We start from the raw sequence: 110,459 nt of genomic DNA on the forward strand, positions 1-110,459 counted from the left end.
AAGAAGGTCTGCGCTTCGCCATCCGTGAAGGCGGTCGTACCGTCGGCGCCGGCGTCGTCGCCAAGGTCATCGAGTAATTTCGACGATCGGCCGTTTGTAGTAATATTCAGCGCCCGGGGCCGGGCGCCTGCGCTCAGCAGATGTCCGGCCTCACGTTCTTTTTATGATCTGGCGATGCAATATCGCCTCGCTCTTTTCAAGGAATCGTCATGCAGCAACAGAAAATCCGCATTCGCCTGAAGGCCTTCGACTATCGTCTGATCGATCAATCGGCTGCCGAAATCGTCGACACGGCAAAGCGGACTGGTGCAATCGTCCGTGGCCCGGTGCCGCTGCCGACTCGCATCCAGCGTTTCGACATCCTCCGTTCGCCGCACGTCAACAAGACGTCGCGCGATCAGCTCGAAATCCGCACCCACCAGCGCCTGATGGACATCGTCGATCCGACCGACAAGACGGTCGACGCGCTGATGAAGCTCGATCTGCCGGCAGGCGTCGACGTGGAGATCAAGCTGCAGTAAGGCTTCCAGCGTTTTTGCCTCGGCAGACAACGCTAAGTCTTTGATTGCTTGCGAAAAACGAAAAGCCTCGCTATAATGCAAGGCTTTTCGCGTATTAGCGTAAAAAAGCTGGTTGGTCTGCGTCGCCGCAGGCCCTGGCGTTTTGTAAATTAGCCCCGACCAATCGCAGTCGGGAATGGAGAAAACGATGAGCCTTGGACTCGTAGGTCGCAAGGTTGGCATGACCCGTATTTTCACGGCTGAAGGGGATTCGATTCCCGTCACCGTGCTGGACGTGTCGGACAACCGCGTGACGCAGATCAAGACTGTTGAAACCGACGGCTACACGGCCGTTCAGGTTGCATTCGGCTCCCGCCGCGCCTCGCGCGTGACGAAGCCGCTGGCAGGTCATCTCGCCAAAGCCGGTGTCGAAGCCGGTGAAGTCCTCAAAGAATTCCGCATCGATGCCGCCAAGGCTGCCGAGCTGTCGAACGGCGCAGTGGTGGGTCCGGATCTTTTCGAAGTAGGCCAGAAGGTCGACGTGCAAGGCGTGTCGATCGGTAAGGGCTACGCCGGTACGATCAAGCGTTACAACTTCTCCTCCGGCCGTGCCACGCACGGTAACTCGCGCTCGCACAACGTGCCGGGTTCGATCGGTATGGCGCAGGATCCGGGTCGTGTGTTCCCGGGCAAGCGCATGACCGGTCACATGGGTGATGAGACGGTGACGGTGCAAAACCTCGAAATCGCTCGTATCGACGCTGACCGCAAGCTGCTGCTCGTCAAGGGTGCAGTTCCGGGTGCGAAGGGCGGCAAGGTTTTCGTGACGCCGGCCGTGAAGACGCGTGCCGTGAAGGGGGCGAAATAATGGAACTCAAGCTCCTGAATGCCAATGGTCAGGAAGGTTCGGTGGTTAACGCGTCGGACGTCGTGTTCGGCCGTGACTACAACGAAGCGCTGATCCATCAGGTCGTGGTGGCTTACCAGGCGAACGCTCGCCAGGGTAACCGCGCGCAGAAGGATCGCGAGCAAGTCAAGCACACCACCAAGAAGCCGTGGCGCCAGAAGGGTACGGGCCGTGCTCGTGCCGGTATGTCGTCGAGCCCGCTGTGGCGTGGCGGTGGTCGGATTTTCCCGAACTCGCCGGACGAAAACTTCTCGCACAAGGTCAACAAGAAGATGCATCGCGCAGGTCTCTGCTCGATCTTCTCGCAGTTGGCTCGCGAAGGCCGTCTGTCGGTGGTCGAGGACATCGTCCTCGAGGCGCCGAAGACCAAGCTGCTGGCTGAAAAATTCAAGGCCATGGGTCTCGAGTCCGTGTTGATCATTACCGACACGGTTGACGAGAACCTGTACCTCGCGTCGCGCAATCTGCCGCATGTGGCAGTTGTCGAGCCGCGCTACGCTGACCCGCTGTCGCTGATCTACTTCAAGAAAGTGCTGGTCACGAAGGCTGCGGTCGCCCAGATCGAGGAGTTGCTGTCATGAGCGAGATTCGCAAGAACGATCATCGTTTGATGCAGGTCCTGCTCGCGCCGGTGGTCTCCGAAAAGGCGACGCTGGTTGCCGACAAGAACGAGCAGGTCGTGTTCGAAGTCGCACCGGATGCCACGAAGCAGGAAGTGAAGGCAGCGGTCGAGCTGCTGTTCAAGGTGGAAGTTAATTCCGTCAACGTGCTGGTTCAGAAGGGCAAGCAAAAGCGCTTTGGCCGTTCGATGGGCCGCCGCAAGGACGTGAAGAAAGCCTACGTGTGCCTGAAGCCCGGCCAGGAAATCAACTTTGAAGCGGAGGCCAAGTAATCATGGCAATCGTTAAAGTTAAGCCGACTTCGCCGGGTCGCCGCGCGATGGTCAAGGTGGTCAACAAGGATCTGTACAAGGGCAAGCCGTTCGCGGCGCTGCTCGACACGCAGAGCTCGACCGCCGGCCGTAACAACAACGGCCGCATCACCACGCGCCATAAGGGCGGTGGTCACAAGCAGCACTATCGTGTCGTCGATTTCCGTCGCACGAAGGATGGCATTCCGGCAAAGGTCGAGCGTCTCGAATACGACCCGAACCGCAGCGCGAACATCGCTCTGGTGCTTTACGCCGACGGTGAACGTCGCTACATCATTGCTCCGAAGGGTCTGACCGTCGGCCAGCAACTGATGTCCGGTTCGGAAGCGCCGATCCGCGCAGGCAACACGCTGCCGATTCGCAACATTCCGGTCGGTACGACGATCCACTGCATCGAGATGCTGCCGGGCAAGGGCGCGCAAATGGCGCGTTCGGCCGGTACGTCGGCCATGCTGCTGGCGCGCGAAGGCGTCTACGCGCAGGTTCGTCTGCGTTCGGGCGAAATCCGCCGCGTGCACATCGAGTGCCGTGCAACGATTGGTGAAGTCGGTAACGAAGAGCACAGCCTCCGCCAGATCGGCAAGGCTGGCGCGAACCGCTGGCGCGGCATCCGCCCGACGGTCCGAGGCGTTGCGATGAACCCGGTCGACCACCCGCACGGTGGTGGTGAGGGCAAGACGGCTGCAGGTCGTGACCCGGTGAGCCCGTGGGGTACGCCGGCTAAGGGTTACCGCACCCGCAGCAACAAGCGCACGACGACGATGATCGTCCAGCGCCGTCACAAGCGTTAAGGAGTAGGCAATGGCACGTTCTGTTAAAAAAGGTCCGTTCTGCGACGCCCATTTGCTGAAGAAAGTTGAGGCGGCTGCAGCTTCGCGTGACAAGAAGCCGATCAAGACCTGGTCGCGTCGTTCGACGATCCTCCCGGACTTCATCGGTCTGACGATCGCCGTGCATAACGGCCGTCAACACGTTCCGGTGTACATCTCGGAAAACATGGTCGGCCACAAGCTTGGCGAGTTTGCATTGACCCGTACGTTCAAGGGTCACGCAGCCGACAAGAAGGCCAAGAAATAAGGGGCTATCAAGATGGAAGTGAAAGCAATTCATCGCGGTGCCCGCATCTCGGCGCAGAAGACGCGCCTTGTGGCTGACCAGATCCGCGGTTTGCCGGTCGACAAGGCGCTGAACGTTCTGACGTTCTCGCCGAAGAAGGCGGCTGGCATCGTGAAGAAGGTCGTGCTGTCGGCGATCGCGAATGCGGAGCACAACGAAGGCGCCGATATCGACGAGCTCAAGATCACGAGCATCTACGTCGACAAGGCTGCATCGCTCAAGCGTTTTACCGCGCGCGCCAAAGGCCGCGGTAACCGCATTGAGAAGCAATCCTGTCACATCACTGTGACGGTCGGGAATTAAGGGGTCATACGATGGGACAGAAAATTCATCCGACTGGCTTCCGTTTGGCCGTCAGCCGCAATTGGGCTTCGCGTTGGTACGCGAACAACAACAATTTTGCGGCGATGTTGCAGGAAGACATCGGTGTCCGTGAATACCTGAAGAAGAAGCTGAAGAACGCTTCGGTTGGCCGCGTCGTCATCGAGCGTCCGGCGAAGAACGCGCGCATCACGATTTACAGCTCGCGTCCGGGTGTGGTCATCGGCAAGAAGGGCGAGGATATCGAACAGCTGAAGACGGAGCTGCAACGCCGCATGGGCGTGCCGGTTCACGTCAACATCGAAGAAATCCGCAAGCCGGAAACCGATGCGCAACTGATCGCCGATTCGATCACGCAACAGCTCGAGCGCCGGATCATGTTCCGCCGCGCGATGAAGCGTGCGATGCAAAACGCCATGCGTCTGGGTGCTCAAGGCATCAAGATCATGAGCGCAGGCCGTTTGAACGGCATCGAAATCGCCCGTACGGAGTGGTATCGCGAAGGTCGCGTTCCGCTTCACACGCTGCGTGCTGATATCGACTACGCGACTTCGGAAGCGAAGACGACGTACGGCATCATCGGCGTCAAGGTGTGGGTGTACAAGGGCGACACGCTCGGCCGCAACGATGCGCCGGTCGTGGAAGAAGTTGCCGAAGACAAGCGTCCGCGTCGCAACGCACGCCCGGGCGATCGTCGCCCGCGTCGTGATGGCGAAGGCGGTGCTCCCGGTGCTCGTCGTGGCGCACCGCGTCGCGCAGCGAAGCCGGAAGACGGCAAGACTGGAGAATAACGATGCTGCAACCGAAACGCAGGAAGTATCGCAAGGAGCAGAAGGGCCGTAACACCGGCAAGGCGACGCGCGGCAACGCAGTGTCGTTCGGTGAGTACGGTCTGAAGGCGATCGGTCGCGGTCGTTTGACCGCACGTCAAATTGAAGCGGCGCGTCGTGCCATGACGCGTCACATCAAGCGTGGTGGCCGCATCTGGATTCGCATTTTCCCGGACAAGCCGATTTCGCAGAAGCCGGCCGAAGTGCGGATGGGTAATGGTAAGGGTAACCCTGAGTACTACGTCGCCGAGATTCAACCGGGCAAGATGCTGTACGAAATGGATGGCGTAACCGAAGAACTGGCACGCGAAGCGTTCCGTCTGGCTGCAGCGAAGCTGCCGCTGAAGACGACGTTCATCGTGCGTCAGCTCGGCGCCTAAGGAGAAAACATGAAGGCTTCCGAACTTCTCCAGAAAGATCAGGCCGCGCTCAACAAGGAGCTGTCGGACCTGTTGAAGGCGCAATTCGGCCTGCGCATGCAACTCGCGACCCAGCAGCTCACGAACACGAGCCAGCTGAAGAAGGTTCGTCGCGACATCGCACGTGTGCGGACCGTCCTGACTCAGAAGGCGAACCAGAAATGAACGATAGCGTGAAAACCTCGCTGAAGCGGACGCTGGTCGGTAAGGTCGTCAGCAACAAGATGGACAAGACCGTTACCGTGCTGGTCGAGCACCGCGTCAAGCACCCGATCTACGGCAAGTATGTCGTGCGCTCGAAGAAGTACCACGCGCATGATGAAGCGAACACGTGCAACGAAGGCGATCTCGTCGAAATCCAGGAAACCCGTCCTGTTTCGAAGACGAAGGCCTGGGCCGTGTCGCGTCTCGTCGAAGCTGCCCGCATCATCTGAGCGGAAAAGCGACAAAGCAGTAGAAGTAGTTGAAATCGCAAAGTTTTTGCTTGCGTGACCGGGGTTATTTGTTATAATCCCGGTCTTCCCTCGTTATGGGAGCCCCGTCGCGGGCGAAATTGGTGGGGGAAGCGGATAGGCGTTCAGCCTGCTCCGAGGATTCACCGAATTGCGATGGCGGGTTTCGTTTGCCGTCGCTGCTGTTCAAACCCAAGCAGCCGATTGGCTGACGGGACCAAGACTGACCGGGTGCGCCATGGTGGTGCGACCGGATTAAGTTGGGAAAGACAAACCATGATCCAGACCGAATCTCGGCTTGAAGTGGCCGACAACACGGGTGCGCGTGAAGTCATGTGCATCAAGGTGCTCGGCGGCTCGAAGCGTCGTTATGCCAGCATTGGCGACATCATCAAGGTGACCGTCAAAGAGGCAACGCCGCGCGGGCGTGTGAAGAAAGGCGAAATCTACAACGCCGTGGTGGTTCGCACCGCCAAGGGCGTCCGTCGTCAAGACGGTTCGCTGATCAAGTTCGACGGCAACGCCGCTGTGCTTTTGAATAACAAGCTCGAGCCTATCGGCACCCGTATTTTCGGGCCGGTCACGCGTGAGCTGCGTAGCGAACGATTCATGAAGATCGTTTCGCTGGCGCCGGAAGTGCTGTAAGGAGTCGCGATGAACAAGATTCGCAAGGGTGACGAAATCATCGTCGTTACCGGCAAAGACAAAGGCAAGCGCGGTGTCGTGCTGGCCGTCGGTGCGGAGCATGTGACGGTCGAGGGCATCAACCTCGTCAAGAAGCATGTGAAGCCGAACCCGATGAAGGGTACGACGGGCGGCGTGGAAGCGAAGACGATGCCGTTGCATATTTCGAACGTCGCACTGGTCGACGCGAATGGCAAAGCTTCGCGTGTTGGCATCAAGGTCGAGGAAGGCAAGAAGGTTCGCTTCCTGAAGACGACCGGTGCCGTGCTGAGCGCCTGACGCAGCGGAGTATAGAAATGGCTCGTTTTCAAGAGTTTTACAAAGAGAAGGTTGTTCCCGGCCTGATCGAGAAGTTCGGCTACAAGTCGGTCATGGAAGTGCCGCGCATCACCAAGATCACCCTGAACATGGGTCTTGGCGAAGCCGTCGCTGACAAGAAGATCATCGAAAACGCGGTTGGCGACCTGACCAAGATTGCCGGTCAGAAGCCGGTCGTGACGAAGGCTCGCAAGGCAATCGCTGGCTTCAAGATCCGTCAGGGTTACCCGATCGGTGCGATGGTCACGCTGCGCGGCCGCGCGATGTACGAATTTCTCGATCGTTTCGTGACGGTTGCCCTGCCCCGCGTGCGCGATTTCCGCGGCGTGTCGGGTCGTGCTTTCGACGGTCGCGGCAACTACAACATCGGTGTGAAAGAGCAGATCATTTTCCCCGAAATCGATTACGACAAGATCGACGCGCTGCGTGGGCTGAACATCAGCATCACGACGACCGCGAAGACCGACGACGAAGCGAAGGCTCTGCTCGCCAGCTTCAAGTTCCCGTTCAGAAACTGAGGTTACCGTGGCTAAACTGGCACTGATCGAACGTGAAAAGAAGCGTGCTCGTCTCGCGCAAAAGTACGCTCCCAAGCGTGCTGAGCTGAAGGCGATCATCGATGACGAGAGCAAGTCGGACGAAGAGCGTTATGCCGCTCGTCTCGAACTGCAACAATTGCCGCGTAATTCGAACCCGACCCGCAAGCGTAATCGCTGCGCGATCACGGGCCGTCCGCGTGGCACGTTCCGTAAATTCGGCCTCGCGCGTAACAAGATTCGTGAAATCGCGTTCCGCGGTGAGATTCCTGGCCTGACCAAGGCGAGCTGGTAATAGGAGAAACGTAAATGAGCATGAGTGATCCTATCGCCGATATGCTGACCCGCATCCGCAACGCGCAGATGGTGGAGAAGGTTTCGGTGTCGATGCCCTCGTCGAAAGTCAAGATTGCGATCGCGCAAGTCCTGAAGGACGAAGGTTATATCGACGATTTCGCCGTGAAGGCGGAAGGTGCGAAGGCTGAATTGAATATCGCGCTGAAGTACTACGCCGGCCGTCCGGTTATCGAACGCCTCGAGCGCGTGTCGAAGCCTGGCCTGCGCGTGTACCGCGGCCGTAACGACATTCCGCAGGTCATGAATGGCCTGGGTGTGGCTATCGTGTCGACGCCGAAGGGCGTGATGACCGACCGCAAGGCGCGCGCTACCGGCGTCGGCGGCGAAGTCATCTGCTACGTCGCTTAACCGAAAGGAGAGAGGAACATGTCTCGAGTAGGTAAGAGCCCGATCGCGCTGCAAGGCGCGGAAGTCAAGCTGGCCGACGGTAACATCACCGTCAAGGGTCCGCTGGGCACGATTTCGCAAGCGGTGAATCCGCTTGTGGCCGTGGCGAACGACAACGGCACGCTGAATCTGGCGCCGGTCGACGATAGCCGCGAAGCAAATGCACTGTCGGGCACGATGCGCGCGCTGATCGCGAACATGGTGCACGGCGTGACCAAGGGTTTCGAGCGCAAGCTGACGCTGGTTGGCGTCGGTTACCGTGCGCAAGCGCAAGGCGACAAGCTGAATCTGTCGCTGGGTTTCTCGCACCCGGTGGTGCACCAGATGCCGGAAGGCATCAAGGCTGAAACCCCGACGCAAACCGAAATCGTGATCAAGGGGATCAACAAGCAACAAGTCGGCCAGGTCGCTGCGGAAGTGCGCGGCTACCGTCCGCCCGAGCCCTACAAGGGCAAGGGTGTGCGCTACGCCGACGAGGTTGTGATCCTCAAAGAAACGAAGAAGAAGTAAGGGTGCGCAATCATGGATAAGACTCAATCTCGCCTGCGCCGCGCTCGCCAGACGCGTATCAAGATCGCCGAGTTGCAGGTCGCGCGTCTCGCCGTGCATCGCACGAACACGCACATCTACGCTCAGGTGTTCTCGCCTTGCGGCACGAAAGTGCTCGCCAGCGCGTCGACGCTCGAAGCCGAAGTGCGCGCTCAGCTTGCCGACCAGTCGGGCAAGGGTGGCAACGTTAATGCTGCGACGCTGATCGGCAAGCGTATTGCCGAGAAGGCCAAGGCCGCCGGCATCGAATCCGTCGCCTTCGACCGCTCGGGCTTCCGCTACCATGGCCGCGTGAAAGCGCTGGCTGAGGCAGCTCGTGAAGCTGGGCTCAAGTTCTAAGGAAGGAATTCGTCATGGCAAAGATGCAAGCGAAAGTTCAGGCTGACGAGCGCGACGACGGCCTTCGCGAAAAGATGATTTCGGTCAACCGCGTGACCAAGGTCGTGAAGGGTGGCCGGATTCTCGGCTTCGCCGCACTGACCGTGGTCGGCGACGGCGATGGCCGGATCGGTATGGGCAAGGGCAAGGCCAAGGAAGTACCGGTCGCTGTCCAGAAGGCAATGGAACAAGCTCGCCGCAACATGTTCAAGGTGCCGCTCAAGAACGGCACGCTGCAACACGAAGTGCACGGCAAGCACGGCGCATCGGCAGTCCTCCTCGCCCCGGCGAAGGACGGTACTGGCGTGATCGCCGGCGGCCCGATGCGCGCGGTGTTCGACGTGATGGGCGTTCAGAACGTCGTGGCGAAGAGCCACGGTTCGACGAATCCGTACAACCTCGTTCGTGCAACGCTCGACGGTCTGCGCAAGCAGTCGACGCCGGGTGATATCGCGGCGAAGCGCGGCAAGTCCGTCGAAGATATTTTGGGCTAAGCCCAGGTGGTCACCATGTCTGAAAAAACTGTCAAGGTTCAGCTCGTCAAGAGCCTGATTGGGACCCGCGAAACGCACCGCGCCACCGTGCGCGGTCTGGGTCTGCGTCGACTCAATTCGGTCAGCGAGCTGCAGGATACGCCGGCGGTGCGCGGCATGATCAACAAGGTCTCGTACCTCGTCAAGGTCATCGGTTAAGCCGCCGACTACGGATCAAGGAGTTGATATGGAATTGAATAACCTGAAGCCGGCAGAAGGCGCGAAGCACGCAAAGCGTCGCGTCGGCCGCGGCATCGGTTCTGGTCTGGGCAAGACGGCCGGCCGGGGTCACAAGGGTCAGAAATCGCGTTCGGGCGGCTTCCACAAGGTCGGCTTCGAAGGCGGTCAGATGCCGCTGCAACGGCGTCTGCCGAAGCGCGGCTTCACGTCGCTGACGAAGGAATTCGTCGGTGAAGTGCGTCTGGGCGACCTCGAAAAGCTGCCGGTCGACGAGATCGATCTGCTCGCACTGAAGCAAGCCGGCCTGGTCGGCGAGCTGACGCGCAGCGCGAAGATCATCGCGACGGGCGAACTGAAGCGCAAGATCGTCGTGAAGGGTCTCGGCGCCACCAAGGGTGCGCGCGCGGCGATCGAAGCGGCCGGCGGTTCGTTTGCCGAGTGACACGCAAGGCGTGCCGTCACTAGCATTTGCATCGGAGAAGGTACTTGGCTAACAGCCCGAGTCTCGCAAAACCCGGTCGAAGCACGGCGAAGTTCGGCGATCTGCGCCGGCGTGCAATGTTCTTGCTGCTGGCGCTGATCGTCTACCGTATCGGCGCGCATATCCCGGTGCCGGGCATCGATCCTGATGAACTGGCGAAGCTGTTCCAGAGCCAGGCGGGCGGCATCCTGGGCATGTTCAACATGTTCTCGGGTGGCGCGTTGTCCCGCTTCACGATCTTCGCGCTGGGGATCATGCCGTACATTTCGGCGTCGATCATCATGCAGCTGCTGGCGATCGTTTCGCCGCAGCTGGAAGCGTTGAAGAAGGAAGGGCAGGCCGGACAACGGAAGATCACGCAGTACACACGGATCTTTACCGTCGTGCTCGCGACCTTCCAGGCGTTCGGTATCGCCGCCGCATTGGAAAACCAACCGGGGCTCGTCACCGATCCCGGCATGGTGTTCCGTCTGACCACGGTCGTTACGCTGGTGACGGGCACGATGTTCCTGATGTGGCTGGGCGAGCAGATCACCGAACGGGGTCTGGGTAACGGTATCTCGATCATCATCTTCGGCGGGATCGCAGCTGGGTTCCCGAATGCCGTGGGTGGGTTGTTCGAGCTGGTGCGTACAGGTTCGATGAGCATCATTTCGGCGATCATCATCGTCGTCCTGATTGGTGCCGTGACTTACCTGGTCGTGTTCATCGAACGCGGTCAGCGCAAGATCCTCGTGAACTACGCGAAGCGCCAGGTCGGCAACAAGATTTACGGTGGGCAGTCGTCGCACCTGCCGTTGAAGTTGAACATGTCGGGCGTGATCCCGCCGATCTTCGCATCGTCGATCATTCTGTTCCCGGCAACCATCCTGAGCTGGTTCAGCTCGGGTGAACGTAAGAGCTGGTTCTCCGACACGCTCCATAACGTGTCGGAAGCACTGAAGCCGGGTCAACCGGTGTACGTGCTGCTGTACACGCTGGCGATCGTGTTTTTCTGCTTCTTCTACACCGCACTGGTGTTCAACAGCAGGGAAACTGCGGACAACCTGAAGAAAAGCGGCGCCTTCGTTCCTGGCATTCGCCCGGGCGACCAAACCGCGCGATATATTGACCGTATCCTCACGCGTCTGACGCTGGCCGGTGCGATCTATATCGTCTTCGTATGTCTGCTGCCGGAATTTCTGGTGCTGCGCTGGAATGTGCCGTTCTACTTCGGTGGTACGTCACTGCTGATCATTGTCGTCGTCACAATGGACTTCATGGCGCAGGTGCAGTCGTACGTTATGTCGCAACAGTATGAGTCGCTGCTGAAGAAAGCCAATTTCAAAGGCGGCGGCAACATCCCAATGCGTTGAAAGGACTTATGGCCAAAGACGATGTGATCCAGATGCAGGGTGAGGTGATCGAAAACCTTCCGAATGCGACCTTCCGGGTGAAGCTGGAAAACGGCCATGTCGTATTGGGACATATCTCCGGGAAGATGCGGATGCACTACATCCGGATCCTTCCGGGCGACAAGGTGACGGTTGAGTTGACGCCTTACGATCTGTCGCGTGCGCGGATCGTCTTCCGGGCGAAGTGATTTGAAAAAAGGGTAATATCATGAAAGTGATGGCATCGGTTAAGCGCATTTGCCGCAATTGCAAGATCATCAAGCGCAAGGGCGTGGTTCGCGTGATCTGCAGTTCGGATCCGCGCCATAAGCAGCGTCAAGGCTGACCGCGCGTTTGTTTGCGCTTTTTGTTTGAGGAAAAACAATGGCTCGTATCGCAGGGGTTAACATCCCGAATCACCAGCATACCGAAATCGGCCTGACGGCGATCTTCGGTATCGGCCGTACGCGCGCGCGCAGCATCTGCGCGTCGTCTGGCGTGGCTGTCTCGAAGAAGGTCAAGGATCTGACCGACGCAGACCTCGAAAAGCTGCGTGAAGAAGTAGGCAAGTTTGTCGTCGAAGGCGATCTTCGCCGTGAAGTGACGATGAACATCAAGCGCCTGATGGATCTCGGCTGCTACCGCGGCGTGCGTCATCGTAAGGGTCTGCCGATGCGTGGCCAGCGTACCCGTACGAACGCCCGTACTCGCAAGGGTCCGCGTCGTGCAGCGCAAGCGCTGAAGAAATAAGCGGCACTGACAGTTACAGGAAAACGTAATGGCTAAGGCTTCCAACTCGGCGGCGCAACGCGTTCGCAAGAAGGTAAAGAAGAACGTTGCTGAAGGCGTGGTTCACGTTCACGCGTCGTTCAACAACACGATCATCACGATCACCGATCGCCAAGGCAATGCGCTGGCGTGGGCGACGTCGGGCGGTCAGGGCTTCAAGGGCTCGCGCAAATCGACGCCGTTCGCTGCTCAGGTCGCCGCCGAGTCGGCCGGTCGCGTGGCGATGGAATACGGTGTGAAGAATCTGGAAGTGCGGATCAAGGGCCCGGGCCCGGGTCGCGAATCGGCAGTGCGCGCACTGCACGGTCTCGGCATCAAGATCACCGCGATTTCGGATGTGACGCCGATTCCGCATAACGGCTGCCGTCCGCCGAAGCGTCGCCGCATCTAACCATGCGCTGGCGCAATGCCTGTCGCCGCTCAGCGTCGACGGGCAGTGCTTTTTTGATTGACTAAGCCCACCGTTCGCCCCAAAGGGTGCGAACTAGCGCGGATGCAACTCCGCGTGACGTTAGATAAAGGAATGCAACGTGGCACGTTATACCGGCCCCAAGGCCAAGCTGTCCCGCCGTGAAGGCACCGACCTCTTCCTGAAGAGCGCACGCCGCTCGCTCGCCGACAAGTGCAAGCTCGACAGCAAGCCGGGTCAGCACGGCCGCATCTCCGGTGCGCGCACGTCCGACTACGGTACGCAGCTGCGTGAAAAGCAGAAGGTCAAGCGTATCTACGGTGTGCTCGAGCGTCAGTTCCGCCGTTACTTCGCCGATGCAGACCGCCGCAAGGGCAACACGGGTGAAAACCTGCTGCAACTGCTCGAGTCGCGTCTCGACAACGTCGTGTACCGCATGGGCTTCGGCTCGACCCGCGCTGAAGCGCGTCAGCTCGTGGGCCACAAGGCCATCACGCTGAATGGCGTCGTCGCGAACATCCCGTCGCAGCAAGTGAAGCCGGGCGACGTGATCTCGATTCGCGAGAAGTCGAAGAAGCAGGCGCGTATCGTCGAAGCGCTGTCGCTGGCCGAGCAAGGCGGCATGCCGAGCTGGGTCGCGGTCGATGCGAAGAAGTTCGAAGGCACGTTCAAGCAAGTGCCGGAGCGCGCCGACATCGCGGGCGACATCAACGAAAGCCTGATCGTCGAATTGTATTCGCGTTAAACCGATTGATGGCCGAGGCATCCTGATTGCGTTGCGCAAGGCAGGGCCTCGGCTGTTTATTTTCAGGTTGTTACCGGTCAGCCTTATCGGTGTAACGAGCCGAGGGTATTGAAAAGGAAAACCTATGCAAACCAGTTTGTTGAAACCCAAGATCATCGCCGTGGAATCGCTGGGCGAGAACCATGCGAAAGTGGTCATGGAGCCGTTCGAACGCGGCTATGGCCATACCTTGGGCAATGCGCTCCGCCGCGTGCTGCTGTCGTCGATGCTCGGCTATGCGCCGACCGAAGTGACGATCGCGGGCGTGGTGCACGAGTATTCGACGCTTGATGGTGTGCAAGAGGACGTCGTCAACCTGCTGCTGAACCTGAAGGGCGTGGTGTTCAAGCTGCATAACCGCGACGAAGTCACGGTGACGCTGCGCAAGGAAGGCGAAGGCGTCGTGACCGCGGGCGATATCGAGCTCGCGCACGACTGCGAAGTCATCAACCCGAATCACGTGATCGCGCATCTGTCGAAGGGCGGCAAGCTCGACGTCCAGATCAAGATCGAGAAGGGCCGCGGCTATGTGCCGGGCAACGTGCGCCGCTACGGCGAGGAAACGGCCAAGATCATCGGCCGGATCGTGCTGGATGCGTCGTTCTCGCCGGTTCGCCGCGTGAGCTACGCCGTTGAAAGCGCCCGCGTCGAGCAACGTACCGACCTCGACAAGCTCGTGATGAACATCGAAACGAGCGGCGTGATCACCCCGGAAGAAGCGATCCGCCAGTCGGCCCGCATCTTGGTCGATCAGCTGTCGGTGTTCGCTGCGCTGGAAGGCACGGAAACGGCTGCGGAAGCACCGTCGCGCGCGCCGCAGATCGATCCGATCCTGCTGCGTCCGGTGGATGACCTCGAACTGACGGTGCGTTCGGCGAACTGCCTGAAGGCCGAGAACATCTACTACATCGGCGACCTGATCCAGCGCACGGAAAACGAGCTGCTGAAGACGCCGAATCTCGGCCGCAAGTCGCTGAACGAGATCAAGGAAGTGCTCGCTTCGCGCGGTCTTACGCTGGGCATGAAGCTCGAAAACTGGCCGCCGGCTGGTCTCGACAAGTAATTCCCGGTTGTAGCTGTAGCTGGTCAAGATGCGGATTTTCCTTTAAAATCCGCATCTTGCTTTTTTCGTTACCGGCCCGTGCGCCTGATGTCAGGCGCGATAGAAGAGCTGGATCAAAACTTTGAATCAAGGAAACTGAAATGCGCCATCGTCATGGTCTGCGGAAACTGAACCGCACGAGCAGCCACCGTCTGGCTATGCTCCGTAACATGTCCAACTCGCTGATCGAGCACGAAGTCATCAAGACGACGCTGCCGAAAGCCAAGGAACTCCGCAAGGTCGTCGAGCCCCTCATCACGCTCGGCAAGAAGCCGTCGCTGGCGAATCGCCGTCTGGCGTTCAACCGCCTGCGCGATCGTGACATGGTCACGAAGCTGTTCGACGTGCTCGGCCCGCGCTTTGCAAACCGTCCGGGTGGCTACCTGCGCATCCTGAAGTTCGGTTTCCGCGTCGGCGACAACGCGCCGATGGCACTGGTCGAACTGCTCGACCGTCCGGAAGTCGACGAAACGGAAAACGTCCAAGAAGCCGAATAAGCGCTTCTTCACGACACATCATGAAAGGGCCGAGCATTTGCTTGGCCCTTTTTGTTTTGGGCACGCGTGCCGTGTGCCCGATTGTCGCGGTAGCGTGCTCGGCGAGCATCGCGCGCGTGCGATACGATGTCACGTTTCAACCCGGATTCCATCGGAGGGCGCGCGGATGGTAGTGATTCTGATGCTGACGACGGTACCCGATGGGGCGACCGCGCGTGCGCTGGCCGATGGCGCGCTGGCCGCGCGGTTGGCCGCCTGCGTGTCCGAACTCGGCACGGTCCGCTCGAGCTATCACTGGCAGGGCAAGATCGAGACGGGTGAGGAGATCCAACTGCTATTCAAGACCAGCGCGGTTCGCGCGCTGGAGCTCGAGCGCTACATCCAGGCGCATCATCCCTACGACACGCCGGAAATCCTGTCATGGCAGGCGGCCGCGTCGGTTGCCTACGGCCAATGGGTCGCCACCGAAACTCAACGTCTATTTCATGTTTAATCGCACTTCGATCCGCGCCCTGCACGGCGCGCGATGCCTGCTTGCCTGTTTCGTCCTGCTCGGCATGCTGCTGGGCTTGTCGTCCGCCGCGCGCGCGGCGGACGACAAGCCCAGCAGCATGCCGAGCAGGACGAAACAGGCAAGCAGGCCACCCGCGCCCTGCACGGCGCGCGATGCCTGCTTGCCTGTTTCGTCCTGCTCGGCATGCTGCTGGGCTTGTCGTCCGCCGCGCGCGCGGCGGACGATTTCCTCGATCCGGCGGTCGCGTTCAAGTTCAGCTCAAGCGAGGCGCCGGGGCAGATCGATCTTCACTACAAGATCGCCGACGGCTACTACATGTATCGCGAGCGCTTCATCATCGCGGTGAAGAGCGGCACGGCGACCCTCGGCGAACCGCAGATGCCCGCCGGCCACGTGAAGTTCGATCAGACCTTCCAGAAGGATGTCGAGACCTACCGCGGCGATCTGGTCATCCATGTGCCCGTCAAGCAGGCGTCTGGGCCGTTCGAGTTGTCGGTGACGTCGCAAGGGTGCGCGGACGAAGGCATCTGCTATCCGCCTGCCGAGCACGTCGTGCGGATCGAGGGCGCCGCGCTGGGTGCTCCCGCCGCGTCGCCCGCGGTTGTCGGTGCCGGTACGGTCGCTGGCGCCGGATCTGCCGACGAGGGCAGCTGGTACGAGCGCGTGACGAGCGCCGACTACGCGCAATCGCTGCTCGCGGGCCATGGCTTCCTGACGATCATCGCGCTCTATTTCGTCGCCGGCATGGTGCTGAGCCTGCTGCCCTGTTCGTATCCGATGATTCCGATTCTGTCGGCGATCATCATCGGCGAAGGCACGAAGGCGACGCGCTCGCGCAGCTTCGCGCTGTCGCTGACTTACGTGATCGGCATGGCACTTGTCTACACGGTGCTCGGCATCGCGGCGGCGCTGGTCGGGCAGAGCCTCGGCGCGTGGCTGCAGAATCCCTGGGTGCTGGGCGCATTCGGCGTGCTGCTCACCGCGTTCGCGCTGACGCTGATCGGCGGCGTCGATCTCGTCCTGCCGCAACGCTGGCAGGACAGCGCATCGCAGGCGTCGAGCCGGCGCTCGGGCGGACGCTTCGCCGCGGTGGCGGTGATGGGCGCGCTGTCCGCGCTGGTCGTGGGCGCGTGCATGACCGCGCCGCTGTTTGCCGTGCTGGCGTTCATCGCGCATACCGGCAACGCGTTCCTTGGGGGCGCCGCGCTGTTCGCGATGGGGCTGGGGCTCGGCGTGCCGCTGCTGATCATCGGTCTTGGCGCGGGCACGCTGCTGCCGCGTGCGGGTGCATGGATGGACGGCGTCAAGGTGTTCTTCGGCGTGGTCCTGCTCGCGGCGGCGCTGTGGATCGTCTGGCCGGTGCTGGGCACGGTGCTGCAGATGGGACTGGGCGCGCTGTGGCTGCTGGTTGCGGCGGCCGCACTCGGCCTGTTTTCTCCGGCGGGTTCTCCGTCGATCTGGCGGCGACTCGGTCGCGGCATCGGCGCGGCGCTCGCGATCTGGGCCGCGACGCTGCTCGTCGGCCTGGCGGCCGGTTCGTCGGATCCGCTGCGCCCGCTTGCGGTGCTGGCCGCGCGCGCGACGCCGGGTGGTGCCTCGGCAGCGGCCGGCGCGCACGAAGGTCTGATGTTCGCGCGGGTTCGTTCCAGCGATGAGCTCGACCAGATCCTCAAGACCGCGACGCAGCCGGTGATGCTCGACTTCTACGCGGACTGGTGCGTGAGCTGCAAGGAGATGGAGCATTTCACGTTCACCGATTCGCGCGTTGCCGCCCGGCTCGCGCAGATGCAACTGGTGCGTGCGGACGTCACCGCGAACAATGCGGACGATCAGGCATTGCTGAAACGCTTCAACTTGTTCGGGCCGCCCGGCATCATCATTTTCCGGAACGGGCAGGAGATCGGCCGGGTGGTCGGCTACCAGGCCGCCGACCGATTTCTGCGCAGCCTCGATCGCGCCGAGCCGCCCGCGTCGTCGTAGCCGGTGCGCGGCACCCGCGGCAAGCGGCGGAAAGGAAAAACGGCGAGGTCCGCAATGCGTCTCGCCGTTTTTGTGTGCGCGCCGATTCGGCGCCATGGGGTTGCCGCTTACTTTTGAGCGCGCAGCAGCCGTGCAGCGTCCAACGCGAAGTACGTGAGGATGCCGTCAGCGCCGGCGCGCTTGAACGCGAGCAGCGATTCGAGCACGACCTTGTCGTGGTCGAGCCAGCCGTTCTGCGCCGCGGCCTTCAGCATCGCGTATTCGCCGCTGACCTGATACACGTAGGTCGGGAAGCGGAATTCGTCTTTCACGCGACGCAAGATATCGAGGTACGGCATGCCGGGTTTCACCATCACCATGTCCGCGCCTTCCTCGATGTCGAGCCGCACTTCGCGCAGCGCTTCGTCGCTGTTGGCCGGGTCCATCTGGTAGGTCATCTTGTTGCCCTTGCCGAGATTCGATGCGGAGCCGACCGCGTCGCGGAACGGACCGTAGAAGGCGGAGGCGAATTTCGCCGAATACGCCATGATGCGCGTATGGATGTAGCCTTCGCTCTCGAGCATCTCGCGAATCGCGCCGATGCGGCCGTCCATCATGTCGGACGGCGCGACGATGTCGACCCCCGCTTCCGCTTGCGCGCGCGCCTGCTCGATCAGGATCTCGACCGTTTCGTCGTTGATCACGTAGCCGGCTTCGTCCAGCACGCCGTCCTGGCCGTGGCTCGTGTACGGATCGAGCGCGACATCGGTCAGTACGCCGAGCTCTGGGAAGCGCTGCTTCAGCTCGCGCACCGCCCGCGGAATCAGCCCTTCCGGATTGGCCGCTTCACGTCCGTCGGGGGTCTTCAGCGACGGCTCGATCGCGGGGAACAGCGACAGCACGGGCACGCCCAGCTCGACGCATTGTTCGGCGACACCCATCAGCAAATCGACCGACACGCGCTCGACGCCCGGCATCGACGGCACGGCCTGGCGTTCGCCGGTGCCTTCGACGACGAACACCGGATAGATCAGGTCGTTGGTGGTGAGGATGTTTTCGCGCATCAGGCGGCGCGAGAAGTCGTCGCGTCGCATGCGGCGCGGGCGGTGCAGAGGATGGATGCTCATGGCGAAATGGGAGGAATCCGGTCTAAAAGGGAGCTTACGGTTCCCTTCGGTAATTATTTGAGACAATGGTATATGATAGCGATCGAGCGGCGCGCGTTGCGCGACGTTCCCCGCTTCTCCTCCCTGAGCGGGTGCCTGTCGTTTTTCGATTAGGCTGTTTGACCCGCCGTTCAACGGCGGGTTTTTTTATGTGCCCATCGAATGGCAGTAGCCGTCAGGTGCGCGCCCCGAAGGGCGTGGTGCGCGGTTATTGTGCTACAGCGTCGCCTTCTTCGCTGGCGGCGGACGGTCGCAGCCAGCTCTCGATCAGCGTGTGCGCCTCGTCGAGGCCGGTGCGCTTCAGCGCCGAAAACAGCTGCACGGTGAGCTCCCCGGCGTAGCCGGCGGCGCGATACGCATCGAGTTCCTTCTTGGTCGCGCGCAACGCATTGATGCTTTCCTGGCGCGTCAATTTGTCGCATTTGGTCAGCAGCGTGTGGATCGGTTTGCCGGTGGGCGCGAACCACTCGACCATGCGCCGGTCGAGTTCGGTGAGCGGCCGGCGCGAATCCATCATCAGAATCATGCCGCGCAACTGCGGCCGGGTCTTCAAATAACTCGACAGCAGCGCCTCCCAGTGGGCTTTCGCGGCCCCCGGCACCTCGGCGTAGCCGTAGCCCGGCAAGTCGACCAGGTTCGCGACGGGCTCCGCCTCCGGACCGACCGAGAAATAGTTGATGTGCTGGGTGCGACCGGGCGTCTTCGACGCGAAAGCGAGGCGCTTCTGATTGCAAAGGATATTGATCGCCGTCGATTTGCCCGCATTCGAGCGTCCGGCGAAGGCGATCTCCGGCTGCACCGTGGGCGGCAGGTCGCGCAGGTGGTTGACGGTCGTATAGAAGCGGGCTTGATGGAGCAGGAAGGCCATGGGAGCGGGGGGAGGGGCGGCACGGGCCGCGCGGTGGAGGCGGGACAGCTCCGAGGTAGCCCGGATAGCCGGCGGAGCTTTCATCGCGATATTGTACAATACGGCGGTTTTACCGAGGCCAGTAGAGTCCGCGCAGGCGCTTCTGCGGTAGACTGGTTACCGTCGTTTTTTGCAGAACCTCTAATTCCCACAAGACGAAACAGGGTGTGCGAATGAATCGACTGTGCAAGTCTCTGATGGTGCTTCAGGTTGCAGCAGGGTTCGTTGGTTTGATGGCAGAAGCAAAGGCGGCGGACGCGGCCAAGCCGGATCTGGACCGCGGCAAGGCGATCGCCGGCCAGGTCTGCGCGTCGTGTCATGGCGTCGACGGCAACAGTGCGACGGGCGCGTTCCCCAAGCTTGCCGGCCAGCATCCCGAGTATCTGGTCAAGCAGTTGAACGATTTCAAGACGCAACCGGGCGCGAAGGGGCCGGTGCGCCACAATGCCGTGATGGTCGGTTTTGCCGGCGCGCTGAACGAGCAGGACATGCGCAACGTCGCCGCCTATTACGGGTCGCAGACGGCCAAGCCGGGCACGGCGCGCAACGCGGCCACCGTGCCTGTCGGCCAGAAGATCTACCGCGGCGGCATCGCTGAAAAGGGCGTGCCGGCCTGCGCAAGCTGCCACGGGCCGACGGGGCAGGGGATTCCGATTCAGTATCCCCGTTTGTCGGGGCAGTGGGCGGATTACACCGTCGCCCAGTTGACCGCGTTCCAGCAGGGCGCTGGCGCTCGCAACAACAACGAGCCGATGCATCAGATCGCATCGCGCCTGTCGGACAGCGAGGTGAAGGCCGTGGCCGATTACATCGCCGGCCTGCGCTGAACGCGATTCGCGAGTCGAATGGAGATAGCCGGCTGCCATCTGGCCCGTCGGCGGCAAGAACAAGAAAAGGGTGGGGCGCCGCTGTCCAGCGGCCGCCTTGCCCTTTTTTGTTGTCAGTCGGAGTTTGAATGAGCGTTACCACATCGGGGTTGCAGTCGAAGTCGGGCCAGCGAGCCGCGAAGCGCGCGGTCGAATTGCTGAGTTCGATGCGCTTCGCCATTGCGTTGCTGGTGGTCCTGTCGATCGCGAGCATCATCGGCACCGTCCTCACGCAGGATGACCCGTATCCGAACTACGTGAACCAGTTCGGCCCCTTCTGGGCCGACATCTTCCGCTCGCTGGGCCTGTACAACGTGTACAGCGCGTGGTGGTTCATGCTGATCCTGATCTTCCTCGTCGTATCGATCTCGCTGTGCGTGATCCGCAATGCGCCGAAGATGCTGGCCGACGCGAAAAGCTGGAAGGACAAGGTGCGCGAAGGCAGCCTGCGCGCGTTCCATCACAAGGCCGAATTCGCGGTGCACGGCGCGCGCGCCCGCACCGCGCAGACGCTCGCGGCATTCGTGACGAAGGCGGGCTACAAGCACGTCGTGCGCGAATCGGACGGCGCGACGCTGATCGCGGCGAAGCGCGGCGCGCTGACGAAGTTCGGCTACATCTCCGCGCACGTGGCGATCGTCGTGATCTGCATCGGCGGCTTGCTCGACAGCAACCTGCCGATCAAATTCCAGATGTGGATGTTCGGCAAGAGCCCCGTCAACACGAGCGCGACGATCAGCGAGATCTCGGCCGATCACCGCCTGTCCGCATCGAATCCGACGTTCCGCGGCTATGCGTGGGTGCCGGAAGGCCAGTTCGTGTCGACGGCCATCCTCAACCAGCCGAACGGCTCGCTGATTCAGGATCTGCCGTTCTCGATCCAGCTCAACAAGTTCATCGTCGACTACTACTCGACGGGCATGCCGAAACTGTTCGCCAGCGACATCGTCGTGATCGATCGCGAGACGGGGCAGAAGATTCCGGCGCGCGTCGAGGTGAACAAGCCGTTCACGTACAAGGGCGTGTCGATCTATCAGTCGAGCTTCCAGGACGGCGGCTCGCTGATGGAGATGACCGCCTATCCGATGACGGGCGACAGCCTCAAGACCTTCCCGTTCAAGGGCGCAATCGGCAATGCCGTGCCGCTGCCGGGCCCGGACGGGGATACGGTCGAGTTTTCCGACTTCCGCGCGATCAACGTCGAGAACATCTCGGACGCCAGCGGCAAGACCGACACGCGCGGCGTCGCGACGACCCGCACGCTGCGCGAAGCATTCGACGAGCGGCTCGGTTCCGGCGCGAAGACCTCGAAGCCGCTCGACCTGCACAACGTCGGGCCGTCGGTGCAATACAAGGTGCGCGGCAAGGACGGCCAGGCGCGCGAGTTCAACAACTACATGCTGCCCGTCGACGTGAGCGGCGACCGGATGTTCCTCGCCGGCGTGCGCGCGAGCCCGAACGATCCGTTCCGCTACCTGCGGATCCCGGCCGACAGCCAGGACTCGCTCGGCGAGTGGATGCGCCTGCGCGCCGCGCTCGAGGATCCTGCCGTACGGACCGAGGCGGCTCACCGCTTTGCGCAGCGTTCGCTGTCGGGCGCCGAGGCGGGATTGCGTGAACGCCTGAACGATAGCGCGTTGCGGGTTTTGACCCTGTTCGCTGCGGACGACAGCAGCATCGGCGTCGGCCCGGACGGCAAGACGATGGGCGGCTTCCAGGCGGTCGCGACGTTCATCGACCGCTCGGTGCCGAAGGCCGAGCAGGAGAAGGCGGCCGGACTGCTGCTGCGCATGCTGGAAGGCTCGATGTGGGAGGTCTGGCAAATCTCGCGCGAGCGCGCGAACGAGCCCGCCGTTCAGCAGAGCGCCGATACGGTCCGCTTCGTCCAGAATGCGATCAACGCGCTGTCGGACAGTTTTCTGTACGGCGCGCCGGTCTATTTGCAGCTCGATTCCTTCAAGCAGGTGCAAGCTTCGGTATTCCAGCTGACGCGCGCACCCGGCAAAAATCTGGTGTATCTTGGCAGCCTGCTGCTGGTGCTGGGCATCTTCTCGATGTTCTATGTGCGCGAACGGCGGCTGTGGTTCTGGCTCAAGGATACGAGCGCGGGCGTCAGCGTGGTGATGGCGATGTCCACCGCACGCAAGACCTTCGATTTCGAGAAAGAGTTCGTGCAGACGCGCGATGCGGCGGGCGCCGTATTGGGTGTCGCACCAGGCGACGCCGGCGGCGCGCCTGCTGCCCGAGCGCCCGACGGCGCCGGTTCCGAGGAATCCACCCGGTAATATCATGGATCTGACCCAAGTTTCTTCCTCCCCCTCTTCGCGAGCTCCGAGCGCGAATCCGCTCTTCGACGAGCGGCCGTTCATCCAGCGTCTGTCGCTGACCGACTGGATCTTCGCGCTGGCGTTGGTGGTCGGCGCGGGCTATGCGCTGATGCACTATCACGCGCACATGAACTACTACGACAAGGCGGTGCTGGTCGGCACGGTGCCCGCGCTCGTCGTGCTCGGCTGGCGCTGGAAGCCCGCGCGGCTGCTGATGGCGGCGATCGCCGCCGCGTCGCTGCTGTCGATCCAGATCTACCAGGGCGACCTGGCGCGTGCCGATTCGGCGTTCTTCCTCAAGTACTTCCTGTCGAGCCAGTCGGCGATTCTGTGGATGAGCGCGCTGTTCGTGCTGGCCACGGTGTTCTATTGGATCGGGATGCTGTCGCGCTCGGAGACGGGCAGCGCGATCGGCCAGAAGCTCACGTGGGCGGCCGTGCTGATGGGTTTCACCGGCCTGATGGTGCGCTGGTACGAGTCGTATCTGATCGGCGCGGACGTTGGCCATATCCCGGTGTCGAATCTGTATGAAGTGTTCGTGCTGTTCAGCCTGATCACCGCGCTGCTCTATCTGTATTACGAAGGCCACTACGGGACCCGCGCGCTCGGCGCGTTCGTACTGCTCGTGATCAGCGCGGCCGTGGGTTTCCTGATGTGGTACTCCATCGCGCGCGACGCGCAGCAGATCCAGCCGCTCGTGCCGGCGCTGCAAAGCTGGTGGATGAAGATCCACGTACCCGCGAACTTCATCGGCTACGGCAGCTTCGCGCTGTCGGCGATGGTGAGCGTCGCGTACCTGCTGAAGGAGCGCGGCGTGCTGGCCGACCGGCTGCCGGCGCTCGAGGTGTTGGACGACGTGATGTACAAGTCGATCGCAGTCGGCTTCGCGTTCTTCACGATCGCGACGATTCTCGGCGCGCTGTGGGCCGCCGAAGCGTGGGGCGGCTACTGGAGCTGGGATCCGAAGGAAACCTGGGCGCTGATCGTCTGGCTGAATTACGCGGCGTGGCTGCACATGCGTCTGATGAAGGGGCTGCGCGGCAGCGTTGCCGCATGGTGGGCGCTCACGGGCCTGCTCGTCACGACCTTCGCGTTCCTCGGCGTCAACATGTTCCTGTCGGGCCTGCATAGCTACGGCAAGTTGTAAGATCCGTCGCGCTCGACCGACCAAGAACCGCCGCCGCACTTCGTGCCCGGCGGTTTTTTCTTGCACGGCCGGGTTCGGCGTGACGCTGCAGAACGGCTGGCGCGAGAGTGGGTCGAACGCTCGACGAGGCAGTCCGCCGAACCGGGCAAAATGGAGCATCAGCATGTTGATCAAGCATACGCAGCGCTCGGCGATGGCCGGCGATGACATCCCCCGCAGCGAAATCACGCCGCAGGCCGTGTTCGAACAGCGCCGCCGGATCGTCCAGGCGGCGGGCGCCATGGCGGCCGGCGGCCTGCTCGGCGCGAGCGGGCGAGCGTTCGCCGCGTACGGTTCGCCGGACGCGAGCGCCCAGAAGCTCGCGGCGCGCACCAATCCGAAATTCGTCGTCGCCGATAAGGTCACGCCGTACAAGGACATCACCACCTACAACAACTTCTACGAATTCGGCACCGACAAGAGCGATCCCGCGCAGAACGCGAGCACGCTGCGTCCGAGGCCCTGGCGCGTGAGCGTCGAAGGCGCGGTGAAGAATCCGAAGGTCTACGATCTCGACGAACTGCTGAAGCTCGCGCCGCTGGAGGAGCGGGTGTACCGGTTGCGCTGCGTCGAAGGCTGGTCGATGGTGATTCCGTGGATCGGCGTGCCGCTCGCGGAGCTGATCAAGCGCGTGCAGCCGACCGGCAACGCGAAATACGTGCAGTTCATCACGCTCGCCGACCCGTCGCGGATGCCGGGGCTGGCGACGCCGATTCTCGACTGGCCGTACTCCGAGGGGCTGCGCCTCGATGAAGCGATGAATCCGTTGACGCTACTGACGATGGGCGTCTATGGCCAGGTGCTGCCCAACCAGAACGGCGCGCCGATCCGGATCGTCGTGCCGTGGAAATACGGCTTCAAGAGCGCGAAGTCGATCGTCAAGATCCGCTTCGTCGAGCAACAGCCGCCGACGAGCTGGAATAGCTATGCCCCGAAGGAATACGGCTTCTATTCGAACGTCAATCCGAATGTGGATCATCCGCGCTGGAGCCAGGCGACCGAGCGGCGCATCGGCGACGACGGTTTTTTCACGCCGAAGCGCAAGACGCTGATGTTCAACGGCTATGGGGAATGGGTCGCGTCGATGTATCAGGGCATGGACCTGAAGACATATTTCTGAGGGCGGCGCATGCAGAACGATATGCAACGGTCCGCGCTGGCGGACCCCGCTTCGCCCCGCCGCGCATCGGTACGTTCCGGCACGGCGCCGCGCTGGGTCGTGCCCGCGAAAATCGCGGTATTCGTCGCGTGCCTGTATCCGCTCGCCCGTGTCGTGCTGTTCGGCGCGACCGACCGGCTCGGCGCGAATCCGGTGGAATTCGTGACCCGCTCGACCGGCCTCTGGACGCTCGTGTTTCTGTGCATCACGTTGGCCGTCACGCCGCTGCGGCGTCTGACCGGCTATCCGGCACTGCTGCGATTCAGGCGCATGCTGGGGCTCTATGCGTTTTTCTACGCGACGCTCCACTTCACGACCTATCTCTGGTTCGATAAGTGGTTCGACATCCTGGCGATCGCGAAGGATGTGGTGAAGCGGCCGTTCATCACGGTGGGATTCGCCGCGTTCGTGTTGCTGATTCCGCTTGCCGCGACCTCGCCGCGCGCGATGGTGCGGCGTCTGGGGCGCCACTGGTCGACGCTGCACCAGACGATCTACGCGATCGCGCTGCTCGCCGTGCTGCATTTCTGGTGGATGAAGGCCGGCAAGCACGATCTCGCGCTGCCGAAGCTGTACGGCGCGATCGTGCTCGTGTTGCTTGGATGGCGGATGATCGGATGGGCGCGGCAGCGCACGCGGCGCATCTAGCGGCTACCGACGCGGCAATGAAAAAAGGCGATGACCTTGAGGGGCATCGCCTTTTCCTGTGCCGGCCGTCGTATGCGGCGGCGCGCCTACTCGTTGTCCGGCAGGATCGCTTCGTTTTCGAACAGGCTTTCGATCGTCTCGCGCGGCCGCACCAGGTACGCGTTCGCGTCGTCGACCAGCACTTCGGCCGCGCGCGGGCGGGTGTTGTAGTTCGAACTCATCGTGAAACCGTACGCGCCCGCCGAGCGGATCGCGAGCAGATCGCCCGGCTCCAGCGCGAGCGCGCGGTCGCGGCCCAGCCAGTCGCCGCTTTCGCACACGGGGCCGACCACGTCGTACACCGTCGGCGCGAGGTCGCTGCGCGGCTTCACGGCCTCGATCGCGTGAAACGCCTGGTACATCGCCGGACGGGCGAGATCGTTCATCGCGGCGTCGACGATCGCGAAATTCTTGTCCTCGCCCGGCTTCAGGAATTCGACCCGGGTCAGCAGGATGCCTGCATTGCCCGTCAGCGAACGGCCCGGTTCGAAGAACACTTCACGATGGCCGTGGCCGCGCGCGTCGATCCGTTCGAGCAACGCGCGTACGAACGCGCCGATCTCGGGCGGCGTTTCGTCGTCGTAGGCGATGCCGAGGCCGCCGCCGACATCGACGTGATGGATCTTCACGCCGTCGGCTTCGATCTGTTCGACGAGATCGAGCAGCTTGTCGATCGCGTCGAGATACGGACTGAGTTCGGTGATCTGCGAACCGATATGGCAATCGATGCCGACGACGTGCAGATTGGGCAGCGCGGCGGCGGCACGATAGGTGGCGCGCGCATCGCCGAACGCGACGCCGAACTTGTTCGCCTTGAGACCGGTCGAGATATACGGGTGGGTTTTCGGATCGACATCCGGGTTCACGCGCAGCGATACCGGCGCGCGCTTGCCGAGCGCGCCCGCGACCGCGTTCAGGCGATCGAGCTCGGGAATCGATTCGACGTTGAAGCATTTGACGCCCGCTTCGAGCGCGACGCGCATTTCGTCGGCGCTCTTGCCCACGCCGGAAAACACCGTGTGTTCCGCCTTGCCGCCGGCTGCCAGCACGCGGGCCAGCTCGCCGCCCGACACGATGTCGAAGCCTGCGCCGAGCCGGGCGAACACGTTCAGCACGCCGAGGTTGCTGTTTGCCTTGACGGCGACGTGGATGGCCGCGCGGCGACCCTCGCATGCATCGGCGTAAGCACGGTAAGCGGCCGTCAGCGCCGCGCGCGAATAGACGAACAGCGGGGTGTCGAAATGTTCGGCGAGCTTGTCTGCAGGGATGCCTTCGGCGTGCAGCGTGCCGTCGACGAAATCAAAAGCGGCTTGAGTCATGCGCGATTATTGAGCGGGGGTGGCATCGGAGGCCGGGGCGGGCGCCGTGCGCAGCACGCCTTGCGGCGCCAGTTCGGGCGACAGCGTGAGCGGCGTGCCGGATACATCGGGAGCGGTGCCGCTGCGGGCCGAGGCCGTTTCGGCGTCGGGCGCCACATCGGACGGCGACGGCTGCATCTGTTCGATCGGTTTGGGCGGCAGAGGCGGCACGGTGGGCAGGTAAAGCGCGCCGTTTTGACCGCAGCCGGCAAGCGCCAAAGCCGCTACAATCGCGCTCATCTGGAAAACGACTCGCATGATCGTCCCTAAACAATTGAATCGATAGAGTTTAGCATGTCCGACACTGAATACCTGACCCGAGCCGAGGCCGTGCTGGCCGCCGTCGAGCGCGCGGTCGACGATGCCAACGAAGGCGACGCCGATATCGACCTGGAGCGTAACGGCAGCGTGCTGACGCTCACGTTCGAAAACGGTTCGAAGATCATCGTGAATCTTCAGCCGCCGATGAAAGAGGTATGGATCGCCGCGAAGGCGGGCGGTTTCCATTTCCGCTACACCGAGGGCGCTTGGCACGATACGCGCAGCGGCCGGGAGTTCTACGCGGCGATGACCGACTATGCGACGCAGCAGGCGGGCATGCCGGTGAAGTTCGGCGCCTGAGTTGCGTGAAGCCGGCCTCCGGTAGCGGGGGCGGCGCGCGTGATGGCGGTCATGAAAGAAAAAGCGGCCCGCGGGCCGCTTTTTCCGTTTTCCGGGGCGGCGTCAGTTGCCGCGGAACAGGTTCATGATGTCCTGCTTTTCCTGCTCGCCGACATGCTCGGGAACCGGGCCCGACGCATCGTCCGGCGACGCCGCTTGGCTCACGCCGACGGTCGCGACGAATCCATGGCCCGGCGTGAACTCGCTGAAATACAGTTCGTTGCCGAGTGTTTCGACACCGTCCGGCGTCGGCATCCGGTATTCCGGGACGTTCTTCAGCGCCGGGGCCATGTAGTCGATCCACACCGGCAATGCGAGACCGCCGCCGGTTTCGCGGTCGCCGAGGCTGCGCGGACTGTCGTAGCCGATCCAGGCGATGGCCGCGAGCGTGTGCTGGTAGCCCGCGAACCATGCATCGCGCGAATCGTTGGTCGTGCCGGTCTTGCCGCCCAGATCGGTGCGTTTCAGCACGTTCGTCTTTGCGCCGGTGCCGCGCTGCGCGACGCTCTGCAGCAAGCTGTTCATCACGAAGGCATTGCGCGGGTCGAGCACGCGCGGCGCGTTCTGTTCGGCGACGAGCGGCTGCGCGCGCACGACCACGTTGCCGCTCGGATCGGTGACTTCGGCGATCAGATACGGATTGACCCGGTAGCCGCCGTTCGCGAACACCGAGAACGCGCCGGCCATCTGCAGCGGCGTGACGAGACCCGCGCCGAGCGCCATCGGCAGATAGGCCGGATGACGATCGGCGTCGAAGCCGAAGCGGGTGATGTACTGCTGCGCATACTTCGTGCCGATGTGATTCAGGATCCGGATCGACACGAGGTTGCGCGAGCGCTGCAGCGCGGTCCGCATCGACATCGGGCCTTCGAAGCCGCCGCCGTAGTTCTTCGGCTCCCATGGCTGACCGCCCGTTTCGGCCGCGCTGAAATACAGCGGGCCGTCGTTGATGATGGTGGCCGGCCCGAGCCCCTTGTCGAGCGACGCCGAGTAGATGAACGGCTTGAACGACGAACCCGGCTGCCGCCACGCCTGCGTGACGTGATTGAACTTGTTCTTGTTGAAGTCGAAGCCGCCCACCAGCGAGCGGATCGAACCGTCCTGCGGCACGATCGAGATGAACGCGCCTTCGACCTGCGGCAACTGCGTGATCGCCCACTGGCCGTTGTCGTTCTTCACGACGCGAACGATCGCGCCCGGCCGGATCCGCCGGCTCGGCTGCGCGTTGGCCGACAGCGAGCCGGACGCGAAGCGCAGGTTGTCGCCGTCGATCGTCGCGGTGCTGCCGTCGACGAAGGTGACCTGGATCTGGCGCGGGTTCGCGTCGGTGACGACGGCCGCGATCAGCTCGCCGTTGTCCGGGTGTTCGAGCAGTGCGTCGTCGATCGCCTGCTCGCGGTCGTCGGTGCTCGCGGGCAGCTCGATGAACCCTTCCGGCCCGCGATAGCCGTGGCGGCGCTCGTAGTCCATGAGGCCCTTGCGCAGCGAGCGGTAGGCGACGGTCTGGTCGGCCGAGTCGATCGTCGTCACGACGTTGAAGCCGCGCGTGTAGGTCTCGTCCTTGTACTGCGCGTACATCATCTGGCGCACCATTTCCGCGACGTATTCAGCGTGCACGCTGTATTCGCGGCTCGCGCCCTTGACGACCAGCGGCTGCTTGATCGCATCGTCGTATTGGTCGCGGGTGATGAAGTTCAGTTCGAGCATCCGTTGGAGGATGTATTCCTGCCGCACCTTCGCGCGCTTCGGGTTCACGACCGGGTTGTACGCGGACGGCGCCTTCGGCAGCCCGGCGAGCATCGCCGCCTCCGCGAGCGTCAGGTCCTTCAGATCCTTGCCGAAATACACGCGCGCGGCGCTCGCGAAGCCGTACGCGCGCTGGCCCAGATAGATCTGATTCATGTAGACCTCGAGAATCTGATCCTTTGTCAGCGCGCGCTCGATCCGGTAGGCGAGCAGCATTTCGTAGATCTTGCGCGTATAGGTCTTTTCGCTCGACAGGAAGAAGTTGCGCGCGACCTGCATCGTGATCGTGCTCGCGCCCTGGGTCGCATGGCCGTTCGTCAGCGCGACGAAGCCCGCGCGCAGGATGCCTGTCAGGTCGACGCCGCCGTGATCGTAGAAGCGCGCATCCTCGATCGCGAGCACGGCTTTCTTCAGCGAGTCGGGCACGTCCTGGATATGGACGATGTCGCGCCGTTCCTCGCCGAACTCGCCGATCAGCACGTGATCGGCCGTATAGATGCGCAGCGGTACCTTCGGACGGTAGTCGGTCAGCGCATCGAGCGACGGCAGGTTCGGCGACGCGACAACGAGCGCGTAGCCGAGCACCAGCCCGGCGCAGACGCCGAGCGCGACGCACACGCCGGCAAAGCCGAGCAGCAGCTTCATCCATAGCGGGCGCTTGCGCGGTTCGGGCGCGGGAGGCGGGGACGTAGGAGTCGTGGATTGCATAGGCACACCAAAAAACAGTCCCGCGATTATAGCCGTCCGGTCCGAGCGCTCCCGACGGCCGGCCGCCCCGCCGGATTTCGGCGGGGCGGCATCGCGTATGCGGCCAATGTAGCGCGTTCCCGTGCGGATCGGCGCGCGTTGGCCGTTCGGCCGACTGCCCGCCGTGGCCCGGTTTTCGCAGAATTGCCTTCATGCGGCGCCCCCATCCGAGGGGGCGCGAATCGGAGGGAAGGAATGCGAGAGCGACGTTCGTTATTGTCGGTCGGCCGCCGTTTCGCGGCGGGGATCGACGTGAGTCCGCGTGCGGTGCGGGTCGCGGTGTTGAGCCGGCGGCGTGTGTCGCGCAGCCGGGTGCGGGTAGATGCGCTCGCGGTCGAGCCGCTGCCCGCCGGGGCGTTCGCCGTGACGGGCGACGGGGATTGGGCGGCGGTGGCGCGCGCGTTGTCCGCGGCGATGGACCGGGTGCGGAGCGCGCGGTGCCGAAGCGCATTGCATGGCGTGATGGCGCTGCCTCGCGCCGCGCTGACGCTCGCGTCGCTCGATCTGCATCGCATGGCGCTGCGCGACGGCGCGCATGCGCATGTCGAGCCGGCGGCGCTCGCGGCGGCCGAGCGGGCCACGGGGCAGGCGCGCGATGCGCTTGCGCTGGACTGGCGAGTCGAGGGGCCGGGCGCGGCGACGGTCGTGGCCACGGCGCGGGCGCATGTCGATACGCGGGTGGAGGCGGCCGCATCGGCCGGGGTCGCGCTGGTCGCGATCGACGGCGAGCCTTACGCGGCGTTGCGCGCGATTCGCCACGTCGCACGGCGGGAAGCGAGCGTCGGCGAACCCTACCTCGCGATCTGGGTCGGCTGTGGCGGCGTGCATGGCTGGCTGGTCGCGGCCGGCCGCGTGGAGCGCGAGATCTGTTACCCGGCGCCCGAGCACGCGGATCTGGCGGATGCATTGCGCGGGCTTGCGCAGACGGGGGCGGCGCGTTGCGCGTTCGTTGCAGGCGACGCCGAGCTGCTTGGGGGCGCACGGATCTCATTGGCCGACGTCGCCGATCTGCTGGGCTGCGTCGTGCTGCCGTTCGAATGCGCGGGACTGTGTCATCCGGCCCGGCCGGCCGGCGACGCGCTGGCGCGGTCCCCCGCTTTTGCGGTCGCGGTCGGTCTTGCGCTGCGCGGGGTGTTCGAGTGAGCTGGCATCCGTGGCATGGCGTAAGGCGCGCATTGCAGCAGCGGCGTTCGGCGCTCGGCGGGGTCAACCTGCTGCCGTACCGGGCGCGCGATACGCGGCGGGTACGCCGTCGCATCGTTTGCGAGATATCGGTGGCCGCCCTGGTCGGGCTGGCCGCCATGGCGATATGGAGCGCGGCTCGGGCGGTGCAAAGTGCGCGGTTCGACGCGCAGCGCCGGCAGGTCGAGCAGCGGCTCGCGGCATGGGCGCCGCAGCTGGTCGCGGCGGAGCAGGCGGCCCGTCTGTTCCGCGACGAGCAGATGCGCGGCACGCAGGCGCTTGAACGGGCCGCGCCGCGTCGGCGGGTGCTCGATCTGTTCGACCTGCTGCGGCGCGTGCGCTACGACGGCGTGCGGTTGCGGTCGATTCGCGCGGGCGAATCCGAAGCGTCGATCGAGGTCAGCGCGGCGGACCCCGCCGCCGCCACGCATTGGCTCCGGCAAATCCAGATGGAGCGAGGCGACTGGACGTTCGAGGTGGCGGGGCTGCAAGCCGTCCATGCCGTGTCGGCGAGGGAGTCCGGGCAGCGCCGAGCCCTCGCGTTTTCGGTCCGGATTCGCTGGCCGTCGCCCGGTCCGGCGCGCGCGGCCGGCGTGGCGCGGGAGGGAGCATGAATCCGATGCTTGCCCAGCGCCGCGTGGGCGCCGGTCGGTACGCCGTGCCTGTCGAGATCGTGGTTCGTAGTGCCGCGTGCGCGGCGATCGCGTGCGGTGTGCTCGTGTGTGGCCTGCTCGTGGCGAACCGGGCGGATTGGGGTGGCGCTGCGCGCAGCCGCGCCGCGCTGGGCGAAGTGGCGGTGCGCGACCTGCAGGCGAGGCGGCTGCTTGCGGCGGCGTCGGCGAATCGGGCGTCGGCGAGGCGCACCGGCCCCGTCGAGGCGGGCGATGTGCTCGCGCGCCTCGTGTTGCGTCTCGCGGACCTCGCGGAAGCGAGCGGCCTGCGGATACGCGAACTGGATCGACTGGCGGTCTCGCATGACGGCGGACCGGCCGACGGTCCCCGCGCGGATTGGCTGAAATTGAGTGCGGAAGGTGACTTTACGGCGATTCAGCGGTTCGTCGCCGGGCTGGCGTCGTTGCCGGTGCTCGTCGTGCCCGCCGCCCTGACCGTGCAACGTGGGGGGCGGGCAGGCGTCATCGAGGTCCGGTTGGCCGTGTTTGCGGCGTTGCCGCCGGGGAGGGGCGAGGTCGTGGCGGACCGGGGCGGTCTGGGTCACGTCGATCCGTTCGCCGACACGTCGACGGGGGCGGGCCCCTCGGCACGGCTGGTCGGCGTGCTGCGGGATCGACGCCTCGGTCTGGCGATGTTCGAATTGGACGACAGCGCTTGGCTGATCGCGGAAGGCCAGCGGTTCGGCGACGAACGGATCGCGAGGATCGATATCGGCGGGGTGACGCTGGCGAAGCCGGGCAGCACGCGACGGGTGTCGATGGCGGAGGCGGGATGATCCGGGTGCGCTTGTTGATCTGGATCGGGTGCGCGCTGGGCGCTGCGGAGGTCTTCGCCGTTGGGCTGCCGCCGTTGCCGGCCGGCATGCCGGTCGACGGTGCGCTCGGCTCGGCGGGGCTCGCGCCGTACTCGAACGAAGCGGACGTCGATGCCGCGCCGGTCGGGCGGGGCGGCGGTCTGCCGGGGGCCGCGACGTCGGTCGATGACTCCGCCGCGCGCCTGGCCGGCGATGGAGCCGCGGCGGCTTCGGGCGGCGCCGGCACGGAGATGCTGGAAGGGCCGCCGGTTCCGCTGGCGCCGGCGGCGCGGATGAGCGATTCGCTCGGCGGGCGCGATGGCGAATCCGCGGCGGGCTCGTCGGACGACGATCGCCCCATCTCGCTGCATCTGCATGACGCGAGCCTTGCCGCCGCATTCGACGCGTTTGCCCGCTTCACCGGTCTCGACATCGTCGTCAGCGAACAGGTGCGCGGCAACGTGTCGTTACGTCTGAATAATGTCGGGTGGCGCAGCGCGTTCGATGCGCTGCTGGATGCCAACGGGCTGGCGATGGCGCGGCGCGGGCGGGTGATCTGGGTCGCGCCGGTCGCGGAGCTGGCGGCCCGCGAGCGTCAGCGTTTCGAGGCGCATGCCCGGGCGGCCGAACTCGAGCCGCTCGTGAGCCGCACCTTCCTGCTGCACTACCCACGTGCCGCCGAGGTTCAGCGCCTGCTGTCCGGCGCCGGCGGGCAGCGGATCCTGTCGAAGCGCGGCGCCGTGCTGGCCGATCCGAGGACCAACCTGCTGTTCGTCACCGATGTGGCGGCGCGCGTCGCGCAGATCGCGGATCTCGTCGCTCAGCTTGACCAGCCGTCGCGCCAGGTCCTGATCGAGGCCCGGATCGTCGAAGGCGAGCGGGGCTTTTCCCGCCACCTCGGCGTGCGGCTCGCGCTGCGCGCCGCGCACGGCGGATCGTTGGTCGACCTGTCCGCCCGGCCGCTGGCGGGGTTCGATGCGGCGACGGCGGGTCTGACGCTTTTTGCGGCCGGCGCGAGCCGCGTGCTCGATCTCGAATTGAGTGCGCTGGAGGCGGATGGACGCGGGCAGATCGTGTCGAGTCCGCGGGTCGTCACGGCGGACCGGACCCGGGCGATCGTCGAACAGGGGACCGAACTGCCTTACCAGGCCAAGGTCGGCAACGGCATGTCGGGCGTCCAGTTCCGCCGCGCGACGCTCAAGCTGGAGGTGGAGCCGCAGATCACGCCCGACGGGCGGGTAATCCTCGATCTCGACGTGGCGAAGGACAGCGTCGGCGAGCAGACGGCCTCCGGACCGGCCATTCACACGAAGCATGTGCAAACCCGCGTGGAGGTGGAAAATGGCGGAACGGTGTCGATCGGGGGCATCTACGCGAGTGACGTCCGCGACGATCTGACTCGGGTGCCGCTGTTGGGCAAAATACCGATTCTGGGCGCGCTTTTCCGGCATCGGGCACAACGGGAGCAACGTGGCGAACTCGTGGTTTACATCACGCCGAGGGTGGTAACGGGCCCCTGAAACCCGATCGACCCAGGCTCGACAAGGCGGCCGCTTTGCCAGTAAGCTGCGCCACACCAGTAAGAATTGAAGCAGAGGAAGCCGTTGCAAGCGCGGGACTCACACGCAAACGTATTTTTCGTCGGACTCATGGGGGCGGGTAAAACCACCGTGGGCCGGGCGGTCGCGCGCCGTCTCGACAGGCCGTTCTTCGATTCCGATCACGAAATCGAGGCCCGTACCGGCGCGCGCGTTCCCGTGATCTTCGAACTCGAGGGCGAAGCCGGATTCCGCGAGCGCGAGGCGCAGATGATCGATGAGCTGACGCAACGCGAGAACGTCGTGATTGCGACGGGCGGCGGCGCGATCCTGCGCGAGGAAAATCGCACATACCTGAATTCGCGCGGCCTCGTCGTTTATCTGCGCGCCAATCCGCACGATCTCTGGCTGCGCACCCGCAAGGACAAGAATCGCCCGCTGCTGCAGACGGACGATCCGAAAGCGAAGCTCGAGGCGCTCTACGAAGCGCGCGATCCGCTGTATCGCGAATGCGCGCATTTCGTCATCGAAACCGGCCGGCCGTCCGTCAACGGGCTCGTCAACATGGTGCTGATGCAGCTCGAGATGGCGGGCATCGTCGCCAAGCCACTACAAGCATGATTACTGTCAATGTCGACCTGGGCGAGCGCGCCTACCCGATCCACATCGGCGCCGATCTGATCGGCCGCACCGAACTGTTCGCCCCGCACATCGCCGGCGCGTCCGTCACGATCGTCACCAACACGACCGTCGATCCGCTGTACGGCGATGCGCTGCGCGCGGCGCTGGCCCCGCTGGGCAAACAGGTGTCGACAGTCGTGCTTCCGGACGGCGAGGCGCACAAGAACTGGGCCACCCTCAACCTCATTTTCGACGGTCTCCTCACGGAGCGCGCGGATCGCAAGACGACGCTGATCGCGCTCGGCGGCGGTGTCGTCGGCGACATGACGGGTTTTGCCGCCGCGTGCTACATGCGCGGCGTGCCGTTCATCCAGGTACCGACCACGCTGCTGTCGCAGGTCGATTCGTCGGTGGGCGGCAAGACCGGCATCAACCATCCGCTCGGCAAGAACATGATCGGCGCGTTCTACCAGCCGCAGGCCGTGATCGCCGACATCGGCGTGCTGCGCACGCTGCCCGAGCGCGAGCTGGCGGCGGGTCTCGCCGAAGTGATCAAGACGGGTGCGATCGCCGACGCCGATTTCTTCGACTGGATCGAGGCGAACGTCGCCGCGCTGAATCGCCGCGAGCCGGCCGCGCTGGCCGAGGCGGTCAAGCGCTCGTGCGAGATCAAGGCCAGCGTGGTGGCGGCCGACGAGCGCGAAGGCGGCCTGCGCGCGATCCTCAATTTCGGTCACACGTTCGGCCATGCGATCGAGGCCGGGCTCGGCTACGGCGAATGGCTGCACGGCGAGGCAGTCGGCTGCGGAATGGCGATGGCGGCCGATCTGTCGGTGCGCGTCGGTCATCTCGACGAAGCGTCGCGCGAGCGCCTGAACCGCGTGATCGCGGCCGCGCACCTGCCGACCCGGGCCCCGCAACTCGGGCAGACGCGCTACATGGATCTGATGCGCGTCGACAAGAAGGCGGAGGCGGGCTCGATCAAGTTCATCCTGCTCAAACGCCTGGGCGAGACGATCATCACCCCGGCACCGGACGACGCGGTCTACGCAACCCTGGACGCCAGCATCCGGTAATCCAGGCACCCGCCGGACCGGCACCCTAGACGTGGAGGAGACGGTGAGCGACACATCCAGCGAATTGCCACGCCAGACCCGCGCCGCCGCATCCGGCGCGCCGGCCGCGGGCCCCGTGGCCGCGCCGACCATCGCCGCGCTGGAGGCGCACCTCGCGCCGTATGCCGCGCACTCGTCGCAGTCGCGCGGCAGGCGATATCGGGAAGCTCCGCCCGCCGCCCGTACCGAATTCCAGCGCGATCGCGACCGCATCGTCCATTCCACCGCGTTCCGGCGGCTCGAATACAAGACCCAGGTGTTCGTGAATCACGAGGGCGACCTGTTCCGGACGCGTCTCACGCACAGCCTCGAAGTCGCGCAGATCGCCCGGTCGGTCGCGCGCAATCTCCGGCTGAACGAAGATCTCGTCGAAGCGATCTCGCTTGCGCACGACCTCGGCCATACGCCGTTCGGCCATGCGGGCCAGGATGCGCTCAATGCATGCATGCGCGATCACGGGGGCTTCGAGCACAATCTGCAAAGCCTCGCCGTCGTCGACGAACTGGAGGAGCACTACGGGGCGTTCAACGGCCTGAACCTGTGCTTCGAGACCCGCGAGGGCATTCTCAAGCACTGCTCGCGAGAGCATGCGCGCCAGCTCGGCGAGCTGGGCGAGCGGTTCCTGCAGGGGCGGCAGCCGTCGCTCGAGGCGCAGATCGCCAACATCGCCGATGAAATCGCGTACAACAACCACGATGTCGACGACGGCCTGCGTTCGGGGCTGATCTCGATCGAACAGCTCGCCGAAGTCGAGCTGTGGCAGGGCCACTACGAGGCGGCGCTGGTCGACTACCCGCACCTGGAAGGCCGCCGTCTGGTGCACGAGACGGTGCGTCGGATCATCAATGCGCTGATCGTCGATCTGATCGACGCGACCACCCGCAATCTCGCCCGCGCCGCGCCGGCGTCGCTCGACGACGTGCGCGCCGCGCCGCCGCTCGTCGCGCACAGCGAGCAGATCGCCGGCCAGGCGGCGGCGCTCAAGCGCTTTCTGTTCAAGAACCTGTACCGGCATTACCGCGTGATGCGGATGGCGAACAAGGCCCAGCGGGTGGTCAAGGGGCTGTTCGACGCGTTCATCGGCGATCCGCGTCTGCTGCCGCCCGCCTATCAGGCATCCGGCGCGTCCGATGCGGTGCAGCAGCCGCGCCTCGTCGCGCACTACATCGCCGGGATGACCGATCGCTTCGCGTTGAAGGAGTATCAACGCCTGTTTGTCATGGACGATAACTAAACTGCCCGGTCTTGTTCGCCACGGGCGCATAACCGGTGCGGCGCATGCGCGCCCGCACCGCCACCAAGGAAGGAGATAGGTCGATGAAATACAAGACGCTGGTTCGCTCGCTCGCGCTGGGCTCAGCCATGTGGTTCGGCGCGCAGCATGCCGCCCTCGCCGCAACCGAGATCCAGTTCTGGCACGCGATGGAGGCGGCGCTCGGCGAGCGCGTCAACGATATTGCCGCGCAATTCAACGCGTCGCAAAGCGACTACAAGATCGTGCCCGTCTACAAGGGCACCTACGACCAGGCGCTGGCCGCCGGCATCGCCGCGTACCGCGGCGGCAACGCGCCGGCGATCCTGCAGGTGTACGAAGTGGGCACCGCGACGATGATGCAGGCGAAGAAGGCGGTCCTCCCGGTCTCCGACGTGTTCAAGCAGGCCGGCGTGCCGCTCGACGAAAAGACCTTCGTGCCGACGATCTCGAGCTACTACAGCGATGCGAAGACGGGCCGCCTGGTGTCGATGCCTTTCAACAGTTCGACGCCCGTCCTGTACTACAACAAGGACGCGTTCAAGAAGGCGGGCCTCGATCCGAACCAGCCGCCCAAGACCTGGGCGGACGTGAAGGCCGATGCCGAGAAACTGCGCAAGGCGGGTTACGCATGCGGCTATACGACCGGCTGGCAAGGCTGGATTCAGCTCGAGAACTACAGCGCGTGGCATGCGCTGCCGTTCGCGAGCCGCAACAACGGCTTCGACGGCACCGATGCGGTGCTCGAATTCAACAAGCCGCAGCAGATCGCGCATATCCAGTTCCTGCAGGACATGGCGAAGGACGGCACGTTCACCTACGTGGGCCGCAAGGACGAGGCGTCCTCGAAGTTCTACAGCGGCGACTGCGGGATCATGACCGGCTCGTCGGGTTCGCTCGCGACGATCCGCAAGTACGCGAAGTTCGAGTTCGGCACCGGCATGATGCCGTATGACGCGAACGTCAAGGGCGCGCCGCAGAACGCGATCATCGGCGGTGCGAGCCTGTGGGTGCTGGCGGGCAAGGATCCGGCCACCTACAAGGGCGTCGCGAAGTTCCTCGCGTACCTGAGCTCGCCCGCCGTGGCCGCGAAGTGGCACCAGGACACGGGCTACCTGCCGGTGACGACGGCCGCCTACGACCTCACGCGCGAACAGGGCTTCTACGCGAAGAATCCGGGCACCGACACCGCGATCAAGCAGATGCTGAACAAGCCGCCGCTGCCTTACACGAAGGGGCTGCGGCTCGGCAACATGCCGCAGATCCGCACGATCATCGACGAGGAGCTGGAGCAGGTCTGGGCGCAGAAGAAGACGCCGAAGGCCGCGCTCGATTCCGCGGTGTCGCGCGGCGACGACCTGTTGCGCCGGTTCGAGAAGTCCGGCAGCTGAACCCGCCCGCCGCCGCGCCGCGGCGCCGCCCGCCTGCGTCGGTGACGAGGCGCGGCGGCGCGGGCCGGTGGCCTGTTTCGTTTGACGCTCGATCGGAGTCCTTTCGATGCAATCCCGTTCCCGCTTCGGCACGAGCGTGCTGCCCTATCTGCTGATCGCACCGCAGCTCGCGATCACCGCGCTGTTCTTCCTGTGGCCCGCCGGCGAGGCGCTGTGGCAGTCGACCCAGTCGCAGGATGCATTCGGCACGTCCAGCGAGTTCGTCGGCTTCGACAACTTCGCGCACCTGTTCGCCGATCCGCTGTACCTCGATTCCTTCAAGACGACGCTCGTGTTCAGCACGCTCGTGACCGTGTGCGGGCTGCTCGTATCGCTGCTGCTCGCCGCGTGCGCCGATCGCGTGATACGCGGCGCGCGGGTTTATCGCACGCTGCTGATCTGGCCTTACGCGGTCGCCCCGACCATTGCCGCCGTGCTGTGGGCGTTTCTGTTCAATCCGAGCATCGGCATCATCACGTATGGGCTCGCGAAGTACGGCATCGTCTGGAACCATGCGCTGAACGGCGGCCAGGCGATGTTCCTGGTCGTGCTCGCGTCGGTCTGGAAGCAGGTCAGCTACAACTTCCTGTTCTTCTATGCCGGGCTGCAGGCGATCCCGCGCTCGCTGATCGAGGCGGCCGCGATCGACGGCGCGGGCCCGGTGCGGCGCTTCTTCAACATCGCGTTGCCGCTCTTGTCGCCGACCAGCTTCTTCCTGCTGGTCGTGAACCTGGTCTATGCGTTCTTCGACACTTTCCCGGTGATCGATGCCGCCACCCAGGGCGGTCCGGCGCAAAGCACCAAGACCCTGATCTACAAGATCTTCGCCGAAGGCTTCCAGGGGCTCGACATCGGCAGCTCGGGCGCCCAGTCGGTCGTGCTGATGGTGATCGTGGTGGGCCTCACGGTCGTGCAGTTCCGTTTCGTCGAACGCAAGGTGCAATACGCATGATCGAGAATCGCAAGGGTTTCGACTTCTTCTGCCACGCGGTGCTGGCCGCGGGGATCATGCTGATCGTGTTCCCCGTGTACGTCGGCTTCTGCGCGGCGACGATGAACGCGCAGGAAGTGTTCACGGTGCCGATGTCGCTGGTGCCGAGCACGCACCTGTTCGAGAATATCGCCTACATCTGGCGCCACGGCAGCGGCGGCACCACGACGCCGTTCGGCGTGCTGCTGTTCAACAGCTTCGTGATGGCGTTCGCGATCGCGGTCGGCAAGATCGCGGTGTCGATCCTGTCCGCCTACGCGATCGTGTATTTCCGCTTCCCGTTTCGCAACACCGCGTTCTGGCTGATCTTCGTCACGCTCATGCTGCCGGTCGAGGTGCGGATCTTCCCGACCGTGCAGGTGGTGTCGACGCTGCATCTGTCCAACACCTACGCCGGCCTGACGCTGCCGCTGATCGCGTCGGCGACCGCCACCTTCCTGTTCCGCCAGTTCTTCATGACGCTGCCGGACGAACTGATGGACGCTGCCCGCATCGACGGCGCGGGCGCGCTGCGCTTCTTCTGGGACGTGGTGTTGCCGCTGTCGAGGACCAGCATCGCGGCGCTGTTCGTGATCACCTTCATCTACGGCTGGAATCAGTATCTGTGGCCGATCCTGATCACGACGGACGCATCGCTGTCGACGGCCGTGGTCGGAATCAAGACGATGATCGCGAGCGGCGACACCGCGACCGAATGGCATCGCGTGATGGCGGCGACGCTGCTCGCGATGCTGCCTCCCATGGTTGTGGTGCTCGCGATGCAGCGCTGGTTCGTGCGCGGCCTCGTGGACTCGGAAAAATAAACGTTACTGGAGATTTTCGACGAATGGCTGCGCTGAGCTTGAAGGGCGTCAGGAAGACCTACGACGGCAAGCAGTACGTGCTGCACGGTATCGACGTGGAGGTCGCCGACGGGGAATTCATCGTGCTGGTCGGGCCTTCCGGCTGCGGGAAATCGACGCTGCTGCGGATGATCGCCGGCCTCGAGACCGTGTCGGACGGCGAGATTTCGATCGGCGAGCGGGTGGTGAACACGCTGGAGCCGAAGGATCGCGACATCGCGATGGTGTTCCAGAACTACGCGCTGTATCCGCACATGACGGTCGCCCAGAACATGGGCTACGGACTCAAGATCCGCGGCATCGAGCGCGCGGCGATCGACGCGCGCGTCGCGTCGGCCGCGAAGATCCTCGAACTCGAGCCGCTGCTGCAGCGGCGGCCGCGCGAGCTGTCGGGCGGCCAGCGGCAGCGGGTCGCGATGGGACGCGCGATCGTGCGCGAGCCGGCGGTGTTCCTGTTCGACGAGCCGCTGTCGAATCTCGACGCGAAGCTGCGCGTGCAGATGCGCCTGGAGATTCAGCGGCTGCACGCGCGGCTCGCGACCACCAGCGTCTACGTGACGCACGACCAGATCGAGGCCATGACGCTCGCGCAGCGCGTGATCGTGATGAACCGCGGCTACGCGGAACAGATCGGCGCGCCCGTCGACGTCTACGAGAAGCCGGCGACCACCTTCGTCGCGGGGTTCATCGGTTCGCCGGCGATGAACCTGCTGCACGGGCGGCTGTCGGAGGACGGCGCGCGCTTCGAGGTGGCGGACGGCGGCCCGCGCCTGCCGGTGGCCGGGGCGCCCGGTATCGGCGCCGGGATCGCGACCGGCCGCGACTGGATTCTCGGCGTGCGTCCGGAGCACATGACGCCGCAGCCGGGTACCGCGCAGGCGCCGCTCGTCGTCGATTCGTGCGAGCTGCTGGGCGCGGACAACCTCGTGCACGGCCGCTGGGGCAAGCACGACGTCGCGGTGCGTCTGCCGCACGGCGACCGCCCGCCGCGCGGCGATCTGCTGCCGGCCGCGCTGCCGGCGCACCGGCTGCATTTCTTCGACCCAGAGACCGGCAAGCGCGCCGACTGACGCAGGACGGACCCCATGACGACACTGACCGATTGGCCTTATCCCCGCGTGGTGGCTCACCGCGGGGGCGGCAAGCTGGCGCCCGAGAACACCCTGGCCGCCCTCGACGAGGGCGCGCGACGCGGGCACCGGATGGTGGAGTTCGACGCGAAGCTGTCGTCGGACGATATCGCGTTCCTGCTGCACGACGATACGGTCGACCGAACGTCGAACGGTACCGGCCCGGCGTTGCAAAAACGCTACGCCGAACTGGCGGGTCTCGACGCGGGCGGGTGGTTCGACGCGCGTTTCGCGGGGGAGCGGATGCCGACGCTGGAGCAGGCAGCGGCGCGCTGCCTGCAGCTCGGGCTGTTCGCGAATGTCGAGATCAAGCCGTGTCCGGGGCGCGAAGCCGAGACCGGGCGGCTCGTTGCCGAGGAAGCGGCGTTGCGCTGGCGCGACGCCGCGGTGCCGCCGTTGCTGTCGTCGTTCTCGTTCGCGGCGCTGGAGGCGGCCAGGGCGGCCGCGCCGGCACTGCCGCGCGGGATGCTGTACGAGGAATTGCCGGCCAACTGGCGCGAGGAAACCATCGACGCGCTGGGCTGCGTGGCGCTGCACGCGCATCACGCGCAGTTCAACGCGGCATTGGTGCAGGAAATCCGCGACGCGGGGCTGCGGATTCTCGTCTATACGGTCAACGATCCCGAGCGGGCGCTGGAACTGGCGGGCTGGGGTGTCGACCTGGTCTGCACCGACCGGATCGACCTGATCGGCCCGCATTTCCTCGATTCCCCCGCATGATCCGGCGCCACGCGCGCGACGCGCGTGCGAAAACCCCGTCGGTTGCCCGACGGGGCGCGAGAGTGTGACCGTCTCGTAACGCCTGGAAAATTCCGCTACAAATTGCAGCGGAATTAACCATTCCCCAAATATTCGACTACGCTTAGAAGCGGTAGCCGACGTTCAGGTAGGTGACGATCGGGTTCAGGTTGATCTTCGCCTGCGCAACTTGCGTCAGCGTGCCGACCTGGGTGGCGCGCTGGGTCGTCAGCGTGGCCAGCAGGCTCACCGGGATGTACGACACGGACAGGCCGGCGAACCAGTGCTTGTTGAAGTTGTAGTTGAAGCCGGCATTGAAAACAGGCGCCCACTGATTGCTCGTTTCGACCTTGGTCGGGCCGCCGAGCACACCCTGCTGGAACGCGCCGTTGGTGATCTTCGCGCCCGTGAACCAGATGTAGGTCGCGCCGACGCCGACGTACGGACGGAACTTCGCATCCGCGCCGTTGAAGTAGTACTTGAGCAGGAGCGCCGGGCTCCATTGGTATGCATGACCGAGCACGCCGAATTGCTGGAAGGCGCCTTCACCGTTCAAATTGAACCTTGGCGGAATCCCGGCGACAAATTCAGCAGCGATGTGATCGGTGACGAAGTAACCGGCCGCGAGGCCGATAGTGTCGGCATTGTCGATGCCGGCGCCGGTGTTGGGTACGTCGTGGTTGACGGGGCTGCCGCCCACGCTCAGAACTTTCAGCGGCTTGCTGCTGTCTTGGGGGGCAAGGTGGAACCAGCCCGTGGTGACGTAAACGCTTCCTGCCGATTGCGCTTGGGCGGCTGTGGCAGCCGCCATGAATGCAAGCGCTACGGCCCCCGTAATGGCCAGTTTTTGTTTCATCCTTTGTCTCCTCCAATAAAGGCGTGCCCATTATGACCACGACGTTTCAAACAGAACAGAGTTGTAAGTTAGAGTTTTCTCCCTAGGATTCGCACGACCGTACTGTTTCCCGCACCGCGCCGGGCTTTGCGCGGATGCACCAACTCGAGCCTTCGGGTATCTCCTAACGCGATCAAACGGACATTCAGCATGGCACGGCTAGCACGACTCTATGTTCCCGATCAGCCGCAGCACGTGATTCTGCGCGGCCTCGATCAGCAACCGGCGTTCGTCGACGACCAGGATTACGAACTCTTCATCGATTGCCTGAAGGCGGCGGCGCGCGATCACCACCTGGCGGTGCATGCGTATGTGCTGTTGCCGCGCCAGGTGCAGCTGCTCGTCACGCCGAGCGACGAGGCGAGCCTGCCGAAGGCGATGCAGGCGGTCGGCAGGCGCTACGTTGCGCATTTCAACCGGCGCTATTCGCGGCGCGGCACGCTGTGGGAAGGGCGCTACCGCGCGACCGTGATCGAAGGCGAGCGCTATTTCCTGCTGGCGAGCCGCGTGGTGGAGCTGAGTCCGGTGCGCGCGCAGCTCGTCGCGACGGCGGAGGCCTATCGCTGGTCGAGCTACCGGCACCACATCGGCCTGACCGTCGACAGCCTGATCACCGATCACCCGCTCTATTGGGCGCTCGGCAATACGCCGTTCGAGCGACAGCGCGCGTACAAGGAACTGTGCGAGCAGCCGCTCGACGAGCGGCAGGCCGATCAGCTGCAGCAGGCCACCTTGAAGGGCTGGGTGCTGGGCGGCGAGACCTATCGCGAATGGGCGGCCCGCACGGCGAACCGGCGCGTGTCGCCGCTGCCGCGTGGACGGCCGCGCAAGGTGCGCGAGAACACCCCGCCGATCCAGCAGTGAGCGCAGCGTGATCGCGTGACCGGCGGACGCGGAAGCGGCATCCAAGGATGCCGCTTCTTTTTGCCCCATTTTGATGCGGAACTAATAAAAAGTGCTGACCGTGCACCAAGCTGATAATTGGGGATCTATCAATGGCATTTATTTGCTATTCCTTTGATTCGTCGCGTATATTCCGAATTCCGGCGGTCCCGGGCGCACGGCGCCCGTCCTCGGCCAGCCGCGTCGCAGTTCGCCGGGAGGCGCAGCGACGGGCAACAACAAAACGGTTAACGGCCCTAGGCCCCTTACAGACGGTGTCCCCATGAACGACCACCAGCAGCCGCACCGCGCGGTTCCCGCCGCGCAAGGTCTGTACGACCCGCAAAACGAGCACGACGCCTGCGGCGTCGGCTTCGTCGCTCACATCAAGGGCAAGAAAAGCCACGAGATCATCGAGCAGGGCCTGAAGATCCTGGAGAACCTCGATCACCGCGGCGCCGTGGGCGCCGATCCGTTGATGGGCGACGGCGCGGGTATCCTGATCCAGATCCCGGACGCGTTCTACCGCGAGGAAATGGCGAAGCAGGGCGTGACCTTGCCGCCTGCCGGTGAATATGGGGTCGGTATGATTTTCCTGCCGAAGGAAAGCGCGTCGCGGATCGCGTGCGAGCAGGAGCTGGAGCGCACGGTGAAGGCCGAGGGGCAGGTCGTACTGGGCTGGCGCGACGTGCCGGTCGACGCCGCCATGCCGATCTCGCCCACCGTGAAGGCCACCGAGCCGATCATCCGCCAGATCTTCATCGGACGCGGCAAGGACATCATGGTGACGGACGCGCTCGAGCGAAAGCTCTACGTGATCCGCAAGACCGCGAGCCACCGGATCCAGGCGCTCAAGCTCAAGCACGGCAAGGAATACTTCGTGCCGTCGATGTCGGCGCGCACGGTGGTCTACAAGGGGCTGCTGCTCGCGGGCCAGGTCGGCGTGTACTACCGCGACCTGCAGGACGAGCGCGTCGTGTCGGCGCTCGCGCTGGTGCACCAGCGCTTCTCGACCAACACGTTCCCGGCCTGGGAGCTGGCGCACCCGTACCGGATGATCGCGCACAACGGCGAGATCAACACCGTGAAGGGCAACGTGAACTGGCTGAACGCCCGCACCGGCGCGATCGCGAGCCACGTGCTCGGCGACGATCTGCCGAAGCTGTGGCCGCTGATCTACCCGGGCCAGTCGGATACGGCGTCGTTCGACAACTGCCTCGAACTGCTGGTGATGGCGGGCTATCCGCTCGTCCACGCGGTGATGATGATGATTCCCGAGGCGTGGGAACAGCACACGCTGATGGACGACAACCGCCGCGCGTTCTACGAATACCACGCCGCGATGATGGAGCCGTGGGACGGCCCCGCCGCGATCGCGTTCACCGACGGCCGCCAGATCGGCGCGACGCTCGACCGCAACGGCCTGCGTCCCGCGCGCTACCTGATCACCGACGACGACCTCGTCATCATGGCGTCGGAATCGGGCGTGCTGCCGATCCCCGAATCGAAGATCGTCAAGAAGTGGCGGTTGCAGCCGGGCAAGATGTTCCTGATCGACATGGAACACGGCCGCATCATCGACGACAAGGAACTGAAGGACAACCTCGCGAACGCGAAGCCGTACAAGAGCTGGATCGATGCGGTGCGCATCAAGCTCGACGAGATCGAGCCGAAGGAAGAGGACGTCGCGGCCGAGCGCCGCGAGTCGGCGGCGCTGCTCGACCGCCAGCAGGCGTTCGGCTATACGCAGGAGGATCTGAAGTTCCTGATGGCGCCGATGGCGCAGGCGGGCGAAGAGGCGGTCGGCTCGATGGGCAACGACTCGCCGCTCGCGGTGATGTCGAACAAGAACAAGACGCTGTACCACTATTTCAAGCAGCTGTTCGCCCAGGTGACGAACCCGCCGATCGACCCGATCCGCGAAAACATGGTGATGTCGCTCGTGTCGTTCATCGGTCCGAAGCCGAACCTGCTCGACACCAACAACATCAACCCGCCGATGCGGCTCGAGGTGTCGCAGCCGGTGCTCGACTTCAAGGACATCGCGAAGATCCGCGCGATCGACCAGTACACCGGCGGCAAGTTCAGCGCGTACGAGCTGAGCATCTGCTATCCGGTCGCGTGGGGCAAGGAAGGGATCGAGGCGCGCCTCGCCTCGCTGTGCGCGGAAGCCGTCGACGCGGTGAAGTCCGGCTACAACATCCTGATCGTGTCGGACCGCAGGACCGACGCCGAGCATGTCGCGATCCCCGCGCTGCTCGCGACCGCGGCGATCCACACCCACCTTGTCCACCAGGGCCTGCGCACCAGCTCGGGCCTCGTCGTCGAAACCGGCTCGGCGCGCGAAACGCACCACTTCGCGCTGCTCGCCGGCTACGGCGCGGAGGCCGTCCATCCGTACCTCGCGATGGAAACGCTCGCGAAGATGGCGGACGGACTGTCCGGCGACCTGTCGGCCGACAAGGCGATCTACAACTTCACGAAGGCGGTCGGCAAGGGCTTGCAGAAGGTGATGTCCAAGATGGGCATCTCCACCTACATGTCGTACACCGGCGCGCAGATCTTCGAGGCGCTCGGCCTGTCGACCGATCTCGTCGAGAAGTACTTCAAGGGCACGGCGTCGAAGGTCGGCGGTATCGGCCTGTTCGATGTCGCGGAGGAAGCGATCCGCCTGCATCGCGATGCGTTCGGCGACGATCCGGTGCTGGCCGGCATGCTCGACGCGGGCGGCGAGTACGCATACCGCGTGCGCGGCGAGGACCACATGTGGACGCCCGACACGATCGCGAAGCTACAGCACTCGGCCCGCAGCAATTCGTATCAGACGTACAAGGAATACGCGAACCTGATCAACGATCAGACCCGCCGTCACATGACGTTCCGCGGCCTGTTCGAGTTCAAGGTCAATCCGGCGAAGGCGATTCCGATCGACGAAGTGGAGTCGGCGAAGGAGATCGTGAGGCGTTTCGCGACGGGCGCGATGTCGCTCGGTTCGATCAGCACCGAAGCGCACGCGACGCTCGCGATCGCGATGAACCGGATCGGCGGCAAATCGAACACGGGCGAGGGCGGCGAGGACGAGAACCGCTATCGCAACGAGTTGCGCGGCATTCCGATCAAGACGGGCGACACGCTGAAGTCGATCATCGGCGACGAAATCGTGCGCGACATCCCGCTGCAGGACGGCGATTCGCTGCGCTCGAAGATCAAGCAGGTCGCGTCGGGCCGGTTCGGCGTGACGGCGCAGTACCTCGCGTCGGCCGACCAGATCCAGATCAAGATGGCGCAGGGCGCGAAGCCCGGCGAAGGCGGCCAGCTGCCGGGCCACAAGGTGTCCGAGTACATCGGCAAGCTGCGCTACTCGGTGCCGGGCGTCGGCCTGATCTCGCCGCCGCCGCACCACGACATCTACTCGATCGAGGATCTGGCGCAACTGATCCACGACCTGAAGAACGTGAACCCGGTCGCGAGCATCTCGGTGAAGCTGGTGTCGGAAGTGGGCGTCGGCACGGTCGCGGCGGGCGTCGCGAAGGCGAAGGCCGACCACGTCGTGGTCGCCGGCCACGACGGCGGCACGGGCGCGTCGCCGTTGTCGTCGGTGAAGCACGCGGGCACTCCGTGGGAGCTGGGTCTCGCCGAAACGCAGCAGACGCTGGTGCTGAACCGCCTGCGCGGCCGTATCCGCGTGCAGGCCGACGGCCAGATGAAGACGGGCCGCGACGTCGTGATCGGCGCGCTGCTCGGCGCCGACGAATTCGGCTTCGCGACGGCACCGCTCGTCGTCGAAGGCTGCATCATGATGCGCAAGTGCCACCTGAACACCTGCCCGGTCGGCGTCGCGACGCAAGATCCGGTGCTGCGCGCGAAGTTCTCGGGCCAGCCGGAACACGTCGTCAACTTCTTCTTCTTCATCGCGGAGGAAGTGCGCGAGATCATGGCGCAGCTCGGCATCGCGAAGTTCGACGACCTGGTCGGCCGCGCCGACCTGCTCGACACCCGCAAGGGCGTCGAACACTGGAAGGCGAAGGGGCTCGATTTCTCGCGCGTGTTCTATCAGCCGGAAGTCGCCGACGAAGTGGCCACCCGCCATGTCGACGTGCAGGATCACGGCCTCGAGCGCGCACTCGACCACACGCTGATCGAGAAGGCGAAGGCGGCGATCGATCGCGGCGAGCACGTGTCGTTCATCCAGCCGGTGCGCAACGTGAACCGGACGGTCGGCGCGATGCTGTCGGGCGTGATCGCGAAGCAGCACGGCCACGACGGCCTGGCCGACGATGCGATCCACATCCAGCTGAAGGGGACGGCGGGCCAGAGCTTCGGCGCGTTCCTCGCGAGGGGCGTGACGCTCGACCTCGTCGGCGACGGCAACGACTACGTCGGCAAGGGTCTGTCGGGCGGCCGCATCATCATCCGTCCGACCAACGATTTCCGCGGCAAGTCCGAGGAAAACATCATCTGCGGCAACACGGTGATGTACGGCGCGCTCGAAGGCGAAGCCTTCTTCCGCGGCGTCGCGGGCGAGCGCTTCTGCGTGCGCAATTCGGGTGCGACGGCCGTGGTGGAAGGCACGGGCGATCACGGCTGCGAATACATGACGGGCGGCACGGTGGTCGTGCTGGGCGAGACCGGCCGGAATTTCGCGGCCGGCATGTCGGGCGGCCTCGCGTACGTGTACGACCCGGACGGGTCGTTCGCGGCGAAGTGCAACAAGGCGATGGTCGCGCTGGAGCCGGTGCTGCAGCTGGCGGAGCAGGAGCGCACCGTCGATCGCGCGCTGTGGCATGCGGGCGCCACCGATGAAGCGCTGCTGAAGGGATTGATCGAACGTCACTTCCAGTTCACGGGTTCGCCGCGCGCGAAGTCGCTGCTGGAAAACTGGGACGCGGCGCGGCGCCAGTTCGTGAAGGTGTTCCCGCACGAATACAAGCGCGCGCTCGGCGAAATCGGTGCGAAGAAGGCCGCGAAGGAAGTGCTCGCAGCCTGATCCACGACCGACCCGACGACATCGCAGATGCGCCCGCCGCGAACGGCGGGCGCGGCTCCCCTCACTCCGATACACAGATTCAGACGAGAACCTTATGGGCAAGGCAACCGGTTTTCTGGAGTTCGAACGCCGCCACGAGGCGTACGAAGCACCGCTCACGCGCGTGAAGCACTACAAGGAATTCGTCGCGGCGCTGACCGACGACGACGCGAAGGTCCAGGGCGCGCGCTGCATGGATTGCGGCATTCCGTTCTGCAACAACGGCTGCCCGGTCAACAACGTCATTCCCGACTTCAACGACCTGGTGTTCCGGCAGGACTGGCGTACCGCGATCGAGGTGCTGCACTCGACCAACAATTTCCCCGAATTCACGGGCCGGATCTGTCCGGCGCCGTGCGAGGCGGCCTGTACGCTCGGGATCAACGACGATCCGGTCGGCATCAAGTCGATCGAGCACGCGATCATCGACAAGGCATGGACGGAAGGCTGGGTCGAACCGCAGCCGAACGCGCACAAGACCGGCAAGAAGGTCGCCGTGGTCGGCTCGGGCCCGGCCGGGCTCGCCGCCGCGCAGCAGCTCGCGCGCGCCGGGCATGACGTGACGGTGTTCGAGAAGAACGACCGGGTCGGCGGTCTGCTGCGTTACGGGATTCCCGATTTCAAGCTCGAGAAGTGGCTGATCGATCGCCGGATGCGCCAGATGGAGGCGGAAGGCGTGACGTTCCGCACCAGCGTGTTCATCGGCAAGGATCCGCTGCCCGAGACCATCGGCTCGACGGCGAAGGAAACGATCTCGCCCGATGCGCTGAAGGACGAGTTCGATGCGGTGGTGGTGGCGGGCGGTTCCGAAACGCCGCGCGATCTGCCGGTGCCGGGCCGCGAGCTGACGGGCATTCATTACGCGATGGAGTTCCTGCCGCAGCAGAACAAGGTGAACGCGGGCGACAAGATCGTCGACCAACTGGTGGCGAAGGGCAAGCACGTCGTCGTGATCGGCGGCGGCGATACCGGCTCCGACTGCGTCGGCACGTCGAACCGCCACGGCGCGAAGCAGGTCACCCAGTTCGAACTGCTGCCGCAGCCGCCCGAGGAAGAGAACAAGCCGCTCGTGTGGCCGTACTGGCCGATCAAGATGCGCACGTCGTCGTCGCACGAAGAAGGATGCGAGCGCGACTGGGCGGTCGCGACGAAGCGCTTCGAAGGCAAGAACGGCAAGGTCGACAAGCTGATCGCGGTGCGCGTCGAGTGGAAGGACGGCAAGATGCAGGAGGTCGCCGGGTCGGAGTTCGAGATCAAGGCCGATCTCGTGCTGCTGGCGATGGGCTTCACGCAGCCGGTCGCGCCGGTGCTCGAGGCGTTCGGCGTCGCGAAGGATGCGCGCGGCAACGCGCGCGCGTCGACCGAAGGCGAGCGCGCGTACTACACGTCGGTGGACAAGGTGTTCGCGGCGGGCGACATGCGGCGCGGCCAGTCGCTCGTCGTGTGGGCGATCCGCGAAGGCCGCCAATGCGCGCGCTCCGTCGACGCCTATCTGATGGGTCGCTCCGAGCTGCCGCGCTGAAGCCGGCGCGGGTTCCGCCTCGTTCCGAAAAACCGGGCGTCCGACAGGACGCCCGGTTTTTTCATGGGGTGCCGGTTTCGCCGGGTCTCGCGCAACATGACGGCATCGTCGCGCAACACACATCCAATCGCACATACCCACCTTGCAATTTTCATCTCAATTCTTTCGATTTCGTAAGAATCCGATCAACCTGTCATATCATGACGCCCCTTGCCCGGCGATGACCTCGGGCAAAAGACAATCTGACCCTGATCAGGAGGCTAGTGGATGGAAGGATATGTGCATGCGTTGATCGACGGCATCAACGGCATTCTGTGGAGCTACGTGCTGATCGCGCTGCTGTTGGGCGCGGGCCTGTGGTTCACGCTGCGCTTCAGGATGATCCAGTTGAGGGCGCTGTTTCTCAGCATGAAGCTGGTCGGCAGCAAGGGCGAGCCGGGCAGCATTTCGTCCTTCCAGGCGTTCGCGACCGGGCTGGCGAGCCGGGTCGGCACCGGCAACATCGCGGGTGTCGCGGTCGCGCTGACCGTCGGCGGCCCCGGCGCGATTTTCTGGATGTGGATGACGGCGCTGGTCGGGATGTCGTCGGCGTTCGTCGAGGCGACGCTCGCACAGATCTTCAAAGTCTCGCATCATGACGGTACGTATCGCGGCGGTCCCGCGTACTACATCCAGATCGGGCTGCGTTCGCGCGGCTTCGGCGTGCTGTTCTCGCTGTCGCTGATACTCGCGTTCGGCTTCGTGTTCAACGCGGTGCAGGCCAACGCGATCGCCGAGGCGTTCAACACGTCGTTCGGATGGAGCCGCGCGGCGGTCGGCCTCGGTCTGGTGCTGCTGACGGCGCCGATCATTTTCGGCGGCATTCGCCGGATCGCGCACGTCGCGCAGGTGATCGTGCCGCTGATGGCGATCGGCTACCTCGCGCTTGCCGTGTATGCCGTGGCGACGCACTTGACGATGGTGCCGGAGGTGATCGTGTTGATCGTGAAAAGCGCATTCGGCCTCGAGCAGGCGGCGGGCGGCCTGACCGGCTATGCGGTCAGCCAGGCCGTGGCGATCGGCGTGAAGCGCGGCCTGTTCTCGAACGAAGCGGGGATGGGCAGCGCGCCGAACGCGGCGGCGACGGCCAGCACCCGCCATCCGGTCACGCAGGGGCTGATCCAGATGCTCGGCGTGTTCGTCGACACCATCGTGATCTGCAGCGCGACCGCGTTCGTGATCCTGCTGTCCGGCCAGTACGAATTCGGCAAGACCATGGAAGGCGCGGCGCTCACGCAGCGCGCGATTTCGAGTCACGTCGGCGACTGGGGGGGCATCTACATGGCGGTGGCGATCTTTTTCCTGGCGTTTTCGTCGGTGATCGGCAACTACGCGTATGCGGAGGGCAATGTCGAATTCATTACGAAGCGGCGCGGCGCGGTGCTGATTTTCCGGCTCGCGGTGCTGGGGATGGTGATGTTCGGCAGCGTCGGCCAGTTGCCGCTCGTGTGGGCGATGGCCGACACCAGCATGGGCCTGATGGCGCTCATCAACCTGCTCGCGATTCTCGCGCTCGGCAAGTACGCGCTTGCCGCGTGGCGCGATTATCAGCGGCAGCGTTCGGCGGGCGTCGCCGATCCGGTATTCACGCGCAAGACGATTCCCGAGCTGGACAAGGTGTTGCCCGACGATGTGTGGGGCGATCAGGGGCCGTTGCCGCAGGGCGAGCGGCTGGCGGCGTCGCGTGCGCCGTCGGCGCGCTCGGCAGGGTCGGCGGCGCGCTGACCATGACCGGCGACCGGCCCCGCTGCTTCGTCGCGCTGACGCCCGATCCGGGCTCGCGCGACGTGCTGGCGGGGCTGCCGGTCGCGAACGGGGCGCGGCGCACGCCGCGCGCGCAATTGCATCTCACCCTTGCGTTTCTCGGTCCGGTCGAGCGTGCTGGCACGGAACGGTTGGCGCAGCGGCTGCCGCAGCTGGCCGCGTATGACGCGATGCCGGCGCTCGACGTCACGCGCATCGCCCGTTGGCCGAGCACCGCGCATGCGCGGCTCGTGGTGGCCGAACTGGCGCAGCCGGTCGAGGTGATGGCCATGAGCGCCCGCCTGACCGAGGTGCTGCGCGGCCTGGGCCTTCCGCCGGATAGCCGCGCGTTCCGGCCGCACGTGACGCTCGCGCGCCTGCCGCGCGACGCCGATCCGCTTGCTGTAGAGCCGGAGGGCGCGACGCCGGCGGTTGCGCTGCGTTTCGATACGCTCACGCTCTACGAAAGCATCCTGTCGCACCTCGGCGCCGAGCATCGCGTGCTCGCCTCCGTACCGTTGCCGGGGTGAATCCGTGCGCCGGGCCGCCGGCGGCGACGCGCGGCGAGCCGTTCGATCGCATTTGCCGGTCACCCGCCTTCGCCTCGATCGGCGCGCACCGCTCGCCGCTATCCATATCGCGCCAGCGTCAGACCGTCGAGATCGATTTCCGGCGGCTGCCCGGTGACGAGCCCCGCGACGACCTTGCCCGATCCCATCGACATCGCCCAGCCGGTCGAACCGTGTCCGAGGTTCAGCCACAAGCCGTCGATGCCGGACGGCCCGAGCAGCGGCGCGCCGTCCGGCACCATCGGCCGGCGGCCGACCCAGAATTGCGCGGTCGACGGCTCGGCGGCGCGCGGGAACCAGTCGTGCAGCACCTTCATCAGTGTCGCGAGCGCCCGCTCGCGCAGCACCGCGCGCCGGTCGCCCAGCTCGGCGGTTCCGGCCACCCGCAAGGTCGGCCCGAAGCGCGTGATCGCGGTCTTCAGCGACTCGTCCATCAACGCGCCGCGCGGCGCTTTCTCCGCGTCGACGATGGGCAGCGTCGCCGAATAGCCCTTGACCGGATACAGCGGCACGCCCACGCCCAGCGTCGCGAGCAGCGCGGCGCTGTCGACGCCGAGCGCGACGACGACCGCGTCGGCTGCGAGCGTGTCCTCGGAGGGGGCGCCGTCGGGTGCCGGCGCACCGCCCACGCGCGCGAGACGCGCGCTCCGGACGGCGCCGCCGTCGACCTGCACCGCGCGCACCTCGGTATCGAACCGGAACCGCACGCCGTTCGCCGCGCAGATCGCCTTCAGTTCGCGGGTGAAGCGCGCGCAGTCGCCGGCTTCGTCGTCGGGCAGATGCAGCCCGCCGACCGGCTGCACGTTCGCCCAGCGCAGCCCCGGCTCGAGGTTCGCGCAGTCCGCCGCGTTCACCTCGCGGTGCGCGATGCCGGCGTCGCGCAGTACCGCCAGCGCGGGCTGCGCCATCTCGATGTCGAACTCGCTGCGGAACAGCTGCAGATAGCCCTGGCTCGCGCCGTAGTCGAACGGGTGCCGATCGCGGAACGCGTGCAGGCACGCGCGGCTGTAGTACGCGATGCGCTGCATTCGCTGCTTGTTCACGCGAAACCGGGCGAGCTCGCATTCGCGTAGCCAGCGCGCGATCCAGCGCCATTGCGCGGGGTCGAGCGTCGGCCGGAAGATCAGCGGCGACTCGGATTTGAACAGGTACTTGAGCAGTTTCGACGGCATGCCGGGCGCGGCCCAAGGCGTGACGTAACCGGGCGCGATGATGCCCGCGTTGCCGCGGCTCGTGGCCAGCGCGACGTCCGGCTCCCGTTCGATCACGGTGACGTCGCAGCCGGCCTCGCGCAGATAGAACGCGGTGGCGACGCCGATCACGCCGGCGCCGAGAACGATCGTGTGCATGAGGGTTCCGGGAAGTGGGCCGCCGCGTTCAGCCGGCGGATTCGAGGGGGTCGGCGAGCGATTTGCCGCGCGTCTCGGGCAGCACGAGCGCGGCGACGATCACAAGCAGATAGCCGCTGCCCGCGACGTAGCCGATCGCCTTCACGAGCGACATCGACTGCGACAGCGAGCCGACCAGGATCGGGAAGAACGAACCGAGCCCGCGCCCGAGGTTGTAGCAGAAGCCCTGGCCCGAGCCCCGGATCGCGCCGGGATACAGCTCCGACAGATAGGCGCCGACGCCCGCGAAAATCCCCTGCACCACGATGCCGAGCGGAAAACCGAGCAGCAGCATCGCGGCGTCGGTGATGGGCAGCATCGTGTACGCCATGCCGAGCGAGAACGAGCCGATCGCGAACAGGATGAACGACGCGCGGCGGCCGATCCGGTCGGACAGGATCGCGCCGACCAGATAGCCGACGAACGATCCGGCGATCAGCACGATCAGGTAGCCGCTGGTATTGAAGACGGACAGGTGCCGCACGGTTTTCAGGTAGGTCGGCAGCCAGGTGGTGATCGCGTAGTAGCCGCCGAGCATGCCGGTGCAGAGCAGACTGCCGAACACGGTGGCCTTCAGGTGCGGGCCGCTGAAGATCTGCAGGAAGTGTGCGCGCACCGTGCCGGCTTCGCGCGCGCGGCGCGCGGCGATGTAGAGATCGGGGTCCGTGACGTTGCGGCGGATGTAGAGCATCCACAGCGCGGGCACGATGCCGACCCAGAAACAGGCGCGCCACGCATCGTGCTCGGGCAGCAGCGCGAAGAACGCCCAGTACAGGATCGCGGCGGCGGCCCAGCCGACCGACCAGCTGCTCTGCACCGTGCCGACTGCTTTGGCGCGGTGCTGCGGCGAGCGGATCGTTTCCGCCATCATGATCGTCACGACCGACCATTCGCCGCCGAAGCCGAAGCCCTGCAGCGTGCGGGTCGCGAGCAACTGCCAGAACGTATGCGTGAAGCCGGACAGGAACGTGAACACCGCGAAAGTGGCGATGGTCCATTGCAGCACGCGTACCCGGCCGTAGCGGTCCGCGAGGATGCCGGCGAGCCAGCCGCCGACCGCCGACGAGATCAGCGAGCTGGTCGCGATCATCCCCGCTTCGCTTTTCGACATGCCCCACGCGGCGATCAGCGTCGGGATCAGGAACGCGTAGATCATGAAGTCGAACGCGTCGACGGCGTAACCGCCGAAGCCCGCGTACAGCGTGCGGCGCTCGCGCGTCGACAGGTCGTGAAACCACTGGAATGCCCGCATGCGTGCCGCTTCTCCTGTCTCGTCGTCCGATGCGCCGCGCATCTCGCGGCTATTGTACGAGGCGCGGCGGATGGACAAAAAGGCGCGATGCCGATCGGTCGGCCGCCCGTCGGGCGTGAAAGGGCGGGAGCGTTCCGCCGCCCGTCAGCCGAGCGTCAGGCCGCCGTCGACGTGAATCACCTGGCCGGTGATGTGACGCGCGGCATCGGACAGCAGGAAGGCGATCAGCGCCGCGACATCGTCCGGTTCGGCGATGTGCCCGAGCGGGGTGATCTGCGCCGCATGCCGCCAGGCGGCGGCGTTGGCCGTGCTCGGACCCCGCTCCTTGCGCGTGTAGCCCGGCGCGACGGCGTTGACGGTCACCTGCTGCGCCGCCAGCTCGGCCGCGGCGGTCTTTACCAGCGATTCGAGCGCGGCCTTGGCCGCGGCGGTGGCGGCGAAGGGGGTATCCGCCCGGTAGCGGTGCGCGACGAACGAACTGACGGCAACCACCCTGGGCTGCCGGGATGCCGCGAGCGCGGGCCGGGCCGCATCGACAAGCGCGGCGAATGCGCCGGGCATCGCGGCGAACGACGCCGCGAGCGCATCGGCTCCGAGCCCGGCGAGCGGTTGCCGCACCGCATGGCCCGCGTTCGCGACCAACTGGTCGAGTGCGCCGAACGTGTGGAGCGTGGCGGCGACGCAGCGTGCCGCCGTGCCGGCCGCGGCGAGATCGCCGGTGAGCGTCGAGCAGGTTGCGCCCGCCGCGCGGCAGTATGCGGCCACGGCGTCGAGCCGCGCTTGCGCGTCATCGGTCGCGCCGCGCGCGTGCAGCATCAGCCCGACGCCCGGCGCCGCCAGCGAGCGCGCGAGCGCGGCGCCGATGCCGCTGCCCGCGCCCGTGATCAGCACCACGCGCGTGAGCGCCGTGCTCACGCGGCGACCTTGTCGCCGCTGCGGCGCACGTCGAGCGTCCGTTCGTGGAACGGCGCGAGCGATTCGCGATGCGCGACGCTGACGATCGCCGCCTTCGGCAGGCGTTCGTTGAACAGGTGGTACAGCCGCGCCTCGTTGTCGGCGTCGAGCGCGCTCGTCGCTTCGTCGAGGAACAGGTAGTCGGGCTTGTGCAGCAGCACGCGGGCGCCCGCGAGACGCTGCTGCTCGCCGGGCGACAGGATGCGGGTCCAGTGCCCGGTTTCATCGAGGCGATCCGCGTAGCCTTCGAGCCGGCAGGCGCGCAGCGCGTCGCGGCAGGCGTCGTCGGTGAATGCGTCGGCGGCGGCCGGATAGGCGAGCGCCGCTTTCAGCGTGCCGATCGGCAGGTAGCTTTGCTGCGGGACGAACATCATCCGCGCGCCGACCGGCGCGTCGATCGCCCCGTCGCCGAACGGCCACAGACCGGCGAGCGCACGCATCAGCGTGCTCTTGCCGGCGCCGGAGGCGCCGCGCACGAGCCAGCGCGAGCCCGGCTGAATCGCGACGTCGTCGATCGCCGAAAGCGCGTGGCCGTTCGGCAGCGCGAGCTTGAGGCCCGTGGTCGTCACCTGGTTCGCGTCGATGTAGTGCAGGTTGATGCCGCCGTGCTCGGTCGCGGGCGACAGCGACTCCTTCAGATGCGACGCGTGCGTCACGCGCTTGAATTCGCGCAGCCGGTTCACGGTCGCGCGCCACTCGACCAGGGTGCCGTAGCTGTTGATGAACCACGAGAACGAGTCACTGACGGTGCCGAAGGCTTGGGAGATGCGCATCAAGATGCCGAACGAGAATGCACCGGCGAAGTATCGCGGTGCGGCGACCGCGAGCGGGAAGATGATGGCGATTTGTGCGTAGAAGCTCAACACGAAGGTCAGGCGCTTTGTGTATTTCATCACGCGCCACCAGTTGTCGCGGATGCGCTGGAACGTACTTTGGGCGTTGCGTTTCTCGATGTCCTCGCCATCGTAGAACGCAATTTGTTCGGCATTTTCCCGGATTCGGATCAGGCCGAAGCGGAAATCCGCTTCGACGCGTTGCTGTTGGTAATTGATCGAGACGAGGGGGTGTCCCATCTTCCGTATCAGCAGCGAACCGCCGAGCGCGTAAATGATCGCCGCCCAGACCATGTAACCGGGGATGGTCATTGGGCTGCCGGACACCGTGAACGTGATAGCGCCCGCCAGTTGCCAGAGCAGCGGGACGAACACGAAGAGTGTGGCGATGTTCGACAGTAGGTCGAGGGTCAACGACAGCGTCGTGCCCGCGAACGACTGCAGATCGTCGCTGATCCGCTGGTCGGGGTTGTCCGCGAGGCGGTCGCGCTCGATCCGGTAGAACGCGTGATCGCCGAGCCATTCGCTCATGTACTCCGTGGTGAGCCATTGGCGCCAGCGGAAGCCGAGCATCTGGCGCAGGTAGCGTCCATATACCGCGAGCACGATGTACGCGAATGCCAGCGCGGTGAAGAGCAGCATCAGGTGCGGAAAATCCTTGACGTCCTTGGCTTGCAGGGCGTCGTAGAAGCGGCCGTTCCATTGGTTGAACTGCAGCCCGATCCAGACCACGCAGAGCGTGATGAGGATGTTGGGCACCAGCAGCCCCCAGGCAAGCTTCCATTCCGACGAGACCCAGTAGGGCTTGATGAGGCTCCACGCCGACACGTGGCGCTCGTCTTGCGGCGGGCGGGACGGGGCGGGCTGGGCGGAGGGATTCGATTGGGTCATGAGCATCCTGGTGAGAGGCCGGCGGGAAGCCGGGCACTGCGCCGCGCACGGCGCGCCTGAAAAAAGTGCCGCATGAGGGCAGGCGTGCTGCGGATTGTCGCGGCCGCGTCTTAAACGACTCTTAATGCGGGGCCGCCATGCCGTCCGGGCGCGCGGCGGTGCCGCCGGAACCGCCCGGTCCGCCGGACATTGTGCCAGCGCGGGCGGCTTGCGAGCGAATTTGCCGCAGAGTGCCGTTTGCGGCCGTTTCCGCTTTTATGGTCTAATAACCGCCGACGAAACAGGGGTGCTTCGCGCGCCGGCTGCCCGATCATCTGATGCGGGGCGGTGTGCTGCGAGGCTGAGAGAGACCCTTCGCACCCGATCCGGGTAATACCGGCGCGGGAAGTTTCCGATCCCGCCGGGCCGCGCTGGCCGTCATCCCATCTCGTCAGCGCCTTGTCCGCCCGGCCGGCCTCAGCTGCCGGTTTCGTCCTTTTGGGTGCGCGCGCCGCGCGTTGCGGAAGGATTCGATGACCGTTCAATCTTCAGTTTTTTATCCCCTGTTGCCGCCTGGCGGGCTTGAGCGCATGCGCGCCGGAGCGCACCGATGAACGTGCGCGCGTCGCAAGCGGAGTTCGCGGTGCTGGGCGGCGGCCTCGTCGGCCGCCTGATCGCCTGGCGGCTGGCGGGCGAAGGGCATCGGGTCGTGTTGGCCGAGCGCGGCGACGCATCCGGCTCGGGCGCCGCCGCATGGGTCGCGGCCGCGATGCTCGCGCCGCTCGCCGAGGCCGCCAGCGCGGAGCTGCTGATCACCGAGCTGGGCGCGGCGTCGCTCGATACCTGGCCGCGCTGGCTCGCCCGGCTTCCCGAACCGGTGTTCTACCAGCGCAACGGCACGCTCGTGGTCTGGCATCACGCGGACCGCGCCGAGGCGCCGCTGTTCGAGCGCCGGGTGCGCGCGAACGCACCCGCGGCACTGCTCGACGGCGGCTTCGTCACGCTGGCCGGCGCGCAGCTGGACGCGGCCGAACCCGTGCTCGCGGGCCGCTTCGCGCGGGGCCTGCTGCTGCCGCACGAGGGGCAGCTCGACAACCGGCAGACCCTGCATGCGTTCGCGGCGGGCCTGGCCGAGCGGGGCGTCGAAACGCACTGGAATACCGCCGTCGATGCCGCGACGGCGCCCGCCGCGCGCATCACGATCGATTGCCGGGGGCTCGGCGCGAAGCCGGTGTTCCCGACGCTGCGCGGCATTCGCGGCGAAGTCGCGCGCGTGCATGCGCCCGGCATCGGCCTGACGCGCCCCGTGCGGCTGCTGCATCCGCGTTATCCGCTCTACATCGCGCCGAAGGAACAGGATCTGTACGTGATCGGCGCGACCGAAGTGGAGGGCGAGGACATGTCGCCCGTCAGCGTGCGCTCCGCGCTGGAGCTGCTGAGCGCCGCGTTCTCCGTGCATCCGGCGTTCGGCGAGGCGCGCATCCTCGAACTGAATTCGCAGTGCCGCCCGACCCTGCCCGACCATCGTCCGGCGCTCGTCTGGGACGGCCGTGCGACGCTGGCCGTCAACGGGCTGTACCGCCACGGCTTCATGATCGCGCCGGAAGTGGCGGAGCAGGCGGTGCGGTTCGCGCAGGCGCTGCTCGAGCGCAAGGTGGCGGACGCCGATACCTTCGCCGCCTGGCGCGCCGACGCGCGCTGGCCGGCGCTGCTGCAACACGGCGAAGCGCGCGAGCCCGCGCAGGCGTGCCACCCCATCCGACTTTGACTTTCGCATCATGGACATCCAGATCAATCAACAGACGCTGACCGTGCCCGACGGCGCAACGGTCGCCGATGCGCTCGCCGCCTTCGGCGCGCGCCCGCCGTTCGCCGTCGCGCTGAACGGCACGTTCGTCGCGCGCGCGCAGCACGCGGCGCGCGCGCTGGCGGCGGGCGACCGGCTCGACGTCGTGCATCCGGTCGCGGGCGGCTGACGCCGCCCGCCCCGTCCCCGGCATAACCAGGATTTTCCCCATGACGTCTCCGATTCCCGCCGATGCGCTCACGCTGTACGGCAAAACCTTAGCGAGCCGCGTGCTGATCGGCACGTCGCGCTATCCGTCGCTGCAGTCGCTGTCCGATTCGATCGCGGCGTCGCGGCCGGGCATGGTGACGGTCGCGCTGCGCCGCCAGATGAACGCCGGCACCGCCGAAGCGGGCTTCTTCGAACTGTTGAAGCGGCACGGCGTGCCGCTGTTGCCGAATACCGCCGGCTGCCAGACGGTGGCCGAGGCCGTGACCACCGCGCAGATGGCCCGCGAGGTGTTCGAGACCGACTGGATCAAGCTGGAGCTGATCGGCGACGACTACACGCTGCAGCCCGACCCCGTCGGACTGATCGAGGCGGCCACGCAACTCGTGAAGGACGGCTTCAAGGTGCTGCCGTACTGCACCGAGGATCTCGTGATCGGCCGCCGCCTGCTCGACGCCGGCTGCGAGGCGCTGATGCCGTGGGGCGCGCCGATCGGCACCGGCAAGGGCGTCGTCAATCCGTACGGGCTGCGCGTGCTGCGCGAACGCCTGCCGGACGTGCCGCTGATCGTCGACGCGGGGCTCGGCGTGCCGTCGCACGCGTGCCAGGTGATGGAGTGGGGCTTCGACGGCGTGCTGCTCAACACGGCCGTGTCGCAGGCAACGCACCCCGAAATCATGGCGCGCGCGTTTGCGCAGGGCGTCGAGGCCGGACGCGCCGCGTATCTCGCGGGGCCGATGGATGCGCGCGAAACCGCGGAGGCGAGTACGCCCGTGGTCGGCATGCCGTTCTGGCACCAGGACGGGGGCGGCGCGTGAGCGTCGCGCTGTCGGGCGCGTTCTGGCCGCCCGCCGACGAACTCACCGAAGCTGCCGAGCGGATTCGCGCGGTGCTCGGCGTCTGGCCGGCGCCTGATACGCGCTCGCGCATCTGTCTCGCGCCGCCGGATCGTCCCGGCGCGGGCGACCTGATCGTGGTTCGCGCCGACGCCTGCGCGGCGGCGGACATGCGGCGCCTGACCGCGCTCGGCGCGGGCGTGGTCGTGATCGAGGGACGGGCGGCGACGCTGCATCTCGGCGGCGCCCGCCATGCACTGGCCGGCGCCGCGCCGCTCGCCGGCGACTGGCTCGCCGCGTTCGCGGCCTTCCTCGACTGCGGTTTCGCGCCGCCGGACGCGCTGGTGCTGGCGCTCGCATGGCGCGACGGCGACGAAGTTCGTGGCGGCGATCCGTGGCCGGCCGATCCGGTGCGCTTTCCTCGCATCGCCGATGCCGCCGTCGCGCCGGCGTTCGCGTTTCCGCGCTGTCCGGCGCGGCTCGGCCTGTATCCGGTGCTGCCGGACGCCGGCTGGGTCGAGCGGGTGCTGGACTGCGGCGTGACGACCGTGCAGCTGCGCGTGAAGGATGCCGCCCCGGACGTGCTGCGCGCGGAGATCGAGCGCGCCGTGGCGGCGGGGCGGCGCTACCCGGATGCCTGCGTGTTCATCAACGATCACTGGCGGCTGGCGCTGGATGCCGGCGCCTACGGCGTGCATCTGGGCCAGGAGGATCTGGAAACCGCGGATCTGGCCGCACTCGCCGCCGCGGGCGTCCGGCTCGGCCTGTCCAGCCACGGCTATTGCGAGATGCTGTATGCGCTACGGGTGCGGCCGAGCTATCTGGCGCTCGGCCCGGTGTTCGCGACCTCGACCAAGGCGGTTGCCGCGCCGCCGCAGGGGCTGGCCCGGATCGCCCGCTACGCGCGCTTCGCGGGCGGCCAGGCGCCGCTCGTCGCGATCGGCGGGATCGACCTCGGCACGCTGCCGGCCGTGCTTGCCACGGGGGTGGGCAGCGTCGCGGTGGTGAGCGCGGTGACCGGCGCGGCGGACTATCGGGCTGCGATTATTGCGTTGCAGCAATCGTTCCGCCGATAATTTGACAATCTTTGTTGGGAACTCGATTCGGGGCGTCACGGCATCATTCCGTTGCAGGCCCTATAATTCCGCGTTCCGCGTAAAAGGATTGTCAGCTCCGTGAGCTCCCCCGAGACCCTGCTAGAACTCCGCGACGTCGCTTTCGGCTATGGCGACCGCCTTGTCCTGTCGAACCTGAACATGCGCTTCGGGCGCGGTCAGGTGGTGGCGGTCATGGGCGGCTCGGGCTGCGGCAAGACCACGGTGCTGCGGCTGATCGGCGGCCTCGTGCGCGCTCGCGCCGGCCAGGTGCTGTTCGACGGCGCCGATGTCGGCGCGCAGTCGCGCGACGGCCTGTACGCGCTGCGCCGCAAGATGGGCATGCTGTTCCAGTTCGGCGCGCTGTTTACCGACATGTCGGTGTTCGAGAACGTCGCGTTCGCGCTGCGCGAGCACACCGACCTGCCCGAGGATCTGATCCGCGATCTGGTGCTGATGAAGCTCAACGCGGTCGGACTGCGCGGCGCGCGCGACCTGATGCCGTCGGAGGTGTCGGGCGGCATGGCGCGGCGCGTGGCGCTCGCGCGGGCGATCGCGCTCGATCCGCAGCTGATGATGTACGACGAGCCGTTCGCCGGCCTCGATCCGATTTCGCTCGGCATCACCGCGAACCTGATCCGCACGCTGAACCAGGCGCTCGGCGCCACCTCGATCCTCGTGACGCACGACGTGCCGGAATCGTTCGCGATCGCCGACTACGTGTACTTTCTCGCGAACGGCGGCGTGCTCGCGCAGGGTACGCCCGACGAGCTGCGCGCATCGACCGATCCGAGCGTGCGCCAGTTCATCGACGGCACGCCGGACGGTCCGTTCAAATTTCACTACATGAGCCAGCCGCTCGACGCGGACTTCGGGCTCGGCGGAGGGCGCGGATGATCAGCGCGGTCGGACGTTTTGTGATCGGCGGTCTCGAACAGGCGGGCTATGCGGCCCGCATGTTCGTCCGTCTCGTGCTCGAATTCTTCCCGCTGCTGCGGCGGCCGCGGCTCGTCACGAAGCAGATCCACTTCCTGGGTAATTATTCGTTCGTGATCATTGCCGTGTCGGGCCTGTTCGTCGGTTTCGTGCTCGGCTTGCAGGGGTATTACACGCTGAACCGCTACGGCTCCGAGCAGGCGCTCGGGCTGCTGGTCGCGCTGTCGCTCGTGCGCGAGCTCGGCCCCGTCGTGACCGCGCTGCTGTTCGCCGGCCGCGCGGGCACGTCGCTCACCGCCGAAATCGGCCTGATGAAGGCGGGCGAGCAACTGACCGCGCTCGAGATGATGGCGGTCGACCCGCTCAAGACGGTGATCGCGCCGCGGATGTGGGCCGGGATCATCACGATGCCGCTGCTGGCCGCGATCTTCAGCGCGGTGGGCGTCCTGGGCGGCTATGTGGTCGGCGTGATCCTGATCGGCGTCGATCCGGGCGCGTTCTGGTCGCAGATGCAAGGCGGCGTCGATGTCTGGAGCGACGTCGGCAACGGCGTGCTGAAAAGCGTCGTGTTCGGCTTTGCCGTGACGTTCGTTGCACTGTTTCAAGGTTACGAAGCGAAGCCGACGCCCGAAGGCGTGTCGCGCGCGACGACCAAAACCGTCGTGTACGCGTCGCTCGCCGTACTCGGCCTCGATTTTCTGCTGACCGCGCTGATGTTCAGCTAAGCCTTTTCTGGGATGACGATGAAAAAGACTGCTCTCGACTTCTGGGTCGGCCTGTTTGTGGTGCTGGGCTTCATTGCGCTGCTGTTCCTCGCGCTGAAGGTCGGTAACATGAGCTCGCTGTCGTTCCAGGCGACCTACCCGGTGAAGATGAGGTTCGACAACATCGGCGGCCTGAAGCCGCGCGCCGCCGTGAAAAGCGCGGGCGTCGTGGTCGGCCGCGTAGAATCCATCGGGTTCGATACGAACACCTACCAGGCGCTCGTCACGATCGATCTCGACAAGCAATATCCGTTTCCGAAAGATTCCTCCGCGAAGATCCTGACGTCCGGCCTGCTCGGCGAGCAGTACATCGGCCTCGAGCCGGGCGGCGACACCCAGATGCTGAAGGCGGGCGACACGATCGCGATGACCCAGTCGGCGATCGTGCTGGAGAACCTGATCGGCCAGTTCCTGTACAGCAAGGCGGCGGACGCGGGCGGTGCGAAGCCCGCGGCGGCGGCCTCCGGAACGGCCGGGCAATAAACACAGACGAGAGAAGAGGGAAGATCATCATGCAGACGATGCGGATCAGGAACGCGGTACTCGCGGCGGCGGCAGTCGCGGCGATGAGCGGCTGTGCGACGGTGCAGACCCCGACCAAGGGCGATCCGTTCGAAGGCTTCAACCGGACGATGTACAAGTTCAACGACACCGTGGATACCTACGCGCTGAAGCCCGTCGCGCAAGGGTATGCGTGGGCGGTGCCGCAGCCGGTGCGCGACAGCGTCACGAATTTCTTCTCGAACATCGGCGACGCGTACATCGCCGCGAACAACATCGCGCAGTTGAAGATCGCCGACGGCGTCGGCGACATCATGCGGGTCGTGATCAATACGGTGTTCGGCGTCGGCGGCCTGTTCGACGTCGCGACGCTCGCGAAACTGCCGAAGCATACGGCCGACTTCGGGCTGACGATGGGGCACTACGGCGTGCCGTCCGGCCCGTACCTGGTGCTGCCGCTGCTCGGGCCGAGCACGGTGCGCGACACGGCCGGCCTCGCGGTCGACTACGTCGGCAACCCGCTCACCTACGTGAAACCGGACGGCGTGAGCTGGGGCCTGTTCGGCGTGAATCTCGTGAATACCCGGGCGAACCTGCTGGGCGCGGGCGACGTGCTGAACGCGGCGGCGATCGACAAGTATTCGTTCGTGCGCAACGCCTACCTGCAACGCCGCCAGGGGCTGATCAGCGGCAGCACCGCCGACAGCCTGCCCGACTACAGCGGCGAGGCGCTGCCGAAGTACGACATGCCGGATACCGGCGCGGCGGCGCCCGCGAGCGGTGCGGCCGCAGAGGCGCCGAACCCGGGCAGCTCGACCAGCGTGCCTGCCCAGCAGTTCGTGCCGCCGTCGCCGGGCGGCCTGCATCTGCCGAACATCCGTTTGCCTTGATGGTTCGATAGATTCGCTATTTACATTCGTTACAGCCGGAAACGATTCAGTGGATTACGGCCGCGAACTTGCGCTACCGTAGCCGGTTCCAAGCTTCGCACTGACTCCTTTGACGCAGGACATAACATATGAAGAAACTGTTTCTGATCCCCCTCGCCGCCGCGTTCTTCTCGTTCGGCAGCGCCGCTTACGCGCAGGTCGACCAGGGCAATCCGCAGGCGCTCATCAAGTCCGCGACGCAGCAGGTGCTCGACGAAGTCCGCACCCAGACGATCAAGCAGGGCGATATCGCCCGGATCACCACGATCGTCAACAAGGACATCCTGCCGTACACCGACTTCCAGCGCACCACGCAGCTCGCGATGGGCCGCAACTGGCGCACGGCGACGCCCGCGCAGCAGCAGCAGGTCGTCGAGCAGTTCAAGTCGCTCCTGATCCGGACCTATGCGGGCGCGCTCGCGCAGTTGAAGCCGGACCAGCAGATCCAGTACCCGCCGTTCCGCGCCGATCCGGCCGACACGGACGTGGTGGTGCGCACGGTCGCGATGAACAACGGCCAGCCGGTGCAGATCGACTACCGCCTGTACAAGACGCCGCAGGGCTGGCGCGTGTATGACCTGAACGTGCTGGGCGCATGGCTGATCCAGACGTACCAGCAGCAGTTCAACGAAAAAATCCAGCAAAGCGGCGTGGACGGCCTGATCCAGTTCCTCACGCAGCGCAACGCGCAGCTGGCGTCGGGCAAGGCGTCGTGAAGCCTTTCAACGCGGGCGCCACGCTGACCCACGCGAGCGCGAAAGCCGCGCTCGCGGCGGGTCTCGCGCAGATCGACGCGGGGGCGACCGCCGTCGATTGCGCCGCGCTCGCGCAGTTCGATTCGTCGGCGCTGGCGGTGCTCCTGGCATGGCAGCGCGCGGCCCGCGCGCGCGGCGTCTCGCTCGACGTGATCCATCTGCCGCCCAAACTCGCCAGCCTCGCGCAGGCCTACGGTATCGATACGCTCCTCTCCGAGCGACATTGACGCTCCCGTCAGGGTTCGGCGCGGGTTTCGCGCCCGGACCCGCCCTTCGGTTTGCCCTATAATCGAACGTTTGCGGGGCTGTCAACCGGCCCCCTTTTTCCCCTTTCGTATCAAGCACAGAGAAGGCGTCGCGGCCGCCACGTCGCGCACAGTCATGTCAGCCATAGAAATCCGTCACGTCAAGAAGCGCTACAAAGCGCTTCAGGCGCTCAAGGGCGTCAGCCTGTCGGTCGAAGAAGGTGAGTTTTTCGGTTTGCTCGGTCCGAACGGCGCCGGCAAAACCACCCTCATCAGCATTCTCGCCGGGCTCGCGCGGGCCGATGAAGGCAGCATCGCGGTCCGTGGCCACGACGTCGTCAAGGATTTCCGCGCCGCGCGCCGCGCGCTCGGCGTGGTGCCGCAGGAACTGGTATTCGATCCGTTCTTCTCCGTGCGCGAGACGCTGCGCATCCAGTCCGGCTATTTCGGTCTGCGCCACAACGACGACTGGATCGACGAGGTGATGGCGAATCTCGACCTCACCGAAAAAGCCGATGCGAACATGCGCGCGCTGTCGGGCGGCATGAAGCGACGCGTGCTGGTCGCGCAGGCGCTCGTGCATCGGCCGCCCGTGATCGTGCTCGACGAGCCGACCGCCGGCGTCGACGTCGAGCTGCGCCAGACGCTGTGGAAATTCATCTCGCGGCTGAACCGCGAAGGCCACACGATCGTGCTGACCACCCACTATCTGGAAGAAGCGGAAGCGCTGTGCGACCGGATCGCGATGCTGCGGCGCGGCGAGGTGGTGGCGCTCGACCGCACCAGCGCGCTGCTGCAGCGCTTCTCGGGGCTGCAGCTGTTCGTGCGCCTGTCGCAAGGCGTGCTGCCCGCCGAGCTGCGCGCGCTCGAGACCGACCTGGCCGGGTCCGCGAACCGCGAGCACCTGCTGCGCCTCGCGAGCTACGACGACGTCGACCGGATCCTCGCGCAGTGCCGCGCGGCCGGGTGCGCATTCGATGAAATCGAGATCCGCAAGGCCGATCTCGAAGATGTGTTCGTGCAGGTCATGAACGGAGCCGAGGTAATCGAGGGGTTGGCATGAGCGGGTTCCGCACGCTGTTCTACAAGGAAATTCTGCGTTTCTGGAAGGTGTCGTTCCAGACGGTGCTCGCGCCCGTCGTGACCGCGCTGCTGTATCTGACGATTTTCGGCCACGCGCTGTCGGGCCGCGTCGAGGTGTATCCGGGCGTCGAGTACGTGAGCTTCCTCGTGCCCGGCCTCGTGATGATGAGCGTGCTGCAGAACGCGTTCGCCAACAGCTCGTCGTCGCTGATCCAGTCGAAGATCACCGGCAATCTGGTGTTCATGCTGCTGCCGCCGCTGTCGTACAGCGACATCTTCGGCGCGTACGTGCTCGCGTCGGTCGTGCGCGGCCTCGCGGTGGGCGCCGGGGTGTTCGTCGTCACGGTCTGGTTCATCCCGATGAGCTTCGCCGCGCCGTTCTTCATCGTCGGATTCGCGCTGCTGGGTTCGGCGATCCTCGGCACGCTCGGCCTGATCGCCGGGATCTGGGCCGAGAAGTTCGACCAGCTCGCCGCATTCCAGAATTTCCTCATCATGCCGCTCACGTTCCTGTCGGGCGTGTTCTATTCGACGCATTCGCTGCCGCCCGTGTGGCGCGAGGTGTCGCGGCTCAACCCGTTTTTCTACATGATCGACGGCTTCCGCTACGGGTTCTTCGGCATCGCCGACATCAACCCGTACGAGAGCCTCGCGGTCGTCGCCGGTTTCTTCGTGCTGCTCGCGCTGATCGCGATGCGGCTCCTTGCCACCGGCTACAAACTGCGCCATTGATACGAAGCGCGCCCCGCCCGCCGTGTCCGCCGCCCGCCAACGGAGCGCGCCGGTCCGCGGAGGGCGGCCCGGCGCATACTGACAGGAGCATTTCATGTTGCCGACTCCCGAACAGGTCAAGCAATACATCGCAGGCGGACTCGCCTGCACCCATCTGGTAGTCGAAGGCGACGGCCAGCACTTCTTCGCGACGATCGTCTCGCCCGCCTTCGAGGGCAAGCGGCCGATCCAGCGGCACCAGCTGGTCTATGCGGCGCTCGGCGATCGCATGAAGCAGGAAATCCACGCGCTCAGCATGAAGACGCTGACGCCCGCCGAATGGCAGAACGCATAATCGGAATCAGTCAGTGCAAGTTACAGTCAACGAACGCGACGCCGTCCAGAGCGTCGCCACGGCAAGCCCGGCCGGCAATCGGGACGCGCAAGGACATGGCATGGACAAACTCGTGATCGAAGGCGGCCAGCGTCTGACTGGCGAGATCCGCGTGTCCGGCGCGAAGAACGCGGCGCTGCCGATTCTGTGCGCGGGGCTGCTGTCCCCGGAGCCGGTGCACCTGGACAACGTGCCGAACCTGCAGGACGTCCGCACCACGCTGAAGCTGCTCGGCCAGATGGGCATGCGCGCCGGCATGGACGGCGCGCGCGTGCAGCTCGACGCGTCGGGTGTCGACAATCCGGTCGCGCCCTACGAGCTGGTGAAGACGATGCGTGCGTCGATCCTCGTGCTCGGCCCGCTCGTCGCGCGCTTCGGCGAGGCGAAGGTGTCGCTGCCGGGCGGCTGCGCGATCGGCGCGCGGCCGGTCGACCAGCACATCAAGGGCCTGCAGGCGATGGGCGCCGAGATCAACATCGAGCACGGCTTCATCGAGGCCCGCGCGAAGCGGCTGAAGGGCGCGCGGATCGTGACCGACATGATCACCGTCACCGGCACCGAGAACCTGCTGATGGCGGCGACCCTCGCCGACGGCGAAACGGTGATCGAGAACGCCGCGCGCGAGCCCGAGGTCAGCGACCTCGCGCACCTGCTCGTCGCGATGGGCGCGAAGATCGACGGAATCGGCACCGACCGCCTGGTGATCCAGGGCGTCGACCGGCTGCACGGCGCGTCGCACGCGGTGATTCCCGACCGGATCGAGGCGGGCACGTTCCTGTGCGCGGTCGCGGCGGCGGGCGGCGACGTGAAGCTGACCGGCGTGCGCGCGCACATCCTCGACGCGGTGATCGACAAGCTGCGCGAGGCGGGCGTGTCGATCGAGGAAGGCGGCGACTGGCTGCGCGTCACCATGGACCGCCGTCCGTCGGCGGTCACGATCCGCACCTCCGAATACCCGGCGTTCCCGACCGACATGCAGGCGCAGTTCATGGCGCTCAATGCGATCGCGGACGGTACCGCGCAGGTGGTCGAAACCATCTTCGAGAACCGCTTCATGCACGTGCAGGAGCTGAACCGCCTCGGCGCGAACATCACGATCGACGGCAATACCGCCCTCGTCACCGGCGTCGGCAAGCTGTCCGGCGCGAAGGTGATGGCGACCGACCTGCGCGCGTCGGCGAGCCTCGTGATCGCGGGCCTGCGCGCGGAAGGCGAGACCCTGATCGACCGGATCTACCACCTCGACCGCGGCTACGACCGGATGGAAGCGAAGCTGACGGCGGTCGGCGCGAAGGTGCGCCGCCTCTCCGGGAGCGAAGCATGAACGCGCCGTTGACGCTGGCCCTGTCGAAAGGGCGTATCTTCGAGGAAACCGTGCCGCTGCTCGCGGCGGCGGGCGTGCAGGTGGCCGAGGATCCGGAAACGTCGCGCAAGCTGATCCTGCCGACGACCGATCCGAACCTGCGGGTGATCATCGTGCGCGCGACCGACGTGCCCACCTACGTCGAATACGGCGCCGCCGATTTCGGCGTGGCGGGCAAGGACGTGCTGCTCGAGCATGGCGGCGGCGGACTGTATCAGCCGATCGACCTGGACATCGCGCGCTGCCGGATGTCGGTGGCGGTGCCCGCGGGCTTCGACTATGCGAACGCGGTGCGCCAGGGCGCGCGGCTGCGGGTCGCGACGAAGTACGTCGATACCGCGCGCGAGCACTTCGCGGCGAAGGGCGTGCACGTCGACCTGATCAAGCTGTACGGCTCGATGGAGCTGGCGCCGCTCGTCGGCCTCGCCGACGCGATCGTCGACCTGGTGAGCTCGGGCGGCACCTTGAAGGCGAACAATCTGGTCGAGGTGGAGGAGATCATGCCGATCTCGTCGCGCCTCGTCGTGAATCAGGCTGCGCTCAAGCTGAAGCGCGCCGCGCTGAAGCCGTTTCTCGACGCGTTCGAACGCGCGTCGCTGCAAAACGGGGCCTGACCGCCCGCGGCGAACAGCGCATTACCGGAACGGATAACAGCATGGCTATCAAGATTCGCAAACTCGACTCGACGGCCGCCGGCTTCGACGCCGCGCTCCGCGCGGTGCTGGCATTCGAGGCGAGCGAGGACGACGCGATCGAGCAGGCGGTCGCCGGCATTCTGGCGGACGTGAAGGCGCGCGGCGACGCCGCGGTGCTCGACTACACGAACCGCTTCGACCGCCTGGACGCGACGAGCGTCGCGGCGCTCGAGCTGCGGCAGGACGAGCTGGAAGCGGCGCTCGACGGACTGGAGCCGAAGCGGCGCGCGGCGCTCGAGGCCGCCGCCGCCCGCGTGCGGGCGTATCACGAGAAGCAGAAGATCGAGTGCGGCACCCATAGCTGGCAGTACACGGAAGCCGACGGCACCGTGCTCGGCCAGAAGGTGACGCCGATCGACCGCGTCGGCCTGTACGTGCCGGGTGGCAAGGCCGCGTATCCGTCGTCGGTGCTGATGAATGCGATCCCGGCGCGGGTCGCGGGGGTCGGCGAGATCGTGATGGTCGTGCCGACGCCCGAGGGCGTGAAGAACCAGCTGGTGCTCGCCGCTGCGCTGCTGGGCGGCGTCGATCGGGTGTTCACGATCGGCGGCGCGCAAGCGGTGGGCGCGCTCGCGTACGGCACGGCCACGGTGCCGGCGGTCGACAAGATCTGCGGGCCGGGCAACGCGTACGTCGCGTCGGCGAAGCGCCGCGTGTTCGGCACGGTCGGGATCGACATGATCGCCGGGCCTTCCGAGATCCTGGTGCTGTGCGACGGCACGACCGACCCGTACTGGGTCGCGATGGACCTGTTCTCGCAGGCCGAGCACGACGAGCTGGCGCAATCGATCCTGCTGTGCCCGGATGCGTCGTTCATCGAGCGCGTCGAGAAGGCGATCGCCGAGCTGCTGCCGACGCTGCCGCGCCAGGATGTGATCCGCGCGTCGCTCGAAGGCCGCGGCGCGCTGATCAAGGTGCGCGACATGGCGGAGGCATGCCGGATCGCCAACGACATCGCACCGGAACACCTGGAAATCTCCGCGCTCGAGCCGCAGCAGTGGGGGCAACTGATCCGCCACGCGGGGGCGATCTTCCTCGGCCGCTACACCAGCGAAAGCCTCGGCGACTACTGCGCCGGCCCGAACCACGTGCTGCCGACGTCGCGCACCGCGCGCTTCTCGTCGCCGCTCGGCGTGTACGATTTCATCAAGCGCTCGAGCGTGATCGAGGTGAGCGCGGAAGGCGCGCACACGCTGGGCGAGATCGCGTCCGAGCTGGCTTACGGAGAGGGATTGCAGGCGCACGCGAAGAGCGCCGAGTTCCGCATGAAACAGGGCGGCTGAACGCCGCTTCCGCTCCATCGGGCAAGGCGGCCGGCGTCCGCCGCCGCCTTGCCGATAACACGCCGGCGCCAAGCACGCCGCTGCCACCCATGACCACGCCACAAGACATCATCCGCCGCGACGTGCTCGCGATGACGAGCTATCCGGTGCCGGACGCAACGGGCTTCGTGAAGCTCGACGCAATGGAGAATCCGTACTCGCTGCCCGAGCCGCTCGCGGCCGCGCTCGGCGAGCGGCTCGCGCGCGTCGCGCTCAACCGCTATCCGGCACCGCGTCCGGCCGCGCTGATCGACCGGCTGCGCGCGACGATGCGGGTGCCCGGCGCCTGCGACATCCTGCTCGGCAACGGCTCCGACGAAATCATCAGCCTGATCTCGATCGCGTGCGCGCGGCCGGGCGCCAAGGTGCTCGCGCCGGTACCGGGCTTCGTGATGTACGAGATGTCGGCGCGCTTCGCGCAGCTCGACTTCGTCGGCGTGCCGCTCGCCGCCGATCTGACACTCGATACCGACGCGATGCTGGCGGCGATCGCCGAGCATCGTCCGGCGATCGTCTACCTCGCGTATCCGAACAATCCCACCGGCACGCTGTATCCGGATGCGGACATCGAGCGGATCATCGCCGCCGCGACCGCGAGCCTGATCGTCATCGACGAGGCTTACCAGCCGTTCGCCCAGCGCAGCTGGATGCCGCGCGCGGCCGAGTTCGACAACGTGGTCGTGATGCGCACGGTGTCGAAGCTGGGGCTCGCCGGCCTGCGCCTCGGCTATCTGGCGGGGCTGCCCGCCTGGCTCGCGGAGTTCGACAAGGTGCGCCCGCCGTACAACATCAACGTGCTGACCCAGGTGGCCGCCGAATTCCTGCTGGAGCACGTCGACGTGCTCGATGCGCAGGCCGCCGAGCTGCGCGCGGAGCGCACCAGGCTGGCGCAGGCGGTCGGCGCGCTGCCGGGCACGACGGTATTCCCGAGCGCCGGCAATTTCCTGCTGGTGCGGGTGCCGGATGCGGCGGCGGTGTTCGAGGCGCTGCTGACCGAGCGGGTTCTGATCAAAAACGTGAGTAAAATGCATCCATTGCTGGCCAATTGCGTGCGCCTGACGGTTGGGTCTCCCGACGAAAACGCGCAGTTGCTGGCCGCGCTGAAGCTGGCGCTGCCCTGACGGTCCGTCGCGGGCACACGCTTCCGCAGTCCCCATTTACATCAGTTTTATTCGAGGAATCACCATGCGTGTGGCGGAAGTCGTTCGCAATACCAGCGAAACGCAGATCCGTGCGAAGATCAATCTCGACGGCACCGGCCAGCAGAAATTGGCCACCGGCGTGCCGTTCCTCGACCATATGCTCGATCAGATCGCGCGCCATGGTCTGATCGATCTCGACATCGAAGCGCATGGGGACACCCACATCGACGACCACCACACGGTGGAAGACGTCGGCATCACGCTCGGCCAGGCCGTCGCGAAGGCGGTCGGCGAGCGCAAGGGCATTCGCCGCTACGGCCATGCGTACGTGCCGCTCGACGAGGCGCTGTCGCGCGTCGTGATCGATTTTTCCGGGCGTCCCGGCCTCGAATTCCACGTGCCGTTCACGCGCGCGCGGATCGGCACGTTCGATGTCGACCTGTCGATCGAGTTCTTCCGAGGTTTCGTGAATCATGCAGGGGTGACGCTGCATATCGACAACCTGCGCGGCATCAACGCGCACCATCAGCTCGAAACCGTGTTCAAGGCCTTCGGCCGGGCGCTGCGGATGGCGGTGGAGCTCGACGAGCGCGCGGCCGGGCAGATCCCGTCGACGAAGGGCAGCCTCTGATCTTCCGCTGACGCGGATCACCACACTGGCCGCGGCGTTCGCGCCGGCTTGCGATGGACCTGGTCAAATCATTTATTTCGTTGCTCGCGCTGATCAATCCGCTCGGCGCGATTCCGTTCTTCCTGAGCCTGACGGCGCAGCAGACGGATGCCGAACGCCGCCATACGATCCGTATCGCGGCGATCTCGGTGTTTTGCGTGATGACGATCACGACGCTGCTCGGCCAGCAGATCATCCGTTTCTTCGGCATTTCGGTCGGCTCGCTCGAGGTGGGCGGCGGGATCATCATGCTGCTGATGGCGATCAACATGCTGAACGCGCAGATCGGCAACACCCGGTCGACGCCCGAGGAGCGCGACGAAGCGGAGTCGAAGAACAGCATCGCGGTGGTGCCGCTCGCGATTCCGCTGCTGACGGGCCCGGGCTCGATCAGCACGCTGATCGTCTACGCATCGAATGCCGACCATTGGTACGACCGGGTCGGACTGATCGCGATCGGCGCGATCCTCGCGCTGCTGTGCTTCTTCGCGATGCGGCTCGCCGAGCCGATCGCGCACTGGATCGGCCGCACTGGCATCAATATCGCCACCCGGCTGATGGGCTTGATGCTGTCGGCGCTGGCAGTGGAATTCATCGTCGATGGACTGAAGGCATTGTTGCCTGCACTGAAATGAAAACTTCGATTGCGATTGTGGATTATGGGATGGGCAACCTGCGTTCGGTCGCGCAGGCGCTCAGGAAGGCCGAGCCGGCCGCGGACGTGGCGATCGTCGATCAGCCCGCGGCGATCCGCGCGGCCGACCGCGTCGTGCTGCCGGGCCAGGGCGCGATGCCCGACTGCATGCGCTGCCTCGGCGAGTCGGGGCTGCAGGAGGCGGTGCTCGAGGCATCCCGCAACAAGCCGCTGCTCGGCGTATGCGTCGGCGAGCAGATGCTGTTCGACTGGAGCGCCGAAGGCGGCACGAACGGACTCGGCCTGATGCAGGGCAAGGTCCAGCGCTTCGAGCTGGCCGGCCGGCTGCAGGACGACGGCTCGCGCTTCAAGGTGCCGCAGATGGGCTGGAACCGGGTGCGCCAGACCCGGCCGCATCCGTTGTGGGACGGGGTACCGGACGACGCCTATTTCTATTTCGTCCACAGCTACTACGTGGAGCCGGCCGACCCGGCGCTGACGGCGGGCGAGACGCTGTACGGCGCGCCGTTCACGTCGGCGGTGGCGCGCGACAATCTCTTCGCGACCCAATTTCACCCGGAAAAGAGCGCGGAAGTCGGCTTGCGGCTGTACCGCAATTTCGTGCACTGGAACCCCTGAACGTGGCGCGCCTGCCACACCCGATCGGCGCAAAACGCCCGCTGCGTGGGCTTGAGGCGCGAATACGCGGAAAGAGTTGTACTACACTAGCGAGACGGCGTCGTGCTGGATGGGCCAGCACACCTCTCTCAATCTCTTCACTTTTCCCAGATAACACCCGATTGCTATGCTGCTGATTCCGGCCATCGATCTTAAAGACGGTCAGTGTGTACGCCTCAAACAAGGCGATATGGACCAGGCGACGATTTTTTCCGAGGATCCCGCGGCGATGGCCCGTAAATGGGTCGATCTCGGTGCGCGGCGGCTGCATCTCGTCGACCTGAACGGCGCATTCGCCGGCAAACCGAAGAATCTCGAGGCGATCGAGGCGATCCTCGACGAGGTCGGCGACGAAATCCCGGTACAGCTGGGCGGCGGGATCCGCAGCCTGGAGACGATCGAGAAGTATCTCGACGCCGGCCTGTCCTACGTGATCATCGGCACCGCGGCGGTGAAGGATCCGGGCTTCCTGCAGGACGCCTGCACGGCGTTCGCGGGCAGCATCATCGTGGGCCTCGACGCGAAGGACGGCAAGGTCGCGACGGACGGCTGGAGCAAGCTGACCGGCCACGAAGTCGTCGATCTCGCGCGCAAGTTCGAGGATTACGGCGTCGAGTCGATCGTCTACACCGACATCGGCCGCGACGGCATGCTGCAGGGCATCAACATCGAGGCGACGGTGAAGCTCGCGCAGGCCGTCGGCATTCCGGTGATCGCGAGCGGCGGCTTGTCGAATCTCACGGACATCGAGAAGCTCTGCGAAGTGGAGGAGGACGGTGTCGAAGGCGTGATCTGCGGCCGGGCGATCTACTCGGGCGATCTCGATTTCGCGGTCGCGCAAAAGCGCGCGGACGAACTGAACGGCGAACTCGACGACGCCTGAACCGCCGCTTCGGCGCCTTTTCGCCCAGGCCGCCCATCCGGGCGGCCCTACCTGCGGCACTTGTGCAACATCATGGCTCTAGCTAAACGCATCATTCCCTGCCTCGACGTCACCGCCGGGCGCGTCGTCAAGGGTGTCAATTTCGTCGAACTGCGCGACGCGGGCGATCCGGTCGAGATCGCGCGCCGCTACGACGAGCAGGGCGCCGACGAGCTCACCTTCCTCGACATCACCGCGACCTCCGACGGGCGCGACTTGATCCTGCCGATCATCGAGGCAGTGGCTTCGCAGGTGTTCATTCCGTTGACGGTGGGCGGCGGCGTGCGCGCCGTCGAGGACGTGCGGCGCCTGCTGAACGCGGGCGCGGACAAGGTCGGCATGAATTCGTCGGCGGTCGCGAATCCGCAGCTCGTGCGCGACGCGGCCGACAAGTACGGCTCGCAGTGCATCGTCGTCGCGATCGACGCGAAGCGCGTGTCGGGCGCCGGCGAGCCGCCGCGCTGGGAAGTCTTCACGCACGGCGGGCGCAAGGGCACCGGCCTCGACGCGATCGAATGGGCGCGCCGGATGGCCGAGTTCGGCGCGGGCGAGATCCTGCTCACCAGCATGGATCGCGACGGCACCAAGTCCGGCTTCGATCTCGCGCTCACGCGCGGCGTGTCGGACGCGGTGCCGGTGCCGGTGATCGCATCGGGCGGCGTCGGTTCGCTGCAGGATCTGGCCGACGGCATCAAGGACGGGCGCGCGGACGCAGTGCTGGCCGCGAGCATTTTTCACTACGGTGAACACACGGTCGGCGAAGCGAAGCGGTTCATGGCCGGCCAGGGCATTCCGGTGAGGTTGTGATGAGTGCGGGTTCGGCTACGACGGGCAACTGGCTCGACAAGGTCCGCTGGGACGCGAACGGCCTCGTGCCGGTGATCGCGCAGGAGGCGTCGACCAACGACGTGCTGATGTTCGCGTGGATGAACCGCGACGCATTGGCGAAGACGATCGAAACCAAGCGCGCGGTGTATTTCTCGCGGTCGCGCCAGCGCCTGTGGTTCAAGGGCGAGGAATCGGGCCATGTGCAGCACGTGCATGAAGTGCGGCTCGACTGCGACGAGGACGTCGTCTTGCTGAAGGTCGAGCAGGTGTCGGGCATTGCCTGCCACACCGGCCGGCATTCGTGCTTCTTCCAGAAATTCGAGGGCACCGCCGCCGACGGCGAATGGGTCACGGTCGAACCGGTGCTCAAGGACCCCGAGCACATCTACAAATGACGCAATCCACCGAAGACACGCTGCTGCGCCTCGCGGCGGTGATCGACAGCCGCAAGGGCGGCGATCCCGAGCAATCCTATGTGTCGCGCCTGTTTCACAAGGGCGACGACGCGGTGCTCAAGAAGATCGGCGAGGAAGCCACCGAAGTGGTGCTCGCCGCGAAGGACGTGCGCCAGGGCGGCGCGCCGTCGGCGCTCGTCGGCGAAGTGGCGGACCTGTGGTTTCACTGTCTCGTGATGCTGTCGCATTACGAGCTGAGTCCGGCCGACGTGATCGCCGAACTGGAGCGCCGCGAAGGCCTGTCCGGCATCGAGGAAAAGGCGCTGCGCAAGCGCCGCGAGCGCGAGGAAAACGGCGGATGAGCCGGCCGCGGGAGCGGTTCCCGCGGTAAAACTGTCATTAAAGGGGGGTAGCATCATGGAAAATTCGCCGAGCCAATTTCCGCCGTCGTATCAGAGTGCGAGCGAGAGCGAGCGGCAGAACGCGCTGCGGACGCTGACGCACATCCTGTATGCCCTCTACGCGGTCCACTGGTTGACGGGCGGCATCACCGGGATCATCGCGATCATCATCAACTACGTGAAGCGCGGCGATGTGATCGGCACCGCGTATCAGGCCCACTTCGAATGGCAGATCCGCACGTTCTGGCGCTCGCTGATCGCGTATCTGGTTGGTTTTGCACTGCTCTTCGTCGGCATAGGCTTCCTCGTGCTGGGCGTGGTCTGGGTGTGGACGCTGTACCGTATCATCAAGGGCTGGCTGTTTCTGTACGACAACAAGACGCTCGATCCGCAGGCGTGGTTCTGACGCCGGGCGGGCGTTGCAAGGAGCATGATGAGTCACGACCCGGGTTGTCTGTTCTGCAGGATCGCGGCGGGCGAGATCCCCAGCACGAAAGTGCACGAGGACGACGAGTTCGTCGCGTTTCGCGACATCCGTCCGGCGGCCGAGACGCATGTGCTGGTGATACCGCGCAAGCACCTGCCGACGCTGTCCGCGGCCACCACGGAAGACGCGCCGCTGCTTGGTAGAATGATGCTCCTCGTCGCGCGGCTCGCCGAACAGCTGGGCTGTGCGTATACGGGCGGCGAAACCGGGTTCCGGACGGTGATCAACACCGGGCCCGGCGGCGGGCAGGAGGTCTATCACCTGCACGCGCATATCCTGGCCGGGCCGCGTCCGTGGCATCGAATGGGGTGACGGGAAGCGTCCCGTTACCGGAATGAGTGAAGCCGGCGTGGCCGGCACGTTGCGCCGCGTGGTCGGCGAGGTTTAGGAGAGTGGGATCATGGGTGGACTGAGTATTTGGCACTGGCTGATCGTGCTGCTGATCGTGGCGCTGGTGTTCGGCACGAAGAAGCTGCGCAATATCGGCAGCGATCTCGGCGGCGCGGTGAAGGGGTTCAAGGAAGGCATGAAGGAACAGGAAGCGCCCGACGCGCAGCAACTGCCGCGCACGGGCTCGGTGGATGTCGACGCGAAGGAAGCGGCGCGTTCGTCCGATTCCAACAAGGCCTGACCCGCGCGCTGACGGACCGACCCGATGCTCGATCTCGGCCTTTCGAAGATGGCGCTGATCGGCGTCGTCGCGCTCGTCGTGCTCGGACCCGAGCGGCTGCCGCGCGTCGCGCGCACCGCCGGGGCGCTGTTCGGGCGCGCTCAGCGCTACATCAACGACGTGAAGGCGGAAGTCTCGCGCGAAATCGAACTCGATGCGTTGCGCACGATGAAGACCGATTTCGAGGCGGCGGCCCGCAACGTCGAAACCACGATTCACGATAACCTGCGCCAGCATGAGAGCGATCTCAATGCGGCGTGGAGTTCGGCGGTGTCGCCGGACGGCGGCGCGGGCGCTTCCGCCGAGTCGTCGGATGCGCCGGTCTGGCGCAGCAGCATGGTCGCGGCGGTGCCGAAGCGCCGCAACTGGCGCGTGAAAACTACCGCGACGCCGGTCTGGTACAAGCGCGCGACGACGCGGCGCACGCACGTGCAGTCGGGCGCCGCGCGCGTCGCCCGTCATCAGCCCGCCAGCCTGCGTCGTCCCGTGCGCTTCTTCTGAGCGATGATTCGTGCCCATCATTTCAACCGAGGGCCGGCGTGAGCGACCCCCAGCGTAATCCGGACGACGCGCCGGAAGAAACCTTCATCTCCCATCTCGTCGAACTGCGCGACCGCATCATCCGGGCGGGCGTGGCGGTGATCGTCGTGTTCCTCGGGCTCGTCTATTGGGCGCCCGACATCTTCCGGCTGCTCGCGCGCCCGTTGATGCAGAACCTGCCGAAGGGCGGCAGGATGATCGTGACCGACGTCACCGGCTCGTTCTTCGTGCCGATGAAGGTGACGATGCTCGTCGCGCTCGTGATCGCGCTGCCCATCGTGCTGTACCAGATCTGGGCGTTCGTCGCGCCGGGGCTTTACCAGCACGAGAAGAAGCTCGTGATGCCGCTCGTCGGCAGCAGCTACGTGCTGTTCCTGTGCGGGATGGCGTTCGCCTACTTCGTCGTGTTTCCCACCATCTTCCGCGTGATGGCGCACTACAACGCGCCGCTCGGGGCGGAGATGTCGACCGACATCGATAACTACCTCAGCTTCGTGCTCGGGATGTTCGTGGCGTTCGGGGTGACGTTCGAAGTGCCGGTCGTGGTGGTGCTGCTGGTCCGGATGGGCATCCTGACGGTGAAGAAACTGAAGGAAATCCGCCCGTACGTGATCGTCGGCGCGTTCGTGGTGGCCGCGGTGGTGACGCCGCCGGACGTGTTCTCGCAGTTGATGCTGGCGCTGCCGCTCGTGCTGCTGTACGAGGCGGGGATCATCGCGGCGCGGCTGATCGTCGGCAAGCAGCCCGCCAAGGAGAAGGACGAAGGGGCGGAAGCGGCGGGTTGAACGCGGCGCGTTGGGCGGGCGCGGCGAGGGCCGCGTCGGTAAAGAGGGCAATCCGGTCGGGTTGCCTTTTTTGTTGGTGGCGGGACGGCGCGTCCGGGTGAGGCAGGCCCAAGTCGATCGGCGTGGACGCGTTGCGGCGGGTGGTGCTTTGATCCGTGTTGGTTCGTGCCCGGTTCGGGCCTCGCGCGCGGACATCGGGAAGCCCTCGGCGTTCGCCCGCTTTCCAACAAAAAAGCAGCCCCGAGGGCTGCCTTTTTTATCTATCAGACACGCCCGGCCGTCACTCCGCGTCGTCGCTGTCCTGGTCGTTCAGCGCCTGTTTCGGCGGCGGCGGACGCTTGCCGATCACGACCGTCAGATCCATTTCCTTGCCCTTGCGCACCACGTGCACCTGGGTCGGCGTGCCGGGCTTGATCTGCGCGACGACGTTCAGCAGCTTCGTCGTATCGGTGATGCTCTCGCCGTTGACCGTCACCAGGATGTCGCCCGGCTTGATGCCGGCCTTGTCCGCCGGGCCGCCCTGCAGCACGCCCGCGACGATCGCGCCCGTCTTCTGGTCGAGCCCGAACGATTCAGCGATTTCCGGCGTCACGTCCTGCGGCTCGACGCCGATCCAGCCACGCGTGACCGCGCCCGTCGTGATGATGCTCTCCAGCACGCTGCGCGCGGTGGATACGGGGATCGCGAAGCCGATCCCGAGCGAGCCGCCCGAGCGCGAATAGATCGCGGTGTTGATGCCGAGCAGGTTGCCGTTGACGTCGACGAGCGCGCCACCCGAATTGCCCGGATTGATCGGCGCATCGGTCTGGATGAAGTTCTCGAACGTGTTGATGCCGAGGTGGTTGCGGCCGAGCGCGCTGATGATCCCCATCGTGACCGTCTGGCCGACGCCGAACGGATTGCCGATCGCGAGCACCACGTCGCCGACGCGCGACTGATCCGAACGGCCGAGCGTGATGGTCGGCAGGTTGGTCATGTTGATCTTGAGCACCGCGAGATCGGTTTCCGGATCGTTGCCGATCACTTTCGCGGTGGCGGTGCGGCCGTCGGCGAGCGCGACCTCGATCTGGTCGGCGCCGTCGACGACGTGCTGGTTCGTTAGAATGTAACCTTCCGAGCTCACGATAACGCCGGAGCCCAGATTGGAGGCCGGTTCCTCCTGCTGCTTGCGCGCGTTGCGGTCGCCGAAGAAGTAGCGGAACAGCGGATCCTTCGCGCGGGGGTCGGGCGGCAGCGAGCCGTCCTTGCTGGAGAATACGTTCACCACGGCGGGCATCGCTTTTTGCGCGGCATCCGCATACGAGGTTTGCGCGGGAGCGCCGCCGACGCCGGGGGCGACCTCCCGCAGCGCGACGATCGGCGCCGCGAGCTGCTTGCCGAGCTGCCCTTGCCGCTGCAGCCATTGCGGCTTGAGCGTCGCCACGATGAACATCAGTGCGAGAAGCACTGTCACCGCTTGAGCGAAGAACAGCCAAAAGCGTCTAAGCATTTGAAGATATTAGAGGTTTATATGGATCGGAACGAACTTGAATTGTACTTGAACAATACCCTTGAAACTGCCCGCTTCAAGGACTATTGCCCGAACGGTCTGCAGGTGGAAGGGCGCCGCAAGATTGAAAAGATCGCCACCGGCGTGACCGCGTCGGCCGCGTTTCTCGAGCGCGCGCTCGAGTGGGGCGCCGATGCCGTGCTCGTGCATCACGGCTATTTCTGGCGCAACGAGGCGCCGCAGATTACGGGCCGCAAGCATCAGCGTCTCAAGCTGCTGATCGCGAACGACATGAACCTGTTCGCATTCCATCTGCCGCTCGACGCGCACCGCGAACTCGGCAACAACGCGCAGCTGGGCGGACGCCTCGGCCTGAGCGGCGACGCGCGCTTTGGCGAGCAGGATCTCGGCTGGCTCGCCACGCTGCCGATGCCCGTCACGCTCGAGCATTTCACCGCGAAGGTCGAGAAGACGCTCGGCCGCACCCCGCTCGTGCTGGGCGATCCGGATCAGCAACTGCGCCGGGTCGCGTGGTGTACCGGCGGCGCGCAGGGTTTTTTCGACGCGGCGATCGAGGCGGGCGCCGACGTGTTCCTGACCGGCGAAGCGTCGGAATTCGTCACGCATGCGGCGGCGGAGAGCGGCGTGGCGTTCGTTGCGGCGGGGCACCATGCGACCGAACGCTATGGAATTCAGGCGCTCGGTCGCCATTTATCCGAACAATTCGATCTCGAACACCTTTTTATCGATATTCATAATCCGGTCTGACGGACGAAATTGATGCGGTGCATCGAAAAACCGATGTGTAGCGAACGCTTAAAAGATTATTGAAATAATCATACGGATTGTGGGGGGAAACCCTTATCTATCAAGCACTTCTAGAGGTATTTCGTATCCGGGCCTTGTAAATGGCGACTCCATTCGCGCACACTAGCGGCGATATGCGAAGTCGTGACGGAAAATCCAACTCAGAAGTGGGGCGTGTGATGCGAGACAAAGAAGAGAAACGCGTCGACAGCGGCCGCCGTACCTGGCTGATTGCGACATCCGTAGCAGGTGGCGTAGGAGGCGTCGCCACCGTAATCCCCTTTGCGGCGTCTTTGGCGCCGTCTGCGAAAGCGAAGGCGGCCGGTGCCCCGGTCGAAGTCGACATCAGCGAACTGAAGCCGGGCGAGATGCTGACCGTCGCCTGGCGCGGCAAGCCGGTGTGGATCCTGAATCGCACCGATGCGATGCTGACCGATGTGTCGAAGGCCGATAAGGAGGTGGCCGACCCCACCTCGAAGTCCCCGTATTCGATGCCCATGCCCGCGTACTGTGAGAACGAGTACCGTTCGCGGGCCGATCGCAAGAACATCCTCGTCGTCGTCGCGGTGTGCACTCATCTGGGCTGCACGCCGTCGCAGCGCTTCACGCCGGGGCCGCAGCCGAATCTGCCGGACGATTGGCCGGGCGGTTTTCTGTGCCCCTGCCACGGCTCGACTTACGATCTGGCTGGCCGTGTCTTCAAGAACAAGCCCGCCCCGCAGAATCTCGACGTTCCTCCTTACATGTTCACGTCGGCCAACACCATCGTGATCGGCAAGGATGAGAAAGGAGAAGCGTAAATGGCGTCGGATAACAAAGAAGTCTCCACGACAGGTTTCACCGGCTGGATCGACCAGCGCTTCCCCCTCACCGCCACCTGGAAGAAGCACGTTTCCGAGTACTACGCGCCGAAGAACTTCAACTTCTGGTACTTCTTCGGCTCGCTCGCGCTGCTGGTGCTGGTCAACCAGATCGTCACCGGCATCTTTCTCACGATGAATTACAAGCCCGACGCGACGCTGGCCTTCGCGTCGGTCGAGTACATCATGCGCGAGGTGCCGTGGGGCTGGCTGATCCGCTACATGCACTCGACGGGTGCATCGCTGTTCTTCGTCGTCGTCTACCTGCACATGTTTCGCGGCCTGCTGTACGGCTCGTACCGCAAGCCTCGCGAACTGGTGTGGATCTTCGGCTGCGCGATCTTTCTGTGCCTGATGGCCGAGGCGTTCTTCGGCTACCTGCTGCCGTGGGGCCAGATGTCGTTCTGGGGCGCGCAGGTGATCGTGAACCTGTTCTCGGCGATTCCGTTCGTCGGCCCGGATCTGTCGCTGTGGATTCGCGGCGACTACGTGGTGTCCGACGTCACGCTGAACCGCTTCTTCGCGTTCCACGTGATCGCGATTCCGCTGGTGCTGCTCGGGCTGGTGGTCGCGCACCTGGTGGCGTTGCACGAAGTGGGGTCGAATAATCCGGACGGCATCGAGATCAAGGAGAAGAAGGGCGAGGACGGCATTCCGCTCGACGGCATCCCGTTCCATCCGTACTACTCGGTGCACGATTTCCTCGGCGTGTGCGTGTTCCTGATGGTGTTCGCGGCGATCGTGTTCTTCGCGCCGGAGATGGGCGGCTACTTCCTCGAAGCGAACAACTTCATCCCGGCGAACCCGCTGCAGACGCCGCCCGAGATCGCGCCGGTCTGGTACTTCACCGCGTTCTACGCAATGCTGCGCGCGACCACCGATCCGTTCAAGATCGTGCTGATGATCGTGATCGCGGCGCTGGGCGTGCTGGCGCTGATCCGCGCGCGCGGCAAGTGGAAGATCGGGCTGCCGGTGCTGGCCGCGGCCGTGGTCGTGTTCATGTACCTCACCGAGGCGAAGTTCTGGGGCGTGGTGGTGATGGGTTCGGCGGTCGTCACGCTGTTCTTCCTGCCCTGGCTCGACCGCAGCCCGGTGAAGTCGATCCGCTACCGGCCGCTGTTCCACAAGGTGTTCTTCGGGATCTTCGTGCTGGTGTTCCTCACGCTCGCGTTCCTCGGGACGCGGCCGGTTTCGCCCGCGGCGACGCTGATCGCGCAGATCTGCGCGCTCGTGTACTTCGCGTTCTTCCTCGGCATGCCGTTCTGGACGCCGCTTGGCACGTTCAAGCAGCCGCCCGAACGCGTGCAGTTCAAGCCCCATTAAAGCGAGCGAGGAGAACACGACATGAAGAAACTGCTTTCGACGCTCGCGCTGATCGGTGCGACGGTGTGTATGCTGGCGGCGGCGCCGGTTCGGGCGGATGAGGGTAATTTTCCGCTCGACCGCGCCCCCGATAACACGGAAAATCTCGTTTCCCTGCAGCACGGCGCGCAATTGTTTGTAAACTATTGCCTGAATTGCCATAGCGCGAACCTGATGCGCTACAACCGGCTGACGGATCTCGGCATTTCCCAGAAGGAGATCGAAACGAATCTCCTGTTCACGACCGACAAGGTCGGCAACACGATGTCCATCGCGATGCGGCCGGACGACGCGAAGAGCTGGTTCGGCGCGACGCCGCCGGATCTGTCGGTCGAAGCCCGGGCGCGCAGCCGCGATTGGCTCTATACGTATCTGCGCAGTTTCTATCGCGACGATACGCGGCCGACCGGCTGGAACAACGCGGTGTTCGAGAACGTCGGCATGCCCCACGTGTTGTGGCAGCTTCAGGGGCAGCGGACGGCGAAATTCGAAGAAAAGACGGACGAGGAGACGGGTGAGAAGGTGCGCAAGCTCGTCGGTTTCGAGCAGGTGACGCCGGGGACGCTATCGCCGGTGGATTATGATTCTGCCGTGGCCGACCTGGTGGCGTATCTGACCTGGATGTCGGAACCTGCGCAGCAGACCCGCAAACGCCTCGGCGTGTGGGTGCTGCTGTTTCTCGGCGTCCTGACCTTTTTCGCCTGGCGGCTCAATGCCGCCTACTGGAAAGATATCAAGTAATCACGCCATGACCGGCGTGGGGCCGGCGCAAGGAAAAGCCTGCGGGATGGTTTTTCTGCGCGCTGGCCCTCAGCTTTTTGAGGAAACGCAAACATGATGGTTCTGTACTCCGGCACAACTTGCCCGTTCTCCCAGCGTTGCCGGCTGGTGCTGTTCGAAAAGGGCATGGACTTCGAGATTCGGGATGTCGACTTGTTCAACAAGCCGGAAGACATCGCCGTGATGAATCCGTATGGCCAGGTGCCGATCCTCGTTGAACGCGATTTGATTCTGTACGAGTCGAACATCATCAACGAGTACATCGACGAGCGCTTCCCGCATCCGCAACTGATGCCGGCGGACCCGGTGCAGCGTGCGCGCGCGCGCCTGTTCCTGCTCAACTTCGAGAAAGAGCTGTTCGTGCATGTGAGCACGCTCGAGAACGAGAAGGGTAAGGCGGCGGAGAAGAATCACGAGAAGGCGCGCTTGGCGATTCGCGATCGTCTGACGCAGCTCGCGCCGATCTTCCTGAAGAACAAGTACATGCTGGGCGAAGAGTTCTCGATGCTCGACGTCGCGATCGCGCCGCTGCTGTGGCGCTTGGATCACTACGGGATCGAGCTGTCGAAGAACGCCGCGCCGCTGATGAAGTACGCGGAGCGGATTTTCAGCCGCCCGGCGTATATCGAAGCGCTGACGCCGTCCGAAAAGGTCATGCGTCGTTAAGCTGGAGTAGCGGAGGGGCGGGCACGGCGGCCGACCGCGGTGCCCGCCCCCGTTTCGAGGACGGTTGATGCAAGAGATTTCCACGAAGCCTTATCTGCTGCGCGCGCTCTACGAGTGGTGTACGGATAACGGGTATACGCCGCACATTGCGGTGCGGGTCGACAACTCCACGCGCGTGCCGCGCCAGTTCGTGCGCGACGGCGAGATCGTGTTGAACATCAGCTTCGAGGCGACGAGCCAGCTGCAGATGGGCAACGAGTGGATCGAATTCACCGCGCGGTTCTCCGGAAAGGCGCACAAGCTCGAAGTGCCGGTTGCCAACGTGCTCGCGATCTATGCACGGGAGAACGGGCAGGGGATGGCGTTTCAGGTCGATGCGGTGGCTCAGGACGGCGAAGGCGTCGGGCCGGATTCGGGGACGTTTTCGGAGGACGGCGAGGAAGTCGCGGCCGGGGCTTCGGATGTGCCCGCGAACACCGAATCGCCGGACAGCGCGGACGAACCGCCGGAACCGGATGGCGACGGATCCAAAGGCAGCAGACCTCGCCTCAAGATCGTGAAATGAGGTAGAATCTGCGGCTACGCCGGCTTAGCTCATCTGGTAGAGCAGTTGATTTGTAATCATCAGGTGGCGGGTTCGAGTCCTGCAGCCGGCACCAAAATCTAGCTTCGAGAAGTACCGGAAGCCCTAAAACCCGCGTCAAGCATTGAGCTGACGCGGGTTTTTTGTTTCTTGCCGTTCCGTGTTGTGAAGCGGTTTGTCGATGAAGATCGAAATCGCAAAAGAAGCAACGGCGTACTTCGCAGCGGATTTGCTACGAAGTACGTCCCCTCAACGGATTCCCGGTGCCGCAAGCTCGTCGCATCGTACCGGGAAGCATGGTGACCCACCCAACCACGGACGCCCGGCCAACACCCGACATTCACCGATTCAATACAATTTCGTCGATTATGTGTTTTTCAATGTGGAGTGCGTTTTTTTATTTCCTATAAGAGGCGCGATCAATAGATCACCCCCAGCAATACCGCTTTAACGATAGCCTGCGTCTTGTTGACCGAATTGAGCTTCTCCATGATGTTTTGCATGTGGAAGGTAATCGTTCTCTCCGAGATCGACAGGATCGACGCGATCTCGATCGCGGTTTTCCCGTCGGCGGCCCATTGCAGCACCTCCTTTTCCCGCGCCGTAAACTGATTCATCTTGGCCCCCGGCCCGGGTGCGGTTCCGAGACGGGTGTTTGCCGCATGCGCGGCGTGGGCAAGATAGATCAACTGACTTTCGCCGGCGGCCATCTCCACCTCGGTAATGGCCTCGGCGCCGCGCGCGAAACTCCACATCGCGATGCGCCCATGCTTGTCGCGAATCGGCTGCGACCAGCCGTGCGCGAGCCCGTGTGCTTTCGCTTCCCGCCAGAATGCCTCGTCCGCGCGGGCATCGACGGGCCAGATCAGCGGCGACGTGTAGATCAGGCCGTAACGCACGACCGGGTCGCGCGCGAAATAGTTTTCCCTCAGGTAACGCTGTTGCCAGGCATCGGAATAGGTGCTCCACATGCTGTACGTGGGACGGGTCACGGGTAGCGGATCTCGTGAGCCGTACGAACATAAGTCGAAATTCAGCGATCTGGCAAAGCGGGCAACGATGGCGAAAATCGCGTCCGAATCCTCCGCACGCGACAGCGCGGTCATGACTTCCTCTCTCCATGCATCCACAGCAGTCTCCATTGTGGCGATTAGCCGATATGGCTTTAACGCGCAGGCATGCCACTCCAAGATGGAAAAGAAAAATCCCCGATTTGTGTATTCAGTGAATACGGCCACTGATTTTCAGGCGAGATAAATCCCGTAGGCCGGATTGTTTGCGAGCGCCATGCGAATGAATATCCGGTTGTCGTGCAATAGCTGCCGGCGGGACGTTCTTGGCGGATTATTGGCGAGCCAGGACGGCCATCTGCAACGCGTTCCCGATATTCAGGCGATTGGATTTCGAACGGAAATGCCAGTGTATTAACCGACTGGCCTGTCGGTTATCGCTGTTGTCGTACGCCGCATGACGCGGCAAATGTGAATCCCTCGTTGCGGCATGGCGTGCGTGAGATTGCCGTGCGCCATGTCAGATATCCCCGCGCCGAACGGCGCGAGGCCCGACTCATGAACCGGGGGCAAGAAGTGCGTGGCGTCGAGCCAGCGACGAGCCGGACCGCTACATTCTGCTTGTCGAAACAAAACGGGCGGCCGAGCGCTCACTTCACTCTGGAATCCGGACAGGCACGTGTCGGATCGCTGAACGTGCCCGAGCCGGCCGGCTGTTGCGTGAATCCGCAACGCATAGCGTGTTCGTCGCCGGTTCGATTGCGAGATGACCGACTGTTGTTATTCGTAGCGTATTGATGATTCGTTTCGGGCGACCTGCAAGCCGTCGCCCGCACTTGAACCGTCGGGCGCGCAACGGAGCGCCCGATCGGGGTCAATCCATCCAGATCGGTACGATCGACAGCGCCAGCAGCACCGCCAGCGTGACGTTCGCGATTCGCCAGTGGCGTTCGGTGCGCAGCGCACGGCTCAGCACGACGCCCGCCATGCACCACAGCACCAGCGACACGATGGCCGCGATACCGAATGCGCTGCCCAGGATAGCGGCGAGCCTCAGCGGATTCGGCGTCAACGCGGCGAACGATGCAGCGGCGCCGAGCGCCATCGCCCAGCCTTTGGGGTTGAGCCACAGCAGCAGCGCGCCGCCTACGAAGCTGGTGGGCGATTGCGATGTTTTCGCATTGGCGTTCGGCGCGCCGCTCGACGCGATCTTCCAGGCGAGCCAGAGCAGGTAGGCGGAGCCGCCGACCTTCATGATCAGCTGCAGCGCGGGAACCGCGTGCAGCAGGCCCGCGAGTCCGGCCGCCGCGATGGCGGAGAGCGACGCGAGACCGATCGCGATGCCGCCCAGCAGCGGAACGCTGCGCCTGAAGCCGAACTGGGTGCCCGACGCCGTCGCGAGCGTGGTGGCGCCACCGGGCGTGATGGTCGCGACGATCACAAACAGAATCAGGGAGAACAGCATCTCGGACATGGCGGGACGACCTCCGGGAAGACACTTCGACCGTATGCCTCGCGTACTTCAGCGACAATAAAATCCATATTCAACATGACTCTAAGAGCCTTTGTCGTGACGGGGTATGGAATGTTTATAATGGCAAACATTAGCATTGCTAATGCGATACTGTCCCCATGCCCCGTAATCTGGATACGAGCCTGTTGCGAACGTTCGTTACCGTCGCGCGCTGTTCGAGCATGACGGCGGCGGCGCACGCGCTGCATCTCACGCAGGGGGCGATCAGCCAGCAGATCAAACGCCTCGAGGCGTGTTTCGGCCAGCAGATGTTCGACCGCAACCAGCGGCGGCTGAAGCTGACCGAGGCGGGTGAGCGTCTGCTCGACCGGGCGGAAGGGCTCGTCCGTCTGAACGACCAGATCTGGGTCGACATGACCGGCGTCGCGTTTTCCGGCACGATCCGCGTCGGTGCGCCGCCCGACCTCGTCGGTACCTATCTGGCCGGCATCCTCAAGGCGTTCTCGCAAAGCTATCCGCATGTCGAGATCGTGCTCGTGAGCCTCGCGTCGGGTGAATTGATCGACGCGTTGCGCGACGGCCAGGTCGACGTCGCGATTGTCGAGCAAACGGCGGGCGAATCGGGCGGGGAGTGTCTGCGTCGCGAGCCGCTCGCATGGGTGGGCGCGCGCGGCGGCGGCGCCTACATGAAGCGGCCGCTGGCGGTGTCGGTCGTCAGCGACGTGTGCGTGTTTCGCCCGGTCCTCTTCGATGCATTGAGCAAGCATGGCGTCACGTGGCGGACGGTCTTCGAAAACGGCGACATCGAGGCGACCCGCGCGACCGTGCGGATGGACATGGCCGTGACCGCATGGCTCGTGTCGACCGTGCCGCCCGAGCTGCAGATCCTGTCGCCGCTCGCGGGGCTCCCCGAGCTGCCCGACTTCGCGATCACGCTGCACATGTCGCCGTCCGGCGTTACGCCCCTCGCCGAGGAAATGGCGAAATTCATCCGCAGCAGTTTTCTGAATGCGCCTGGCGCGCATGGCGAGCGCGCGATCAGCGCCGCCGATCGCGCCGCATGAACGCGGTTTCCCTCCGCGATGTCCCGCCCTGCCTGTAGGTCCTTCCAGTATCGCCGCGTTTCGTTGCGCTGATAGCATCGGAATCGACAAGCGCTTTCTGATCGGCACGGCCGCCGGCATCTCCGCCGCATCGTGCCGCCGGTCGACGCGCACCGCACCCGCTTGCCGTCCCGCTGCGCACATTGCGCGGATGACGGCACGCCGGCCGAGCAATCCGTTCGATTCGCCCGGCGCCTTCTGGAGGCACCTCATGACCACCTGGTTGCTGCAACTCGTGCTCGTTATCGCGCTTTGCAATCTCTGCGGCCGGCTGGCGGAACGGCTGGGCCAATGCGCGGTCGTGGGCGAGATTGCCGCGGGGCTGCTGCTCGGGCCGTCGGTGTTCGGCCTGGTCGCGCCGAGTTTCTACGATGCGCTGTTCGGCGCGTCGGCGTCGACCGGCATGGCGCAGGTCGGTGAGATGGGGCTCGTGTTGCTGATGTTCCAGGTCGGTCTGCATCTCCATTTCGACAGCGGACGAGGCTGGCGGCGCTGGCGTGCGCCGATGGCGATTGCCGTCGCCGGACTCTGCGTGCCCGCCGCGATCGGCTCGGCCGTCGCGATCGCGTCGAAGTCCGCGCTCGCGGCCGATGCGCCGACGCTCGCCTATGTGCTGTTCTGCGGCGTTGCGCTGGCCGTGTCGGCCGTGCCCGTGATGGCGCGCATCGTCGACGATCTCCGTCTCAATGCGCATCCGGGCGCGAGTCTCGCGATTTCGGCCGCGATGATCACCGATGCGCTCGGCTGGCTGCTGCTCGCGATGATCGTGTCGCTGTCGAGCGGGCCGGGCTGGACGTTCCTGCACGCGATGGGCAGCCTGCTCATCTATCTTGCGCTCGCCGCGCTGCTCGCGCGCTTCGTGGTGCGTCCGCTTCTGGCGAAGCTCGCGCACTCGCCGCACGCTGCGCGAGACACGCTCGCGGTCGTGTTCTGCGTCGTGCTGCTCTCCGCCTGGACGACGGCGCTCATCGGCTTTCACAGCGCGTTCGGCGCGCTCGCCGCCGCGCTGTTCCTGCGCAGCGTGCCGGGTCTCGCGGAACTGTGGAAAGCGCATGTCGAGGGATTCGTCCGGCTTGTGCTGATGCCGGTATTCTTTGCCTACGCCGGCTTGCACGTGTCGCTCGGCACGATCACGGGCGCCACGGACTGGCTATGGTTCGCGGTGTTTCTGGCGGGCGGATTCGCCGGCAAGTTCGGTGGCAGCTACCTGGGCGCGCGCGCGATGGGACAGGTTCCGCGCGATGCGTTCCTGATCGGCTCGCTGATGAATACGCGCGGACTGATGGAATTGATCGTGCTGTCGATCGGGCTGCAGATGCACATTCTGCCGACCCGGGTCTATACGATACTGGTGGTGTTCGCGCTCGTCACCACGGCGCTGACCGCACCGCTGATCCGGTTCATGCTGCGTGCCCAGGTCCGTCCGATCCCGGCGATCTCGATGCCGAGCAAATGAAATCTTGCGCTCGCCGCGCTGCTCGCGCGCTTCGTGGTGCGTCCGCTTCCGGCGAAGCTCGCGCACTCGCCGCACGCTGCGCGAGACACGCTCGCGGTCGTATTCTGCGTCGCGCTGTTCTCCGCCTGGACGACGGCGCTGAGGCAGCGAAAGCTCAGCCTTTCACCACCACGTCCCACGCGCGTTTCATCCGATGCGCCGCTTCCCGCGCATTCTGTTCGCCGAGCATCGAGTACGACAGGCGCAGCGTGTCGCGTTCGGGATCGCTTGCATAGAACGCCGCGCCGGGCACGAACACCACCTTTTCCTTGATCGCGGCGTCGAGCACCCGCTCGGCCGGCACCGGGTTCGCGAAGCGGCACCAGAGAAACATGCCGCCCTCGGGCTCGTTGAAGCGCAGATCGTCGCCGAACGCTTCGCGCAGCGCGCCCGTCAATGCGTCGCGCCGCGCGCGATAGCCGGCGCGCAGCGTGTCGAGACGCGCGGGCAGGCGGCCCGACGCGAGGTAGCGCGCGACGACGTTCTGCGTGAGCGTCGACGTATGCAGATCGAACGCCTGCTTGGCGACGGCGGTCGGCGCGAGCAGCGCGGGCGGCAGCACGAGCCAGCCGACCCGCACGCCGGGAGAGAACACCTTGGAGAACGTGGACAGATAGCAGACCGTGCGGTTGCCGCCGGGCTGCGCGGCCGCGATCGACAGCAGGCTCGGGATCGGATCGCCGCTGAAGCGCAACTGGCCGTACGGATCGTCCTCGAGAATCGCGGCGCCGTACCGCTGCGCCAGCTCCACGAGGCGGGTGCGTTGCGCGAGCGGCATCGTATAGCCGGTCGGGTTGGCGAAATTCGGCGTCAGGTAAATCGCCTTGACCCCTCCGCGCCGAAGTTCGTGCTCGACCTGGTCGAGATCGAGGCCGTCGGGGCTGCCCGCGATGCCGTCAACTTGCGCACCGACGAACTGGAAGACCTGGAGCGCGGCGACATAGGTCGGCCGCTCGACCAGTACGCGGTCGCCATGGTCGAGCAGCACGCGCGCGACCAGGTCGAGCCCCTGCTGGGATCCCGACGTGATCAGCATCGAATCCCACGGCGCGGGAATGCCCTGCGCGCCGGCCCAGTGGCTGATCTGCCGACGCAGATCGACCTCGCCCTCGGTCAGCCCGTACTGGAACAACTGGCGATGCTCGCTGCGCAGGATCTCCCCGAGGACGCTGTCTATCCCGTCCATGTCGAACAGGTCGGACGCAGGAATGCCGCCGGCGAGCGAGATGACGTCGGGCATCTTGCTGAACTCCAGCAGTTCGCGCACCGCGGAGGATTTGATGCCGCGGGCGCGCATCGCAAGCACGATATCGTTCATGGTTGGCACCTGGTGTGGATCGGGACGGGACGCGCAGCGCCGCCGAATGAGAAAAAAGGCCGTCAGGCGAATGCGCCGTGCCGGCCGGGAAGATTCGCGCGGACGCCGCGTCTCAATCGAAGAATCGCCAGCCCTGTTCCTGGTGGATCAGGAACAGGCCCATGGTCCGGCGGGTCGACGAGCAGTGTTCGATCGCGTGCAGGTTCTTGCTCTGGAACAGGGTCAATTGTCCCGGCTGAGGCTTGAGGACGATCTTCGATGCGCGCTCGAGCTCGGCGATCGCGCCGGTTTCGCGGTACTCGTGGTTGATCCGGTCGAGTGCCGCGCGCGATGACGGACGGTTGTTCCACATCACCATGCCGGCGTTGTTCTCCGAACCCTGAATGGTGAGGAACCCGCCCAGCTGACGCGGATAGGACTGCTTCATCGGCCAGTTCGTGAAATCGCGCGCGTAACTCACGTCGTCGCAATGCGGCGCGAAATTGAACGGCGCCTCGTAGGGCTCATAGACCCGCCGTGTCGCGAGGAGAAACTCGACCTCGTATTCGTGGCCGATCGTCAACGGCTGCGCGTCGAGCGCGTCCGCGAACAGGCGCACGAAGCGGGTGCGTCTCAGCCCGTCGTTCACGCGGCAGGCGATGCCGAAGTATTCCGCTGCCTTCGACACGAGCTTGTCGCCTTCCTCGCGTTGCAGCTGGCCCAGGGTTACCGACGTGGCGACGATCCCGGCGTGGTGCGCGTTCTTGGTGAACGGCGAGCTGGAGAAACCTTCGTCGTCCCACCAGGTTTCCCATTCGTCCTCCGGCACGATGTCCATGACGATGGCATCGGCCTCGTCGGCGTCGAGCGCGTTGATGGCTGCCGCCAGGGTCAGGCGCTCGACGCGCGGGGGGGCGTCGAAGCGCATCAGGTGAGCCGAATAAGTATCCTGCATGATGCCTCCACGAAGACTGGAAAATCAGTGACGCGGCACAAGGCAATCGCCTTGGCCCAGTTCGGAAAGGACCGGCTGCCGCAGCACGCGGTAAAGCTCGGCCGGCTTCGGTTCGGATTCGGAGTAGCGGTATTTCGGAAACAGCAGCAGGCCGTTTTTCGCGGCGACGAGCGGTGCGCCGTCGCGTAGGCCCAGGCGTTGCCCGGTCCGGACCGGCTGGAAATTCCTCAGTCCGGCGTCGAGCCTGACTTCGCCGTCGGGATAGGGGACGATGACTGCCCAGGTATAGATCGGATTCGCGCACGCGCTCAGCGGCGCGAGCGGCATGCCGCCGCCGATGCCGTCGACGGCGGCGATCGCTTCCAGGCATACGCGCACGCCGGCCGCGATCTGGTACAGGCCGAAGCCCTTCTGGCCGAGTTCGATGCTGAGCGCCACGCCGCCCGCGCGCTGGATGAATTCGTCCGACGTGCAGCCGCCGCTCGACGCATCCGAGAACGGCCGTCCCCAATGCGTGACGACGGGGACGTCGGGCGCCACCGCGTGCGCGAGCCGCAGGCTCGATTCCTGGTAATTGAAGACAAAGAACGGCGAATCGGACGGCTCGATCGTCTGGTGCAGATCGACGCAATAGCGGGCGCGCGCCATCGAGGGCTCCAGCTCGCGCGCGCGGCGATCGTCCGCCGTATCGGACTGGACCCGGCCGAATGTCCGGTTCAGGTCCCGTTCGACGAAGCGCGTGCCGGCGCGCGCGGCATCGAGATTGCCGAGCAGGAAGCCGATCGACGACGCGGGCGCGAGCGCGCCGCTCGACAGATACCGGCAGAGTGCGTTGAGCACCGGCAGCCCCGCATATTCGTTGCCGTGCGTGAGCGCCATGAACAGCAGGTCGATCGGCCCGCCCTCGGCCGGCGCCGCACCGCGCGGATGCACGACGAATCCGTACCGTTCGAGCCGTTCGATGGCCGCGCCGCCGATCGAGCCGGCGGCGGCCGTGCGCTCGAATGCGGCAAGCTCCGCCTCGAGCCGGTGATGCGGCGCATCGCCGCCGCGCGGCGGATCGAGGGCCGGCATCAGTGAAACATCCGCCATTGCCCGTCGTGCCAGACCAGGAACGAGCCGAGCGTCTGGCGGATCGTCCGGCATTGCTCGACGGCGTGCATGACGCGCGTGTTGAGGATGTTCAACTGGCCGGGACGGCCCTTGATCGTAACGCTGCGGACCTGTTCGAGCCGCTCGATGCGCCGGGTGCGGGTGAACTCGCTCATCAGCTCGTCCAGCTCGGGGCGCGTGGCCGGCCGGTAATCCCACATCACGAGACCGGCGCCGTTTTCCGCATCCTTCACGGACAGGAAGATCGAGATCTGGTCGAACCCCTCGTCGTACCCTTCCTTGATCGGCCAGTTGTGCGGCTCGCGGCCGAAATGAATCGCGTCGCAATGCGGCGGCACGCTGAAGAGGCCGTGCTCGACCGGTTGGTATTCGCGTTTCGATACGAGCGGCAGCTCGCCCCAGGCGCCGACCTGGACGGCGCTCGCGCCCAGCTCGCGCTCGCAGAGCCTGACGAATTCGGTGCGGCGCAGCGAATCGTTGGAGCGCCCCGCATACGAGAAGTAATCGATGAGCCCGGGAATCAGCTGCTCGTTCACGAGCCGCTGCGTCGGCCCGATCGCGAGCCCGGACTTGCCCGCGCCGGCGAAACTCTGATGCTGCGTGATCGGCGGGAAGGCGCTGTCGTCCCACCACTTGTCGAGTTCGTCCGGCTTCACCAGATCGACGAGCACCGCCGCGGCCTTGCGATCGCGAATCAACAGCGCCGCTTCGGCGAGCGTCAGGTCGCTGCGCTCGACCTGCTTGTCGAAATCATAGATTTCGGCGTGATAGTACTTGTTCAAAAGACAGTCCTCCTGCAATGCGGCAATCCGGATCTGACCGCGTCTGCTATCGCGCGGCGACGTTCATCGAATCGACCAACTTGTCGGTGAAGACACGGATGCACGGGTTTTCGAACAGCAGGCGCAGCGGCACTTCCAGCCCGAGCCGCCCTTCGAGCTGCGTGCTCACCAGCGCCGCGGAAAGCGACGAACCGCCCAGCAGGAAGAAATCGTCGTCGGGCGAGACGCGGTCGCGGCCGAGCACGTCGGCCACGACCGCGACGACGACCTGATCGACGCGCTGGACATGAGGGATCTCGGTGTGATTTGCCATGGTGTTCGCATCGGGTAGGACGGGCGGCGCGCGGCGTCGCCCGTCGGTTGCAAGGTCGCGATTCGCGGGCGATCAGGCATACGTCGGCTGGCGCGTGAAGTGGAAGCCTCGGGCGTTCTGCTCGACCCGGCGGTTGTGCCCGAAGCGGTCCTCGCCCGAGACCAGCACGACGCCGAACTTGTCGAGGCTGATCTTGCTGCCGTACTCGTCGACGCTGTCGGTGTCGGGGTAGACCTTCACCGCGGCCGGTACGTACCGGCTCGCGTACCCGAGACGGGTTCTGTCCGTGGTCGAGTTGGGGAACGACGAGTGCATCAGCGTCGACCAGAAGATCACGAATTGGCCCGGCTTCATCACCATCGACACCGCCTTGCTCTCGTCGGGCTTCCAGTCCGGATCCTTCTGCAGGCTGCGGTAGTCGTAGCCGAAGAAGCCGCGCTTGATGCCGTCCTTCTCGAGGGCGTTGATGTGCGCCGGGTCGAATTCCATCTTCTTCGATTCGTCGTAGAACATCTCCTCGTGGGTACCGGGCACGAAGCGCAGGCAGCCGTTTTCCTCGCTCGCCTCCGTCAGCGCGGTCCAGACGGTGACGGCGCCGCCGAAGCGCTGGTCGCCCGGCCACACGATCTGCGGCTGACCCGACGCATGCGCGAACGTGTCGGCCTGATGCCAGTCGGTGCCTTCATCGCCCGGATATTTGGGAAACATCTCCGAGCGCCAGCAGACGAGGTCCGGGCCGAGGATCGAATTCAGGCGCTGGACGATTTCCGGACGGCCGATGTGCTCGCTCAGCAGATTCACGTCGAGATGCCGATCGTAGTTGGCGATCGGGCTCGTCGGCGGCAGGTCGTAGATCGCGTATTCGCGATCGAACAGCTGCGCGCGAATTTCCTTGTAACGCTCGCGTGCTTCCTCCGGCGAATAGAGCGTGAACGGGCCGAGGTAGCCCTGCTCGCGAAACTTGGCGATTTCCTGCGGGGTCAGTCGAAAATCCTGCATCGCTATGCTCCTGATCAAATCGTCGAGATGGATCCGCCTCGCACCCACGAAACGGCCTCCGATGGAATGCCGTGCGCGTTGTCAGACGAGCTCGGCGGCCGCTACCCGATACAGGCCGGTCCAGCCGTCGATCGACGGCGCCGCCATCAGCTTGCTGGTCGGGACCTGTAACTGCACTTTCTGCTCGATCTGGATCTGCAGCTCCACGATCGTGAGCGAACTGGCGCCACGATCGAAGAAGTCCTCGTCGGAGCGCAGATCGGCGAAGCCGAGCGCGTCCCTGCAAGTCGTCGCGATCATGTCGGTGATGTCAATCTTGTCGGCCATGGTGCTCTCCGCGTGTCAAAGGGCGTTACCTGCGAGACGACCCCGATCGACCTTGCCGTTCGCGTTGAGCGGCAGCTGCGCGCAAACGGAAATGGCGTCGGGAATCATGAAGGGCGGCGCCAGCTTGCGCAGTTCGCCGCGAATGAAACTGGACAGATCGGGCCGCTGCTCGCGCGACTGGACCGTGGCCGTCAGCGTTTTCTCGCCGTTCGGGTCTTCGTGAACCTGCACCACGCATTCCTCGACGCCGGGTACGCGCGAGACCAGCACCTGCACTTCGTCGAGGCTCACGCGGTAGCCGCGGATCTTCGTCAGCCGGTCGCGCCGGCCGACGAATTCGAGCGTGCCGTCCGCGCGGCGGCGCACGATGTCGCCGGTGCGATAGAGGAGCCCCGCGCCGGCCGGATCGGGAATGAATGCGGCGCGCGTGGTGTCCGGCGCATCCAGGTAGCCCAGCGAGACGCCGGCGCCGCCGGCATAGAGTTCGCCTTCCTCGCCGTCCGCGACGGGCGTCAGGTCGTCGACGTCGCCGTCGAGCACGTGCGTCTGGGTGCCGGTGATCGCGATGCCGATCGGCACGCTGCCGGCCGGCCGGTTCGCCCGTGTCATCGCGTGGCAGCAGGTGAAGGTGGTGTTTTCGGTCGGACCGTAGCCGTTGATCACGGTGATGTCCTCGAACCGGTCGAGCACCTGGTTGATCGCCGCCGCGTTCAGCACGTCGCCGCCCGCCAGGAGCACGCGCACGCCGGCGAACATGTCCGGGTAGCGCCGCACGACGAGATGGAACAGCGCGGCGGTGAGCCACATCACACTGACGCGCTCCTGCCGGATCAGCGCGGCCGCTGCGTTGGGATCGAATATCGCGTCTTCGTAGACGACGAGCCGCGCGCCGTTCAGCAACGGGCCCCAGATCTCGAATGTCGATGCGTCGAAGGTGATCGGCGACAGCAGCAGGAACGCATCGTCGGCGCGGATCTCGATGTAGTTCGGGCGATCGACGAGCCGGACCACGCCGCGATGCGGGACCACGACGCCTTTGGGCTTGCCGGTACTGCCCGACGTGAACATGATGTAGAGCGGCGCATCGGCGGTGTGCGACGGCGGTCGAAGCGGGCTGTCGTCGTGTTCGCCTGCCGGATTCGCCAGGTCGATGCTCTCGATGACGGCAAGGCCGGCGTCGCGCAGCGCGGCTTCGGCGGCGCCGCTCGTCAGCGCATGCCGCGCACCGCTTTGTTGCGCATACGTGCGCTTGATCGCGTCGGGATATTTCGGGTCGAGCGGGATGAAGGTCGCGCCGAGCTTCGCGACGGCCAGCATCGCGATCACGGCGTCGACCGAGCGCGGCAGGCACAGCAGCACCCGCGAGAACGGCTGCACGCCGTGTCGCGCGAGACGGCGAGCGAAGCGATTCGCGCAAAGATCCAGCTCGCGATAGGTGAGCCGCGCTGTCGCGCCGATCAGCGCGACGCGCTCGGGCGTGCGTTGTGCTTGCGCCGCGAACATGCGGTCGACGGTGGGGTAGCTCATTGCATGACTCCCAATCGGATGCGCTCCGGCTCGAAGAAGTGCAGCAGTTCGTTCGTGATCCCGGGGTTCGCGCGGCACAGCTCGTAGTGATCCCCGTCGACCTCGAGCACGCCGGTCGCGGCGGGCAGGCGGGCCCGAATGATGTGCGCGCTTTCCAGCGTGACCTGCCGGTCGTGCCGCGTGGCCAACACGAGCGTGGGTTGCGCGACGTCGCGCGCTTCGCTGAGGAAATCGACGCGCCGGTACGCGACGTAGTTCAACCCGTAGCGATGCAGGTAATCGGCGCTGGAAAACGGCAACGAAATATAGTCGTGGAATTCCGATTGCGGCGCGCTGCGTCCCGACGAAATCTTGTCGTACAGCATGCGCGCCATGTCCTTGCTGGCGGCGGCGGTCGGCAGCAGCACGTCGACTTCGCGCTGGAATCCGCTTTGCTTGCAGATCGACGGCGGCAGCATGAATTCACCGGACACCAGCGCGAGCCGTCGCACACGGTCGGGGTGGCGCGTGGCCGCGAGCAAGCCGATGCCCGCGCCCGAGCAATAGCCGATCACGTCCGTCGGGCCGTCGCGCCCGAGCAGCGCGTTCGCGTGCGACGCCACCCGCACGAGGTCGTGGACGTGATAGTCGACGTCGAATCCGTCTTCCGATGCGTCGGCCCGCAGATCGAGCACGAAGCGCGATTCCCAGGTGATGAGATTCACGTGCGGCGCGAGTGCCGCGTAGAACTGATCGGCGATCGCGTGCCGCACGCCGAACGGCAGCGCGAGCACGACGTTCGGCCGATCGGGCGACAGCCCCGTGTAGAACACATTCAGGGGGCGGCCGTCGAAACTCGGAATCATCTCTTTCAGCATGCCGTCGACAGGTTCGATGTGGAGTGGGGAGTCGGATTGAAGCCGGGCCGCCTGCGGCCGCGGTGCGCGCCTGGCGGATGAACCGGCGCGCCGTGCGTCAACTTGGGGTGATGCGTGGCGGCGCATCGGCGGCGAGCGCGGCGCAGGTGATCTCGTCGATCTCGATCCAGCACGCGAAGACGAGCTGGCCGTCGATCTGCCTGGGCGGCGCGGCGCGGTGCGCGTGCACCCCGAGACGCTTCAGCAGACGCTCGACGCCCAGCGGCGATGCGGTGATGAGGCGACGGACGCCGGCCGACGCGGCGAACCGCACGATCTCGGCGAGCAGCACCTTGGTGTTGCGGTGCGCACGCTCGAGCGCGGTGGAATCCGCGCCGAGGATGTAGGACGAAAAGCGCGAAATTTCCCAGATATCGGGCGCGTGGGGCACCGGCATTTCGCCCATCAGCGACGGAAACACTTCACCCAGCAGATAGGGGCGGATCGTGGGAAGCAGGCGCGCGCACGAGCAGATCGAGCCGTTCTCGCCGCGTCCGACCACGTAGACCGTATCCATGCGGTCGAACTGGTCGAGCTCCTGGCCGTCGATCGTCGGCAACTGCCAGCCGAGCTTCTCGATGAAGATCGAATGGCGGTAGGAGGCGAGCGCCGCGACGAATGCAGGTGACAATTGCGCGGCACTTCCGATCGTCGTTTCTTGCATGGGCGTGCTCCAAGGGACGTCCCATTAGAGTCGATCGATAAGTACGTCGAAACTGCAAGTTTCTACAGGTCGGGCAGCGCGACGTGCGCGCTGACGCTGGCGCTCCAGGACAGCGTGCGAATCCACGCCTCGAGGTAGCGCGCGGTATCGGCGGGACCGAGATCGTAGCCTTTCGTGCAGACGATCATCACGTTGCCCGTGACGCTGTGGGGCAGCATCCGGTAGACGCGTTGCGGATCGACGAACCAGCACCAGCCGAAGGTGATGGGCGGGCGCCATTGCGTGTCGATCCACTCGCAGTAGCCCGCGTGACAAGCGGGCAGGCCTATGTCCCACGCATCGGCCAGCGTGTTCTCGTCCGACCCCGCGCACAGCAGGCTCAGGTTCGCCAGGGCGAGCCGGCTCGCGGGTATGCGGACATATCCGTCGAACGATGCGGACGAGCCGGCGTGCGCCGACGCCGTGACCCTCGCCGGTTTCAGATCCAATTTGGAACCTCCTTGTTTGTGCGCGACGGGTTTCGCGGGGATGCGCGGGACGCATCGTGCAGGAAACGGCCGTGGCCTTCAAACATGGACGGATTGCCGCATCGGGAATCGCGGATAGGCGGCAGGGAGACTTCCGGGTAGAGCGGCTCGGATCGCTCGACGGCAAGTGACCGTGGGCGGTGCGATACGTGCGCCAGCCGTGCGCGCCCAACGACGGGCAACGCAGGGAGAGCGGATCGGACGAGTGATCCGATTGTCACGCGGTCGTCGCGAAGGATGGTTCGGATGACCGATGATCTCCGGCAGATGAGGTCGCGCGGGTACATCGCGACACCCTGGTTCAGGACGATCGAATGTGGAACATTTTGAGGCGATATCGTCGGGCGCGCAAACGATTTGAACCTGCAAAAAACTACAGCTGTCAGTGCGCGGGCTTGTCTGCATGATGGCGGCGGAAAGCGTGCGCCGGCTTGCCGAGCGATGAGGCGGGCTCTGCCGAGCCGGGTGCCCGACGCTCGGGCGGCTTATCAACGATGGAGCGGAGGTCGGCGTGACGGAGATCGCGGATATCGAGGTGGCGCCTTTTACCGGCGCCGACATCGAGGGGTTCCTCGCGTACTGGTATGACGGCGGCGACGGCCATCTGATCGCGATGGGCGTCGATCCGTCGAAGCTGCCCGGCCGCCGTCAGATGGGCGACATGCTGGCGCTGAATATCGAACGCGACGCCCGCTCCGCACACCCGCAGAACGCGATCCTGAGCATCAAGCTGAGGGGGCGGACGGTCGGCGTACACGAGCTGACGCACCTCGTGCCGCGCGAGGGCGAGCCGCCGGGCCGCTATGCGAGCGGCGTGATGCATGCGCACATCTGGCATGCGGAGCACCGCCGGCTCGGTATCGGGGTGGTGTCTTACGTCAAGGCGATGCGCGCATTCTTCGAGCGCTTTGCGCTCGATGCGATCCGCTTCGAATCCCCCGCGGACAACGCCGGCGCGAACCGGATCAAGGTACGCCTCGGTATCGAGCCGCAGGGAGAGGGCGTATTCGAGCTGCCGATCCTGCGCGACGCGATGCGGACGGTGCGCTATAGCGTGACGCCGGACCAGCTGCCGGCAATCGCGGCGCGCATGGAAGCGGTCTGGCGCGAGCGCCGCCACGCGGACCTGCCGCAGTAGAGAGGCGTCCTTTCTTCCCCCACGAGAGCTTCGATCGATGAATTCAAGCGCCGCCCGCGTCGCCCAACGCTCGCCGTTGATGATCTTCGAGCCGGTCGCGGCGCCTCGCCTGCGGATGATCTGCTGTTCGTACGCGGGCGGCAGCGCCTCCGTGTACGGCAATTGGCATGCGTCGCTGCCCGCCGACGTCGAGGTGTGCGCAGTCGAGCTGCCGGGGCGTGGCGCGCGCTTTCGCGAGGCGCCGCTCTGCACGATGAATGCGCTCGCCGACGATGTGATGGGCGGCCTGGGCGCCCGCCTCGACGCTCCGTTGGTCCTCTACGGCCACAGCATGGGCGGCGTGCTGGCGCTCGAGCTGGCGAAGCGGTTGGCCGATGCGGGCGCGCCGCCGCGCGCGCTCGTCGTGTCCGGATGCGCGGCGCCGCATTTGCCGTCGCGCCGCCGCTGCCGGCTATACGATCTGCCGCGCGACGAACTCGTGCGCGAGCTGAATCTGCTCGAAGGGCTGCCGCGCGGCATGCTGGACGCCCAGGGGTTTATCGACATGCTTCTGCCGACCGTTCGCGCCGATCTGCAAAGCCGCGAGACGTGGTTCGCCGAGATCCGCGCGCTGCCGGTGCCGATCCATGCGCTCAGCGGGCGCGACGACGAACTGGTCTGGGCACCCGAGCTCGGCGAATGGCAGCACTACTCGAACGTGCCGCTGAACGTCCGGATGTTCGACGGCGGGCATTTCTTCATCAATAGCCACAGAGCACAGGTGCTTGCGCATCTGGCCGGAATCGTCGACGGGTTGACGCTCGGCCCGCATCGCCGCGCGGACCAGGTCCGCGTGTGAACGGCCGGCCCGGAAAGCCGCGGGGAGATCGCCCGCGCGGCGCCGGCGGCCGGGTTCCGCGAGAACGAAGGCAACACGCCTACCGCCGCACCACGAAATTCGCCGCCGCTTTTCCGATGCGCGGCCCATACCAGCGGCAACCCATCCAGTAGAAGAGCCGATTGAGCCAGCGGGCAGGCCACGGCATCGGGCGCAACACGTCCACCAGCAAGATCGCGCGGATCCCGTCGCTGTGGTTGATGATCTCGTGATTCCAGCTGTCGTCGAACATCATGCTTTCGCCCGTCTTCCACGTATAGACCTGATCCTTCACCCGGATCGAGGGCGGATTGTTCTCGGGTACGCGCAGCGCCAGGTGGTAGCGGATGTAGGAACGGGTGGGCGCCGAATGCGCGGGGATCGACTTGCCCGGGTCGAGGATGGAGAAGAAGGCCTGCGCGAGATTGGGGATCTGATCGAGCAGCGCGGTGGTTCGCGGCGCGAGCGCGCGGTTGGACTCCGGCCTGACGCCGTAACTGAACAGCATGAAGACGTTCCAGCGCCGGTCGCGTTGGTAGCGTCCCGATGCATGAATCAGATCCGTATCCAGCTCGTGATACTTCGGCATCTGATCCTGACTCGGCAGAAGCATTTCCAGCTCGCTCCGGATTTCTTCCTTGTGGCGGTCGAGACACCGCAGCGACGGATAGGTGCGATCGATGTCGAAGAATACCGGCCGCCTGCGTCCCCCGCAAAACAGATCGAAGAACGGAATGAACAGATAGGCCGCGTTGTACAACGCGATGTTTTTTCGGAGCCAATGCAGCGAAGATTTCAGCTTCAAATTCATGCCGTTCCCTCTCGCAGGACAATCCGAAATCCCGCTCGTCGACAAAGAGGCGCCGCGCGACATTCGCTCGTCGCAAATCGCCGGTGACGCCCATGCGTATCCCGACATGCCGCGACGAATACCGTCCATGCCGTCGCGATGGGTTGCCCGCCTTTATAGAGAACGGCGGCCCCATCCGACAACCTGCTCATTCTGGTAGGTTGACGCTTTTTTCAGGGCACGACTAGAATCGGCCCCACATTGTTCGCCTCAAGCGCTCGCGCTTCCGGGCAAACACGACAAACATAAGGTGGTGCTGTTTGCATCTCGCTGCGCGTGCGGTGTGAGCGGTTCGTCACGTGATTCTTTTCGCGTACACCGAATCAGCGGCGCGGCTCAGTTCAACGGATGTCGTTTCGATATATCGGCGCGTGACGGCGCCGGCCGAACGTCCGCGTACGGATCGAAGCGAATACGTAGTCAACGAAAAGGTGTGGAAATCCACATTAATTGTTTCGCTAACCTAATCAATAAGAATTGGGAAATCATCGTCGATCCGGCGCTCCGGAGCAGTGACTTCGACGCTGCATTCGCAACCGGCGGTGCTTGGGACGCGGCGCGGAGCCACGGTCGCGGACGGCATTCGCCGGCCCGCATCCTCGGGGCCGCGATGTGCCGATGCCGGACGATGCGTGGTTATCGCGCCGTCTTGTGCCGGACTGGCGGCGCGAGGCGCTGCCTGGTGCTTGCCTTGACGAAGGCGCTGCCCGCTCGTCGTTTCGATGCGGATGCGCGCGCGGGATGACGAAGTCGCATTCGCTACATGCCGGGGCGCCCGGATGGTTGCTGTTCGCCTGTTCTGTTTGGAATCCTTTGCTGATGCGCGCATTGGCGCCGAGGCACGGCCTTACCCGCCGGCGAGGATCGTCTCGCCAGCCACTTCACGAGCACATGGGGGTTTGCATGGTGACTTTAACGAGTACCGAGGCACAAATTCTTGAAGCGCGTCTCAAGGTCTACGGCAAGACGCTGGCCGACCTGGACGGCAAGTCGCTCCACACCGGGCAGCATGCCCGCAACGAAGCGGGACGCGCCGTCCGGTGCGGTCATCCCGACGGCGGCGCGGACGTGCCCGGCGAAGTGCGGGTCGTGAAGGACATTGCCGAGATGAAGCGTCTCGGCGGCGTGCCGGACCATCACTACACGAAGGAAAACCACGGCGACGGCCATATCGACTATCCGTCGCCGCCGCCGCAGTCGGCGCTCGCCGCGGCCAAGCAGCATGCCGGCGACGTATGCCGTCTGCAGGACGCGCTCGACGCCGAGACGCTGGCGAATGTCGATCGCGCGGCGAGAACGTACCTCACCGGAAATTCGGCGAAGGTCAAGGACTGGGAGCCGATCATCAACGCGCTGGCTTATCCGCTGGAAGGATCGGTGCTCAACGCGGGCGACGTGGTGGTGACGCCGGGCAATCCGCTGGTGATCAACGGGCCGGGGCCGGTGGCCTTCAACGCGAATTCGATCACCGTCTATCCCGGCGGCCAGATCCTCGTGCATACCGAGGTGACGTTCAACGTCGGCGTGTTCAACATTCTGTCCTGAGAGGGGAACGCCACATGAGTACGAGCAACCCTCCTACGATCGGTTCGGTATCCGCTCCGGGCAACCCCGGCCAGCCGGGTGCGCCGGGCACGTCCGGCGGCAACGGTGCCGCGGGCCAGTCCGGGACCGCCGACAGCAAAGGAAAATGCAGCAGTGCCGGAACGGCGGGCGGCAGAGGCGGTAACGGCACCAACGGAGGCACGGGCGGCGACGGCGGCAAAGGCTCGCCTGCCGTCGGGATCACGGCGACCTTTGCCACCATCAAAGGCACGCTCTCCATCATGACATCAGCCGGCGCGGGCGGCGCGGGCGGTAACGGCGGCAAAGCGGGCGGCGGCGGAAGCGGCGGCAACGGCGCGTCGGCCAACCGCGACTGCGGTGCCACGAGCAGCGGCACGGGCGGCAACGGCGGTCAGGGCGGCAACGGCGGCAACGGCGGCACCGGCGGTGACGGCACCACGGTGACGGTGATCTACGGCACCCTCGACGGCAGCATTATCTGGGGGACCGGAACGACGCCGACCGGCGCGCCTGGCGGAAGCGGCGGCGGCGCGGGCGTGGGAGGCAACGCGGGCTCCGGCGGCACGGGCGGGTCCGGCTCGGGCGCGTCCGGCAGTCCCGGCAATCCCGGTTCGGCCGGGGCGCCCGGTAGTCCAGGCAGTCCTTGCCAACTGAGCATCATCCAGAGGACACGTGTCGCACTGCTTGAATGGGAGGCGCAATGACTACGCCCGTTATTACCGTCAGCGTGGGGCCTTCGGGTGCTGGCCGTCCGGGTAGCAACGGCGCGGCAGGGCTGGCCGGCGAAGACGGACTGCCCGGCAGGTATGTGGATCGCGTCTGCTATCCGTCGGGCAACGGCACGCCTGGCCAAACCGGCGGCGCGGCGAGCAACGGGACGGCGGGCATCACGGGCACGTCCGCGCCGCAGTGCGTGATTTACCTGGGCGGCACGCTGAAAGGCACGCTCACGATCCTGAGCGTCGGCGGCACCGGCGGGGCCGGTGCGCGAGGTGGAGACGGCGGCCCGGGCGGCGCAGGCGGCAACGCGGGCCAGATTCCGCAGGCGTCGTGCCTGACCCAGCATTGCGTCCAACCGGCCGACGGTGGGGCGGGCGGCAATGGCGGCGCGGGCGGCAACGGCGGCAACGGTGCGCCGGGCGGCAACGGCGGCGATGTCTACGTCTACTACAGTTGCGAGAACCAGAGCGGCCACATCGCACCGTCGTCGATCGGTGGCGCGGGCGGGCAAGGCGGTCCGGGCGGGACCGGCGGATTGGGCGGCACCGGCGGGTTGAACGAGTTGGTCCAGGGCGAGCCGCAGACGCGGGCCGAAGCGGGCTTGCCCGGTCCCGGCGGGGTTCCGGGTCAGAACGGCGCGCCCGGAAGCCCCGGCAAGATCGTCGTGACCGCCAAGCAAACGGAGCTTCTGGTGTCCTGAATGAAGGGCCTTCTTGCCCCTCGGCGCTGCCGCCCATTGCTGTGGCGGGGCGTGTCATCGATGCAATGACACGGCGCGCGGTCCGGTTGCGCCATGCGCGGTCGGGATGGGCGGCGCTCCGATCAACCCGGTCGCGGATATGAGCATTTTTTCTTACAGCGCGCAGGATGCCGCGTTGATGGCGAGCCTGGCCGAGCAGGCGGGGTCGAGTCTCGACAACGTGAATCCGCCGCCCGGCTGGAGCGTCGCGCGAACCTTCAGCGACATGTGGTACGGCGCGCAGGGTTATATCGTCGTGGGCAACCTGCCGTCCAACGGCGAGGTCGTGGCCGTCGCGGCGATGGGCTGCACGTGGGACCAGTTCACCATGAATTTCAGGCCGGACGGACTCCGGCTGGCACCCGTTACCGCGGGTCTGCCTGCGAGCGGGGAGGGGGTGTTCGCCGCGCATACGCTGGCGCTGCACAAGCAGTTGCGCACGTTCTCGAAGCCGTTGCACGAGTGGCATCGACAGGACGAACTGCGCCGGGTGCTCGCGCTTCCGCAGCGGATGCGGCGCAACAGCGAGGCGTTTCGCCGCGCCCTCGACGACTGGCTCGCCACCTGTCCCGTCTCCGGCTCGGCCGTCGGCGAAACGCGCGTTGCCGGCCAGCAATTGCTCGATCAGGTGCGCGAGATGCTCGCCGCCGCCGATCCGACGCACCACGCTTGCGCGTTGGAGTGCGCGGTATCCCGCATCCACGAGACGCTGATGGTGTCCGTCGCCGCCATCGCGGGCAGCGTACAGGTGGGCTACCTCACGCAATGGGACGGCGTGCAGTCTGCTCTGCGGGACGCGTTGATCGAGGTCGGGAGGCTGCAGGTATTCGCGAAGCAATACCCGGTGGCGTTTGCCGGCATGACGGTCGGCGGCCCGCTCGCGCAGATGGCGGCGGCATATGCCGCGCCCGGCAATGTCTGGGGCCCGTCGCAGTTGTCGCCGGTGACCGACATCGCCGTGTACGCGCTGTCGTCTCCCGCGTTTTGCGATGCGGGCTTCGCGAGCGCTTTCGACGCCGCGTTGCCGACGGCCTATACCGTCAACGCGAGCGGCGTGGATTTCTTTCCGTCGGCCCCGACCCAGAGTGGCAGTACGGCACTGGTGCCGATCGGACGGACGCAGACGCTCCAGGCCGCCGTGCCGACCTACGATGCGCCATGGGCGGAGCGCACGGCGTGGTTCTATGGCCGGGCGCTCGGGTTTGGCTCCTACGTCCGGCAGCCGTGCTGCGCGAATTGCGCCGAGGCGGACGGCTTGCGCGATTACGCCGGATTCGCCGTGCGGGCCACGCCCGCCGAATATGCGCCGCAGACCGCCGCGCCGCTCTCGATCCTGTGCGCGCTGGCCTATCAGCGCTTTCAGCATCCGGGCAGCACGGTCGCGCCGCCGGCGCCGTGGGTCTACGCAGCCGACATCGCGGCGGATGGCGTGACCTGGGGCGCGGTGTTCGCCGATCCCGCAGGCGGCAGGATCGCGCTGGCTTTTCGCGGCGCCGTGTCGGAGCTGGAGCTTGTCCAGCGGGTGGCCGATGCCAGCGTCTACTACCCCGGGTGGCTGAAGGGCGCGCCGTCCGACGCGGGCGTGGGCCAGGGTATCGGCCTGCTCTACGACGTGCTGCGCGGCAAGCTCGCGGCGGCCATTCAGGCCGGGCGCAATAAGCTGTCCGGCGACGTCCGCCAGCTGCTGCTGTGCGGTCACGACGCGGGCGGCAATCTGGCGAGTCTCGCGATGCTGGACATGACGCAGAATCCGCCGAGCGGCGCGCCCGCGCCCGCCCAGGTCTATGCGTTCGGGCCGCCGCCGTTCGCGCTTCTGACGTTTACGCGTTTCTTCAAGGCAACCGTGCCGGCGAAGTCGGTGTTTCTGGTCGCTCGGCTCGCGGATGTCGTGCCGCAGTTCATGCTCAACGGCACGGTATTCGGCGTCGGCGATCTCGTCTCGCTCACCGGCGGGGATGCCGACCCCGCCAATGGCAACAGCTACCACGCGATCAGCACTTACATCGCGCTGCTCAATCCCGGCGTGTCCGCCGCGCGCGGCGTCAAGGCCACGATGGCCGATCTGTCGGTGGCTGCCGCGCTGCCCGCGGAGGCGCATGCGCTGTTCGGCCGCGCGCTCGCGCAGCGCGGCATTGCGCCGGGGCAGGTCGTGCGCGGCGTGCTCGACAGCGCGTCGACGGACGACGGCGTACTGCGCGTCGCCTGGTCGTCCCGGACGCAAGCGGCCAGCAACCTGCCCAGCCTCGGGCTCGATGCGCGGCGGATGGACGCCTATTTCGCCGTGGAGAGCATCCTGGTGCGGCCGGGTCATCGTTTGCTGCTGGAGGCCGATGAAGGGCATGCGCTGCATCTCGTCGCCGGCAGCGTCGTGCTCGAGCCGGGTGCCTGCTTCGACGTCAAGGCCCGGCTGGTCGGAAATATCGGTCTGTTGCAAGGCGCGACCGGCGAGGCGTCTTCGCAGTTCACGTTCGTCGGCGGGCGAGGGGTGGACGGGGCGGCGGGCGGTGACGGGCCCGCCGGGCGGGATGGCCCGGTGGGCTCCTCGGGGGGAACCGGTGGAAACGCGGGCAATGGCGGCCGCGGCGACCACGCACCGGCAGGCGTCGTGAACGTCGGGTTGATCTCCGGCCGTCTCACCGTGGTGGCCCACGGCGGCGAGGGCGGCCGCGGCGGCCGCGGCGGCCGCGGCGGCGCGGGCGGCCGCAGCACCGGCGATGCGCAGGGCGGGGCAGGCGGTCCGGGCGGAGCGGGGGGCGCGGGGGGGGCCGGAGGCAACGGCTCGCTCGTGGAGGTCTACTTCGAACGCATGAGCCCGGACGGTAGCGTGATCGTCGATGCGAAGCCGTCCCTGGGCGGGCTCGGCGGCGCGGGCGGCCCCGGCGGGCCGGCGGGGGCGGGGCGGCCGGATGGCGCCTCCGGCGTCAACGGCCCGAGCGGTCCTGCCGGCCCGAGCGGTTCGGCCAGCGTGGTCACGCTGCGGCAGCGTGGCTGATGCGGAGCCGCCCCCGGCGGGGCGGTGCGTCCGCGACGTTCTTTCGTACAGGAGTCCAGCGGCATGAACCAGCCAGTCAGTCCTGAACTGTTGAATCCATCGGCCACGCCCATCCTGATCAACGGCGAGCGCCTCGACTCCACCGTGGCCGCGCTCGGTCTCGCGGTCGGACTGCTGATCCCCGCCGGGGACGGGCCTGTCTATGCGCTGAACGCCACGTGGTTCGAAGATCCGGTGGGCAACATCGGCAAGGCGTTCCGGGACGGCGGCGGGGATCTGGCCGCCTTGCTGGCGCAACTGCTGGGGCAGGTGGGCGGCCATGCGCTGGGGTTGCCGGTCAGGAACCCCGGCAGCCTCGGGCAATGGATGCCGATCAACAATCC

At 65.5% G+C, this 110,459-nt stretch carries 124 protein-coding genes, 1 tRNA gene and 1 riboswitch (1 of these 126 running past the window's edge); of the genes, 100 read left to right on the top strand and 25 right to left on the bottom strand.

Annotated elements, in window-relative coordinates:
* The 32 genes from RZR99_RS21825 to dsbD form a co-directional block, all read left to right on the top strand.
* Positions 1-77 (top strand): EF-Tu C-terminal domain-related protein (locus RZR99_RS21825; protein WP_456061833.1); only part of this gene is annotated, 77 nt, incomplete at its 5' end.
* A 132-nt stretch (positions 78-209) separates the two neighbouring features.
* Positions 210-521 (top strand): 30S ribosomal protein S10, encoded by a 312-nt coding sequence (rpsJ, locus tag RZR99_RS21830; protein WP_004199280.1) that lies wholly within the window; start codon positions 210-212, stop codon positions 519-521.
* 187 nt (positions 522-708) lie between these two features.
* Positions 709-1,368 carry a 50S ribosomal protein L3 gene (gene rplC, locus RZR99_RS21835; protein WP_323121863.1) on the top strand — a complete coding sequence of 220 codons (660 nt, stop codon included), beginning with the start codon at positions 709-711 and terminating at the stop codon, positions 1,366-1,368.
* Positions 1,368-1,988 carry a 50S ribosomal protein L4 gene (rplD, locus tag RZR99_RS21840; protein WP_323121864.1) on the top strand — a complete coding sequence of 207 codons (621 nt, stop codon included), beginning with the start codon at positions 1,368-1,370 and terminating at the stop codon, positions 1,986-1,988. The genes rplC and rplD overlap by 1 nt, the downstream gene beginning before the upstream one ends.
* Positions 1,985-2,299 (top strand): 50S ribosomal protein L23, encoded by a 315-nt coding sequence (gene rplW / locus RZR99_RS21845; RefSeq protein WP_323121865.1) that lies wholly within the window; start codon positions 1,985-1,987, stop codon positions 2,297-2,299. Before rplD ends, rplW begins: the two co-directional genes overlap by 4 nt.
* A gap of 2 nt (positions 2,300-2,301) precedes the next feature.
* A complete protein-coding gene (rplB, locus tag RZR99_RS21850; RefSeq protein WP_323121866.1) occupies positions 2,302-3,129 on the top strand; it encodes a 50S ribosomal protein L2 in 828 nt (275 codons plus the stop codon).
* Positions 3,130-3,139: 10 nt separating this feature from the next.
* Positions 3,140-3,415 carry a 30S ribosomal protein S19 gene (gene rpsS, locus RZR99_RS21855; RefSeq protein WP_004199273.1) on the top strand — a complete coding sequence of 92 codons (276 nt, stop codon included), beginning with the start codon at positions 3,140-3,142 and terminating at the stop codon, positions 3,413-3,415.
* Between the two features lie 12 nt (positions 3,416-3,427).
* Entirely contained in the window at positions 3,428-3,757 is a 330-nt protein-coding gene (gene rplV / locus RZR99_RS21860) for a 50S ribosomal protein L22 (protein WP_007730533.1), read from the top strand.
* A gap of 11 nt (positions 3,758-3,768) precedes the next feature.
* On the top strand, positions 3,769-4,566 hold the full coding sequence (gene rpsC / locus RZR99_RS21865; protein WP_323121867.1) for a 30S ribosomal protein S3: 798 nt from the start codon (positions 3,769-3,771) through the stop codon (positions 4,564-4,566).
* 2 nt (positions 4,567-4,568) lie between these two features.
* Entirely contained in the window at positions 4,569-4,985 is a 417-nt protein-coding gene (gene rplP / locus RZR99_RS21870; RefSeq protein WP_323121868.1) for a 50S ribosomal protein L16, read from the top strand.
* Between the two features lie 9 nt (positions 4,986-4,994).
* Positions 4,995-5,189 carry a 50S ribosomal protein L29 gene (gene rpmC / locus RZR99_RS21875; protein WP_004199856.1) on the top strand — a complete coding sequence of 65 codons (195 nt, stop codon included), beginning with the start codon at positions 4,995-4,997 and terminating at the stop codon, positions 5,187-5,189.
* Complete coding sequence (rpsQ, locus tag RZR99_RS21880; protein ID WP_323121869.1) at positions 5,186-5,458, top strand: 30S ribosomal protein S17; 273 nt, start codon at positions 5,186-5,188, stop codon at positions 5,456-5,458. The genes rpmC and rpsQ overlap by 4 nt, the downstream gene beginning before the upstream one ends.
* Positions 5,459-5,752: 294 nt before the next feature.
* The gene (gene rplN, locus RZR99_RS21885; protein WP_013696372.1) at positions 5,753-6,121 is read left to right on the top strand and encodes a 50S ribosomal protein L14; all 369 of its coding nucleotides are present in this window, start codon (positions 5,753-5,755) and stop codon (positions 6,119-6,121) included.
* Positions 6,122-6,130: 9 nt separating this feature from the next.
* Positions 6,131-6,439, top strand: coding sequence for a 50S ribosomal protein L24 (gene rplX, locus RZR99_RS21890; protein WP_175222801.1), 309 nt, complete (start codon positions 6,131-6,133; stop codon positions 6,437-6,439).
* A 17-nt stretch (positions 6,440-6,456) separates the two neighbouring features.
* Positions 6,457-6,996: a 50S ribosomal protein L5 gene (gene rplE, locus RZR99_RS21895; protein ID WP_004202757.1), complete on the top strand. Its 540-nt coding sequence runs from the start codon at positions 6,457-6,459 to the stop codon at positions 6,994-6,996.
* A gap of 7 nt (positions 6,997-7,003) precedes the next feature.
* A complete protein-coding gene (gene rpsN, locus RZR99_RS21900) occupies positions 7,004-7,309 on the top strand; it encodes a 30S ribosomal protein S14 (protein ID WP_323121870.1) in 306 nt (101 codons plus the stop codon).
* A gap of 14 nt (positions 7,310-7,323) precedes the next feature.
* Positions 7,324-7,719 carry a 30S ribosomal protein S8 gene (gene rpsH, locus RZR99_RS21905; protein WP_323121871.1) on the top strand — a complete coding sequence of 132 codons (396 nt, stop codon included), beginning with the start codon at positions 7,324-7,326 and terminating at the stop codon, positions 7,717-7,719.
* 18 nt (positions 7,720-7,737) lie between these two features.
* On the top strand, positions 7,738-8,268 hold the full coding sequence (rplF, locus tag RZR99_RS21910) for a 50S ribosomal protein L6 (RefSeq protein ID WP_323121872.1): 531 nt from the start codon (positions 7,738-7,740) through the stop codon (positions 8,266-8,268).
* Positions 8,269-8,280: 12 nt separating this feature from the next.
* Positions 8,281-8,646 (top strand): 50S ribosomal protein L18, encoded by a 366-nt coding sequence (rplR, locus tag RZR99_RS21915; protein ID WP_323121873.1) that lies wholly within the window; start codon positions 8,281-8,283, stop codon positions 8,644-8,646.
* 14 nt (positions 8,647-8,660) lie between these two features.
* The gene (gene rpsE / locus RZR99_RS21920; RefSeq protein ID WP_007180127.1) at positions 8,661-9,179 is read left to right on the top strand and encodes a 30S ribosomal protein S5; all 519 of its coding nucleotides are present in this window, start codon (positions 8,661-8,663) and stop codon (positions 9,177-9,179) included.
* A gap of 15 nt (positions 9,180-9,194) precedes the next feature.
* Positions 9,195-9,377 (top strand): 50S ribosomal protein L30, encoded by a 183-nt coding sequence (gene rpmD, locus RZR99_RS21925; protein ID WP_010106952.1) that lies wholly within the window; start codon positions 9,195-9,197, stop codon positions 9,375-9,377.
* Between the two features lie 28 nt (positions 9,378-9,405).
* A complete protein-coding gene (gene rplO / locus RZR99_RS21930; protein WP_134197255.1) occupies positions 9,406-9,840 on the top strand; it encodes a 50S ribosomal protein L15 in 435 nt (144 codons plus the stop codon).
* 44 nt (positions 9,841-9,884) lie between these two features.
* Positions 9,885-11,234, top strand: coding sequence for a preprotein translocase subunit SecY (gene secY, locus RZR99_RS21935; RefSeq protein WP_323121874.1), 1,350 nt, complete (start codon positions 9,885-9,887; stop codon positions 11,232-11,234).
* Positions 11,235-11,242: 8 nt separating this feature from the next.
* A complete protein-coding gene (gene infA, locus RZR99_RS21940) occupies positions 11,243-11,461 on the top strand; it encodes a translation initiation factor IF-1 (protein ID WP_004521905.1) in 219 nt (72 codons plus the stop codon).
* 20 nt (positions 11,462-11,481) lie between these two features.
* On the top strand, positions 11,482-11,598 hold the full coding sequence (rpmJ, locus tag RZR99_RS21945) for a 50S ribosomal protein L36 (protein WP_004199844.1): 117 nt from the start codon (positions 11,482-11,484) through the stop codon (positions 11,596-11,598).
* Positions 11,599-11,636: 38 nt separating this feature from the next.
* Positions 11,637-12,002: a 30S ribosomal protein S13 gene (gene rpsM / locus RZR99_RS21950; protein ID WP_323121875.1), complete on the top strand. Its 366-nt coding sequence runs from the start codon at positions 11,637-11,639 to the stop codon at positions 12,000-12,002.
* Between the two features lie 28 nt (positions 12,003-12,030).
* Positions 12,031-12,432 (top strand): 30S ribosomal protein S11, encoded by a 402-nt coding sequence (rpsK, locus tag RZR99_RS21955; protein ID WP_010106947.1) that lies wholly within the window; start codon positions 12,031-12,033, stop codon positions 12,430-12,432.
* Between the two features lie 139 nt (positions 12,433-12,571).
* Positions 12,572-13,195, top strand: a complete 624-nt coding sequence (gene rpsD / locus RZR99_RS21960; RefSeq protein ID WP_323121876.1) for a 30S ribosomal protein S4 — start codon at positions 12,572-12,574, stop codon at positions 13,193-13,195.
* Between the two features lie 124 nt (positions 13,196-13,319).
* A complete protein-coding gene (locus RZR99_RS21965) occupies positions 13,320-14,297 on the top strand; it encodes a DNA-directed RNA polymerase subunit alpha (protein ID WP_323121877.1) in 978 nt (325 codons plus the stop codon).
* 140 nt (positions 14,298-14,437) lie between these two features.
* Complete coding sequence (gene rplQ / locus RZR99_RS21970) at positions 14,438-14,833, top strand: 50S ribosomal protein L17 (protein WP_323121878.1); 396 nt, start codon at positions 14,438-14,440, stop codon at positions 14,831-14,833.
* Positions 14,834-14,999: 166 nt separating this feature from the next.
* Positions 15,000-15,326, top strand: coding sequence for a divalent-cation tolerance protein CutA (gene cutA, locus RZR99_RS21975; protein WP_323121879.1), 327 nt, complete (start codon positions 15,000-15,002; stop codon positions 15,324-15,326).
* 33 nt (positions 15,327-15,359) lie between these two features.
* The gene (dsbD, locus tag RZR99_RS21980) at positions 15,360-17,327 is read left to right on the top strand and encodes a protein-disulfide reductase DsbD (protein WP_323121880.1); all 1,968 of its coding nucleotides are present in this window, start codon (positions 15,360-15,362) and stop codon (positions 17,325-17,327) included.
* A 107-nt stretch (positions 17,328-17,434) separates the two neighbouring features.
* Here the strand turns inward: dsbD and hemB are convergent, their stop codons facing one another.
* Positions 17,435-18,433: a porphobilinogen synthase gene (gene hemB, locus RZR99_RS21985; RefSeq protein WP_323121881.1), complete on the bottom strand. Its 999-nt coding sequence runs from the start codon at positions 18,431-18,433 to the stop codon at positions 17,435-17,437.
* Positions 18,434-18,680: 247 nt separating this feature from the next.
* A complete protein-coding gene (gene yihA / locus RZR99_RS21990; RefSeq protein WP_323121996.1) occupies positions 18,681-19,340 on the bottom strand; it encodes a ribosome biogenesis GTP-binding protein YihA/YsxC in 660 nt (219 codons plus the stop codon).
* Between the two features lie 212 nt (positions 19,341-19,552).
* On the opposite strand from yihA, the gene RZR99_RS21995 reads away from it, so the two are divergent.
* The 5 genes from RZR99_RS21995 (at position 19,553) to msrQ (ending at position 25,565) form a co-directional block, all read left to right on the top strand.
* The gene (locus RZR99_RS21995) at positions 19,553-20,206 is read left to right on the top strand and encodes a c-type cytochrome (protein ID WP_323121882.1); all 654 of its coding nucleotides are present in this window, start codon (positions 19,553-19,555) and stop codon (positions 20,204-20,206) included.
* A 128-nt stretch (positions 20,207-20,334) separates the two neighbouring features.
* Complete coding sequence (locus RZR99_RS22000; RefSeq protein WP_323121883.1) at positions 20,335-22,530, top strand: cytochrome c biogenesis protein ResB; 2,196 nt, start codon at positions 20,335-20,337, stop codon at positions 22,528-22,530.
* 4 nt (positions 22,531-22,534) lie between these two features.
* The gene (ccsB, locus tag RZR99_RS22005; protein WP_323121884.1) at positions 22,535-23,719 is read left to right on the top strand and encodes a c-type cytochrome biogenesis protein CcsB; all 1,185 of its coding nucleotides are present in this window, start codon (positions 22,535-22,537) and stop codon (positions 23,717-23,719) included.
* 163 nt (positions 23,720-23,882) lie between these two features.
* Complete coding sequence (msrP, locus tag RZR99_RS22010) at positions 23,883-24,878, top strand: protein-methionine-sulfoxide reductase catalytic subunit MsrP (protein WP_323121885.1); 996 nt, start codon at positions 23,883-23,885, stop codon at positions 24,876-24,878.
* Between the two features lie 9 nt (positions 24,879-24,887).
* A complete protein-coding gene (gene msrQ / locus RZR99_RS22015) occupies positions 24,888-25,565 on the top strand; it encodes a protein-methionine-sulfoxide reductase heme-binding subunit MsrQ (RefSeq protein ID WP_323121886.1) in 678 nt (225 codons plus the stop codon).
* A gap of 86 nt (positions 25,566-25,651) precedes the next feature.
* Here msrQ and lysA read toward each other — a convergent pair whose 3' ends face one another.
* Positions 25,652-26,923 carry a diaminopimelate decarboxylase gene (lysA, locus tag RZR99_RS22020; protein WP_323121887.1) on the bottom strand — a complete coding sequence of 424 codons (1,272 nt, stop codon included), beginning with the start codon at positions 26,921-26,923 and terminating at the stop codon, positions 25,652-25,654.
* 6 nt (positions 26,924-26,929) lie between these two features.
* Complete coding sequence (gene lptM, locus RZR99_RS22025; protein ID WP_323121888.1) at positions 26,930-27,220, bottom strand: LPS translocon maturation chaperone LptM; 291 nt, start codon at positions 27,218-27,220, stop codon at positions 26,930-26,932.
* 36 nt (positions 27,221-27,256) lie between these two features.
* Between lptM and cyaY the strand changes: the two genes are divergently transcribed.
* Positions 27,257-27,583, top strand: coding sequence for an iron donor protein CyaY (cyaY, locus tag RZR99_RS22030; RefSeq protein ID WP_323121889.1), 327 nt, complete (start codon positions 27,257-27,259; stop codon positions 27,581-27,583).
* Positions 27,584-27,685: 102 nt separating this feature from the next.
* Here the strand turns inward: cyaY and RZR99_RS22035 are convergent, their stop codons facing one another.
* Entirely contained in the window at positions 27,686-30,076 is a 2,391-nt protein-coding gene (locus RZR99_RS22035; protein WP_323121890.1) for a penicillin-binding protein 1A, read from the bottom strand.
* A 234-nt stretch (positions 30,077-30,310) separates the two neighbouring features.
* Here RZR99_RS22035 and pilM point away from each other — a divergent pair, with 234 nt between their 5' ends.
* From pilM to ugpQ, 12 genes are all read left to right on the top strand, one after another.
* Positions 30,311-31,258: a pilus assembly protein PilM gene (gene pilM, locus RZR99_RS22040; protein ID WP_323121891.1), complete on the top strand. Its 948-nt coding sequence runs from the start codon at positions 30,311-30,313 to the stop codon at positions 31,256-31,258.
* Positions 31,259-31,290: 32 nt separating this feature from the next.
* On the top strand, positions 31,291-31,911 hold the full coding sequence (locus RZR99_RS22045; RefSeq protein WP_323121892.1) for a fimbrial protein: 621 nt from the start codon (positions 31,291-31,293) through the stop codon (positions 31,909-31,911).
* Complete coding sequence (locus RZR99_RS22050; protein WP_323121893.1) at positions 31,908-32,744, top strand: hypothetical protein; 837 nt, start codon at positions 31,908-31,910, stop codon at positions 32,742-32,744. The genes RZR99_RS22045 and RZR99_RS22050 overlap by 4 nt, the downstream gene beginning before the upstream one ends.
* Positions 32,741-34,282: a type IV pilus secretin PilQ gene (locus RZR99_RS22055; protein WP_323121894.1), complete on the top strand. Its 1,542-nt coding sequence runs from the start codon at positions 32,741-32,743 to the stop codon at positions 34,280-34,282. The genes RZR99_RS22050 and RZR99_RS22055 overlap by 4 nt, the downstream gene beginning before the upstream one ends.
* Before the next feature lie 84 nt (positions 34,283-34,366).
* Positions 34,367-34,921 (top strand): shikimate kinase, encoded by a 555-nt coding sequence (locus RZR99_RS22060; RefSeq protein WP_323121997.1) that lies wholly within the window; start codon positions 34,367-34,369, stop codon positions 34,919-34,921.
* Positions 34,918-35,997, top strand: a complete 1,080-nt coding sequence (aroB, locus tag RZR99_RS22065; RefSeq protein WP_323121895.1) for a 3-dehydroquinate synthase — start codon at positions 34,918-34,920, stop codon at positions 35,995-35,997. The genes RZR99_RS22060 and aroB overlap by 4 nt, the downstream gene beginning before the upstream one ends.
* 43 nt (positions 35,998-36,040) lie before the next feature.
* Complete coding sequence (locus tag RZR99_RS22070; protein ID WP_407655488.1) at positions 36,041-37,270, top strand: deoxyguanosinetriphosphate triphosphohydrolase; 1,230 nt, start codon at positions 36,041-36,043, stop codon at positions 37,268-37,270.
* An 83-nt stretch (positions 37,271-37,353) separates the two neighbouring features.
* Positions 37,354-38,679 carry a sn-glycerol-3-phosphate ABC transporter substrate-binding protein UgpB gene (gene ugpB / locus RZR99_RS22075; RefSeq protein WP_323121896.1) on the top strand — a complete coding sequence of 442 codons (1,326 nt, stop codon included), beginning with the start codon at positions 37,354-37,356 and terminating at the stop codon, positions 38,677-38,679.
* A 106-nt stretch (positions 38,680-38,785) separates the two neighbouring features.
* On the top strand, positions 38,786-39,670 hold the full coding sequence (ugpA, locus tag RZR99_RS22080) for a sn-glycerol-3-phosphate ABC transporter permease UgpA (protein WP_323121897.1): 885 nt from the start codon (positions 38,786-38,788) through the stop codon (positions 39,668-39,670).
* Positions 39,667-40,512 (top strand): sn-glycerol-3-phosphate ABC transporter permease UgpE, encoded by an 846-nt coding sequence (ugpE, locus tag RZR99_RS22085; protein WP_323121898.1) that lies wholly within the window; start codon positions 39,667-39,669, stop codon positions 40,510-40,512. Before ugpA ends, ugpE begins: the two co-directional genes overlap by 4 nt.
* A gap of 23 nt (positions 40,513-40,535) precedes the next feature.
* Positions 40,536-41,621, top strand: a complete 1,086-nt coding sequence (locus RZR99_RS22090; RefSeq protein ID WP_323121899.1) for a sn-glycerol-3-phosphate import ATP-binding protein UgpC — start codon at positions 40,536-40,538, stop codon at positions 41,619-41,621.
* A 15-nt stretch (positions 41,622-41,636) separates the two neighbouring features.
* Entirely contained in the window at positions 41,637-42,401 is a 765-nt protein-coding gene (ugpQ, locus tag RZR99_RS22095) for a glycerophosphodiester phosphodiesterase (RefSeq protein ID WP_323121900.1), read from the top strand.
* A gap of 142 nt (positions 42,402-42,543) precedes the next feature.
* Here ugpQ and RZR99_RS22100 read toward each other — a convergent pair whose 3' ends face one another.
* On the bottom strand, positions 42,544-43,275 hold the full coding sequence (locus tag RZR99_RS22100) for an OmpW/AlkL family protein (RefSeq protein ID WP_323121901.1): 732 nt from the start codon (positions 43,273-43,275) through the stop codon (positions 42,544-42,546).
* Between the two features lie 189 nt (positions 43,276-43,464).
* Between RZR99_RS22100 and RZR99_RS22105 the strand changes: the two genes are divergently transcribed.
* The 5 genes from RZR99_RS22105 (at position 43,465) to thpR (ending at position 53,056) form a co-directional block, all read left to right on the top strand.
* Positions 43,465-44,178 (top strand): transposase, encoded by a 714-nt coding sequence (locus RZR99_RS22105; protein WP_323121902.1) that lies wholly within the window; start codon positions 43,465-43,467, stop codon positions 44,176-44,178.
* A gap of 301 nt (positions 44,179-44,479) precedes the next feature.
* On the top strand, positions 44,480-49,183 hold the full coding sequence (locus RZR99_RS22110) for a glutamate synthase-related protein (RefSeq protein ID WP_323121903.1): 4,704 nt from the start codon (positions 44,480-44,482) through the stop codon (positions 49,181-49,183).
* A 94-nt stretch (positions 49,184-49,277) separates the two neighbouring features.
* Positions 49,278-50,744 carry a glutamate synthase subunit beta gene (locus RZR99_RS22115; protein WP_323121904.1) on the top strand — a complete coding sequence of 489 codons (1,467 nt, stop codon included), beginning with the start codon at positions 49,278-49,280 and terminating at the stop codon, positions 50,742-50,744.
* A 267-nt stretch (positions 50,745-51,011) separates the two neighbouring features.
* Complete coding sequence (locus tag RZR99_RS22120) at positions 51,012-52,508, top strand: alanine/glycine:cation symporter family protein (protein ID WP_323121905.1); 1,497 nt, start codon at positions 51,012-51,014, stop codon at positions 52,506-52,508.
* On the top strand, positions 52,505-53,056 hold the full coding sequence (gene thpR / locus RZR99_RS22125) for an RNA 2',3'-cyclic phosphodiesterase (protein WP_323121999.1): 552 nt from the start codon (positions 52,505-52,507) through the stop codon (positions 53,054-53,056). The genes RZR99_RS22120 and thpR overlap by 4 nt, the downstream gene beginning before the upstream one ends.
* Before the next feature lie 98 nt (positions 53,057-53,154).
* Here the strand turns inward: thpR and RZR99_RS22130 are convergent, their stop codons facing one another.
* From RZR99_RS22130 to RZR99_RS22145, 4 genes are all read right to left on the bottom strand, one after another.
* The gene (locus RZR99_RS22130; protein WP_323121906.1) at positions 53,155-54,444 is read right to left on the bottom strand and encodes a D-amino acid dehydrogenase; all 1,290 of its coding nucleotides are present in this window, start codon (positions 54,442-54,444) and stop codon (positions 53,155-53,157) included.
* Between the two features lie 28 nt (positions 54,445-54,472).
* The gene (locus RZR99_RS22135) at positions 54,473-55,735 is read right to left on the bottom strand and encodes an MFS transporter (RefSeq protein ID WP_323121907.1); all 1,263 of its coding nucleotides are present in this window, start codon (positions 55,733-55,735) and stop codon (positions 54,473-54,475) included.
* Between the two features lie 144 nt (positions 55,736-55,879).
* Entirely contained in the window at positions 55,880-56,650 is a 771-nt protein-coding gene (locus RZR99_RS22140) for an SDR family NAD(P)-dependent oxidoreductase (RefSeq protein ID WP_323121908.1), read from the bottom strand.
* Positions 56,647-58,413, bottom strand: a complete 1,767-nt coding sequence (locus RZR99_RS22145) for an ABC transporter ATP-binding protein/permease (RefSeq protein WP_323121909.1) — start codon at positions 58,411-58,413, stop codon at positions 56,647-56,649. The genes RZR99_RS22140 and RZR99_RS22145 overlap by 4 nt, the downstream gene beginning before the upstream one ends.
* A 272-nt stretch (positions 58,414-58,685) precedes the next feature.
* Positions 58,686-58,817: riboswitch (TPP riboswitch) on the top strand.
* Positions 58,818-59,002: 185 nt separating this feature from the next.
* Between RZR99_RS22145 and RZR99_RS22150 the strand changes: the two genes are divergently transcribed.
* The 29 genes from RZR99_RS22150 to tatC all read left to right on the top strand — a co-directional run bounded on the left by RZR99_RS22150 (position 59,003) and on the right by tatC (position 80,186).
* Positions 59,003-60,160, top strand: coding sequence for an FAD-dependent oxidoreductase (locus RZR99_RS22150; RefSeq protein WP_323121910.1), 1,158 nt, complete (start codon positions 59,003-59,005; stop codon positions 60,158-60,160).
* A gap of 10 nt (positions 60,161-60,170) precedes the next feature.
* The gene (thiS, locus tag RZR99_RS22155) at positions 60,171-60,368 is read left to right on the top strand and encodes a sulfur carrier protein ThiS (protein WP_323121911.1); all 198 of its coding nucleotides are present in this window, start codon (positions 60,171-60,173) and stop codon (positions 60,366-60,368) included.
* 40 nt (positions 60,369-60,408) lie between these two features.
* Complete coding sequence (locus RZR99_RS22160; RefSeq protein ID WP_323121912.1) at positions 60,409-61,224, top strand: thiazole synthase; 816 nt, start codon at positions 60,409-60,411, stop codon at positions 61,222-61,224.
* Positions 61,221-62,318 carry a thiamine phosphate synthase gene (thiE, locus tag RZR99_RS22165; protein ID WP_323121913.1) on the top strand — a complete coding sequence of 366 codons (1,098 nt, stop codon included), beginning with the start codon at positions 61,221-61,223 and terminating at the stop codon, positions 62,316-62,318. Before RZR99_RS22160 ends, thiE begins: the two co-directional genes overlap by 4 nt.
* 99 nt (positions 62,319-62,417) lie before the next feature.
* Positions 62,418-63,233, top strand: a complete 816-nt coding sequence (locus RZR99_RS22170; RefSeq protein WP_323121914.1) for an ABC transporter ATP-binding protein — start codon at positions 62,418-62,420, stop codon at positions 63,231-63,233.
* Complete coding sequence (gene mlaE, locus RZR99_RS22175; protein WP_323121915.1) at positions 63,230-63,997, top strand: lipid asymmetry maintenance ABC transporter permease subunit MlaE; 768 nt, start codon at positions 63,230-63,232, stop codon at positions 63,995-63,997. The genes RZR99_RS22170 and mlaE overlap by 4 nt, the downstream gene beginning before the upstream one ends.
* Before the next feature lie 12 nt (positions 63,998-64,009).
* Positions 64,010-64,519 carry an outer membrane lipid asymmetry maintenance protein MlaD gene (mlaD, locus tag RZR99_RS22180; RefSeq protein ID WP_323121916.1) on the top strand — a complete coding sequence of 170 codons (510 nt, stop codon included), beginning with the start codon at positions 64,010-64,012 and terminating at the stop codon, positions 64,517-64,519.
* A 29-nt stretch (positions 64,520-64,548) separates the two neighbouring features.
* Positions 64,549-65,427 carry an MlaA family lipoprotein gene (locus tag RZR99_RS22185; protein ID WP_323121917.1) on the top strand — a complete coding sequence of 293 codons (879 nt, stop codon included), beginning with the start codon at positions 64,549-64,551 and terminating at the stop codon, positions 65,425-65,427.
* 128 nt (positions 65,428-65,555) lie between these two features.
* A complete protein-coding gene (locus tag RZR99_RS22190) occupies positions 65,556-66,182 on the top strand; it encodes an MlaC/ttg2D family ABC transporter substrate-binding protein (RefSeq protein ID WP_323121918.1) in 627 nt (208 codons plus the stop codon).
* Entirely contained in the window at positions 66,179-66,448 is a 270-nt protein-coding gene (locus RZR99_RS22195) for an STAS domain-containing protein (protein WP_323121919.1), read from the top strand. The genes RZR99_RS22190 and RZR99_RS22195 overlap by 4 nt, the downstream gene beginning before the upstream one ends.
* 154 nt (positions 66,449-66,602) lie before the next feature.
* Positions 66,603-67,529, top strand: coding sequence for an ABC transporter ATP-binding protein (locus RZR99_RS22200; RefSeq protein WP_323121920.1), 927 nt, complete (start codon positions 66,603-66,605; stop codon positions 67,527-67,529).
* On the top strand, positions 67,526-68,281 hold the full coding sequence (locus RZR99_RS22205) for an ABC transporter permease (protein ID WP_323121921.1): 756 nt from the start codon (positions 67,526-67,528) through the stop codon (positions 68,279-68,281). Before RZR99_RS22200 ends, RZR99_RS22205 begins: the two co-directional genes overlap by 4 nt.
* A gap of 94 nt (positions 68,282-68,375) precedes the next feature.
* Positions 68,376-68,615 (top strand): BolA family protein, encoded by a 240-nt coding sequence (locus RZR99_RS22210; protein ID WP_323121922.1) that lies wholly within the window; start codon positions 68,376-68,378, stop codon positions 68,613-68,615.
* 13 nt (positions 68,616-68,628) lie between these two features.
* Positions 68,629-69,978 (top strand): UDP-N-acetylglucosamine 1-carboxyvinyltransferase, encoded by a 1,350-nt coding sequence (murA, locus tag RZR99_RS22215; protein WP_323121923.1) that lies wholly within the window; start codon positions 68,629-68,631, stop codon positions 69,976-69,978.
* The gene (gene hisG, locus RZR99_RS22220; protein WP_323121924.1) at positions 69,975-70,631 is read left to right on the top strand and encodes an ATP phosphoribosyltransferase; all 657 of its coding nucleotides are present in this window, start codon (positions 69,975-69,977) and stop codon (positions 70,629-70,631) included. The genes murA and hisG overlap by 4 nt, the downstream gene beginning before the upstream one ends.
* Before the next feature lie 41 nt (positions 70,632-70,672).
* A complete protein-coding gene (gene hisD / locus RZR99_RS22225) occupies positions 70,673-71,995 on the top strand; it encodes a histidinol dehydrogenase (RefSeq protein ID WP_323121925.1) in 1,323 nt (440 codons plus the stop codon).
* Positions 71,996-72,084: 89 nt separating this feature from the next.
* Complete coding sequence (gene hisC / locus RZR99_RS22230; protein WP_323121926.1) at positions 72,085-73,155, top strand: histidinol-phosphate transaminase; 1,071 nt, start codon at positions 72,085-72,087, stop codon at positions 73,153-73,155.
* A 64-nt stretch (positions 73,156-73,219) separates the two neighbouring features.
* Positions 73,220-73,807, top strand: coding sequence for an imidazoleglycerol-phosphate dehydratase HisB (gene hisB / locus RZR99_RS22235; protein WP_323121927.1), 588 nt, complete (start codon positions 73,220-73,222; stop codon positions 73,805-73,807).
* Between the two features lie 53 nt (positions 73,808-73,860).
* Positions 73,861-74,481, top strand: coding sequence for a YchE family NAAT transporter (locus RZR99_RS22240; RefSeq protein ID WP_323121928.1), 621 nt, complete (start codon positions 73,861-73,863; stop codon positions 74,479-74,481).
* Positions 74,478-75,119, top strand: a complete 642-nt coding sequence (gene hisH, locus RZR99_RS22245) for an imidazole glycerol phosphate synthase subunit HisH (protein ID WP_323121929.1) — start codon at positions 74,478-74,480, stop codon at positions 75,117-75,119. The genes RZR99_RS22240 and hisH overlap by 4 nt, the downstream gene beginning before the upstream one ends.
* 166 nt (positions 75,120-75,285) lie before the next feature.
* Entirely contained in the window at positions 75,286-76,041 is a 756-nt protein-coding gene (hisA, locus tag RZR99_RS22250) for a 1-(5-phosphoribosyl)-5-[(5-phosphoribosylamino)methylideneamino]imidazole-4-carboxamide isomerase (protein ID WP_323121930.1), read from the top strand.
* 72 nt (positions 76,042-76,113) lie between these two features.
* Positions 76,114-76,887, top strand: a complete 774-nt coding sequence (gene hisF, locus RZR99_RS22255; protein ID WP_323121931.1) for an imidazole glycerol phosphate synthase subunit HisF — start codon at positions 76,114-76,116, stop codon at positions 76,885-76,887.
* Positions 76,887-77,303 (top strand): phosphoribosyl-AMP cyclohydrolase, encoded by a 417-nt coding sequence (hisI, locus tag RZR99_RS22260; RefSeq protein WP_323121932.1) that lies wholly within the window; start codon positions 76,887-76,889, stop codon positions 77,301-77,303. Before hisF ends, hisI begins: the two co-directional genes overlap by 1 nt.
* Complete coding sequence (locus RZR99_RS22265) at positions 77,300-77,665, top strand: phosphoribosyl-ATP diphosphatase (protein WP_323121933.1); 366 nt, start codon at positions 77,300-77,302, stop codon at positions 77,663-77,665. The genes hisI and RZR99_RS22265 overlap by 4 nt, the downstream gene beginning before the upstream one ends.
* A gap of 55 nt (positions 77,666-77,720) precedes the next feature.
* Complete coding sequence (locus RZR99_RS22270; protein WP_323121934.1) at positions 77,721-78,110, top strand: DUF4870 family protein; 390 nt, start codon at positions 77,721-77,723, stop codon at positions 78,108-78,110.
* A 27-nt stretch (positions 78,111-78,137) separates the two neighbouring features.
* On the top strand, positions 78,138-78,503 hold the full coding sequence (locus RZR99_RS22275; RefSeq protein ID WP_323122000.1) for a histidine triad nucleotide-binding protein: 366 nt from the start codon (positions 78,138-78,140) through the stop codon (positions 78,501-78,503).
* A gap of 88 nt (positions 78,504-78,591) precedes the next feature.
* The gene (gene tatA / locus RZR99_RS22280; RefSeq protein ID WP_323121935.1) at positions 78,592-78,822 is read left to right on the top strand and encodes a Sec-independent protein translocase subunit TatA; all 231 of its coding nucleotides are present in this window, start codon (positions 78,592-78,594) and stop codon (positions 78,820-78,822) included.
* Positions 78,823-78,846: 24 nt separating this feature from the next.
* A complete protein-coding gene (gene tatB / locus RZR99_RS22285) occupies positions 78,847-79,362 on the top strand; it encodes a Sec-independent protein translocase protein TatB (RefSeq protein ID WP_323121936.1) in 516 nt (171 codons plus the stop codon).
* 38 nt (positions 79,363-79,400) lie between these two features.
* A complete protein-coding gene (gene tatC / locus RZR99_RS22290; protein ID WP_323121937.1) occupies positions 79,401-80,186 on the top strand; it encodes a twin-arginine translocase subunit TatC in 786 nt (261 codons plus the stop codon).
* A gap of 280 nt (positions 80,187-80,466) precedes the next feature.
* On the opposite strand, the gene RZR99_RS22295 is transcribed toward tatC, so the two are convergent.
* Positions 80,467-81,675, bottom strand: a complete 1,209-nt coding sequence (locus RZR99_RS22295) for a Do family serine endopeptidase (RefSeq protein WP_323121938.1) — start codon at positions 81,673-81,675, stop codon at positions 80,467-80,469.
* A gap of 21 nt (positions 81,676-81,696) precedes the next feature.
* Here RZR99_RS22295 and RZR99_RS22300 point away from each other — a divergent pair, with 21 nt between their 5' ends.
* The 7 genes from RZR99_RS22300 (at position 81,697) to RZR99_RS22330 (ending at position 86,809) form a co-directional block, all read left to right on the top strand.
* A complete protein-coding gene (locus RZR99_RS22300; protein ID WP_323121939.1) occupies positions 81,697-82,443 on the top strand; it encodes a Nif3-like dinuclear metal center hexameric protein in 747 nt (248 codons plus the stop codon).
* Between the two features lie 218 nt (positions 82,444-82,661).
* Positions 82,662-83,282, top strand: a complete 621-nt coding sequence (gene petA / locus RZR99_RS22305) for a ubiquinol-cytochrome c reductase iron-sulfur subunit (protein WP_323121940.1) — start codon at positions 82,662-82,664, stop codon at positions 83,280-83,282.
* The gene (locus tag RZR99_RS22310; RefSeq protein WP_323121941.1) at positions 83,283-84,665 is read left to right on the top strand and encodes a cytochrome b; all 1,383 of its coding nucleotides are present in this window, start codon (positions 83,283-83,285) and stop codon (positions 84,663-84,665) included.
* 21 nt (positions 84,666-84,686) lie between these two features.
* Positions 84,687-85,445 (top strand): cytochrome c1, encoded by a 759-nt coding sequence (locus RZR99_RS22315; RefSeq protein WP_323121942.1) that lies wholly within the window; start codon positions 84,687-84,689, stop codon positions 85,443-85,445.
* Positions 85,446-85,538: 93 nt separating this feature from the next.
* Complete coding sequence (locus RZR99_RS22320; protein ID WP_027797364.1) at positions 85,539-86,150, top strand: glutathione S-transferase N-terminal domain-containing protein; 612 nt, start codon at positions 85,539-85,541, stop codon at positions 86,148-86,150.
* Positions 86,151-86,217: 67 nt separating this feature from the next.
* Positions 86,218-86,715 carry a ClpXP protease specificity-enhancing factor gene (locus RZR99_RS22325; protein ID WP_323121943.1) on the top strand — a complete coding sequence of 166 codons (498 nt, stop codon included), beginning with the start codon at positions 86,218-86,220 and terminating at the stop codon, positions 86,713-86,715.
* A gap of 18 nt (positions 86,716-86,733) precedes the next feature.
* Positions 86,734-86,809: transfer RNA gene (locus tag RZR99_RS22330), tRNA-Thr, on the top strand.
* 343 nt (positions 86,810-87,152) lie between these two features.
* Here RZR99_RS22330 and RZR99_RS22335 read toward each other — a convergent pair.
* Both RZR99_RS22335 and RZR99_RS22340 read right to left on the bottom strand, forming a co-directional pair.
* On the bottom strand, positions 87,153-87,839 hold the full coding sequence (locus tag RZR99_RS22335) for an autoinducer binding domain-containing protein (RefSeq protein WP_323121944.1): 687 nt from the start codon (positions 87,837-87,839) through the stop codon (positions 87,153-87,155).
* A gap of 778 nt (positions 87,840-88,617) precedes the next feature.
* Positions 88,618-89,217, bottom strand: a complete 600-nt coding sequence (locus RZR99_RS22340; protein ID WP_323121945.1) for a LysE family translocator — start codon at positions 89,215-89,217, stop codon at positions 88,618-88,620.
* Between the two features lie 158 nt (positions 89,218-89,375).
* Between RZR99_RS22340 and RZR99_RS22345 the strand changes: the two genes are divergently transcribed.
* Together RZR99_RS22345 and RZR99_RS22350 are read left to right on the top strand one after the other, a co-directional pair.
* Positions 89,376-90,281 carry a LysR family transcriptional regulator gene (locus tag RZR99_RS22345; RefSeq protein WP_323121946.1) on the top strand — a complete coding sequence of 302 codons (906 nt, stop codon included), beginning with the start codon at positions 89,376-89,378 and terminating at the stop codon, positions 90,279-90,281.
* A 250-nt stretch (positions 90,282-90,531) separates the two neighbouring features.
* Entirely contained in the window at positions 90,532-91,776 is a 1,245-nt protein-coding gene (locus RZR99_RS22350) for a cation:proton antiporter (protein WP_323121947.1), read from the top strand.
* A 154-nt stretch (positions 91,777-91,930) separates the two neighbouring features.
* Here RZR99_RS22350 and RZR99_RS22355 read toward each other — a convergent pair whose 3' ends face one another.
* From RZR99_RS22355 to RZR99_RS22405, 11 genes are all read right to left on the bottom strand, one after another.
* Positions 91,931-93,133, bottom strand: coding sequence for an aminotransferase-like domain-containing protein (locus RZR99_RS22355; protein WP_323121948.1), 1,203 nt, complete (start codon positions 93,131-93,133; stop codon positions 91,931-91,933).
* A 112-nt stretch (positions 93,134-93,245) separates the two neighbouring features.
* The gene (locus tag RZR99_RS22360) at positions 93,246-94,067 is read right to left on the bottom strand and encodes a hypothetical protein (RefSeq protein ID WP_323121949.1); all 822 of its coding nucleotides are present in this window, start codon (positions 94,065-94,067) and stop codon (positions 93,246-93,248) included.
* Positions 94,068-94,091: 24 nt separating this feature from the next.
* Entirely contained in the window at positions 94,092-95,159 is a 1,068-nt protein-coding gene (locus RZR99_RS22365; protein WP_323121950.1) for a succinylglutamate desuccinylase/aspartoacylase domain-containing protein, read from the bottom strand.
* Entirely contained in the window at positions 95,141-95,962 is an 822-nt protein-coding gene (locus RZR99_RS22370; RefSeq protein ID WP_323121951.1) for a hypothetical protein, read from the bottom strand. The genes RZR99_RS22365 and RZR99_RS22370 overlap by 19 nt, the downstream gene beginning before the upstream one ends.
* 46 nt (positions 95,963-96,008) lie before the next feature.
* Positions 96,009-96,275 (bottom strand): phosphopantetheine-binding protein, encoded by a 267-nt coding sequence (locus RZR99_RS22375; RefSeq protein WP_323121952.1) that lies wholly within the window; start codon positions 96,273-96,275, stop codon positions 96,009-96,011.
* 72 nt (positions 96,276-96,347) lie between these two features.
* Entirely contained in the window at positions 96,348-97,274 is a 927-nt protein-coding gene (locus RZR99_RS22380) for a chlorinating enzyme (RefSeq protein WP_323121953.1), read from the bottom strand.
* Positions 97,275-97,355: 81 nt separating this feature from the next.
* Complete coding sequence (locus RZR99_RS22385; protein WP_323121954.1) at positions 97,356-97,601, bottom strand: acyl carrier protein; 246 nt, start codon at positions 97,599-97,601, stop codon at positions 97,356-97,358.
* Between the two features lie 15 nt (positions 97,602-97,616).
* The gene (locus tag RZR99_RS22390; protein WP_323121955.1) at positions 97,617-99,128 is read right to left on the bottom strand and encodes an amino acid adenylation domain-containing protein; all 1,512 of its coding nucleotides are present in this window, start codon (positions 99,126-99,128) and stop codon (positions 97,617-97,619) included.
* On the bottom strand, positions 99,125-99,985 hold the full coding sequence (locus RZR99_RS22395) for an alpha/beta fold hydrolase (RefSeq protein ID WP_323121956.1): 861 nt from the start codon (positions 99,983-99,985) through the stop codon (positions 99,125-99,127). Before RZR99_RS22395 ends, RZR99_RS22390 begins: the two co-directional genes overlap by 4 nt.
* Before the next feature lie 97 nt (positions 99,986-100,082).
* Positions 100,083-100,688, bottom strand: coding sequence for an acyl-homoserine-lactone synthase (locus tag RZR99_RS22400; protein ID WP_323121957.1), 606 nt, complete (start codon positions 100,686-100,688; stop codon positions 100,083-100,085).
* Between the two features lie 62 nt (positions 100,689-100,750).
* Positions 100,751-101,176: a DUF4902 domain-containing protein gene (locus RZR99_RS22405; protein WP_323121958.1), complete on the bottom strand. Its 426-nt coding sequence runs from the start codon at positions 101,174-101,176 to the stop codon at positions 100,751-100,753.
* Positions 101,177-101,726: 550 nt separating this feature from the next.
* Here RZR99_RS22405 and RZR99_RS22410 point away from each other — a divergent pair.
* Both RZR99_RS22410 and RZR99_RS22415 read left to right on the top strand, forming a co-directional pair.
* Positions 101,727-102,353: a hypothetical protein gene (locus RZR99_RS22410; protein WP_323121959.1), complete on the top strand. Its 627-nt coding sequence runs from the start codon at positions 101,727-101,729 to the stop codon at positions 102,351-102,353.
* A 37-nt stretch (positions 102,354-102,390) separates the two neighbouring features.
* Positions 102,391-103,191 (top strand): thioesterase II family protein, encoded by an 801-nt coding sequence (locus RZR99_RS22415; RefSeq protein ID WP_323121960.1) that lies wholly within the window; start codon positions 102,391-102,393, stop codon positions 103,189-103,191.
* Positions 103,192-103,270: 79 nt separating this feature from the next.
* On the opposite strand, the gene RZR99_RS22420 is transcribed toward RZR99_RS22415, so the two are convergent.
* Complete coding sequence (locus RZR99_RS22420; RefSeq protein ID WP_323121961.1) at positions 103,271-104,020, bottom strand: aspartyl/asparaginyl beta-hydroxylase domain-containing protein; 750 nt, start codon at positions 104,018-104,020, stop codon at positions 103,271-103,273.
* Positions 104,021-104,677: 657 nt separating this feature from the next.
* Here RZR99_RS22420 and RZR99_RS22425 point away from each other — a divergent pair.
* From RZR99_RS22425 to RZR99_RS22445, 5 genes are all read left to right on the top strand, one after another.
* A complete protein-coding gene (locus tag RZR99_RS22425) occupies positions 104,678-105,604 on the top strand; it encodes a hypothetical protein (protein WP_323121962.1) in 927 nt (308 codons plus the stop codon).
* A gap of 14 nt (positions 105,605-105,618) precedes the next feature.
* Positions 105,619-106,329 (top strand): hypothetical protein, encoded by a 711-nt coding sequence (locus RZR99_RS22430; protein WP_323121963.1) that lies wholly within the window; start codon positions 105,619-105,621, stop codon positions 106,327-106,329.
* On the top strand, positions 106,326-107,045 hold the full coding sequence (locus tag RZR99_RS22435; protein WP_323121964.1) for a hypothetical protein: 720 nt from the start codon (positions 106,326-106,328) through the stop codon (positions 107,043-107,045). Before RZR99_RS22430 ends, RZR99_RS22435 begins: the two co-directional genes overlap by 4 nt.
* Before the next feature lie 139 nt (positions 107,046-107,184).
* Complete coding sequence (locus tag RZR99_RS22440) at positions 107,185-110,076, top strand: lipase family protein (RefSeq protein WP_323121965.1); 2,892 nt, start codon at positions 107,185-107,187, stop codon at positions 110,074-110,076.
* 63 nt (positions 110,077-110,139) lie between these two features.
* On the top strand, positions 110,140-110,459 hold the beginning of the coding sequence (locus RZR99_RS22445) for a DUF6603 domain-containing protein (RefSeq protein WP_323121966.1). The gene runs 9,121 nt beyond the window's last position; the window shows 320 of its 9,441 coding nt (coding positions 1-320); it begins with the start codon at positions 110,140-110,142; the stop codon falls past the right edge of the window.

This window comes from Burkholderia alba, from assembly GCF_034721475.1.
GTDB classification, from domain to species: Bacteria; Pseudomonadota; Gammaproteobacteria; order Burkholderiales; family Burkholderiaceae; genus Burkholderia; species Burkholderia alba.

Bases quoted from the DNA above. Each gene is read 5' to 3' on its own strand.
- rpsJ (WP_004199280.1), top strand. From the start codon at position 210: ATGCAGCAACAGAAAATCCGCATTCGCCTGAAGGCCTTCGACTATCGT.
- rplC (WP_323121863.1), top strand. From the start codon at position 709: ATGAGCCTTGGACTCGTAGGTCGCAAGGTTGGCATGACCCGTATTTTC.
- rplD (WP_323121864.1), top strand. From the start codon at position 1,368: ATGGAACTCAAGCTCCTGAATGCCAATGGTCAGGAAGGTTCGGTGGTT.
- rplW (WP_323121865.1), top strand. From the start codon at position 1,985: ATGAGCGAGATTCGCAAGAACGATCATCGTTTGATGCAGGTCCTGCTC.
- rplB (WP_323121866.1), top strand. From the start codon at position 2,302: ATGGCAATCGTTAAAGTTAAGCCGACTTCGCCGGGTCGCCGCGCGATG.
- rpsS (WP_004199273.1), top strand. From the start codon at position 3,140: ATGGCACGTTCTGTTAAAAAAGGTCCGTTCTGCGACGCCCATTTGCTG.
- rplV (WP_007730533.1), top strand. From the start codon at position 3,428: ATGGAAGTGAAAGCAATTCATCGCGGTGCCCGCATCTCGGCGCAGAAG.
- rpsC (WP_323121867.1), top strand. From the start codon at position 3,769: ATGGGACAGAAAATTCATCCGACTGGCTTCCGTTTGGCCGTCAGCCGC.
- rplP (WP_323121868.1), top strand. From the start codon at position 4,569: ATGCTGCAACCGAAACGCAGGAAGTATCGCAAGGAGCAGAAGGGCCGT.
- rpmC (WP_004199856.1), top strand. From the start codon at position 4,995: ATGAAGGCTTCCGAACTTCTCCAGAAAGATCAGGCCGCGCTCAACAAG.
- rpsQ (WP_323121869.1), top strand. From the start codon at position 5,186: ATGAACGATAGCGTGAAAACCTCGCTGAAGCGGACGCTGGTCGGTAAG.
- rplN (WP_013696372.1), top strand. From the start codon at position 5,753: ATGATCCAGACCGAATCTCGGCTTGAAGTGGCCGACAACACGGGTGCG.
- rplX (WP_175222801.1), top strand. From the start codon at position 6,131: ATGAACAAGATTCGCAAGGGTGACGAAATCATCGTCGTTACCGGCAAA.
- rplE (WP_004202757.1), top strand. From the start codon at position 6,457: ATGGCTCGTTTTCAAGAGTTTTACAAAGAGAAGGTTGTTCCCGGCCTG.
- rpsH (WP_323121871.1), top strand. From the start codon at position 7,324: ATGAGCATGAGTGATCCTATCGCCGATATGCTGACCCGCATCCGCAAC.
- rplF (WP_323121872.1), top strand. From the start codon at position 7,738: ATGTCTCGAGTAGGTAAGAGCCCGATCGCGCTGCAAGGCGCGGAAGTC.
- rplR (WP_323121873.1), top strand. From the start codon at position 8,281: ATGGATAAGACTCAATCTCGCCTGCGCCGCGCTCGCCAGACGCGTATC.
- rpsE (WP_007180127.1), top strand. From the start codon at position 8,661: ATGGCAAAGATGCAAGCGAAAGTTCAGGCTGACGAGCGCGACGACGGC.
- rpmD (WP_010106952.1), top strand. From the start codon at position 9,195: ATGTCTGAAAAAACTGTCAAGGTTCAGCTCGTCAAGAGCCTGATTGGG.
- rplO (WP_134197255.1), top strand. From the start codon at position 9,406: ATGGAATTGAATAACCTGAAGCCGGCAGAAGGCGCGAAGCACGCAAAG.
- infA (WP_004521905.1), top strand. From the start codon at position 11,243: ATGGCCAAAGACGATGTGATCCAGATGCAGGGTGAGGTGATCGAAAAC.
- rpmJ (WP_004199844.1), top strand. From the start codon at position 11,482: ATGAAAGTGATGGCATCGGTTAAGCGCATTTGCCGCAATTGCAAGATC.
- rpsM (WP_323121875.1), top strand. From the start codon at position 11,637: ATGGCTCGTATCGCAGGGGTTAACATCCCGAATCACCAGCATACCGAA.
- rpsK (WP_010106947.1), top strand. From the start codon at position 12,031: ATGGCTAAGGCTTCCAACTCGGCGGCGCAACGCGTTCGCAAGAAGGTA.
- RZR99_RS21965 (WP_323121877.1), top strand. From the start codon at position 13,320: ATGCAAACCAGTTTGTTGAAACCCAAGATCATCGCCGTGGAATCGCTG.
- rplQ (WP_323121878.1), top strand. From the start codon at position 14,438: ATGCGCCATCGTCATGGTCTGCGGAAACTGAACCGCACGAGCAGCCAC.
- cutA (WP_323121879.1), top strand. From the start codon at position 15,000: ATGGTAGTGATTCTGATGCTGACGACGGTACCCGATGGGGCGACCGCG.
- dsbD (WP_323121880.1), top strand. From the start codon at position 15,360: ATGCCTGCTTGCCTGTTTCGTCCTGCTCGGCATGCTGCTGGGCTTGTC.
- hemB (WP_323121881.1), bottom strand. From the start codon at position 18,433: ATGAGCATCCATCCTCTGCACCGCCCGCGCCGCATGCGACGCGACGAC.
- yihA (WP_323121996.1), bottom strand. From the start codon at position 19,340: ATGGCCTTCCTGCTCCATCAAGCCCGCTTCTATACGACCGTCAACCAC.
- RZR99_RS21995 (WP_323121882.1), top strand. From the start codon at position 19,553: ATGAATCGACTGTGCAAGTCTCTGATGGTGCTTCAGGTTGCAGCAGGG.
- RZR99_RS22000 (WP_323121883.1), top strand. From the start codon at position 20,335: ATGAGCGTTACCACATCGGGGTTGCAGTCGAAGTCGGGCCAGCGAGCC.
- ccsB (WP_323121884.1), top strand. From the start codon at position 22,535: ATGGATCTGACCCAAGTTTCTTCCTCCCCCTCTTCGCGAGCTCCGAGC.
- msrP (WP_323121885.1), top strand. From the start codon at position 23,883: ATGTTGATCAAGCATACGCAGCGCTCGGCGATGGCCGGCGATGACATC.
- msrQ (WP_323121886.1), top strand. From the start codon at position 24,888: ATGCAGAACGATATGCAACGGTCCGCGCTGGCGGACCCCGCTTCGCCC.
- lysA (WP_323121887.1), bottom strand. From the start codon at position 26,923: ATGACTCAAGCCGCTTTTGATTTCGTCGACGGCACGCTGCACGCCGAA.
- lptM (WP_323121888.1), bottom strand. From the start codon at position 27,220: ATGCGAGTCGTTTTCCAGATGAGCGCGATTGTAGCGGCTTTGGCGCTT.
- cyaY (WP_323121889.1), top strand. From the start codon at position 27,257: ATGTCCGACACTGAATACCTGACCCGAGCCGAGGCCGTGCTGGCCGCC.
- RZR99_RS22035 (WP_323121890.1), bottom strand. From the start codon at position 30,076: ATGCAATCCACGACTCCTACGTCCCCGCCTCCCGCGCCCGAACCGCGC.
- pilM (WP_323121891.1), top strand. From the start codon at position 30,311: ATGCGAGAGCGACGTTCGTTATTGTCGGTCGGCCGCCGTTTCGCGGCG.
- RZR99_RS22050 (WP_323121893.1), top strand. From the start codon at position 31,908: ATGAATCCGATGCTTGCCCAGCGCCGCGTGGGCGCCGGTCGGTACGCC.
- RZR99_RS22055 (WP_323121894.1), top strand. From the start codon at position 32,741: ATGATCCGGGTGCGCTTGTTGATCTGGATCGGGTGCGCGCTGGGCGCT.
- aroB (WP_323121895.1), top strand. From the start codon at position 34,918: ATGATTACTGTCAATGTCGACCTGGGCGAGCGCGCCTACCCGATCCAC.
- ugpB (WP_323121896.1), top strand. From the start codon at position 37,354: ATGAAATACAAGACGCTGGTTCGCTCGCTCGCGCTGGGCTCAGCCATG.
- ugpA (WP_323121897.1), top strand. From the start codon at position 38,786: ATGCAATCCCGTTCCCGCTTCGGCACGAGCGTGCTGCCCTATCTGCTG.
- ugpE (WP_323121898.1), top strand. From the start codon at position 39,667: ATGATCGAGAATCGCAAGGGTTTCGACTTCTTCTGCCACGCGGTGCTG.
- RZR99_RS22090 (WP_323121899.1), top strand. From the start codon at position 40,536: ATGGCTGCGCTGAGCTTGAAGGGCGTCAGGAAGACCTACGACGGCAAG.
- ugpQ (WP_323121900.1), top strand. From the start codon at position 41,637: ATGACGACACTGACCGATTGGCCTTATCCCCGCGTGGTGGCTCACCGC.
- RZR99_RS22100 (WP_323121901.1), bottom strand. From the start codon at position 43,275: ATGAAACAAAAACTGGCCATTACGGGGGCCGTAGCGCTTGCATTCATG.
- RZR99_RS22105 (WP_323121902.1), top strand. From the start codon at position 43,465: ATGGCACGGCTAGCACGACTCTATGTTCCCGATCAGCCGCAGCACGTG.
- RZR99_RS22110 (WP_323121903.1), top strand. From the start codon at position 44,480: ATGAACGACCACCAGCAGCCGCACCGCGCGGTTCCCGCCGCGCAAGGT.
- RZR99_RS22115 (WP_323121904.1), top strand. From the start codon at position 49,278: ATGGGCAAGGCAACCGGTTTTCTGGAGTTCGAACGCCGCCACGAGGCG.
- RZR99_RS22120 (WP_323121905.1), top strand. From the start codon at position 51,012: ATGGAAGGATATGTGCATGCGTTGATCGACGGCATCAACGGCATTCTG.
- RZR99_RS22130 (WP_323121906.1), bottom strand. From the start codon at position 54,444: ATGCACACGATCGTTCTCGGCGCCGGCGTGATCGGCGTCGCCACCGCG.
- RZR99_RS22135 (WP_323121907.1), bottom strand. From the start codon at position 55,735: ATGCGGGCATTCCAGTGGTTTCACGACCTGTCGACGCGCGAGCGCCGC.
- RZR99_RS22145 (WP_323121909.1), bottom strand. From the start codon at position 58,413: ATGACCCAATCGAATCCCTCCGCCCAGCCCGCCCCGTCCCGCCCGCCG.
- RZR99_RS22150 (WP_323121910.1), top strand. From the start codon at position 59,003: ATGAACGTGCGCGCGTCGCAAGCGGAGTTCGCGGTGCTGGGCGGCGGC.
- thiS (WP_323121911.1), top strand. From the start codon at position 60,171: ATGGACATCCAGATCAATCAACAGACGCTGACCGTGCCCGACGGCGCA.
- RZR99_RS22160 (WP_323121912.1), top strand. From the start codon at position 60,409: ATGACGTCTCCGATTCCCGCCGATGCGCTCACGCTGTACGGCAAAACC.
- mlaE (WP_323121915.1), top strand. From the start codon at position 63,230: ATGATCAGCGCGGTCGGACGTTTTGTGATCGGCGGTCTCGAACAGGCG.
- mlaD (WP_323121916.1), top strand. From the start codon at position 64,010: ATGACGATGAAAAAGACTGCTCTCGACTTCTGGGTCGGCCTGTTTGTG.
- RZR99_RS22185 (WP_323121917.1), top strand. From the start codon at position 64,549: ATGCAGACGATGCGGATCAGGAACGCGGTACTCGCGGCGGCGGCAGTC.
- RZR99_RS22190 (WP_323121918.1), top strand. From the start codon at position 65,556: ATGAAGAAACTGTTTCTGATCCCCCTCGCCGCCGCGTTCTTCTCGTTC.
- RZR99_RS22200 (WP_323121920.1), top strand. From the start codon at position 66,603: ATGTCAGCCATAGAAATCCGTCACGTCAAGAAGCGCTACAAAGCGCTT.
- RZR99_RS22205 (WP_323121921.1), top strand. From the start codon at position 67,526: ATGAGCGGGTTCCGCACGCTGTTCTACAAGGAAATTCTGCGTTTCTGG.
- RZR99_RS22210 (WP_323121922.1), top strand. From the start codon at position 68,376: ATGTTGCCGACTCCCGAACAGGTCAAGCAATACATCGCAGGCGGACTC.
- hisG (WP_323121924.1), top strand. From the start codon at position 69,975: ATGAACGCGCCGTTGACGCTGGCCCTGTCGAAAGGGCGTATCTTCGAG.
- hisD (WP_323121925.1), top strand. From the start codon at position 70,673: ATGGCTATCAAGATTCGCAAACTCGACTCGACGGCCGCCGGCTTCGAC.
- hisC (WP_323121926.1), top strand. From the start codon at position 72,085: ATGACCACGCCACAAGACATCATCCGCCGCGACGTGCTCGCGATGACG.
- hisB (WP_323121927.1), top strand. From the start codon at position 73,220: ATGCGTGTGGCGGAAGTCGTTCGCAATACCAGCGAAACGCAGATCCGT.
- RZR99_RS22240 (WP_323121928.1), top strand. From the start codon at position 73,861: ATGGACCTGGTCAAATCATTTATTTCGTTGCTCGCGCTGATCAATCCG.
- hisH (WP_323121929.1), top strand. From the start codon at position 74,478: ATGAAAACTTCGATTGCGATTGTGGATTATGGGATGGGCAACCTGCGT.
- hisA (WP_323121930.1), top strand. From the start codon at position 75,286: ATGCTGCTGATTCCGGCCATCGATCTTAAAGACGGTCAGTGTGTACGC.
- hisF (WP_323121931.1), top strand. From the start codon at position 76,114: ATGGCTCTAGCTAAACGCATCATTCCCTGCCTCGACGTCACCGCCGGG.
- hisI (WP_323121932.1), top strand. From the start codon at position 76,887: ATGAGTGCGGGTTCGGCTACGACGGGCAACTGGCTCGACAAGGTCCGC.
- RZR99_RS22265 (WP_323121933.1), top strand. From the start codon at position 77,300: ATGACGCAATCCACCGAAGACACGCTGCTGCGCCTCGCGGCGGTGATC.
- RZR99_RS22270 (WP_323121934.1), top strand. From the start codon at position 77,721: ATGGAAAATTCGCCGAGCCAATTTCCGCCGTCGTATCAGAGTGCGAGC.
- RZR99_RS22275 (WP_323122000.1), top strand. From the start codon at position 78,138: ATGAGTCACGACCCGGGTTGTCTGTTCTGCAGGATCGCGGCGGGCGAG.
- tatA (WP_323121935.1), top strand. From the start codon at position 78,592: ATGGGTGGACTGAGTATTTGGCACTGGCTGATCGTGCTGCTGATCGTG.
- tatB (WP_323121936.1), top strand. From the start codon at position 78,847: ATGCTCGATCTCGGCCTTTCGAAGATGGCGCTGATCGGCGTCGTCGCG.
- RZR99_RS22295 (WP_323121938.1), bottom strand. From the start codon at position 81,675: ATGCTTAGACGCTTTTGGCTGTTCTTCGCTCAAGCGGTGACAGTGCTT.
- RZR99_RS22300 (WP_323121939.1), top strand. From the start codon at position 81,697: ATGGATCGGAACGAACTTGAATTGTACTTGAACAATACCCTTGAAACT.
- petA (WP_323121940.1), top strand. From the start codon at position 82,662: ATGCGAGACAAAGAAGAGAAACGCGTCGACAGCGGCCGCCGTACCTGG.
- RZR99_RS22310 (WP_323121941.1), top strand. From the start codon at position 83,283: ATGGCGTCGGATAACAAAGAAGTCTCCACGACAGGTTTCACCGGCTGG.
- RZR99_RS22315 (WP_323121942.1), top strand. From the start codon at position 84,687: ATGAAGAAACTGCTTTCGACGCTCGCGCTGATCGGTGCGACGGTGTGT.
- RZR99_RS22320 (WP_027797364.1), top strand. From the start codon at position 85,539: ATGATGGTTCTGTACTCCGGCACAACTTGCCCGTTCTCCCAGCGTTGC.
- RZR99_RS22325 (WP_323121943.1), top strand. From the start codon at position 86,218: ATGCAAGAGATTTCCACGAAGCCTTATCTGCTGCGCGCGCTCTACGAG.
- RZR99_RS22335 (WP_323121944.1), bottom strand. From the start codon at position 87,839: ATGACCGCGCTGTCGCGTGCGGAGGATTCGGACGCGATTTTCGCCATC.
- RZR99_RS22340 (WP_323121945.1), bottom strand. From the start codon at position 89,217: ATGTCCGAGATGCTGTTCTCCCTGATTCTGTTTGTGATCGTCGCGACC.
- RZR99_RS22345 (WP_323121946.1), top strand. From the start codon at position 89,376: ATGCCCCGTAATCTGGATACGAGCCTGTTGCGAACGTTCGTTACCGTC.
- RZR99_RS22350 (WP_323121947.1), top strand. From the start codon at position 90,532: ATGACCACCTGGTTGCTGCAACTCGTGCTCGTTATCGCGCTTTGCAAT.
- RZR99_RS22355 (WP_323121948.1), bottom strand. From the start codon at position 93,133: ATGAACGATATCGTGCTTGCGATGCGCGCCCGCGGCATCAAATCCTCC.
- RZR99_RS22360 (WP_323121949.1), bottom strand. From the start codon at position 94,067: ATGCAGGATACTTATTCGGCTCACCTGATGCGCTTCGACGCCCCCCCG.
- RZR99_RS22365 (WP_323121950.1), bottom strand. From the start codon at position 95,159: ATGGCGGATGTTTCACTGATGCCGGCCCTCGATCCGCCGCGCGGCGGC.
- RZR99_RS22375 (WP_323121952.1), bottom strand. From the start codon at position 96,275: ATGGCAAATCACACCGAGATCCCTCATGTCCAGCGCGTCGATCAGGTC.
- RZR99_RS22380 (WP_323121953.1), bottom strand. From the start codon at position 97,274: ATGCAGGATTTTCGACTGACCCCGCAGGAAATCGCCAAGTTTCGCGAG.
- RZR99_RS22385 (WP_323121954.1), bottom strand. From the start codon at position 97,601: ATGGCCGACAAGATTGACATCACCGACATGATCGCGACGACTTGCAGG.
- RZR99_RS22390 (WP_323121955.1), bottom strand. From the start codon at position 99,128: ATGAGCTACCCCACCGTCGACCGCATGTTCGCGGCGCAAGCACAACGC.
- RZR99_RS22395 (WP_323121956.1), bottom strand. From the start codon at position 99,985: ATGCTGAAAGAGATGATTCCGAGTTTCGACGGCCGCCCCCTGAATGTG.
- RZR99_RS22400 (WP_323121957.1), bottom strand. From the start codon at position 100,688: ATGCAAGAAACGACGATCGGAAGTGCCGCGCAATTGTCACCTGCATTC.
- RZR99_RS22415 (WP_323121960.1), top strand. From the start codon at position 102,391: ATGAATTCAAGCGCCGCCCGCGTCGCCCAACGCTCGCCGTTGATGATC.
- RZR99_RS22420 (WP_323121961.1), bottom strand. From the start codon at position 104,020: ATGAATTTGAAGCTGAAATCTTCGCTGCATTGGCTCCGAAAAAACATC.
- RZR99_RS22425 (WP_323121962.1), top strand. From the start codon at position 104,678: ATGCCGGACGATGCGTGGTTATCGCGCCGTCTTGTGCCGGACTGGCGG.
- RZR99_RS22430 (WP_323121963.1), top strand. From the start codon at position 105,619: ATGAGTACGAGCAACCCTCCTACGATCGGTTCGGTATCCGCTCCGGGC.
- RZR99_RS22435 (WP_323121964.1), top strand. From the start codon at position 106,326: ATGACTACGCCCGTTATTACCGTCAGCGTGGGGCCTTCGGGTGCTGGC.
- RZR99_RS22440 (WP_323121965.1), top strand. From the start codon at position 107,185: ATGAGCATTTTTTCTTACAGCGCGCAGGATGCCGCGTTGATGGCGAGC.